This window comes from Thalassiella azotivora (assembly GCF_054781695.1).
Genome location: NZ_BAAGTX010000008.1, coordinates 1 through 115343, shown reverse-complemented (window position 1 = coordinate 115343; position 115343 = coordinate 1). Strand labels below are relative to the sequence as shown.

The 115343-nt window shown below is 75.3% G+C and carries 98 protein-coding genes and 1 pseudogene (1 of these 99 running past the window's edge); 70 read left to right on the top strand and 29 right to left on the bottom strand.

Going from position 1 to position 115343, the window contains the following annotated elements:
- Positions 1-536: the end of a DEAD/DEAH box helicase gene (locus ACYVQV_RS07335; RefSeq protein ID WP_461022612.1), read on the top strand. It extends 1261 nt beyond the left edge of the window; 536 of the gene's 1797 nt are visible here — the last part of the coding sequence; its start codon lies beyond the left edge, outside the window; it ends in the stop codon at positions 534-536.
- Between the two features lie 9 nt (positions 537-545).
- Entirely contained in the window at positions 546-1175 is a 630-nt protein-coding gene (locus ACYVQV_RS07330; protein ID WP_461022611.1) for an IclR family transcriptional regulator, read from the top strand.
- A gap of 43 nt (positions 1176-1218) precedes the next feature.
- On the opposite strand, the gene ACYVQV_RS07325 is transcribed toward ACYVQV_RS07330, so the two are convergent.
- On the bottom strand, positions 1219-3855 hold the full coding sequence (locus ACYVQV_RS07325; RefSeq protein ID WP_461022610.1) for a putative bifunctional diguanylate cyclase/phosphodiesterase: 2637 nt from the start codon (positions 3853-3855) through the stop codon (positions 1219-1221).
- A gap of 66 nt (positions 3856-3921) precedes the next feature.
- Complete coding sequence (locus ACYVQV_RS07320) at positions 3922-4446, bottom strand: Lrp/AsnC family transcriptional regulator (RefSeq protein ID WP_461022609.1); 525 nt, start codon at positions 4444-4446, stop codon at positions 3922-3924.
- A 243-nt stretch (positions 4447-4689) separates the two neighbouring features.
- Between ACYVQV_RS07320 and hppD the strand changes: the two genes are divergently transcribed.
- The 26 genes from hppD (at position 4690) to ACYVQV_RS07190 (ending at position 30892) form a co-directional block, all read left to right on the top strand.
- Positions 4690-5895, top strand: a complete 1206-nt coding sequence (gene hppD, locus ACYVQV_RS07315; protein WP_461022652.1) for a 4-hydroxyphenylpyruvate dioxygenase — start codon at positions 4690-4692, stop codon at positions 5893-5895.
- Between the two features lie 99 nt (positions 5896-5994).
- The gene (locus ACYVQV_RS07310; RefSeq protein ID WP_461022608.1) at positions 5995-6732 is read left to right on the top strand and encodes an acetoacetate decarboxylase family protein; all 738 of its coding nucleotides are present in this window, start codon (positions 5995-5997) and stop codon (positions 6730-6732) included.
- Between the two features lie 194 nt (positions 6733-6926).
- Entirely contained in the window at positions 6927-8261 is a 1335-nt protein-coding gene (locus tag ACYVQV_RS07305; protein WP_461022607.1) for a homoserine dehydrogenase, read from the top strand.
- Between the two features lie 63 nt (positions 8262-8324).
- Positions 8325-9410, top strand: coding sequence for a threonine synthase (thrC, locus tag ACYVQV_RS07300; protein ID WP_461022606.1), 1086 nt, complete (start codon positions 8325-8327; stop codon positions 9408-9410).
- Positions 9407-10363, top strand: a complete 957-nt coding sequence (thrB, locus tag ACYVQV_RS07295; protein ID WP_461022605.1) for a homoserine kinase — start codon at positions 9407-9409, stop codon at positions 10361-10363. The genes thrC and thrB overlap by 4 nt, the downstream gene beginning before the upstream one ends.
- Positions 10364-10664: 301 nt before the next feature.
- Positions 10665-12749, top strand: a complete 2085-nt coding sequence (gene rho / locus ACYVQV_RS07290) for a transcription termination factor Rho (RefSeq protein ID WP_461022604.1) — start codon at positions 10665-10667, stop codon at positions 12747-12749.
- Positions 12750-12907: 158 nt separating this feature from the next.
- Entirely contained in the window at positions 12908-13309 is a 402-nt protein-coding gene (locus tag ACYVQV_RS07285; RefSeq protein ID WP_461022603.1) for a response regulator transcription factor, read from the top strand.
- Positions 13306-14433 (top strand): HEAT repeat domain-containing protein, encoded by a 1128-nt coding sequence (locus ACYVQV_RS07280; RefSeq protein WP_461022602.1) that lies wholly within the window; start codon positions 13306-13308, stop codon positions 14431-14433. Before ACYVQV_RS07285 ends, ACYVQV_RS07280 begins: the two co-directional genes overlap by 4 nt.
- Entirely contained in the window at positions 14430-15980 is a 1551-nt protein-coding gene (locus tag ACYVQV_RS07275; protein ID WP_461022601.1) for a glycosyltransferase family 2 protein, read from the top strand. Before ACYVQV_RS07280 ends, ACYVQV_RS07275 begins: the two co-directional genes overlap by 4 nt.
- A complete protein-coding gene (locus tag ACYVQV_RS07270; RefSeq protein ID WP_461022600.1) occupies positions 15977-18058 on the top strand; it encodes an ATP-binding protein in 2082 nt (693 codons plus the stop codon). Before ACYVQV_RS07275 ends, ACYVQV_RS07270 begins: the two co-directional genes overlap by 4 nt.
- A gap of 111 nt (positions 18059-18169) precedes the next feature.
- Positions 18170-18385, top strand: a complete 216-nt coding sequence (gene rpmE / locus ACYVQV_RS07265; protein WP_461022599.1) for a 50S ribosomal protein L31 — start codon at positions 18170-18172, stop codon at positions 18383-18385.
- 99 nt (positions 18386-18484) lie between these two features.
- A complete protein-coding gene (gene prfA / locus ACYVQV_RS07260) occupies positions 18485-19573 on the top strand; it encodes a peptide chain release factor 1 (protein ID WP_461022598.1) in 1089 nt (362 codons plus the stop codon).
- A gap of 10 nt (positions 19574-19583) precedes the next feature.
- On the top strand, positions 19584-20516 hold the full coding sequence (gene prmC / locus ACYVQV_RS07255; protein WP_461022597.1) for a peptide chain release factor N(5)-glutamine methyltransferase: 933 nt from the start codon (positions 19584-19586) through the stop codon (positions 20514-20516).
- On the top strand, positions 20513-21256 hold the full coding sequence (locus tag ACYVQV_RS07250; RefSeq protein ID WP_461022596.1) for an L-threonylcarbamoyladenylate synthase: 744 nt from the start codon (positions 20513-20515) through the stop codon (positions 21254-21256). Before prmC ends, ACYVQV_RS07250 begins: the two co-directional genes overlap by 4 nt.
- Positions 21253-22377, top strand: a complete 1125-nt coding sequence (locus ACYVQV_RS07245) for a glycosyltransferase family 4 protein (protein WP_461022595.1) — start codon at positions 21253-21255, stop codon at positions 22375-22377. Before ACYVQV_RS07250 ends, ACYVQV_RS07245 begins: the two co-directional genes overlap by 4 nt.
- Before the next feature lie 118 nt (positions 22378-22495).
- Positions 22496-22924, top strand: a complete 429-nt coding sequence (locus tag ACYVQV_RS07240; RefSeq protein ID WP_461022594.1) for a hypothetical protein — start codon at positions 22496-22498, stop codon at positions 22922-22924.
- Positions 22925-22957: 33 nt separating this feature from the next.
- Complete coding sequence (locus ACYVQV_RS07235) at positions 22958-23179, top strand: AtpZ/AtpI family protein (RefSeq protein ID WP_461022593.1); 222 nt, start codon at positions 22958-22960, stop codon at positions 23177-23179.
- Between the two features lie 55 nt (positions 23180-23234).
- Entirely contained in the window at positions 23235-24026 is a 792-nt protein-coding gene (gene atpB / locus ACYVQV_RS07230; protein WP_461022592.1) for a F0F1 ATP synthase subunit A, read from the top strand.
- An 87-nt stretch (positions 24027-24113) separates the two neighbouring features.
- On the top strand, positions 24114-24317 hold the full coding sequence (locus tag ACYVQV_RS07225) for a F0F1 ATP synthase subunit C (protein WP_461022591.1): 204 nt from the start codon (positions 24114-24116) through the stop codon (positions 24315-24317).
- 32 nt (positions 24318-24349) lie between these two features.
- Positions 24350-24949, top strand: coding sequence for a F0F1 ATP synthase subunit B (locus ACYVQV_RS07220; RefSeq protein WP_461022590.1), 600 nt, complete (start codon positions 24350-24352; stop codon positions 24947-24949).
- Complete coding sequence (locus tag ACYVQV_RS07215; protein ID WP_461022589.1) at positions 24949-25758, top strand: F0F1 ATP synthase subunit delta; 810 nt, start codon at positions 24949-24951, stop codon at positions 25756-25758. Before ACYVQV_RS07220 ends, ACYVQV_RS07215 begins: the two co-directional genes overlap by 1 nt.
- A gap of 47 nt (positions 25759-25805) precedes the next feature.
- Positions 25806-27446: a F0F1 ATP synthase subunit alpha gene (gene atpA, locus ACYVQV_RS07210; protein ID WP_461022588.1), complete on the top strand. Its 1641-nt coding sequence runs from the start codon at positions 25806-25808 to the stop codon at positions 27444-27446.
- Between the two features lie 34 nt (positions 27447-27480).
- Positions 27481-28389, top strand: a complete 909-nt coding sequence (locus tag ACYVQV_RS07205) for a F0F1 ATP synthase subunit gamma (RefSeq protein ID WP_461022587.1) — start codon at positions 27481-27483, stop codon at positions 28387-28389.
- A gap of 28 nt (positions 28390-28417) precedes the next feature.
- Positions 28418-29881: a F0F1 ATP synthase subunit beta gene (gene atpD / locus ACYVQV_RS07200; RefSeq protein ID WP_461022586.1), complete on the top strand. Its 1464-nt coding sequence runs from the start codon at positions 28418-28420 to the stop codon at positions 29879-29881.
- Positions 29882-30153: 272 nt separating this feature from the next.
- The gene (locus tag ACYVQV_RS07195; protein ID WP_461022585.1) at positions 30154-30438 is read left to right on the top strand and encodes a F0F1 ATP synthase subunit epsilon; all 285 of its coding nucleotides are present in this window, start codon (positions 30154-30156) and stop codon (positions 30436-30438) included.
- A gap of 10 nt (positions 30439-30448) precedes the next feature.
- Complete coding sequence (locus ACYVQV_RS07190; protein ID WP_461022584.1) at positions 30449-30892, top strand: DUF2550 domain-containing protein; 444 nt, start codon at positions 30449-30451, stop codon at positions 30890-30892.
- 76 nt (positions 30893-30968) lie between these two features.
- On the opposite strand, the gene ACYVQV_RS07185 is transcribed toward ACYVQV_RS07190, so the two are convergent.
- Both ACYVQV_RS07185 and ACYVQV_RS07180 read right to left on the bottom strand, forming a co-directional pair.
- On the bottom strand, positions 30969-31565 hold the full coding sequence (locus tag ACYVQV_RS07185) for a cob(I)yrinic acid a,c-diamide adenosyltransferase (RefSeq protein WP_461022583.1): 597 nt from the start codon (positions 31563-31565) through the stop codon (positions 30969-30971).
- Positions 31566-31585: 20 nt separating this feature from the next.
- Positions 31586-31927 carry a hypothetical protein gene (locus tag ACYVQV_RS07180; protein ID WP_461022582.1) on the bottom strand — a complete coding sequence of 114 codons (342 nt, stop codon included), beginning with the start codon at positions 31925-31927 and terminating at the stop codon, positions 31586-31588.
- A gap of 166 nt (positions 31928-32093) precedes the next feature.
- On the opposite strand from ACYVQV_RS07180, the gene ACYVQV_RS07175 reads away from it, so the two are divergent.
- Both ACYVQV_RS07175 and ACYVQV_RS07170 read left to right on the top strand, forming a co-directional pair.
- Entirely contained in the window at positions 32094-32951 is an 858-nt protein-coding gene (locus ACYVQV_RS07175) for a 3-hydroxyacyl-CoA dehydrogenase family protein (protein ID WP_461022581.1), read from the top strand.
- Between the two features lie 183 nt (positions 32952-33134).
- Positions 33135-35120, top strand: coding sequence for a protein meaA (locus ACYVQV_RS07170; protein WP_461022651.1), 1986 nt, complete (start codon positions 33135-33137; stop codon positions 35118-35120).
- A 42-nt stretch (positions 35121-35162) separates the two neighbouring features.
- On the opposite strand, the gene ACYVQV_RS07165 is transcribed toward ACYVQV_RS07170, so the two are convergent.
- Both ACYVQV_RS07165 and ACYVQV_RS07160 read right to left on the bottom strand, forming a co-directional pair.
- Positions 35163-36317, bottom strand: a complete 1155-nt coding sequence (locus ACYVQV_RS07165; protein WP_461022580.1) for a MalY/PatB family protein — start codon at positions 36315-36317, stop codon at positions 35163-35165.
- 49 nt (positions 36318-36366) lie between these two features.
- Entirely contained in the window at positions 36367-36774 is a 408-nt protein-coding gene (locus tag ACYVQV_RS07160) for a DUF1330 domain-containing protein (RefSeq protein ID WP_461022579.1), read from the bottom strand.
- A 145-nt stretch (positions 36775-36919) separates the two neighbouring features.
- Here ACYVQV_RS07160 and ACYVQV_RS07155 point away from each other — a divergent pair, with 145 nt between their 5' ends.
- Positions 36920-37321 (top strand): hypothetical protein, encoded by a 402-nt coding sequence (locus ACYVQV_RS07155; protein ID WP_461022578.1) that lies wholly within the window; start codon positions 36920-36922, stop codon positions 37319-37321.
- A gap of 141 nt (positions 37322-37462) precedes the next feature.
- Entirely contained in the window at positions 37463-38248 is a 786-nt protein-coding gene (locus ACYVQV_RS07150) for a DeoR/GlpR family DNA-binding transcription regulator (RefSeq protein WP_461022650.1), read from the top strand.
- Between the two features lie 15 nt (positions 38249-38263).
- On the opposite strand, the gene ACYVQV_RS07145 is transcribed toward ACYVQV_RS07150, so the two are convergent.
- Both ACYVQV_RS07145 and nucS read right to left on the bottom strand, forming a co-directional pair.
- Positions 38264-39223 (bottom strand): FAD-dependent oxidoreductase, encoded by a 960-nt coding sequence (locus ACYVQV_RS07145; protein WP_461022577.1) that lies wholly within the window; start codon positions 39221-39223, stop codon positions 38264-38266.
- Positions 39224-39314: 91 nt separating this feature from the next.
- On the bottom strand, positions 39315-40010 hold the full coding sequence (gene nucS / locus ACYVQV_RS07140; RefSeq protein ID WP_461022576.1) for an endonuclease NucS: 696 nt from the start codon (positions 40008-40010) through the stop codon (positions 39315-39317).
- Between the two features lie 167 nt (positions 40011-40177).
- Here nucS and ACYVQV_RS07135 point away from each other — a divergent pair, with 167 nt between their 5' ends.
- Together ACYVQV_RS07135 and ACYVQV_RS07130 are read left to right on the top strand one after the other, a co-directional pair.
- Entirely contained in the window at positions 40178-41959 is a 1782-nt protein-coding gene (locus ACYVQV_RS07135) for a 3-hydroxyacyl-CoA dehydrogenase family protein (protein ID WP_461022575.1), read from the top strand.
- A 121-nt stretch (positions 41960-42080) separates the two neighbouring features.
- A complete protein-coding gene (locus ACYVQV_RS07130) occupies positions 42081-42743 on the top strand; it encodes a GNAT family N-acetyltransferase (RefSeq protein WP_461022574.1) in 663 nt (220 codons plus the stop codon).
- A gap of 18 nt (positions 42744-42761) precedes the next feature.
- Here the strand turns inward: ACYVQV_RS07130 and ACYVQV_RS07125 are convergent, their stop codons facing one another.
- A complete protein-coding gene (locus ACYVQV_RS07125) occupies positions 42762-42962 on the bottom strand; it encodes an FmdB family zinc ribbon protein (RefSeq protein ID WP_461022573.1) in 201 nt (66 codons plus the stop codon).
- 140 nt (positions 42963-43102) lie between these two features.
- Between ACYVQV_RS07125 and ACYVQV_RS07120 the strand changes: the two genes are divergently transcribed.
- From ACYVQV_RS07120 to ACYVQV_RS07110, 3 genes are all read left to right on the top strand, one after another.
- Positions 43103-43843 carry a SigE family RNA polymerase sigma factor gene (locus ACYVQV_RS07120; protein ID WP_461022572.1) on the top strand — a complete coding sequence of 247 codons (741 nt, stop codon included), beginning with the start codon at positions 43103-43105 and terminating at the stop codon, positions 43841-43843.
- Positions 43840-44781 carry a hypothetical protein gene (locus ACYVQV_RS07115; protein WP_461022571.1) on the top strand — a complete coding sequence of 314 codons (942 nt, stop codon included), beginning with the start codon at positions 43840-43842 and terminating at the stop codon, positions 44779-44781. Before ACYVQV_RS07120 ends, ACYVQV_RS07115 begins: the two co-directional genes overlap by 4 nt.
- 62 nt (positions 44782-44843) lie before the next feature.
- On the top strand, positions 44844-45212 hold the full coding sequence (locus tag ACYVQV_RS07110; protein ID WP_461022570.1) for a hypothetical protein: 369 nt from the start codon (positions 44844-44846) through the stop codon (positions 45210-45212).
- A gap of 26 nt (positions 45213-45238) precedes the next feature.
- Here the strand turns inward: ACYVQV_RS07110 and ACYVQV_RS07105 are convergent, their stop codons facing one another.
- On the bottom strand, positions 45239-46957 hold the full coding sequence (locus ACYVQV_RS07105) for a DEAD/DEAH box helicase (RefSeq protein WP_461022569.1): 1719 nt from the start codon (positions 46955-46957) through the stop codon (positions 45239-45241).
- 92 nt (positions 46958-47049) lie between these two features.
- Here ACYVQV_RS07105 and ACYVQV_RS07100 point away from each other — a divergent pair, with 92 nt between their 5' ends.
- The 5 genes from ACYVQV_RS07100 to ACYVQV_RS07080 all read left to right on the top strand — a co-directional run bounded on the left by ACYVQV_RS07100 (position 47050) and on the right by ACYVQV_RS07080 (position 53068).
- The gene (locus ACYVQV_RS07100; protein WP_461022568.1) at positions 47050-48189 is read left to right on the top strand and encodes a glycerophosphoryl diester phosphodiesterase membrane domain-containing protein; all 1140 of its coding nucleotides are present in this window, start codon (positions 47050-47052) and stop codon (positions 48187-48189) included.
- Positions 48186-48854 (top strand): DUF4129 domain-containing protein, encoded by a 669-nt coding sequence (locus ACYVQV_RS07095; protein ID WP_461022567.1) that lies wholly within the window; start codon positions 48186-48188, stop codon positions 48852-48854. The genes ACYVQV_RS07100 and ACYVQV_RS07095 overlap by 4 nt, the downstream gene beginning before the upstream one ends.
- Positions 48851-50305: a DUF4350 domain-containing protein gene (locus ACYVQV_RS07090; RefSeq protein ID WP_461022566.1), complete on the top strand. Its 1455-nt coding sequence runs from the start codon at positions 48851-48853 to the stop codon at positions 50303-50305. The genes ACYVQV_RS07095 and ACYVQV_RS07090 overlap by 4 nt, the downstream gene beginning before the upstream one ends.
- 470 nt (positions 50306-50775) lie before the next feature.
- Positions 50776-51705 carry an AAA family ATPase gene (locus ACYVQV_RS07085; RefSeq protein WP_461022649.1) on the top strand — a complete coding sequence of 310 codons (930 nt, stop codon included), beginning with the start codon at positions 50776-50778 and terminating at the stop codon, positions 51703-51705.
- 67 nt (positions 51706-51772) lie between these two features.
- The gene (locus ACYVQV_RS07080) at positions 51773-53068 is read left to right on the top strand and encodes a DUF58 domain-containing protein (RefSeq protein ID WP_461022565.1); all 1296 of its coding nucleotides are present in this window, start codon (positions 51773-51775) and stop codon (positions 53066-53068) included.
- A 22-nt stretch (positions 53069-53090) separates the two neighbouring features.
- On the opposite strand, the gene ACYVQV_RS07075 is transcribed toward ACYVQV_RS07080, so the two are convergent.
- Positions 53091-54086 carry a stage II sporulation protein M gene (locus ACYVQV_RS07075; RefSeq protein ID WP_461022564.1) on the bottom strand — a complete coding sequence of 332 codons (996 nt, stop codon included), beginning with the start codon at positions 54084-54086 and terminating at the stop codon, positions 53091-53093.
- A 112-nt stretch (positions 54087-54198) separates the two neighbouring features.
- On the opposite strand from ACYVQV_RS07075, the gene ACYVQV_RS07070 reads away from it, so the two are divergent.
- The gene (locus ACYVQV_RS07070) at positions 54199-55047 is read left to right on the top strand and encodes an RDD family protein (RefSeq protein ID WP_461022563.1); all 849 of its coding nucleotides are present in this window, start codon (positions 54199-54201) and stop codon (positions 55045-55047) included.
- Between the two features lie 9 nt (positions 55048-55056).
- Here ACYVQV_RS07070 and ACYVQV_RS07065 read toward each other — a convergent pair whose 3' ends face one another.
- The 4 genes from ACYVQV_RS07065 to ACYVQV_RS07050 all read right to left on the bottom strand — a co-directional run bounded on the left by ACYVQV_RS07065 (position 55057) and on the right by ACYVQV_RS07050 (position 59430).
- Complete coding sequence (locus ACYVQV_RS07065) at positions 55057-56454, bottom strand: AI-2E family transporter (protein WP_461022562.1); 1398 nt, start codon at positions 56452-56454, stop codon at positions 55057-55059.
- Between the two features lie 135 nt (positions 56455-56589).
- Complete coding sequence (gene ccrA, locus ACYVQV_RS07060; protein ID WP_461022648.1) at positions 56590-57927, bottom strand: crotonyl-CoA carboxylase/reductase; 1338 nt, start codon at positions 57925-57927, stop codon at positions 56590-56592.
- A 193-nt stretch (positions 57928-58120) separates the two neighbouring features.
- Positions 58121-58585, bottom strand: a complete 465-nt coding sequence (gene mce / locus ACYVQV_RS07055; RefSeq protein ID WP_461022561.1) for a methylmalonyl-CoA epimerase — start codon at positions 58583-58585, stop codon at positions 58121-58123.
- A 125-nt stretch (positions 58586-58710) separates the two neighbouring features.
- Entirely contained in the window at positions 58711-59430 is a 720-nt protein-coding gene (locus ACYVQV_RS07050) for a vitamin K epoxide reductase family protein (protein WP_461022560.1), read from the bottom strand.
- Between the two features lie 236 nt (positions 59431-59666).
- On the opposite strand from ACYVQV_RS07050, the gene ACYVQV_RS07045 reads away from it, so the two are divergent.
- The 3 genes from ACYVQV_RS07045 to ACYVQV_RS07035 all read left to right on the top strand — a co-directional run bounded on the left by ACYVQV_RS07045 (position 59667) and on the right by ACYVQV_RS07035 (position 62282).
- A complete protein-coding gene (locus tag ACYVQV_RS07045) occupies positions 59667-60818 on the top strand; it encodes an acetyl-CoA C-acetyltransferase (RefSeq protein ID WP_461022647.1) in 1152 nt (383 codons plus the stop codon).
- A 146-nt stretch (positions 60819-60964) separates the two neighbouring features.
- On the top strand, positions 60965-61939 hold the full coding sequence (gene meaB, locus ACYVQV_RS07040; RefSeq protein WP_461022559.1) for a methylmalonyl Co-A mutase-associated GTPase MeaB: 975 nt from the start codon (positions 60965-60967) through the stop codon (positions 61937-61939).
- Between the two features lie 25 nt (positions 61940-61964).
- Positions 61965-62282 carry a thiamine-binding protein gene (locus tag ACYVQV_RS07035; RefSeq protein ID WP_461022558.1) on the top strand — a complete coding sequence of 106 codons (318 nt, stop codon included), beginning with the start codon at positions 61965-61967 and terminating at the stop codon, positions 62280-62282.
- Positions 62283-62291: 9 nt separating this feature from the next.
- Here ACYVQV_RS07035 and ACYVQV_RS07030 read toward each other — a convergent pair whose 3' ends face one another.
- Positions 62292-64616 (bottom strand): beta-propeller domain-containing protein, encoded by a 2325-nt coding sequence (locus tag ACYVQV_RS07030; protein WP_461022557.1) that lies wholly within the window; start codon positions 64614-64616, stop codon positions 62292-62294.
- 278 nt (positions 64617-64894) lie between these two features.
- On the opposite strand from ACYVQV_RS07030, the gene ACYVQV_RS07025 reads away from it, so the two are divergent.
- The 4 genes from ACYVQV_RS07025 (at position 64895) to ACYVQV_RS07010 (ending at position 69136) form a co-directional block, all read left to right on the top strand.
- Positions 64895-65791: a hypothetical protein gene (locus ACYVQV_RS07025; protein WP_461022556.1), complete on the top strand. Its 897-nt coding sequence runs from the start codon at positions 64895-64897 to the stop codon at positions 65789-65791.
- Positions 65781-66833 (top strand): hypothetical protein, encoded by a 1053-nt coding sequence (locus tag ACYVQV_RS07020; RefSeq protein WP_461022555.1) that lies wholly within the window; start codon positions 65781-65783, stop codon positions 66831-66833. The genes ACYVQV_RS07025 and ACYVQV_RS07020 overlap by 11 nt, the downstream gene beginning before the upstream one ends.
- A gap of 77 nt (positions 66834-66910) precedes the next feature.
- Entirely contained in the window at positions 66911-67909 is a 999-nt protein-coding gene (locus tag ACYVQV_RS07015; protein ID WP_461022554.1) for a tetratricopeptide repeat protein, read from the top strand.
- A gap of 96 nt (positions 67910-68005) precedes the next feature.
- Positions 68006-69136: a serine hydrolase domain-containing protein gene (locus ACYVQV_RS07010; protein WP_461022553.1), complete on the top strand. Its 1131-nt coding sequence runs from the start codon at positions 68006-68008 to the stop codon at positions 69134-69136.
- On the opposite strand, the gene glgB is transcribed toward ACYVQV_RS07010, so the two are convergent.
- The 7 genes from glgB to ACYVQV_RS06975 all read right to left on the bottom strand — a co-directional run bounded on the left by glgB (position 69115) and on the right by ACYVQV_RS06975 (position 78986).
- The gene (gene glgB / locus ACYVQV_RS07005; protein ID WP_461022552.1) at positions 69115-71433 is read right to left on the bottom strand and encodes a 1,4-alpha-glucan branching protein GlgB; all 2319 of its coding nucleotides are present in this window, start codon (positions 71431-71433) and stop codon (positions 69115-69117) included. The two genes, ACYVQV_RS07010 and glgB, sit on opposite strands and share 22 nt — an antisense overlap.
- Before the next feature lie 58 nt (positions 71434-71491).
- The gene (locus tag ACYVQV_RS07000; RefSeq protein ID WP_461022551.1) at positions 71492-71899 is read right to left on the bottom strand and encodes a TraR/DksA family transcriptional regulator; all 408 of its coding nucleotides are present in this window, start codon (positions 71897-71899) and stop codon (positions 71492-71494) included.
- On the bottom strand, positions 71896-72387 hold the full coding sequence (locus ACYVQV_RS06995; protein WP_461022550.1) for a hypothetical protein: 492 nt from the start codon (positions 72385-72387) through the stop codon (positions 71896-71898). Before ACYVQV_RS06995 ends, ACYVQV_RS07000 begins: the two co-directional genes overlap by 4 nt.
- A 104-nt stretch (positions 72388-72491) precedes the next feature.
- Positions 72492-73724, bottom strand: coding sequence for a saccharopine dehydrogenase family protein (locus tag ACYVQV_RS06990; protein ID WP_461022549.1), 1233 nt, complete (start codon positions 73722-73724; stop codon positions 72492-72494).
- Positions 73721-75106, bottom strand: a complete 1386-nt coding sequence (locus tag ACYVQV_RS06985) for a maltokinase N-terminal cap-like domain-containing protein (RefSeq protein WP_461022548.1) — start codon at positions 75104-75106, stop codon at positions 73721-73723. The genes ACYVQV_RS06990 and ACYVQV_RS06985 overlap by 4 nt, the downstream gene beginning before the upstream one ends.
- Positions 75103-76809, bottom strand: coding sequence for a maltose alpha-D-glucosyltransferase (treS, locus tag ACYVQV_RS06980; RefSeq protein ID WP_461022646.1), 1707 nt, complete (start codon positions 76807-76809; stop codon positions 75103-75105). The genes ACYVQV_RS06985 and treS overlap by 4 nt, the downstream gene beginning before the upstream one ends.
- Positions 76810-76823: 14 nt before the next feature.
- The gene (locus ACYVQV_RS06975; RefSeq protein WP_461022547.1) at positions 76824-78986 is read right to left on the bottom strand and encodes an alpha-1,4-glucan--maltose-1-phosphate maltosyltransferase; all 2163 of its coding nucleotides are present in this window, start codon (positions 78984-78986) and stop codon (positions 76824-76826) included.
- 169 nt (positions 78987-79155) lie between these two features.
- On the opposite strand from ACYVQV_RS06975, the gene glgP reads away from it, so the two are divergent.
- Positions 79156-81717 (top strand): alpha-glucan family phosphorylase, encoded by a 2562-nt coding sequence (gene glgP, locus ACYVQV_RS06970; RefSeq protein WP_461022546.1) that lies wholly within the window; start codon positions 79156-79158, stop codon positions 81715-81717.
- A 31-nt stretch (positions 81718-81748) separates the two neighbouring features.
- Here glgP and glgX read toward each other — a convergent pair whose 3' ends face one another.
- On the bottom strand, positions 81749-84031 hold the full coding sequence (gene glgX, locus ACYVQV_RS06965; RefSeq protein WP_461022545.1) for a glycogen debranching protein GlgX: 2283 nt from the start codon (positions 84029-84031) through the stop codon (positions 81749-81751).
- Positions 84032-84095: 64 nt separating this feature from the next.
- Between glgX and ACYVQV_RS06960 the strand changes: the two genes are divergently transcribed.
- From ACYVQV_RS06960 to ACYVQV_RS06945, 4 genes are all read left to right on the top strand, one after another.
- Positions 84096-84638 carry a T3SS (YopN, CesT) and YbjN peptide-binding chaperone 1 gene (locus tag ACYVQV_RS06960; protein WP_461022544.1) on the top strand — a complete coding sequence of 181 codons (543 nt, stop codon included), beginning with the start codon at positions 84096-84098 and terminating at the stop codon, positions 84636-84638.
- A gap of 74 nt (positions 84639-84712) precedes the next feature.
- Entirely contained in the window at positions 84713-85492 is a 780-nt protein-coding gene (locus ACYVQV_RS06955) for an enoyl-CoA hydratase/isomerase family protein (protein ID WP_461022543.1), read from the top strand.
- Position 85493: 1 nt separating this feature from the next.
- Positions 85494-86447, top strand: a complete 954-nt coding sequence (locus ACYVQV_RS06950) for a class I SAM-dependent methyltransferase (protein WP_461022542.1) — start codon at positions 85494-85496, stop codon at positions 86445-86447.
- 31 nt (positions 86448-86478) lie between these two features.
- Positions 86479-87213 (top strand): acyltransferase, encoded by a 735-nt coding sequence (locus ACYVQV_RS06945; RefSeq protein WP_461022541.1) that lies wholly within the window; start codon positions 86479-86481, stop codon positions 87211-87213.
- Between the two features lie 22 nt (positions 87214-87235).
- Here ACYVQV_RS06945 and ACYVQV_RS06940 read toward each other — a convergent pair whose 3' ends face one another.
- From ACYVQV_RS06940 to ACYVQV_RS06930, 3 genes are all read right to left on the bottom strand, one after another.
- Positions 87236-88708 carry a DUF885 family protein gene (locus ACYVQV_RS06940; protein ID WP_461022645.1) on the bottom strand — a complete coding sequence of 491 codons (1473 nt, stop codon included), beginning with the start codon at positions 88706-88708 and terminating at the stop codon, positions 87236-87238.
- 135 nt (positions 88709-88843) lie between these two features.
- Positions 88844-90145, bottom strand: coding sequence for a glycosyltransferase family 4 protein (locus ACYVQV_RS06935; RefSeq protein WP_461022540.1), 1302 nt, complete (start codon positions 90143-90145; stop codon positions 88844-88846).
- Positions 90142-91767, bottom strand: coding sequence for a 1,4-alpha-glucan branching protein domain-containing protein (locus ACYVQV_RS06930; protein ID WP_461022539.1), 1626 nt, complete (start codon positions 91765-91767; stop codon positions 90142-90144). Before ACYVQV_RS06930 ends, ACYVQV_RS06935 begins: the two co-directional genes overlap by 4 nt.
- A gap of 239 nt (positions 91768-92006) precedes the next feature.
- Here ACYVQV_RS06930 and ACYVQV_RS06925 point away from each other — a divergent pair, with 239 nt between their 5' ends.
- The 7 genes from ACYVQV_RS06925 (at position 92007) to ligA (ending at position 101866) form a co-directional block, all read left to right on the top strand.
- On the top strand, positions 92007-92789 hold the full coding sequence (locus ACYVQV_RS06925; RefSeq protein WP_461022538.1) for an electron transfer flavoprotein subunit beta/FixA family protein: 783 nt from the start codon (positions 92007-92009) through the stop codon (positions 92787-92789).
- Between the two features lie 29 nt (positions 92790-92818).
- Positions 92819-93775, top strand: a complete 957-nt coding sequence (locus ACYVQV_RS06920; RefSeq protein ID WP_461022537.1) for an electron transfer flavoprotein subunit alpha/FixB family protein — start codon at positions 92819-92821, stop codon at positions 93773-93775.
- Between the two features lie 134 nt (positions 93776-93909).
- Entirely contained in the window at positions 93910-95073 is a 1164-nt protein-coding gene (locus ACYVQV_RS06915; RefSeq protein WP_461022644.1) for a cysteine desulfurase family protein, read from the top strand.
- The gene (gene mnmA, locus ACYVQV_RS06910; protein ID WP_461022536.1) at positions 95073-96161 is read left to right on the top strand and encodes a tRNA 2-thiouridine(34) synthase MnmA; all 1089 of its coding nucleotides are present in this window, start codon (positions 95073-95075) and stop codon (positions 96159-96161) included. Before ACYVQV_RS06915 ends, mnmA begins: the two co-directional genes overlap by 1 nt.
- Positions 96162-96216: 55 nt before the next feature.
- A complete protein-coding gene (locus tag ACYVQV_RS06905) occupies positions 96217-97227 on the top strand; it encodes a uroporphyrinogen decarboxylase/cobalamine-independent methonine synthase family protein (protein WP_461022535.1) in 1011 nt (336 codons plus the stop codon).
- Between the two features lie 103 nt (positions 97228-97330).
- Entirely contained in the window at positions 97331-99661 is a 2331-nt protein-coding gene (locus tag ACYVQV_RS06900; protein WP_461022534.1) for a putative bifunctional diguanylate cyclase/phosphodiesterase, read from the top strand.
- A 30-nt stretch (positions 99662-99691) separates the two neighbouring features.
- Positions 99692-101866, top strand: a complete 2175-nt coding sequence (gene ligA, locus ACYVQV_RS06895; protein ID WP_461022533.1) for an NAD-dependent DNA ligase LigA — start codon at positions 99692-99694, stop codon at positions 101864-101866.
- 74 nt (positions 101867-101940) lie between these two features.
- Here ligA and ACYVQV_RS06890 read toward each other — a convergent pair whose 3' ends face one another.
- Entirely contained in the window at positions 101941-102651 is a 711-nt protein-coding gene (locus ACYVQV_RS06890) for a nucleotidyltransferase domain-containing protein (protein ID WP_461022532.1), read from the bottom strand.
- A 281-nt stretch (positions 102652-102932) separates the two neighbouring features.
- Between ACYVQV_RS06890 and ACYVQV_RS06885 the strand changes: the two genes are divergently transcribed.
- The 5 genes from ACYVQV_RS06885 to ACYVQV_RS06865 all read left to right on the top strand — a co-directional run bounded on the left by ACYVQV_RS06885 (position 102933) and on the right by ACYVQV_RS06865 (position 110651).
- On the top strand, positions 102933-104738 hold the full coding sequence (locus ACYVQV_RS06885) for an HNH endonuclease signature motif containing protein (RefSeq protein ID WP_461022531.1): 1806 nt from the start codon (positions 102933-102935) through the stop codon (positions 104736-104738).
- A 52-nt stretch (positions 104739-104790) separates the two neighbouring features.
- Positions 104791-105087, top strand: a complete 297-nt coding sequence (gatC, locus tag ACYVQV_RS06880; protein WP_461022530.1) for an Asp-tRNA(Asn)/Glu-tRNA(Gln) amidotransferase subunit GatC — start codon at positions 104791-104793, stop codon at positions 105085-105087.
- 5 nt (positions 105088-105092) lie between these two features.
- Complete coding sequence (gene gatA / locus ACYVQV_RS06875) at positions 105093-106649, top strand: Asp-tRNA(Asn)/Glu-tRNA(Gln) amidotransferase subunit GatA (protein WP_461022529.1); 1557 nt, start codon at positions 105093-105095, stop codon at positions 106647-106649.
- Positions 106646-108202: an Asp-tRNA(Asn)/Glu-tRNA(Gln) amidotransferase subunit GatB gene (gene gatB / locus ACYVQV_RS06870; protein ID WP_461022528.1), complete on the top strand. Its 1557-nt coding sequence runs from the start codon at positions 106646-106648 to the stop codon at positions 108200-108202. The genes gatA and gatB overlap by 4 nt, the downstream gene beginning before the upstream one ends.
- A 115-nt stretch (positions 108203-108317) precedes the next feature.
- The gene (locus tag ACYVQV_RS06865; protein ID WP_461022527.1) at positions 108318-110651 is read left to right on the top strand and encodes a putative bifunctional diguanylate cyclase/phosphodiesterase; all 2334 of its coding nucleotides are present in this window, start codon (positions 108318-108320) and stop codon (positions 110649-110651) included.
- 61 nt (positions 110652-110712) lie between these two features.
- Here the strand turns inward: ACYVQV_RS06865 and ACYVQV_RS06860 are convergent, their stop codons facing one another.
- The gene (locus ACYVQV_RS06860) at positions 110713-111933 is read right to left on the bottom strand and encodes a PQQ-dependent sugar dehydrogenase (RefSeq protein WP_461022526.1); all 1221 of its coding nucleotides are present in this window, start codon (positions 111931-111933) and stop codon (positions 110713-110715) included.
- Between the two features lie 68 nt (positions 111934-112001).
- Here ACYVQV_RS06860 and ACYVQV_RS06855 point away from each other — a divergent pair, with 68 nt between their 5' ends.
- From ACYVQV_RS06855 to ACYVQV_RS06845, 3 genes and pseudogenes are all read left to right on the top strand, one after another.
- Positions 112002-112949 carry a 2-hydroxyacid dehydrogenase gene (locus ACYVQV_RS06855; protein WP_461022525.1) on the top strand — a complete coding sequence of 316 codons (948 nt, stop codon included), beginning with the start codon at positions 112002-112004 and terminating at the stop codon, positions 112947-112949.
- 274 nt (positions 112950-113223) lie between these two features.
- Complete coding sequence (gene ilvD, locus ACYVQV_RS06850; RefSeq protein ID WP_461022524.1) at positions 113224-114942, top strand: dihydroxy-acid dehydratase; 1719 nt, start codon at positions 113224-113226, stop codon at positions 114940-114942.
- 103 nt (positions 114943-115045) lie between these two features.
- A pseudogene (locus ACYVQV_RS06845) lies at positions 115046-115343 on the top strand (hypothetical protein); the annotation flags it as partial.

Below are 115343 nucleotides of genomic sequence, written 5' to 3'. Positions count from 1 at the left end.
GGCCGAAGAACGCCGACGACGGCGAGTGGTCCCCGGAGGAGGGGCTGCTCGAGCGGGCCCAGCAGGCCGAGAGCGCCTCCGGCGAGCTGACGGACGGCACCTTCAAGGCGCTGGAGTCCGAGGCGTCCTTCGACCACGTGCTGTTCGACGGCGGCCAGTTCGGCACCGGCGCCGAGGTCGGCAGCGAGGAGGAGCTGGACTTCCTCGGCATCCCCGGCCTGCTCGAGCCGGACCAGGTGGCGACCCTGCTGCGCCAGCGGCAGAACGAGCACGTCGAGGCGCGCAAGCGGCGTGGGGGGCGCGACGGCGACGCCGGCGAGGTCGTCGACGTGGCCACGCACCGGCAGGCCGCTGCGCTGCGCAAGGAGCTCAACTCGCTCGTCGCCGCGTGGGCCCGTCGCACCGGCCAGCCGCACGGCGTCGTCCACGCCGAGCTGCGGCGGCACTCCGGCGGTGGCGAGGTCGCGCGGGCCACGGCCGAGCAGCTGCAGGGCCGGATCGACACGGTCCGGCGGTGGTTCGTCTCCCGTCGCTAGGGTGACGAGGTGACCGGACCCGAGTCCTCCCAGACGCTCGACCGGGGGATCCGGCTGCTCGGCCTGCTGGCCGAGGGGGGGCCCGCGTCCGTGACGGAGCTCGCCGCCGGGCTGGGGGTGGCCCGCCCCGTGGTGTACCGGCTGCTGGCCACGCTGGACGCGCACGGTTGGGTGCGCAGGGACGTCGACGGCCGGGTACGGCTCGGTCCGGGTGTCCTGATGCTCGCCCAGCAGGTGCAGCCGCTGGTCCGCCGGGCGGCGCTGCCCGAGCTGCGGCGCCTGGCCGACTCGGTCGGGGCGACGGCGCACCTGACGGTCGCCGACGGCGACGAGGCGCTCGCCGTGGCCGTGGTCGAGCCGACCTGGACGGACTACCACGTGTCCTACCGGGTGGGTTCGCGCCACCCGCTGGGCCGTGGCGCCGCGGGGCGGGCGATCCTCGCGCGCCGCGCCGGGCGGACCCAGGCGGTCACGACGGACGGCGAGCTGCAGCCGGGTGCCGTGGGCGTGGCGCTCGCCCTGCCGCTGGACGGCCTCGAGGCGTCGGTGGGGGTGGTGGCCCTCGGTCGGCTGCCCGCCGAGGGGGTCGAGGGGGCCCTGCGCGAGGCGGCCCAGCGGATCGCGAGGGCGATCGGCTGAACCGGGCCGCTTCCCGCCGGGCCGGTGGGCTCGGGCCGGTCCGTCAAGCGAAGCGGCTCAGCGACGAGGTGCGGGCCCGCACGAACGCGGTGAACTCCTGCGGCGGGACGGGGCGGCTCCACAGGTACCCCTGGCCGGTCGCGCACCCGAGACGCCGCAGCACGCTCGCCTGCTCCGCGGTCTCGACCCCCTCGGCGACGAGGTCGAGGCCGAGCGCCGCGCTCATCCCCACCACGGCCTGGACGACCGCCCGCGCCCGCGGGCTGGCGGTCATGGCGTCGACGAACTGGCGGTCGATCTTCAGCACGTCCACCGGCATGTCCGTCAGCCGCGTCAGCGGGCTGTACCCGGTGCCGAAGTCGTCGGCGGCGAGCCGGGCGCCGGTCGCCGCGATCGCCTCGAGGTCCCGCCGCAGCGCGGCCCCGAGCTCGGACAGGTAGGTCTCGGTCAGCTCCACGACCAGCCGCTGCGGGGCCAGGCCGGTGTCCTGCAGCACCTGCGCCACCTGGGCGGCCACGTCGCCGCGGTCGAGCTGGCGCGCGGAGACGTTGACGTGCACGCACGGCGCGTCCTCGCCGAGCAGCTCCACCCACCCGGCCGCCAGCCGGCAGGACTCCTGCAGCACCCAGCGGCCCACCTCGTGGATCAGCGGACCGTCCTCGAGGACGTCCAGGAACTCGCCCGGGGGGAGCAGGCCGCGGGTGGGGTGCTGCCAGCGCAGCAGGGTCTCCCCGGCGACGACCCCTCCGCCGACGAGGTCCACCACCGGCTGGACGTGCAGCAGCAGCTCGCCCCGCTCGACGGCCGAGCGCAGCTCGCGGTCCAGCCGCACCCGCCGCACCGCGCGCTCGGAGTGCTCCTCGCGGTAGAGCGTCGCGCGACCCCGGCCGGCGGACTTGGAGGCGTACATGGCCAGGTCCGACTCCCGCAGCAGCGAGTCGACGGTCGAGGCCGGCGTGGCCAGCGCGATGCCGATGCTCACGCCCACCCGGTACGGCCGCCCGTCCAGGACGACGGGCCGCTCGAGGACGCCCAGGAGCCGGCGGGCCAGGGCGTCCGCGGCCTCGGCGTCGACGACGCCGGGGGCCAGGACGACGAACTCGTCGCCACCGAGCCGCGCGACGGTGTCCCCCGGGCGGACGGCCGCGGCGAACCGTCGGGCGACCTCGACCAGCAGCCGGTCGCCGGTGGCGTGACCGGTCGCGTCGTTGACGTCCTTGAAGGCGTCCAGGTCGCAGAACAGCAGGGCCAGGCCCCCGGTGTCGCCGCCCTGCGCGAGGTGCAGGGTCTGCTCCACGCGGTCCGCGAGCAGGCTGCGGTTGGGCAGGCCGGTGAGCGCGTCGTGCAGCGCCAGCTCGCGCAGGCGCTCGTCCGCCTGGCGGCGCTCGGTGACGTCGACGAGCTGGGCCGTCAGGAGCGCCTGCGCCCCCGCCGCACCGGCGTCCTCGGTGACCGGCGCCGGCAGCGCGGCGACGGCGACCTCGACCCAGCGGGGGCGGCCGTCGACGACGTGCTCGACCTCGCCGTGCCACGACGCCACCTCACCGAGCGCGACGCGGCTGAGCGCCTCCAGGACGACGGGGCGGTCGCGCGGTGCGACGGCGGCGGGCCACGACGTCCTGCACGCCCCGGGGTCCGCGGGCGCGTCCGGCCCGAGCAGCAGCCGCGTCGCGACGGGGTTGGCGCGCAGGACGTCCACGGACACCCCGGGCCGGCACCGGACGAGCAGCATGCCGCTGACGGCCTCCTCGAAGGTGTGCCGGTACAGCTCCTCGCTGGCGCGCAGCCTGTCGGTGGTCTCCCGCCGCTGCTCGATGGCCATCGCCAGCGGGACGAGGACGAGGGCGTACGTCACGAGGAACAGCTGGGTGAGGGAGACCGCGACGCCGTCGTGCCCGACCGCTGGGGCGCTGAACGGGCCCATGCCGTGGATGGTCGCCAGCGAGCTGCCCACCCCGAGCAGCGCCGTCTGCAGCGCGACGGCCCGGGGGCCGAGGCGGGCGGCGGCCCACACGAGCACCGGGAGCGGCAGGAAGGCCAGGGGCAGCACCTGGCCGGGGCCGAAGACGTACGCCGAGGAGGAGGCGAACAGCACCCACTGGGCGACCACCTCGACGGGGTGCCGGTCGGCGGCGGGCCGGGAGCGTCGCAGCAGCACGAGCGGGACGAGCAGCACGACCGCCGACGTGTGCGCGAACGCCACGGAGCGGAAGGTGTCGAACGAGCCGTTGTCCAGCAGCCGCCCGGCGCCCGCCGTGGCCACCAGGCCGGCGGCGACGCCACCGGCGATGGCGGCGAGCAGGAAGCGGGTGGCGTCCTCGAGGTCGCGCAACCGGGGCCGGCGTCCGCCGCGGGTCAGCAACCAGGCGGCGACCCACGCCTCCACCGCGTTGGAGACCCCGAAGGCGACGGCCGCCACCGGTGGGCGCCCGCCGAGGACGTTGGCGAGCGCCGACGACACGACGACCGTGGCGACCAGCCACGGGCGCTCGCGCGCCGGGGCCAGCGCGACCAGGGCGACCGCCAGCGCGGCGGCGGGCCACCACACGGCGACGTTGCTGCCCTCGGGGCGCAGCACGACGGCGGCCAGGCTGAGCGCGAACGTGCCCGACGCGAGGAGGGCCGCGCGCGCGACGGGCGCGACGTGGGACGGCGGCGACAGGTCCGCGTCCTGGCTCACGTGTCCTCCCCTGGGCTCGGTGCGCGCCGTCCCCGCACCGACGCCGCCGCTGTGGCGGTGGTCACATCATGTCGGTCGCGGAGCCGCGGTGCGCGGTGCTCCGGGCACGTCACCCGATCCGCTCACCCCGGCGGCGGCCCGCACGAGCGGGGTCGTCCGGTACCTGATCTGGGGCTGCAGGGCGATCAGCGTTGACGTGCGCAGCACGCTGTCGTCGGCGACCACCTCGTCGATGACGCGCTGCAGGTCGGGGTTGCTGCGCGCCACGACCCGGATCAGCAGGTCGCCCGGCCCCGTGATCGTGTGCGCCTCCAGCACCTCGGGGATCGAGGCCAGGTGGGCCGTGACCCGGTCGTGCCCCCGGCCCTGCCGGATCTCCAGGGTGCAGAAGGCCGTCACCGGGTACCCGGCGCTGCCGGGGTCCACCTCGGGTCCGAACCCGACCACCACCCCGTCGCGCTGCAGCCGGTCGAGGCGGGCCTGCACGGTGCCCCGGGCCACGCCGAGCCGGCGCGAGGCCTCCAGCACGCCGATCCGGGGCTCGGCGGTGAACAGGTCGATCACCCGTGCGTCCAGCTCGTCGATGGGCATGCTGCCCAGTATGACCGCCCTGGCTCTGCGCAGGTTGTGCACATTGACCAACCGCCTGCGGCATGGTTGCTCACCCACGGGCCGTACGTGACAGTCGTGCCCGTCGGCGCCCCCGCGGTCACCGCCGCGGCGCCGCACGCCCTCGCGGTCGTCGTCGACGACGACCACGCAGCCCGACGCACACGATCCGACCCAACCGAGGAGGACCTGGTGACGACGCACCCCGACCACGCGGTCGACCCGATGGCCGACCAGATCGAGCTCACCCCCGAGGAGCGCGAGGCCGACCTGGACCTCGAGCAGCTCAAGCAGCTCGTCGGGCTGGTGGAGTACGACGTCACGAAGGACCCGTTCCCGGTGACGGCCATGGACGCCGTGGTCCTCGTCGTCGGCAACGCCACCCAGGCCGCGCACTTCTACACCTCGGCGTTCGGCATGGACCTCGTCGCCTACTCCGGCCCCGAGACCGGCAACCGCGACCACAAGGCGTTCGTCCTGCGCTCGGGGTCCGCACGGTTCGTCCTCAAGGGCGGCGTGCACCCGCAGAGCCCGCTGATGGACCGCCACCGCGCCCACGGCGATGGCGTGGTGGACCTGGCCCTGGAGGTGCCCGACGTCGACCGGTGCATCGAGCACGCCCGCGCCCAGGGCGCGACCGTCCTCGAGGAGCCGCACGACGTCAGCGACGAGCACGGCACGGTGCGCCTGGCCGCGATCGCGACCTACGGCGACACGCGCCACACCCTGGTCGACCGGTCCCGCTACAGCGGTCCGTACCTGCCGGGCTACGTCGAGCGCCGCTCCACCTACCGTCGCCGCGACGGCGCGCCGAAGCGGCTCTTCCAGGCGGTCGACCACTGCGTGGGCAACGTCGAGCTCGGCCGGATGGACGAGTGGGTCGCCTTCTACAACAAGGTGATGGGCTTCGTGAACATGGCGGAGTTCATCGGCGACGACATCGCCACCGACTACTCGGCGCTGATGAGCAAGGTCGTCGCCAACGGCAACCACCGGGTCAAGTTCCCGCTCAACGAGCCGGCGATCGCGAAGAAGAAGTCGCAGATCGACGAGTACCTGGAGTTCTACGACGGCCCGGGCTGCCAGCACATCGCCCTGGCGACGAACGACATCCTGCGCACCGTCGACGCCATGCGGGACGAGGGCGTGGAGTTCCTCGACACCCCCGACTCCTACTACGACGACCCCGAGCTGCGCTCGCGGATCGGCGAGGTCCGGGTCCCCGTCGAGGAGCTGAAGAAGCGCAGGATCCTCGTCGACCGGGACGAGGACGGCTACCTGCTGCAGATCTTCACCAAGCCGATCGGGGACCGGCCCACGGTGTTCTTCGAGCTCATCGAGCGGCACGGCTCCCTGGGCTTCGGCAAGGGCAACTTCAAGGCCCTGTTCGAGTCGATCGAGCGCGAGCAGGCCGCCCGCGGCAACCTCTGAGCCCCCTGCCGCGGTCCCTGGTGCCCGGCGCCCGCCCGCGGGCCAGCCGTCGGGCACCAGGGATCGCGCGGTCCCGGGGTGTGCGGTAGACCTCCCGGCATGGACGCGGGAGGGGGCGCCGGGCCGCTGGACGTCGCCGGGGCGCCCGAGACGCGGCTGGGCCGCGAGGTGCTGGCGACGCTCGCCGCCGTGCGGGCCGTCCCGGCGCCGTGGACGTGCACCCTCGACGCGCTGGTGTGGTGGGCGCCGGTGGGCAGCGGTCGCCGCGCGGCGCTCGCAGCCGTCGTGCCGCCGTCCGTGCGCTCGGGCCGGCGCCCGCTGCTCGTCGTCGGTGCCCTGGTCGACTACCGCGACAGCCCGGTCGGGCCCTACCGGGAGGCGGTCGGCGCCGTCCTGCTCGCCGGGCGCGACGGGCTGGCCGTGCACGTGCCCTTCCTGGCGGTGGACAGCACCGCCAGCCTCGTCGGCGGGCGCCGGGAGTGGGCGCTGCCCAAGACGAGCGCGACCTTCGACCGGCCGGCCGACGGACCCCCGGTGTCGGCGTCGGGGGAGGGGTGGCACGTCACCGCCTCCGCCCGCACCGTGCCGCGGGCGCTCGCCGCACCGGGGCTCCTCGTCGGGCGGCTCGTCCAGCTCCGCGGACGCGACCCGGTGACCACGCCGGTCCGCGTCGCGGGTCGGGTGCGCCCCGCCGTCGTCCGCGTCGCGGTCCGTTCCGCGGCGGGCCGGCAGCCGGGTCGTCGGGGGCGGGCCGGTCTGGCGGGCTGGTGGCCCCGCGGGCGCTGCGCGGGGGCGCGGGTGGACGGCGCGACGCTGCTGGTCCGGCCCCCGGCCTGAGCGCGTGCGGCAGACTGTCCGGGCGACGGCGCGTCGCGACGGGGCGCCTGTCCGGATGACGGGACGACGTCCGTCCGGTCCGTGGCTCCGAGAGAGGATCGCCGTCGACGACCGCCCTGCGGGCACGAGCCGTTCGGTGGTCCGTCGGTGAGCGGCCGGACCAGGCCGGACGACGACCGGGAGGGGACTGCACCGTGACGAGCCCGAGGACGCTGTCCGTGGCGCTGCTGGGGTGCGGGGTCGTGGGCACGGAGGTGGCCCGGCTGCTCACCCAGCACGCCGACGAGCTCGAGGCCCGGGTCGGGGCCCGGCTCGAGCTCGCGGGGATCGCCGTCCGCCGCCCCGGGCGCCGGCGCGACCTCGACGTCGACCCGTCGCTGCTCACCACCGACGCGGCCGCCCTCGTGCGCCGGGCGGACCTGGTCGTGGAGGTCATCGGCGGCATCGAGCCGGCCCGCACCCTGTTGCTGGACGCCATGGAGCACGGCGCGTCCGTGGTCACGGCGAACAAGGCCCTGCTCGCCGAGGACGGCCCGACGCTCTACGCCGCGGCCGAGCGGCACGGCGTGGACCTCTACTTCGAGGCCGCGGTCGCCGGGGCGATCCCGATCGTGCGCCCGGTGCGGGAGTCCCTCGCCGGCGACCGGGTGCGCCGCGTCCTGGGCGTGGTCAACGGCACGACGAACTACGTGCTGGACCAGATGGACACCACCGGCTCCGGCTTCGACGAGGCCGTCCAGCAGGCGCAGGCGCTGGGGTACGCCGAGGCCGACCCGACGGCCGACGTGGAGGGTTTCGACGCCGCGGCCAAGGCCGCCATCCTGGCCTCGCTGGCCTTCCACACGCGCGTCCCCGCGCAGGCCGTCCACCGGGAGGGCATCACGGGCGTGACGGCCACCGACGTCGCCGCGGCGCGGGCGGCGGGGTGCGTCGTCAAGCTCCTCGCCATCTGCGAGCGCACCGGGGACGGCGACGGCGAGGCCGTCTCGGTGCGCGTGCACCCGGCGATGATCCCGCGCGATCACCCGCTGGCCGGCGTCCGCGGCGCGTTCAACGCCGTGTTCGTCGAGACCGAGGCGGCCGGCTCGCTGATGTTCTACGGTCAGGGCGCCGGTGGACAGCCGACCGCGAGCGCCGTACTGGGTGACCTCGTCTCGGTCGCCCGGCACCGCGTGCTCGGCGGCCGGGGGCCGGGGGAGTCCAGCTACGCCGACCTGCCCGTGCAGCCGGTGGGGCAGGCGCTCACCCGCTACCACGTGCGGCTGGACGTCGCCGACGTCCCCGGGGTGCTGGCGCAGGTCGCCGGCGTGTTCGCCGAGCACGGGGTGTCCATCGAGACCGTGCGGCAGACGCTGCTGGACCGTCTCGACCGGGGACCCGACGACGAGGCGGGTGCGGGCTCGCGCGCCGCGCTGGTCGTCGTCACGCACACCGCACCCGACGCCGCCCTGTCGGCGACCGTCGCGGCGCTGGCGGAGCTGGACGTCGTCGACGCGGTCGCCTCGGTGCTGCGCGTCGAGGGCGACTGACCCGACCGACAGGTCCGCGGACGTCCGCGGGCCGCACACCGTTCTGGGAGAAGGGACTCGCACGTGGCGCACCTGTGGCGTGGGGTGATCGAGGAGTACCACGACCGGCTCCCGGAGGAGGTCACGCGGACCGTCGTCACCCTCGGGGAGGGCGGTACGCCGCTGGTGCGCGCGCACCACCTGTCGCGGCTGACCGACTGCGAGGTGTGGGTCAAGGTCGAGGGCTGCAACCCGACGGGGTCGTTCAAGGACCGGGGCATGACCGCCGCGATCTCGCACGCCGCCGGCCAGGGCGCCAGGGCGGTCATCTGCGCCTCGACCGGCAACACGTCGGCGTCCGCCGCGGCGTACGCCACGGCCGCCGGGATGACCTGCGGGGTGCTCGTCCCCGACGGCAAGATCGCCATGGGCAAGCTCAGCCAGGCGATCGCGCACGGCGCGACGCTGCTGCAGGTCGACGGCAACTTCGACGACTGCCTGACCCTGGCCCGCAAGCTGTCCGAGGCCTACCCGGTGGAGCTGGTCAACTCGGTCAACCCGTACCGGATCGAGGGTCAGAAGACGGCCGCGTTCGAGGTGGTCGACGCGCTCGGGTTCGCCCCGGACGTGCACTGCCTGCCCGTCGGCAACGCCGGCAACGTCACCGCGTACTGGAAGGGCTACACCGAGTACTTCCACCACGGCGTCGCGACACGGCGACCGGAGATGTGGGGCTTCCAGGCGGCCGGTGCCGCGCCGATCGTGCTGGGGCACCCGGTCGACCACCCGGAGACGATCGCGACGGCCATCCGGATCGGCAACCCCGCGTCCTGGCAGCAGGCCGAGCGGGCGCGGGACGAGTCCGGCGGCGTGATCGAGTCGGTCACCGACGAGGAGATCCTCGCCGCCCACCGGCTGCTGTCCAGCCGTGACGGCGTGTTCGTCGAGCCCGCGTCGGCCGCCGGGGTCGCCGGCCTGCTCAAGCGGCACGCCGCGGGTGCGCTGGGCGCCGGGCAGCGCGTCGTCGTCACGGTCACGGGGCACGGTCTGAAGGACCCGCAGTGGGCGCTGAAGGGCGCGGACGGCGCGGACGTCACCCCCGTGCGGGTCCCGGTGGACGCCCACAGCGCCGCCGCGGCCCTCGGCCTGGCCGAGGCGGTCTCGGGGTGACCGGCGGGGTGACCGGGGCGGCCACCTCCCCGGCGGCGGGACGGCAGGTGGGGCTGCGTTACGGAACCCCCGTCACCGTCCGGGTGCCGGGGTCGAGCGCCAACCTGGGCCCGGGCTACGACGCGGTCGGCCTCGCGCTGCGCCTGCACGACGAGGTCGAGGTGGTCGCGACGCGCGAGCCCGGTGCGCAGGTGGAGGCCTCGGGCCAGGGCGCGGACCGGGTGGCCGCGGGCGAGGACCACCTCGTGGTCCGCTCCGTGCGGTCGGCGCTGGAACGGGTCGGGGCGCCCCAGCCGGGGCTGCGCCTGCGCTGTCGCAACGGCGTGCCGCACGGTCGGGGCGTGGGGTCGTCGGCGGCCGCCGTCGTCACCGGCGTGGTCGCCGCTCGGGGCCTGCTCGAGGACCCGCGCCTGCTCGACGACACCACGGCCCTGGAGGTCGCCAGCGACCTGGAGGGCCACCCGGACAACGCCTCGGCCAGCCTGCTCGGCGGGATGACCGTCGGGTGGTCGGGGCCCGGGGGGGCGCGCGCGGTGCGGGTCGAGCCGCACCCCGACCTCGTCGCGGTGGTCTGCGTCCCGGACGGCGAGCTGGCGACGTCGCGTGCCCGGGCGATGCTGCCCGGGCTGGTGCCGCACGCCGACGCGGCGTTCACCGCCGGTCGGGCCGCGCTGCTCGTCGAGGCCGTCACCCGCCGTCCGGACCTGCTCCTCGTGGCCACGCAGGACCGGCTGCACCAGGCCTACCGCGCCCCCGCCATGCCGGAGACCGCGGCGCTGCTGGAGCAGCTGCGCTCCGCCGGGCTGGCCGCCACGGTCTCCGGCGCCGGGCCCAGCGTCCTGGTCCTGGGCACCGCGGCCGACAGGGTCGGTGAGCGCGTGCGCGCGGAGGCGGGGCCCGAGTGGGAGGTCCTCGTGCCGGGCATCGACCTGGACGGCGCCGTTTTGATCTGAGCGGCCACCTGGGGAGCCGGGCACCCCACCGTCGGGTGTCGACCACACAGCGTGCACGAGGTCACCCGCTCGGTGGCCGAGCGAGCGAGTTCCTGTGGTCCGCAACACGTCCGGTGGACTCGGTGTTACAGTGACCGCGCCTCCGGATCCCGGACTCAGGGCGTTCACTTGGGCCCTTCTTCGAGAGGCGTCCGCCACGATCTGCGCCGTCGCTCGACGGTCGCGTGGCTGTTCCCTACCGGCTGTCGCCGGACACCCGCGGTCGATCTGGCTGACCGCCTACGAGGGGGAAGGATCCTTCGTGACAGACACCACCGACACCGCCCTCCCCGGCACCGACGCCACCCCCACCGGGGCGTCGACCGGGGCGGAGGCGGCACCCGCCCGACGGGTCGCCCTCTCGGCGATGCGCCTGCCCCAGCTGCAGGCGCTCGCCCACGAGCTGGGCGTGACGGGCACCGCGCGGATGCGCAAGAGCGACCTGCTCGAGGCCATCCGCGCCAAGCAGGGCGGCGGCTCCCCGCGGTCCGGCGCGCAGCGCGCCGACACCGGCGCCACCCCCGAGCGCCCGCAGGGCGCGGACGTCGCGACCGGCGCCGGCGCCGAGCAGCAGGAGCTCCCCGCGGCGGAGCCGGCGCGCACGCAGCGCGTCCCGCGCAGCCGGGACGACGCCGGCGCCACGCCCTCGCGGGCCGAGCGCACCGCCCGGCAGCATTCCCAGGGCGACCACACCGCCGACCAGTCCGGCCGTGCCCAGTCCGGCGACCAGTCCGGCGACCAGACCGGTGACCACGCCGGCGACCAGACCGACGGAGCCCAGTCGGGCGACCGGTCCGGTGCCCAGTCGGGCGACCAGTCCGGCAGGGACGGCCAGAGGTCGCAGCGGGACCGCCAGCGCTCGCGCCGCGAGGGGCGTGGGGAGCGGGCGACGTCCGGCGACGAGGAGGGCCGCCAGGACGAGGACCGCCCCCAGGGCCGCCAGCGCGAGGACCGTCAGCGCGACGACCGCCAGCGCGACGACCGCCAGCGGGACGACCGCCAGCGCGACGACTCCCAGGCGGGCCAGCGCGACGACCGCCAGGACGGGCGCGACCGCTCCGGCGGTCCCGACGACGAGGACGGCGCCGGTGGCCGGCGTCGCCGCAACCGCTACCGCGACCGCAAGTCCCGCCGCGGACGCGGCAACGACCCGCTCGGCGGTCTGGACGACGAGCCGCAGCTCGGTGAGGACGACGTCCTCATCCCCGTCGCGGGCATCCTCGACGTGCTGGACAACTACGCGTTCATCCGCACCTCCGGCTACCTGCCCGGTCCCAACGACGTCTACGTCTCGCTCGGCCAGGTGAAGAAGAACGGCCTGCGCAAGGGCGACGCCGTCGTCGGCGCGATCCGCCAGCCGCGCGAGGGGGAGCCGCAGAACCAGCGGCAGAAGTTCAACGCCCTGGTCCGGCTCGACTCCGTCAACGGGATGAACCCCGAGCAGGCCCGCCAGCGCGTCGAGTTCGGCAAGCTGACCCCGCTCTACCCGCAGGAGCGCCTCCGGCTCGAGACCGAGCCGGGCGTCCTGACGACCCGGATCATCGACCTGGTCTCGCCCATCGGCAAGGGGCAGCGCGGGCTCATCGTCTCCCCGCCGAAGGCCGGTAAGACCCTGGTGCTGCAGGCGATCGCCAACGCCATCACCACGAACAACCCCGAGGTCCACCTCATGGTCGTGCTCGTCGACGAGCGCCCCGAGGAGGTCACGGACATGCAGCGCACGGTCAAGGGGGAGGTCATCGCCTCCACCTTCGACCGTCCCGCGGACGACCACACCACCGTCGCCGAGCTGGCGATCGAGCGCGCCAAGCGGCTGGTCGAGATGGGGCACGACGTCGTCGTCCTGCTCGACTCGATCACCCGCCTGGGGCGGGCGTACAACATCGCCGCCCCGGCGAGCGGCAGGATCCTGTCCGGTGGCGTCGACTCCAGCGCGCTCTACCCGCCGAAGCGGTTCTTTGGTGCCGCCCGCAACATCGAGAACGGCGGCTCCCTGACGATCCTGGCTACCGCGCTCGTCGAGACGGGGTCGAAGATGGACGAGGTCATCTTCGAGGAGTTCAAGGGCACCGGGAACATGGAGCTGCGCCTGGACCGCCGGCTGGCGGACAAGCGCGTCTTCCCGGCCGTCGACGTCAACCCGTCCGGTACGCGGCGCGAGGAGATCCTGCTCGGTCGCGAGGAGCTGCAGGTGACCTGGAAGCTGCGTCGGGTGCTCACCGCGCTGGACTCCCAGCAGGCGCTCGAGCTGCTCATCAACAAGCTGAAGGAGACCCGCAGCAACGCGGAGTTCCTGATGCAGGTGCAGAAGACGACGCCGGTGCCCGGCAAGGGCGACGACGACTGAACCGCTCGCCGGCCCCCGGGTCGGCACCGCCCGGGCGAGGGCCCCGACCGCACGTGCGGTCGGGGCCCTCGCCGCGTCGCGGGGGTGGGTCGGCCACCGACCTGGCATCATCACCCTGACGGCGCACAGTGACCGCGCCGGTACGGATCGTGGCGAGCGTGAGCTCGCAGGGAGGGGCGGACGTGGGGCGTCGCGTACTCGTCGCCGACGACGACCGGGACATCCGCGAGCTCGTCGCGTTCCGCCTCGAGGCCGCCGGGTTCGAGGTCGAGCAGGCCGAGGACGGCGCGCAGGCGCTCGAGCGACTGCGCCGGTCCCCACCCGACCTCGCCGTGCTCGACGTGATGATGCCGGGCCTGTCCGGGATGGACGTCACCCGCCAGCTGCGCGCCGACCCGGTCACCGCGCACGTCCCGGTCATCCTGCTCACCGCCCGGGCGCAGGAGGCCGACGTCGAGGCGGGCTTCGCGGCCGGGGTCGACGACTACGTGGTCAAGCCGTTCAGCCCCCGCGAGCTGGTCAGCCGGGTCCAGGCGGTGCTGGCGCGCCGGGCGCCGTGAACGCCTCCGCGGTCCTCGGCCTGACCCTCCTGGTGCTGGCGGGCCTGCTCCTGCTGCTCGCCGTCGTCGTCGCCGGTCGCCGGGCCCACCGGCTGCGCGCGGAGCGCAGGCGCCAGGCCGCCGCCGAGCCGCTGAGGCCGCTGCTGCTCACCCTCGCGGCGGGCGAGCCGGACGAGGCGCGGGAGGCGCTGGAGACGCTCGTCCGGCTCGACGCCCGCCGCTGGGCGGCCGTCGAGCCGACGGTCGAGGGCCTGCTGCTGAAGCTGCGCGGCGACACCCACGCCGCCGTCGTCGAGCTGCTCGAGCGGCGTGGCACCCTCGCCACGGCGCTGGCGGCGACGACGTCCCGCAGCGTCGTCCGCCGGGCGCACGGCGCCGAGGTCCTCGGCGCCGCCGGCCACCCCGGGGCGCTGCCCGAGCTGCTGCGGCTGCTGCAGGACGGCGACCCCGAGGTGCGGCAGGTCGCCGCACGGGCGCTCGGCCGGGTGGGGGACGCGCGCGGTGCCGCACCCTTGCTGGCCACCCTCGCCGGGTCGCTCGACGTCCCACCGCGCATCGTCGCGACGGCGATCATGCGCATGGGCGCCGCCGCCCACCCGGCGCTCGTCGACGTGCTGCACGCGGGCGACCCGCTCCAGCGCGCCGTCGCCGCCGACATCGCCGGCCTGTCCGGGGCCGTCGACGCCGCCGGGACGCTGATCGGCCTGCTGCAGGACGACCCGGAGCTGGAGGTGCGGGTCCGGTGCGCGCGCGCGGTCGGGCGGATCGGTCTGCCTGCCGCGCTGCCCGCGCTGCTGCTGTCGGTGGACGACGACCAGCCCGGCCCGCTGCGCACCGTCGCGACCCGAGCCCTCGGTGACCTCGGGCACCCCCGGGCCGTGCCCCGGCTGACCGAGCTCGTCACCGACCGGGACCACCGGGTCGCCGGCAACGCCGCCGTCGCCCTCAGCCGCTGCGGTCCGCAGGGCCTGCGCGCGCTCAGGCAGGTCGCGGCCCGCCCCGCCGGCGTCCACGCCCGTGACGCGCTGGCCACCGCGGCGCTGCGCGGCCTGCACGCGGACGACGACCCGGCGGCCGGGGCGCCCTCCGCGGCCGCGTCGTCGCCGCTCGGGGCGCGCCCGTGAGCGGGTGGGTCGACGAGCTGCGCCGGACCGCCGTCGTGGAGGCGCTGCGCGGCCCGGTGCAGGCCGTCCTCGACGTCCTGGCCGTGCCGGTGCTCGTCTACTTCGTCCTCATCAACACCAGCTACCTCGTGCTGATCGGCCTGGCGGCGGTGGAGTTCGCCAAGCACCTGCGCCGGGTGCCGTTCGCGGGCCTGGAGGACGCCGCGTCGAGCCCCCTGACCCAGCCCGTCACGGTCGTCGTCCCGGCCTTCAACGAGGAGGCGGGCATCGTGGAGTCGGTCCGCGCGATGCTCGCGCTGCGCTACCCGGAGCACGAGGTCGTGGTCGTCGACGACGGGTCGAAGGACGCGACGTTCGAGCGGCTGCGCGAGGCCTTCGACCTCGTCAAGGTGCCGCGGGTCGTCCCGGAGGACCTCGCCACCAGGGAGCGACCGCGGTCGGTGCACGTGCCGGCCGACGGCCGGACCCCGCTCGTCGTCGTCCGCAAGGACAACTCCGGCCGGGCGGACTCCAGCAACGTCGGCATCAACGTCGCGCGGTACCCGCTCGTGGCGATGGTGGACGCCGACTCCATCCTCGACCCGGACGCGCTCCTCGTCGTGGCCAAGCCCTTCGCGGACGACCCGCTGCGCACGGTGGCCACCGGCGGCGTGATCCGGGCGGTCAACGGGTGCCGGGTGGTGGCCGGGCGCGTCGTCGACGTGCGGATGCCGCGGCCGCTGCTGGCGCGCATCCAGGTCGTGGAGTACCTGCGCGCGTTCCTGCTGGGCCGCACCGGCTGGTCGCGGCTGCGGTCGCTGGTCCTGATCTCCGGCGCCTTCGGCCTCTTCCGGCGCGACGTCGTCGTCGAGGTCGGGGGCATGGACGCCGGCAGCATCGGCGAGGACTTCGAGCTCGTGATGCGGATCCACCGGCACCTGCGCCGGCAGCGCCGCGACTACACCGTCACCTTCGTCGCCGAACCCGTCTCGTGGACCGAGGTGCCCGTCACGACGCGGGTGCTGGCCAACCAGCGCCGTCGCTGGCACCGCGGCCTGTGGGAGGTGCTGTGGAGCTACCGCGGGATGGTCGGCAACCCACGGTACGGGCGGATCGGCCTGGTCGCCCTGCCCTACTACTGGGTGTTCGAGCTGGCCGCGCCGCTGGTCGAGCTCCTCGGCGTGGTCCTCGTGCCGCTGGGGCTGCTGACCGGCGCGGTCGACCTCCAGTACGCCCTCGTCTTCCTCCTGGTCGCCTACGCGTTCGCCCTGCTGGTCTCGCTGACCGCGCTGTGCGTCGAGGAGTTCACGTTCCACCGCTACCGCCGGTGGTCCGACCTCGGCGTCGCCGTCCTGGCGAGCCTCGCCGAGAACGTCGGGTACCGCCAGCTCACGGCCTGGTGGCGCCTGCAGGGGCTGTGGCAGGGCGTGCTGAGGCGCAAGCAGGTGTGGGGCACCATGACGCGCACGGGGTTCGGCGACCCGTCGACGGCGTCCCCGGCCGGGCCCGACGCCGTGGGCTCGCGCTCCACCCCCTCCGCCCGTTCCGCCGAGGCGGGCGACCGGTGAGCGGGGCGTCGCCCAGCACGCTCGCCGGACGGCTGCGGCGGGCCTTCGGCCTGCTCGTGCTGCTCGGCGTCGTGGTCTCCGCCTCCGGCGTCGCCCTGCTCTCGGTCACCACCCGCCAGGTCGCCACCCTGTCGACCCGGATCACACCTGCCGTGGAGACCCACGCCCAGTCGCTGCAGCTCATGGTGGACGCGGAGACCGCGGTCCGGGGCTACCTCCTGACCTCCGACCCGCGCTTCCTCGACCCCTACCGCGAGGCGCGCAGCCGGGTCGCGGGGCGGATCGACGACGCGGAGCGGCTGGCGTCCGGGGCGGGCATCGAGGTCGGTCTGGCCGCCGAGCGCGACGCCGCCCGCCGCTGGCTGGTCGAGTACGCCGAGCCGGCGGTGGACGCCGTCGCCGCGGGCGCGCCGCAGGACGCGCCGTCGGCCCAGGAGGGCAAGGCCACCTTCGACCGGTACCGCCAGCTGCACTCGGCGGCCGCCGAGGCGCTGGCGGAGGAGCGCCAGCGGGTGCGCGACGCCTCCCGCTGGTGGCGCACCGTGGCGGTGCCGATCCTCGTCGTCGTCACCCTGGTCACCGTGACGCTCGCCGCCTTGGTGGCCCGGTCGGCGGTCCGCGGCGTGGTGGGGCCCCTGGCGGGGCTGCGGGGGGTCCTGGAGCGGCTGCGGATGGGGGAGGCCACCGCCCGGGCGGAGGTGACCGGGCCCCAGGAGATCCGCGAGCTGGCCCGGTCGGCCAACCGGCTCGCAGAGGAGGGGGAGCGGCTGCGGGCCGAGCAGCAGGCCGCCGCGACGTGGCGGACCCGGGCCCGGGAGGCGTCGCGCACGATCCGCGCCGAGCTGGAGCGGGACGCCGTGCTGAGCACCGCGGCGCGGGCGCTGGGGGAGCTCGTGCACACCGACCGGGTGTGGATCCGGTACGCCGACAGCCAGACGGCCATCGACGTGGACGGGCCCGGACCGGTCGAGGCGCAGTGGTGCTCCGACCGGCTCGAGCCCCTCGCGTCCGTCCCGGCGGTCACCCCGGAGGCACTGGCCGCGGTCCGCCGGCTCGCCGCGCAGGGCAGCGCGCTGGTCGTGTCGAACGTGCTGCTGGCCGACATGGCCACCCCGCCCCGCAGCCTGCTGCGCGAGGGGGACCCGGACGCCCGGGCCTTCGTCGTCGCGCCGATCGAGGGCAACGACGACGTGATCGGGATCGCCGTGCTGTCCTCGCTGCGGCCGCGCGACGTCGGTGATGCCGAGGTCCGGGCCGTGCAGACCGTGTGCGCCGACCTCGGCCGGGCGCTCGAGCTGTCCCGGGTCTTCGAGCAGCAGCGCGAGCTCGTGGACCGCCTCCAGGACCTCGACCGGCAGAAGACGGACTTCCTGTCCACCGTCTCGCACGAGCTGCGCACCCCGCTGACCTCCATCGCGGGGTACGTCGAGCTGCTGCGCGAGGGTGACGTCGGCGAGCTGCCGGCGCAGGCGCACCGGGCCCTCGAGGTCGTCGACCGCAACGCGGCGCGGCTCGCCGCCCTCATCGAGGACCTGCTGACCCTGTCGCGGATCGAGTCCGGGGCGTTCCGCACCACCGTGACCGACGTCGACCTCGGGGAGGTCGCCGCGTCGGTCGTGGACACGCTGAGACCCCAGGCCGGCGCCGCGGGGGTCGAGCTGCGCCTGGACCGCCGGGGGAGGACCCGCGTCCGGGGCGACCAGGGGCAGCTCGAGCGGGTCGTCCTCAACCTGGCCGGCAACGCGGTGAAGTTCACGCCCGCCGGCGGCAGGGTCGTCGTCCGGGTCAGCGGCCCGGCCGGCGACGGGACGCAGAGGGCCGACGGCGTGGTGCTGCTCGTCGAGGACACGGGCATCGGCATCCCCGTCGAGGACCAGCAGCACCTGTTCGAGCGGTTCTACCGGGCGGGGAACGCCGTCCAGGGGGCCGTGCCGGGCACCGGGCTGGGGCTGACCATCGTGCGCAGCATCGTGGCGCACCACGGCGGCGCGCTGCAGCTGGCGTCCGCCGCCGGGGAGGGCACGACGGTGCGCGTGCGGATGCCCGCGGCCGGTGGGGAACAGCAGCGCGACGGGTGACGTTTCGACTGCGTCGCCCGGTCTCTGGCAGACTGGTCGGCTGGTTCCGGTTCACGTGCCCGCACCCGCGGCCCGCACGACCCGGCGACCCGACACCCCGAGGAGCCCAGCGTGAAGCGCGACATCCACCCGACGTACGTGGAGACCCAGGTGACCTGCACCTGCGGCGCCACGTTCACGACCCGCAGCACCGCGTCGTCCGGCGAGATCCACGCCGACGTCTGCAGCGCCTGCCACCCGTTCTACACGGGCAAGCAGAAGATCCTGGACACCGGCGGCCGCGTCGCCCGCTTCCAGAAGCGCTACGGCAGGACTCCCTCCACGTAGCCTCCGCGTCGGCGCCGGTCGCCCGCCCACGGCGGGTGCCGGCGCCGACGTGCGTCACGGGTCGGCCGACGCCGTCCCCCGAGCGTGCCAGGAGGTCAGGTGTTCGAGGCGGTCGAGGCGCTGCGGCGCGAGCACGCCGAGCTGGAGGTCCGGCTCGCCGACCCCGGGCTGCACGCCGACCCGGCGCAGGCCCGCCGGGTCGGACGCCGCTACGCCGAGCTCGGCCCGGTCGTCGCCGCCCACGACGCGTGGCGCGGTGCGGCGGACGACGTGGAGGCGGCGCGCCAGCTCGCCGCGGAGGACGCCTCCTTCGCGACGGAGCTGCCCGCGCTCGAGGCGGCCCGTGACGACGCGGCCGAGCGGCTGCGCCTGCTGCTGGTGCCGCGCGACCCCGACGACGGTCGCGACGTCATCCTCGAGGTCAAGGCCGGCGAGGGCGGTGAGGAGTCGGCCCTCTTCGCCGGCGACCTGCTGCGCATGTACCTGCGGTACGCCGAGCGCGCCGGGTGGCGCACCGAGCTCCTCGACGCCACCGAGTCCGACCTCGGCGGCTACAAGGACGTCTCCGTCGCGGTCAAGCGCCGCGGCGGCGGGGACCCCCTGGACGGCGTCTGGGCGCGGCTGAAGTTCGAGGGCGGCGTCCACCGGGTGCAGCGGGTGCCCGTCACCGAGTCGCAGGGGCGCATCCACACCTCCGCAGCGGGGGTGCTCGTGATGCCGGAGCCGGAGGACGCGGAGGAGGTGCAGGTCGACCCGAACGACCTGCGGGTCGACGTGTACCGCTCGTCCGGTCCGGGCGGGCAGAGCGTCAACACCACCGACTCCGCGGTGCGGATCACGCACCTGCCCACCGGGATCGTCGTGTCCTGCCAGAACGAGAAGTCCCAGCTCCAGAACCGCGAGCAGGCACTGCGGATCCTGCGGGCCCGGCTGCTGGCGGCGCAGGCCGAGGCGGCCGCAGCCGAGGCCGCGGACGCGCGCCGCTCCCAGGTGCGCACCGTCGACCGCTCCGAGCGGATCCGGACGTACAACTTCCCGGAGAACCGCATCAGCGACCACCGCACCGGCTACAAGGCGTACAACCTCGACCAGGTGCTCGACGGCGACCTGGACGCCGTGCTCCGGTCCTGCCAGGACGCCGACCAGGAGGCGCGGCTGCGTGCGGCCGAGGGCGGCGCGACGTCGTGAGCGCCACCTCGTGAGCGAGGACGCCGGCCGGTCGGCACCCCCCGGACTGGCAGCGGCCCTGCGGGCCGCGGAACGCGAGCTGGCCGCGGCCGGGGTCGCCACCCCGCGGTCGGACGCCGAGGTCCTCGCCGCGCACCTGCTCGGCTGCACCCGCGGGCAGGTGGCCACCGCCGCGCTGCGCGGGGACCCCGCCCCCACGGGCCTGGACGACCTCGTGGCCGAGCGCGCCCGCCGGGTCCCGCTGCAGCACCTCACCGGCACCGCGGCGTTCCGGCACGTCGAGCTGGCCGTCGGGCCGGGGGTCTTCGTGCCGCGGCCGGAGACCGAGCTGGTCGCCGGAGCCGCGGTCGAGGCCGCCCGGGCGGTGCGGTCCGCCGGACGCCGCCCGGTCGTCGTCGACCTGTGCACCGGGTCGGGGGCCATCGCGGCCGCCGTCGCCGACGAGGTGCCGCAGGCGCAGGTGCACGCCGTCGAGCTCGACCCGCTGGCGCACGCGTGGGCCGTCCGCAACCTGGCCGGCCGCGGGGTCGACCTGCGGCTCGGCGACGCCGCCGAGTCGTTCGCCGACCTCGACGGCTGGGTGGACGTCGTCGTCAGCAACCCGCCGTACATCCCGGCGGGGATGGTGCCCCGCGACCCGGAGGTCCGCGACCACGACCCGGACGTCGCGCTGTACGGGGGCAGCGCGGACGGGCTGGCCGTGCCGCGACGGGTGGTCACCGCCGCCGCCCGGTTGCTGCGACCCGGGGGCGTCGTGGTCGTCGAGCATGCCGACACCCAGCAGCCGCGCCTGCTCGCCGACCTCGTCGCACCGACCTGGCTGGACGCCACGGGCCACGCCGACCTGGCCGGCCGGCCGCGCTTCGTCACGGCCGTGCGCGGCGGACCCGGGGGCGGTCACGTCGTCGAGACGGCCGCCGCAGTGGGAGACTCGGCGCCGTGAGCCGCCTGTACGACACCTCGGACGACGAGGGCCGCGAGGAGGGCGTGCGCCACGCGACGGACGCCGTCCGGCGCGGGGAGCTCGTCGTCCTGCCCACCGACACCGTGTACGGCATCGGCGCCGACGCCTTCTCCCCGGAGGCCGTCGCCGACCTGCTGGCCGCCAAGGGCCGGGGACGGCAGATGCCGCCCCCGGTCCTCGTGCCCGACCGGCGCACCCTCGACGGGCTCGCGACCGACGTCAGCGACGAGGTGCGGGCCCTGGTGGAGCGCTTCTGGCCCGGTGGGCTGACGGTCATCTGCTGGGCGCAGCCGTCGCTCGCGTGGGACCTCGGGGACACCGAGGGCACGGTCGCGCTGCGCGTGCCGGACCACCCCGTGGCCCTGGAGGTGCTGCGCGCCACCGGGCCGCTCGCCGTCAGCAGCGCCAACCTCACCGGCCAGCCCGCGGCGCAGACCGCCGCCGCGGCCATGGCGCAGCTCGGCGACTCCGTCGCCGCCTACCTCGAGGCGGGGCAGGCACCCGGCGGCCGGCCCTCCACGATCGTCGACGCCACCGGCGCGGTGCCCCGGCTGGCACGGATCGGGGCCGTCGCGCTGAGCGAGCTGCGCGAGGTGGTGCCCGGGCTGCTCGACCTGCACGGCCGCCCGCCCGCGGCGCAGGAGGAGCCCGTGGGGGAGCGGGGGTACGCCCCCGGGGAGCAGGAGCCCGCGGCGGGGGAGCAGGGCGGCGACGCGTGAGGAGCTACCTGCTCGTCATGCTCGTGGCAGCCGCCGTGACGTACCTCATGACGCCGGTGGCGCGGCGGGTCGCGGAACGGTTCAGGGCGATGACGCCGGTGCGGGACCGCGACGTCCACTCGGTCCCGACCCCGCGACTCGGTGGACTGGCGATGCTGCTCGGCCTGTCGGCGTCCTTCGCGGTGGCCACCCAGGTGCCGTTCCTCGCCCCCATCTTCACGACGTCCTCCGGCGCCTGGGCGGTGCTCGCGGCCGGTGCGCTGGTGTGCCTCATCGGCGCCGTGGACGACGTCTGGGGGCTCGACCCGCTGACCCGGCTGGCGGGTCAGGTGCTCGCCGGTGGCCTGCTGGCCTGGCAGGGCGTCCAGCTCGTCACCCTGCCCGTGCTGGGCGTCACGGTCGGCTCCGGCGGGATGTTCCTCGTCCTGACGGTGCTGGTCGTCGTGGTGACCATCAACGCGGTCAACTTCATCGACGGTCTGGACGGGCTCGCCGCGGGGGTGATGGCGATCGCCGGCGGCGCGTTCTTCTTCTACACGTACACGCTGACGCGGGCCACCTCGGTGAGCGACTACACCAGCCTGGCCGCGATCGTGGCCGCCGCGCTCGTCGGCTGCTGCCTCGGCTTCCTGCCGCACAACAGCAACCCCGCGCGGATCTTCATGGGGGACTCCGGCGCGTACCTCATCGGCCTGCTGCTCGCCGCCTCCGCGATCTCCGTCACCGGGCAGGTGGACCCGACGGTGGTCTCCGACTCGCGACTCGTCCCGGCGTTCGTCCCCCTGCTGCTGCCGATCGCGGTCCTCATCATCCCGCTGGTGGACCTCCTGCTGGCGGTGCTGCGCCGGCTGGTGGCGGGGCGCTCGCCGTTCGCCCCCGACCGCAAGCACCTGCACCACCGGCTGCTCGACCTCGGCCACACGCAGACCCGCGCGGTGCTGATCATGTACCTGTGGACGGCGGTGATCGCGTTCGGCTCGATCTCGCTGGCGTTCGTCCCCTGGGGCACGGCCCTCGCCGTCGGCGCGGTGGTCGTGGTCGCCAGCCTGGCGCTGACCATGGGGCCGCTGCGCTCAGGTCTTCCCGGAGCTCGGCGAGGGAGGGTCGGGCCGCGCTTGTGATAGCATTCACAAGCGCCCGGACCCCCTCGTGGGCACGGCGCAGCGCCCGTCCCGCGGGCGCACGATGACCTCCCGAGCCGGACGGGTCCCCCCGCCGCCCCGACCAGGAAGGCCACCGATGAGCCCCCTCCAGGACGACGCCCTTGCCGTCCTCGTGCGCCGGGCGCTGGCGCCCCTGGCGGGCTCGGGACTCGTGGTCAGCGCCGCCGCCCTGCTGGCCGGTGTGCCGGCCGCGCTCGGTGCCCTCGTCGGGACGGGCCTGGTCAGTGCCTTCTTCGCCAGCACGCTCCTGCTCATGCGGGTGACCGCCGCGATGGACCCCCGCCTGACCCTCGGCGTGGCGCTCCTGGCCTACTGGGTGAAGGCGTGCGTCCTGGGCGGGGTGCTCCTGCTCTCACCGGTGCTGACCTGGTTCGACCCGCTGTGGTTCGGCGGGGTCGTCGTCGCCGGGACGCTGGCCTGGATGGCGCTGCACGTGCGCGCGCTCGCCGGGGTCCGGATCCTCGCGTTCCAGCCCGCCGACGGCACGCAGGGGAGGGCGTCATGACCGCCTCTGACGGCTGCTACCGTTTGGGCCGCCATGGGCGGACACGGTGCGAGCGACCCGGAGAAGCGGGACCCGCTCCCCGAGGCCTCCGGGTGGAACGTCCTCGCCACCCTGATCTCCGGGATCATCCTCGGGGTCGGGCTCGGTTGGCTGCTCAACCGGTGGGTGGGGTCGGACCTGATGTACCTCGTCGGCCTGCTGGCCGGCACCGCACTGGCCGTCTACTCGGTCTGGGTCCGGTACGTGCGGCGTTGACCGCACCGCCGACCGGTCGTTCGTTGCAGACCAGCACCTGTGACAAGGAGATGATGTGAGGCTGCGCCCGCTCGCCGCCGAGGGTGAGGGCTTCGCGCCCCCGGCACCCTCGGACTTCTGGCAGCCCCTCATCGGGGACGGCGCCTTCGCCGTCACCCGGTCGATGATCGTCATGGCGCTGTCGGTGGTGATCATCGCCGTCACGCTGCTCGCGGTCTCCAAGCGCATGCAGGTGGTCCCGAGCAAGGGGCAGTTCCTCGCCGAAGGCGCCTACGGCCTCGTCCGCAACTCCATCGGCCGGGACATGATCGGCCAGAAGGAGTTCCGGCCCTTCATCCCGCTGCTGTTCACGCAGTTCGTGCTGATCTTCGTGAACAACGTCTTCGGCATCCTGCCCCCGATCCAGTTCCCCACCTTCAGCCGGATCGGCTTCGCTGTCGCGATCACGCTGGTCGTGTTCGCCCTCTACCACTACCTGGGCATGCGGCGGCACGGCGTCGGCGGGTACTTCAAGCGGATGGTCCCCCCGGGACTGCCCTTTTACGTGGTGCCGCTGCTGTTCGTACTCGAGCTGGTCACCTACTTCATCTCCCGGCCGCTCACGCTCGCGCTGCGACTCTTCGCGAACATGTTCGCCGGCCACATGCTGCTGCTGGTGTTCATCCTCGGCGGCGAGTACATGCTGCTGCACGGCTCGAACCTCTTCGTCAACGTCGCGAGCATCGGCGCCTTCGCCATGGGCATCGTCATGACGTTCTTCGAGCTCCTGGTGCAGTTCCTCCAGGCCTACGTCTTCGTCCTGCTGACCGCGTTCTACATCGCGGACTCGCTGGCCGAGGAGCACTGACCCCCCGACCGCACCACCGAGTACGACCCTGCACCACCCGACCGACGCACCGACCGGTGCGCCGACCGAGAGGAATGAGAAGGAACAATGGACGGCAACCTCAACGTCATCGGCTACGGCCTCGCTGCCATCGGCCCGGCCATCGCCGTCGGCCTGATCTTCGCCGCCTACATCAGCGGCGTGGCGCGTCAGCCCGAGTCCCGCGGCATGCTGCAGCCGATCGCCATCCTGGGCTTCGCGCTCGCCGAGGCGCTCGCCCTGTTCGGCCTGGTGCTCGCGTTCATCCTCTGATCGTCCGGACCGCTCAACCGTAGGAGCGTGCTGTGCCCAACGCACTGACCACGACGCTCGTCGCCGCGGAGGGAGACGGGTTCTGGGCGAACGCCTACCCGATCATCCCCCACCCGGGCGAGCTCATCGTCGGCCTCATCGCCTTCGGCATCCTCTACTGGGTCGTCGCCAAGTACGTCGTCCCGCGCTTCGAGGAGACCTTCGCCGAGCGCACCGCCGCGATCGAGGGCGGAATGCAGCAGGCGGAGAAGGCCCAGGCCGAGGCCGAGGCCGCGCTGAAGGAGTACCAGGCGCAGCTCGCGGAGGCCCGTGCCGAGGGCGCGCGCATCCGTGAGGAGGCCCGGGCCGAGGGCGCGGCCATCCTGGCGGAGATGCGGGAGCGGGCGCAGTCCGACGCCAACCGCATCACCGAGGGCGCGCACAAGCAGATCGAGGCCGAGCGCCACCAGGCGGTCGTCCAGCTGCGCAGCGAGGTCGGCCGGCTGGCGACCGAGCTGGCGTCCCGGATCGTCGGTGAGTCGCTCGCCGACGAGGCGCGCCAGTCGCGCGTCGTCGAGCGGTTCCTCACCGAGCTCGAGCAGGCGGACGCCGACGAGGTGCGGACGGCGACCGCGCCGGGGCAGGGGTCCTGATGCGGGGGAGCAGCCGGGCGTCCCTGGCAGCGGCGACCGAGAGGGTCGAGCCGCTGCTCAGCGGGCCCGACGCCGCCCGCCTGGGCGAGGAGCTGTTCGCCGTCGCCCGGCTGCTCGACTCGTCCGCGCAGCTGCGTCGGGCGCTGTCCGACCCCGCACGTGACGGGCAGGGCAAGGCCGACCTCGTCGGTCGCCTGCTCGGCACCCAGGTCGCCGGGGTCACGCTGGACGTCGTCCAGGGCATGGTCCGGGACCGCTGGTCCTCGGCCGCGGACCTCTCCGACGCCCTCGAGCACCTCGGCGTCCTCGCCGTGGTCGCGGACGCCGAGCAGACCGGCCGGCTCGACACCGTCGAGGACGAGCTGTTCCGGTTCGGCCGGGTCGTCGACGGCGACGCGGACCTGCGCCGGGCACTGGACGACCGGTCGGTGCAGGCGCAGGCCAAGCGCCAGGTCGTCGAGCGCCTGCTCGCCGGTCGCGCCGCGCCCCAGACGCTCACCCTGGTGCAGCAGGCCGTCACCGCCCCCCGCGGTCGCCGGCTCGAGGCCGTCCTCGAGGAGTACAGCCAGATCGCGGCGGACCGTCGCGGCCGGCTGGTCGCCAGGGTCACCGCGGCGGTGCCCCTGACCGAGGCCCAGCGCCTGCGCCTGGCCGGTGCGCTCACGCGCATCTACGGCCGCCCCATGCACGTCGACGTGGACCTCGACACCGAGGTCATCGGCGGCCTGCGCATCCAGGTCGGTGACGAGGTCATCGACGCCACCGTGCTGACCCGTCTGGACGACGCACGACGCCGGCTCGCCGGCTGACCACCCACCGACACGCACAGCAGTTCGAGACTCAGGAGAGCACGCAGATGGCGGAGCTGACGATCCGACCCGAGGAGATCCGGGACGCACTGGACTCCTTCGTTCAGTCCTACGACCCGGCCAAGGCCTCGCGCGAGGAGGTCGGGCGTGTCATCGAGGCGATGGACGGCATCGCCCAGGTCGAGGGTCTGCCCGGCTGCATGGCCAACGAGCTGCTGCAGTTCGAGGACGGCACCCTCGGCCTCGCCCTCAACCTCGACGTCCGCCACATCGGCTGCGTCGTCCTCGGTGAGTTCAGCGGGATCGAGGAGGGCCAGGAGGTCCGCCGGACGGGCGAGGTCCTGTCCGTTCCCGTGGGCGACGACTACCTCGGCCGCGTGGTCGACCCGCTCGGCAACCCGATCGACGGTCTCGGTGAGATCGCGGCGGAGGGGCGGCGTGCCCTCGAGCTGCAGGCCGCCGGCGTGATGGAGCGCAAGTCCGTCCACGAGCCGCTCCAGACCGGCATCAAGGCGATCGACTCGATGACGCCGATCGGCCGCGGTCAGCGCCAGCTGATCATCGGCGACCGCCAGACCGGCAAGACCGCCGTGGCGATCGACACGATCATCAACCAGAAGGAGTTCTGGGAGACCGGCGACCCGAGCAAGCAGGTCCGCTGCATCTACGTCGCGATCGGCCAGAAGGGCTCCACCATCGCCTCCGTGCGCGGTGCCCTCGAGGAGGCCGGCGCGATGGAGTACACCACCATCGTCGCGGCCCCCGCGTCCGACCCGGCCGGGTTCAAGTACCTCGCGCCGTACACCGGTTCGGCCATCGGCCAGCACTGGATGTACCAGGGCAAGCACGTCCTCATCGTCTTCGACGACCTGAGCAAGCAGGCCGAGGCCTACCGCGCCGTGTCGCTGCTGCTGCGCCGCCCGCCGGGCCGTGAGGCCTACCCCGGCGACGTCTTCTACCTGCACTCGCGGCTGCTGGAGCGCTGCGCCAAGCTCTCCGACGAGCTGGGCGCGGGCTCGATGACCGGGCTCCCCCTCATCGAGACGAAGGCCAACGACGTGTCGGCCTACATCCCGACGAACGTCATCTCCATCACCGACGGCCAGATCTTCCTGGAGTCGGACCTGTTCAACGCCAACCAGCGCCCAGCCGTCAACGTCGGCGTCTCCGTCTCCCGCGTCGGTGGCGCCGCCCAGACGAAGGCGATGAAGTCGGTCTCCGGCTCGCTGCGCGTCGACCTGGCCCAGTACCGCGCCCTGGAGGCCTTCGCGCTGTTCGCCTCCGACCTCGACGCGGCGTCCCGCCAGCAGCTCGCGCGCGGTCAGCGGCTGATGGAGCTGCTCAAGCAGGGTCAGTACTCCCCGTTCCCGATGGAGGAGCAGGTCGTCTCCATCTGGCTGGGCACCAGCGGCCAGCTGGACGACGTCCCGGTCGGCGACGTGCGCCGGTTCGAGTCCGAGCTGCTCGACCACCTGCGCCGCTCGAACTCCGTGCTCCCGACGATCAAGGAGACCGGCAAGTTCGACGACGACACCGAGTCGTCGCTGAAGGCCGAGGTCGAGAAGTTCAAGCAGGGCTTCCAGACCGGCGAGGGCGACTCGCTCGTCGAGGCCGGGCACGAGGAGTCCGAGGCGCTCGAGGACGAGGCGGTCGAGCAGGAGCAGATCGTCCGCCAGAAGCGCAGCTGACCACCACCGGCACGAGGACCAGAAGGAGGGGAGCATGGGAGCCAAGCAGCGGGTCTACCGCAACCGCATCAGCTCGACGACGTCGCTGAAGAAGATCTTCAGCGCCATGGAGCTGATCGCGACCTCGCGGATCGCCAAGGCCCGTTCGCAGGTCGAGGCGTCCTCGCCCTACGCGCGGGCGATCACCCGGGCCGTCTCGGCCGTGGCGACCTTCTCCGACATCGACCACCCCCTGACGACGGAGAAGGAGCAGGTCAAGCGCGCCGCCGTCCTGCTCATCACGAGCGACCGCGGCATGGCGGGCGCCTACTCCGCCAACGTCATCAAGGAGGGCGAGCGGCTCTCGGAGCTGCTGCGCGAGCGCGGGGTGGAGCCGGTGCCGTACCTGGCCGGCCGCAAGGCCATCGCCTTCTACCGCTTCCGCCGTCGCCACGTCGAGCAGGAGTGGAGCGGCTTCAGCGAGGCGCCCACCTACGACCACGCGCGCGAGATCGGTCAGGTGCTCGTCGACGCGTTCGTCAAGGGCTCGCAGGAGGGCGGGGTGGACGAGATCCACGTCGTCTTCACTCGGTTCGTCAACATGGTCACCCAGCGCCCCGAGGTCATCCGGCTGCTCCCGCTGGAGGTCGTCGAGGGCGTCGAGGAGCCTGACGAGGCCGACCTGCTGCCGCTGTACGAGTTCGAGCCGGACGCCGAGCAGGTGCTCGACGCCCTGCTCCCGCGCTACATCGGCAGCCGGATCTTCAACTGCATGCTCCAGGCCAACGCCTCGGAGCAGGCCGCGCGCCAGCGTGCGATGAAGACGGCGTCCGACAACGCCCAGGAGCTCATCCGCACCTACACCCGCCTCGCGAACCAGGCCCGCCAGGCGGAGATCACCCAGGAGATCAGCGAGATCGTCGGCGGCGTCGACGCACTGGCCTCTGCTGGTTCGAACAGCTGACGACGACGAGACCGAGGAAGAACCAGACATGACTGCAACTGCCACCGAGAACGTCGCCACGACCGGCGCCGGTGCCGGCCGCATCTCCCGGGTGATCGGCCCCGTCGTCGACATCGAGTTCCCGGCCGACGCGATGCCGGAGATGTACAACGCGCTGCACATCGACTACGAGCTCACCGGCGAGCAGCGCCGGCTCGTGCTCGAGGTCGCGCAGCACATCGGCGACAACATGGTCCGCGCGATCGCGATGAAGCCGACCGACGGTCTCGTCCGCGGGATGACCGTCGTCGACACCGGCGAGGGCATCAGCGTGCCCGTCGGCGACGTCACCAAGGGGCGCGTGTTCAACGCCACCGGTGACGTGCTCAACGCCGAGGAGGGCGAGCGGATCGAGGTCACCGAGCGCTGGCCGATCCACCGCAAGGCCCCGGCGTTCGACCAGCTCGAGTCGAAGACCCAGATGTTCGAGACCGGCATCAAGGTCATCGACCTGCTGACCCCGTACGTCCAGGGCGGCAAGATCGGCCTGTTCGGCGGCGCCGGCGTCGGCAAGACCGTCCTCATCCAGGAGATGATCGCCCGCGTCGCCAAGGACCACGGCGGCGTGTCCGTGTTCGCCGGCGTGGGCGAGCGCACCCGCGAGGGCAACGACCTCATCGCCGAGATGGAGGAGGCCGGCGTCCTCGGGCAGACGGCCCTCGTCTTCGGGCAGATGGACGAGCCGCCGGGCACCCGCCTGCGGGTCGCGCTGTCCGCGCTGACGATGGCGGAGTACTTCCGCGACGTGCAGAAGCAGGACGTCCTGCTGTTCATCGACAACATCTTCCGGTTCACCCAGGCCGGCTCCGAGGTGTCGACGCTGCTCGGCCGGATGCCGTCGGCCGTCGGCTACCAGCCCAACCTCGCCGACGAGATGGGCGTGCTCCAGGAGCGCATCACCTCGACGCGCGGTCACTCGATCACCTCGATGCAGGCGATCTACGTGCCGGCCGACGACTACACCGACCCGGCTCCCGCGACCACGTTCGCGCACCTGGACGCCACCACCGAGCTCTCGCGCGAGATCGCGTCGCTGGGCATCTACCCGGCCGTCGACCCGCTGACGTCCACGTCGCGGATCCTCGACCCGAGGTACATCGGCCAGGACCACTACGACACGGCCGTGCGGGTCAAGCAGATCCTCCAGCGCAACAAGGAGCTGCAGGACATCATCGCCATCCTGGGCGTCGACGAGCTCTCCGAGGAGGACAAGGTCCTCGTCAACCGGGCCCGCCGCATCCAGCGGTTCCTGTCCCAGAACACCTACGTCGCCAAGCAGTTCACCGGCATCGAGGGCTCCACGGTCCCCGTGTCCGACACCGTCGAGGCGTTCACGAAGATCGCCGACGGCGAGTTCGACCACGTCGCCGAGCAGGCGTTCTTCATGTGCGGTGGGCTCGAGGACGTCGAGCGCAACTGGGACCGGATCCAGAAGGAGACCGGCTCCAAGTGAGCCACCGCCCGGCAGCAGCCGGGCGAGCGCCCGGCACGGGGCCCGGACCACGACGGTCCGGGCCCCGTCCCGTTCCGGTCCGGGCACCGCGTCGGCGGGTCGCGTGGAGGGCGTCCAGGGGGATGGTCGACGTCGTCCGGGACGGCCCTCCCCACGGTCGGTACCGCTCGGGCGGGCCGGTATCCTGAGGCCATCCCGTGCGCCCTCGTCCGTCGACGGCGTGGGGGAGCCGACGACCGCAGCGTGACCCGCGCCCACCTCCGGAGGACACCGTGGCCGAACTTCAGGTAGAGCTCGTGGCGGCCGACCGCCGGGTCTGGTCCGGGGAGGCCTCGCTGGTCGTGGCCCGATCGACCGAGGGCGAGCTGGGCGTCATGCCGGGCCACTCGCCGGTCCTCGCCGTCCTCGTCGAGGGCGAGGTCCGGGTCACCCCCACCAGCGGGTCGCCCGTCACCGCCACCGTGGACGGTGGCTTCCTGTCCGTCGAGCACGACCGCGTCGTCGTCGTGGCGGAGAGCCTGACCGTCGGCGAGCCCGCCAGCGCCTCCCGGGCCTGAGGCACCCCCGGTGGACGACCTGGTGCTGCCCCTGTGGGCGGTCATCGGGCCGGCCGCCGCCCTCGTCCTCGTCGTCCTGTACCTGCTGGTCCGCAGGGTCGCGCTCACCCGGTCGGGCAGCACCTTCGACTGCTCGGTCCGCGCCGGCGACGCCGCCTCCGGCGGGGGCTGGACGACGGGCGTCGCCAGCTACGGGCACGGCGAGCTGCGCTGGTTCCGGCTGTTCTCCCTCCGGCCGGGTCCGGGGTGCACCTGGCGGCGCACCGACGTCAGCGTCCGGGAGTTCCGCGAGCCCGAGCGGGACGAGGTGTTCGCGCTCCTACCCGGCTCGGTGGTCGTCACCTGCGTCGTCGCCGGTGAGGAGCTCCAGCTGGCGATGAGCGGCGACGCCTACACCGGTTTCGCCTCCTGGGTGGAGGCCGCCCCGCCGGGCCAGCACGCGCACGTCACCTGACCGGTCCGGGCAGCCCGGAGGCGGCACCGACGCTCGCCCGGCGCGAGCGCCGGGCGAGCGGGCCAGGACGCTGGGCTCAGGCGCCGTCGCGGCCGCCGCCGGGACGCCACAGCACGTCACCGACGGTGCGGTTGGCGTAGCGGGCCAGCACGAACAGCAGGTCGGACAACCGGTTCAGGTACTGCGCCGTGAGCGCGTTGACGCCCCCGTCGGTCCCCGTCCCGTAGGCCTCGATCGCCGCCCAGACGGACCGCTCGGCCCGACGCACCACGGTGCGGGCCTGGTGCAGGTAGGCCGCCCCCGGCGTCCCCCCGGCCAGCACGAAGGACGTCAGCTTGCCGAGGTCGGCGTTGTAGTGGTCGATCGCCTGCTCGAGCTCGCTGACCCACGCGGCCTGCACCCGCAGCGGCTCGTACTGGTAGCTCTCGGCGAGCGGCATGCACAGGTCCGCGCCGACGTCGAAGAGGTCGTTCTGCACGCGACGCAGCAGCTGGACGACGTCGTCGTCCAGGCCGCCGAGCGTCACGGCGAGCCCCAGCACCGCGCCGGCCTCGTCGGCGTCGGCGTAGGCGCCGAGCCGGGGGTCGCTCTTGCGGGTCCGGGAGAAGTCACCCAGACCCGTCGTCCCGTCGTCCCCGGTGCCGGTGTAGATGCGGTTGAGCCTCACGACCATGCGCCGGAGCCTAGTGCCCGCTACGTCCCGGCCGGCCGGCCGCCCGGGTCGCCCGCCCGCAGCACCGTCAGCGCCGTGGCCCGGTCGCGCTCGAACACCAGGACGCGCGGCCCGTCGCTGGTGGGCGCCAGCGTCGCTCGCAGGCCGGCGTCGCGCAGCCGCGCCGCGAGCACCTCGGCCTCGATGAACGTGCCGGGCTCGGCGACGCTGACGAGCAGCCCGTACTCGTCCGGCCGGCCGGCCCTCGGCGGCCGGGAGACCACCGAGCGACCGCGGGAGAACGTCCACCGCAGCAGCAGCACGAGCACCGCCAGCGTGCCGACCACCACGAGGAAGGTCAGGTAGTGCCGCTCGTCGCCCACCGGACCTCCCGCCGGACGGCGCCCGCGGGCCGGGCGCGTCCGCGTCCACCGTCGCACGCGGGGACCCGCCGGGGCACCCCGGAGGCGCCACTAGGCTGCGTCCGCACCGTGAGACGGTGCGGACCCGGGGTCGCCCGGGGCGCGCACAGGACGTGAGGAGCAGTCGATGACATCGCCGCAGGGGACCGTCGCCGTGGTCGGAGCCGGACTGATGGGGTCGGGCATCGCCCAGGTGGCCGCCCAGGCCGGGTGGCGGGTGGTGCTGCGGGACGTCTCCGACGAGGCCACCGCGCGCGGGCTGGCCGGCATCGAGAAGTCGCTGGACCGGTTCGTGGCGAAGGAGTCGCTCACCTCGGGTGAAGCCGAGGCCGCCCTCGGCCGGATCAGCACGACCACCGACCTGGACGCCGCGGCGGACGCCGACGTCGTCGTCGAGGCGGTCTTCGAGAACCTCGAGGTCAAGACCGAGCTGTTCGCGGCGCTGGACCGCATCTGCCGCGACGGCGCCGTGCTGGCGACGAACACCAGCGCCATCCCCATCACCCGGATCGCGGCCGCCACGCAGCGGCCGGAGGCGGTCGTCGGCACGCACTTCTTCTCGCCGGTGCCGATGATGCGGCTCTGCGAGCTCGTCCGCGGGCACAAGACCTCCGACGACACGCTCGCCCGGGCCCGGGACTTCGCCGAGGGCGTGGGCAAGACCTGCATCGTCGTCAACCGCGACGTGGCCGGCTTCGTCACCACCCGCCTGATCGCGGCGCTGGTCGTCGAGGCGGTCAAGCTGTACGAGTCCGGCGTCGCCACCGCCGAGGACATCGACGTCGCGTGCAAGCTGGGCTTCGGGCACGCGATGGGCCCGCTGGCGACCACCGACCTGACCGGCGTGGACATCCTGCGCAACGCCGCCGAGAACATCTGGACCGAGACCCGCGACCCGAAGTTCGCGCCCCCGGAGACGCTGGCCCGCATGGTCACGGCGGGTGACCTCGGGCGCAAGAGCGGCCGCGGCTTCTACGAGTACTGACGGGAAGACGGCTCCCGAACCCGGTCCCCGGGACGAACCTGCGCGGTCGACGGCGGGTGACCACCCTCACCCGCCGTCGACCTGTCAGGAGCCGGTGACCCGTGGGTAACCTCCGAGCACCTGACCTTGGGAGGAACCGTGGGCGAGCAGGCGGGGCGCGTGGAGCGTGACCGACCGTGGGTGATGCGGACGTACGCCGGCCACTCCAGCGCGGCCGAGTCGAACGCGCTGTACCGGCGGAACCTGGCCAAGGGCCAGACCGGGCTGTCGGTCGCGTTCGACCTGCCCACGCAGACCGGGTACGACCCGGACCACGTCCTCGCCCGCGGTGAGGTCGGCAAGGTCGGCGTCCCGATCTCGCACGTCGGGGACATGCGCCAGCTGTTCGCCGACATCCCCCTCGGCGAGATGAACACGTCGATGACGATCAACGCGACGGCGATGTGGCTGCTCGCCCTCTACGAGGTCGTCGCCGAGGAGCAGGGCGCCGACCCGGCCGCGCTGGCGGGCACCACCCAGAACGACATCATCAAGGAGTACCTGTCCCGCGGGACGTACGCCTTCCCGCCGGGGCCGAGCCTGCGGCTGATCACCGACATGGTCGCGTACACGGTGTCCACGATCCCCAAGTGGAACCCGATCAACATCTGCAGCTACCACCTGCAGGAGGCGGGGGCGACGCCCGTCCAGGAGGTCGCCTTCGCGATGTCCACGGCGGTGGCGGTCCTGGACGCCGTGCGCGACTCGGGGCAGGTCCCGCCGGAGCGGTTCGGTGACGTCGTCGCCCGCATCTCGTTCTTCGTCAACGCCGGCGTGCGGTTCGTCGAGGAGATGTGCAAGATGCGCGCCTTCGTCGAGCTGTGGGACGACCTGACCCGCGAGCGCTACGGCGTGCAGGACCCCAGGCAGCGGCGGTTCCGCTACGGCGTCCAGGTCAACAGCCTCGGTCTGACCGAGGCCCAGCCGGAGAACAACGTCCAGCGGATCGTGCTGGAGATGCTGGCGGTCACGCTGTCGAAGAAGGCCCGTGCCCGGGCCGTGCAGCTGCCCGCCTGGAACGAGGCGCTGGGTCTGCCCCGGCCGTGGGACCAGCAGTGGAGCCTGCGGATCCAGCAGGTGCTCGCCTACGAGTCGGACCTGCTCGAGCACGAGGACCTCTTCGACGGCAGCGCGGTGGTCGAGGCGAAGGTCGCCGAGATCGTGACCGGCGCGCGCGAGGAGATGCAGCGGATCGCCGACCTGGGCGGCGCCGTCGCGGCCGTCGAGAGCGGCTACATGAAGCAGGCGCTGGTGGCCTCGCACGCGCTGCGCCGGCAGCGGATCGAGTCCGGTGAGGACGTCGTCGTCGGGGTGAACCGGTTCACGACGACCGAGCCCAACCCGCTGACCGCCGACCTGGGCACCGCCATCCAGACGGTCGACCCGACGGTCGAGCACCGCGCCGCCGCGGCGGTCCGCGCCTGGCGCGAGGAGCGCGACGCCGACCCGGAGGGCCGTGAGCGCGCCGCGAAGGCGCTGCAGCGGCTGGCCGAGGCCGCGGCGGGCACCGAGAACCTCGTCCCCGCGACGCTGGAGTGCGCGCGCGCCGGGATCACCACGGGGGAGTGGGCCCAGGCGCTGAGGGACGTCTTCGGCGAGTACCGGGCCCCCACCGGCGTCAGCGGCTCGTCGTCGGGGTCGGCCGCGACCGGGGAGGCCGCCGAGGAGCTCGCCCGGGTCCGCGAGGCGGTGCGCGCCACCGGTGACGAGCTGGGCTCGAGGCTGCGGCTCCTCGTCGGCAAGCCAGGGCTGGACGGGCACAGCAACGGGGCGGAGCAGGTCGCCGTCCGGGCCAGGGACGCCGGGTTCGAGGTCGTGTACCAGGGCATCCGGCTCACCCCCGCCCAGATCGTGGCCGCGGCGGTCGACGAGGACGTGCACTGCGTGGGGCTGTCGGTGCTGTCCGGCTCCCACATGGACCTCGTGCCCGAGGTGCTCGCGGGCCTGCGCGACGCCGGGGCGTCGGACGTGCCCGTCGTCGTCGGCGGGATCATCCCCGACGCCGACGCGCGCGCGCTGCGCGAGCAGGGCGTGGCCGCGGTCTTCACCCCCAAGGACTTCGGGTTGACCGAGATCATGGGCCGCATCGTCGAGGAGATCCGCGCGGCGCACGGGCTCGCGGCCGGCTGAACCCCGGACGGGCCGCCCCGGCGCGCGGTCCGCGCCGGACGGCTACGCGGTCGCGTCCAGCTCGAACGCGGCGGACAGCCGCCGGACCACCTCGACGAGCCGGTCCCGGGAGGTCGCCAGGTTGACCCGCACGTGGCCCTCCCCGCCGGAGCCGAACGTCGACCCCTCGTTGACCATGACCCGTCCGCGGCGGCGGGCGAGGTGCGCGGGCTGCACGGGGGCGTACGCGCGGACGTCGAGCCACGCGAGGTACGTCGCCTCCAGCGGCCGCACACGCGCGCGGGGCAGCAGGGCCGCGACCTGCTCGGACCACAGCAGCCGCTGGGCGTCCAGCCGCTCGACGAGCGCGGCCAGCCAGGTGTCGCCGGCGTTCCAGGCGACCTCGGTGGCCACGACCCCCAGCGGGGAGAGCCCGTGGTTGGCCACGAGCGGCGCGTCCGCCAGGGCCCGCGCGGAGGTGGCGTCGCCGGCCACGACCTGCGCGCACTTCAGCCCGGGCACGTTGAACGCCTTGCTCGCCGACAGGACCGTGACCGCGTGCTCCGCGGTCCCCTCGAGCGACAGGTACGGCACGTGCCGGGCCCCGGGCAGCACCAGCGGAGCGTGGATCTCGTCGCTGACCACCCGGGCGCCGTACCGGACGACGACGTCGCGCAGGCCCTCGAGCTCGGCCCGGGTGAACACGCGTCCCCACGGGTTGTGCGGCTGGCACAGCAGCACGGTGCGCGCCCCCGCCCGCAGGGCGTCCTCGATCCGCCCCAGGTCGAGCGCCGCGGTGCCGGCGTCGGGGTCGAGGGGCACCTGCACCAGCTCCCGGCCGGTCACGGGCACGACCTCGAGGAACGGCGGGTAGGCGGGCGTCGGGACGACGACGGGTGCGGGTTCGCACAGCGTCTCCAGCACCAGCCGGACGCCGGCCATGACGTCGCCGGTGGCCAGGGTGAGCGCGGGGTCCAGGTGCCAGCCCCAGTGCCGCTCGGCGAAGCCGGCGAGGGCGTGCGGCAGGGCGGTCCACCGGTCGGGGGGCGGGTAGCCGGTGACGCCGTCCCGCACGGCGCGCTGGAGCGCCTGCTCGACCTCCGGGCACAGCGCGTAGTCGGTCTCCGCCACCCAGGCGGGCAGGACGTGGGCCTCGACGACGTCCCACTTGACGCACCGGCGTGCCCGCAGCTCGTGCTCGGGCAGGTCGACGATCACCCTGCGCATCCTGCCCGCCCGCGCCCGAGCGCGCAGGACGGCGCGACGGTCAGCCGGCGGGCCGCGTCGCGACCAGCCGCGAGTCGGCCAGCGCGGCCGTCCGGTGCACGGTGGCGGCGAGGTAGTCCTCGTCCTGCAGCATCCCCAGGAAGGCGCCGACCGAGGGGTACCGCACGAGCAGCACCTCGTCCCACTCCTCGCCGTCCGGTGCGATCACGGCACCCTCGGCGGCCCCGGCGTACAGGACGTTGCCACCGAGCGCGGCGACGCAGGCCCCCGCCACCCGCGCGTAGCGCGCGTACGCCTCCCGCCCCGAGCAGGCCGGGTGCGGCGAGCCGGCCGGGTACGCGGCCTCGTGCCGGAAGCGCAGCAGGTTGAGCATGACGAGCGGGGAGCGCGCGTCGAACCGGCCGGCCAGGGCCTGCAGCACCTCGGGTCGTGGGTGGACGCTGCCCATCGTGATCCTCCGCTCCGTCGGACCGCGGGACGCGGCCGTGGCGAGAGACCATACCGAGCGGTCGGTCAGTGGGGTGCCGTCGCACGGGACGTCCACCGGCGCGTGCGCGCGGCGCCCGGTGAGGCGACCGACGTACGCTCGGGCCGTGAGCGACCTGCACTGCCCGGCCACGGTCCTGGTCGTCGACGCGGGCGCGCTGGGCGAACCCGCCGAGCGCGACCGGGTGGTGGCCGCGCTGGCGGGTCGGCGCGTCGCCGCGGCCTACGTCCGGACGGCGCCCGGATCCGGCGACGAGCTCGCAGCGGCGCTGGCGTCCGCCCTCGGCTGCCCGGCGCCGATGCGCTGCCCGGACGGGGACGATCCCGTCGGAGCGCTCGCCGACCTGCACCGCGGGGAGAGCGTCGTCCTCGTCGCCGGAGCGACCCGGCAGCCGGTGGAGGCCGCCGGGCGGGGCGCGGTGGTCGTGGCGGCGGTCGTGGACGGCGACGGCCGCCTGGTCCACCCGCTGCTGGAGCGCCTGACCGACGGGTGCGGCCCGACTGGGTAGTGTCCGATGACCGGGACGCGACGACAGCGTCCTGGCCTCGAGGGGACCGCGAGGGGAGGACGCGCAGTGGTGGACGCCGGGCCGGACCCGCGGGAGGCGGCCGACTCCGTCGTGCCCGCGCCGCAGCGGCCGGGGGACGCGATGGACCGGTCCCAGCGCTGGGGTGCCCTGCTGGACGTCCTGGGCCGCACCGGCCGGCTCTCTGTCGCGTCGGCGGCCGAGCAGCTGGGCGTCTCCGAGGCGACCGTCCGCCGGGACTTCGCCGCCCTCGCCGAGCAGCAGCTCGTCACGCGCACGCACGGCGGCGTGGTGGCCGCGCAGGTCGCCTACGACCTGCCCGCCCAGTACCGAGGCGGCTCGCCGTCGGACGCGCGCGAGCGGATCGCGGCGGCGGCGTGCGACCTGCTCGAGGGCGGCACGGTCGTGGGCTTCAACGGCGGGACGACGACCTCGGCCGTCGCCCGCCGCCTCGCGGCCCGCACGGACCTGACGGGGACGGCCGAGCGTCCCGGCCTGACGGTCGTGACGAACGCCCTGAACATCGCGGGCGAGATGGTCCTGCGACCGCACATCCGCACCGTGACCCTCGGTGGGGTGGCCCGACCGCACTCCTACGAGCTCGTGGGGCCGCTCGCGGCGATGGTGCTGGACCAGCTGTGGATCGACGTCCTGGTCCTGGGCGCCGACGGGTTCGACCTGGCCTCTGGTCCCTCGACGCACCACGACAGCGAGGCCGGCGTGAACGCCCACCTCGTGCGGCGCAGCGACCGGGTCGTGCTCGTCGTCGGGTCGGAGAAGCTGGGGGTGCGGACCTTCGCGCGGATCTGCGACACCGACCGGGTGGACGTCCTCGTCACGGACGACGCCGCCGACCCCGAGGTCGTCGCCGGCGTCCGGGGTGCCGGGGTGGAGGTCGTGCTCGCCTAGCCGTGCAGGCGCGCGTCACGCCAGCGCGCGCACCTGCTCGACGACGTCCGCGGCGCAGCCCCAGGACACGGTGACGCCGCAGCCCCCGTGGCCGTAGCAGTGCACGACGGCGCCGTCCGCGCGGTGCTCGGTCGCGACCCGGACGGCGGACCGCGCCGGGCGCAGCCCCACCCGGTGGCGCCGCACCCGCGCCCCGGCCAGGGCCGGGACGGCGGCCACAGCCCGGGCCAGGATCCGCTCGGCCAGCGCCGGGTCGGGGGTCGTCCCCCAGTCGCCGACCTGCGCGCTGCCCCCGACGACGACGTCGTCCCGGCGGGGGACGACGTACATCAGCTCGCCGTCGTCCTCCTGCTGGTCCACCACCCACCGCGTCAGGCCCGGGTTGTCGACCACGACGACCTGGCCGCGGACGGCGTGGACGTCCTGGTCACGCGCCAGCGCGCGCGCCGCGACGCCGCTGGCGTTGACGACCAGCCCGCGCTGGGGCAGCTCGGCGAGCGGCATCCGGGTCAGCGTCCCGCCGGCCGCCTCGAGCCGGGCGGCCAGGTGCGCCAGGTAGCGGGGCGTCTCCACGACGGGCAGCAGCGCAGCCCACCCGCCCTCGTACCCCGGGCAGGGCGCCAGCACGGGCGTCAGCGGCACGACGTCACCGAGGGCGTCGGCCCAGTCCGGCCGCGGTGCCCGCGGCCCGAACTCCTCCCGCAGCAGCACGACCCCCTCGCGCACGAGCACCCCGGCGCCCGGGGCGCCGTCGTTCAGGCGCAGCAGCTCGGTGTGCGTCTCCAGCGCCCAGCGGGTGACCTCGTCGAGCGGCTCGGCGCGGTACGGCATCCACAGCGCGGCGGCGACGGCGGAGGTCGTCTCCGCGGGCAGATCGCGGGCCAGGACGTGCACGTCGTAGCCGGCCTCGGCGAGCCGCACGGCGCAGGACAGGCCGATCACCCCGGCCCCGACGACGACCACCCGCTCGCTCATGGGGTCATCCTGCCGCGGGCGACGCCCGGGTGGACCGCGTCGCCCGCGGTCCACCCGCTCAGCACACCGGGACGTCAGGACAGCCGGGACGTCAGAACAGCCGGGAGTCGGCGTCGTCCACCCCGCGCAGGGCGGCGTAGTCGAGGGTGAGGCAGCGGATCCCCCGGTCGGTGGCCAGCACCCGGGCCTGGGGACGGATCTCCTGCGCCGCGAACACCCCGGTGACGGGGGCCAGCAGCGGGTCGCGGTTGAGCAGCTCGAGGTAGCGGGTCAGCTGCTCGACGCCGTCGATGTCGCCGCGGCGCTTGATCTCGACGGCGACGGTGGCCCCGGCGGGGTCACGGGCCAGGATGTCGACGGGACCGATGGCGGTCGGGTACTCGCGGCGGACCAGGGTGTGGCCGGGCCCGAGCTCGGTGATCTGCTCCGCGAGCAGCTTCTGCAGGTGCGCCTCCACGCCGTCCTTGACCAGGCCCGGGTCGACGCCCAGCTCGTGCCGGCTGTCGTGCAGCACCTCGTGGACGCTGACGACGAGACGGTCGTCCGTCTTGCCGTGCTGCACGGTCCAGACCTCCTGCACGCCCTCGGCGGCCTCGACGTCGCCCGGCTCGGCGACGGTGAGCGCGCACGGGGGGCTCATCCAGTTCAGCGGCTTGTACGACCCGCCGTCGGAGTGCACCAGCACGCTGCCGTCCGCCTTGACCAGCAGCAGCCGGGTGGCGAGCGGGAGGTGGGCGGTCAGCCGCCCGACGTAGTCCACCGAGCAGCGGGCGATGACGAGGCGCACGGGCGGCAGGGTAACCGGCCCGTCCGGTGGCCGGTCCGACGGCTGGGGCGTGAGGTCGAGGGGGTGAGCCAGCACACGGTGACCGCTCCAGCGCCGGTCTGCGAGGATCGCGGACGCCCGACGGTCGGCAGCCGGCCGCGACGAGCAGACGAACCTGGGAGCAGACGATGGCGCGGGAGATCAGCACGGTCGGCGTGGTGGGCCTGGGCACGATGGGGGCCGGCATCGTGGAGGTGCTGGCCCGCAACGGGCTGTCGGTGGTCGCCGTCGAGGCGGACGAGCAGGGGGTGGCGCGCGGCCGCGGCCACGTCGAGCACTCCACCGGCCGCGCCGTCGCCCGCGGCAAGCTGACCGAGGCCGAGCAGACCGAGCTGGTCGGGCGCATCTCCTTCGCCACCGACCTGGCCGCGCTCGCCGACTGCGACCTCGTGGTCGAGGCCGTGCCCGAGCACCTCGACCTCAAGCGCGAGATCTTCGGCAAGCTCGACACCATCGTGCGGCCCGACGCGATCCTGGCGACGAACACCTCCAGCCTGTCGGTCACGGAGATCTCGGTCGCCACGCACAACCCGCGCCGCGTCGTGGGCATGCACTTCTTCAACCCCGCTCCCGTGCTGCGCTTCGTCGAGGTGGTCCGGACCGTCGTCACCGAGGACGACGTCGTGGCCGACGTCGCGGCCCTCGCCGAGCGGCTCGGCAAGCTGCCGGTCGTCGTCGGCGACAAGGCCGGCTTCATCGCCAACGCGCTGCTGTTCGGTTACCTCAACCACGCGGTGTCGATGTTCGAGAGCCGCTACGCCAGCCGCGAGGACATCGACGCCGCCATGCAGCTCGGCTGCGGGCTGCCGATGGGGCCGCTGGCGCTGATGGACCTCATCGGCCTGGACACCGCCTACGAGATCCTCGACACGATGTACAAGCAGGGCCGCGACCGGCTGCACGCGCCGAGCCCGATCCTCAAGCAGATGGTCACGGCGGGTCTGAAGGGCCGCAAGAGCGGCAAGGGGTTCTACACCTACGACGAGCCGGGCTCGTCCACCGTGGTCGCCGACCACCTCACCCCGGCACCGGCCGGCGCGGACGACGGCAGGGCGCGCCGTGAGGTGCGCACGGTCGGCGTCGTCGGCTCGGGGACGATGGCCACCGGCATCGTCGAGGTCTTCGCGAAGGCGGGCTACGACGTCACGTTCGTCGCCCGCGCCCAGGCCAAGGTGGACGCCGTCCAGGCGCGGATCACCAAGAGCCTGGAGAAGGCCGTGCAGCGCGGCAAGCTCACCGAGGACGCACGGGACGCCGCACTCGGCCGGCTGACGGGCACCACCGACCTGGAGGACCTGCGCGACGTCGACCTCGTGGTCGAGGCGGTCGTCGAGGACCTCGCGGTCAAGCAGGCGCTGTTCGAGAACCTCGACGAGATCTGCAGGCCCGGCGCCATCCTGGCGACGACGACGTCGTCGCTGCCGGTCATCGAGTGCGCCTCGGCGACCAGCCGCCCGCAGGACGTCGTGGGCATGCACTTCTTCAACCCGGCGCAGATCATGAGGCTCGTCGAGGTCGTGCACACCGTCTCCACCGCGGACGACGTCGTGGCGACCGTGCAGGACCTGTGCGGCCGCATCGGCAAGCACGCCGTGACCTGCGGCGACCGGGCGGGCTTCATCGTCAACGCGCTGCTGTTCCCCTACCTCAACGACGCGGTGAAGATGCTCGAGGCGCACTACGCGACCGCCGACGCCATCGACACGGCGATGAAGACGGGCTGCGGCTACCCGATGGGGCCGTTCGAGCTGCTCGACGTCGTGGGCCTGGACGTGTCGCTGGCGATCCAGCGCGAGCTGTACCTGGAGTTCCGTGAGCGGGGCTACTCGCCCGCGCCGCTGCTGGAGCAGCTGGTCACCGCCGGGTACCTCGGCCGCAAGACGGGGCGAGGGTTCCGCACCTACGCCTGACGGCGGCGCCGGCCGGCGTCACGGTCCCTGCCACCACCACCGCGAGCCCCCCGGCGCCCGTCCGGGGGGCTCGCGGCACGTCGTGGTCGCGTCCACCCCCGGGGGAGGCAGACTGGCGCGGGTGCACCCTCTCGGGAAGCTGCTCACCGACGCCGCGGACGGCGTCTTCCCCGCCCAGGACGGCGGGTGGCACCGGGTCGCGCCCTGGCGGCCCGGGACGGAGGCGGTCGTGGCGTTCACCGGGCACGCCGTCCTCGCGGTCGCGGACGACGTCACCGACGACGTCCTGCACGGCTGGGACGTCGACGGGTACGGGGGCGCGCTGCACCCGAGGGTGCTCCAGGGACTCGTCGGCGCGCACGGTTGGGTCGACGGCCTGGACGTGGTCGTCGTGGCCCGGGGCCGGGCGGGCCTGCCCGGCCACCGTCCCGGTGTCGACGCACCGCCGTTGGTCGCCTGCGACGACCTGGCGGACCACCCGCGGGTGCGGCACGCGGAGGCGCTGCGGGACGACGTGCGGGTGTGGGCGGACGTGGACCGGTCGGGGCTGATCACCCTCGGCCGCGGACTCGGCGGGCTGCCGGAGCTGAGCGTCGAGGTCGTCCACGCCGGCCGCGGCCTGGGACGGCGCCTGATGGCCGCGGCGCTGGACCTCGTGCCGCCGGAGCAGGTCGTCGTGGCGTCGGTGGCCCCGGGCAACGCGGCCAGCCTGCGCGCGCTGCTGGCGTCGGGTTTCGCGCCGGTCGGCGCGGTGCAGGTCTACCGGCCCGAGCGCGGCGGCTGACCCGGCCGGGCGTGCTGGTCAGCCGCAGCAGCCGCCGCCGCAGCACCCGCCGCCGGGGGCGGCCCCGGCGGCCCCGGTGCCGACTGCGACCGTGCTGAGCAGCCGGACCGTGTCGTCGTGCCCGGCCGGGCACGGGGCGGGGTCGGACGAGGCCGACATCGGCCGGGACACCTCGAAGGTCTCGCCGCAGGAGCGGCAGCGGAAGTCGTAGCGCGGCACCCGTCCAGGGTACGACGGCGCGGCGGCCCGGTGGCCGGCCGCGGTCAACGGGTACGGTCGGTCGGTCGGTCGGTCGGTCGGCACCTCGCCCGGCACCGGTGCAACGTCCGGGGGCGCAGCCGCGTCCACGGGGTGTGCTGATGACGGACGTGCTCGCCCCCCCGGTCGCCGTGGCCGGCCCCGCGCCCAGTGGTGCTGCTGCGGCCCTGCCCGCGCGCGGCTGGGCGCGGGTCACCGGCCGGGCCGGCGTCCCGGCCGGGCCGGGACGGTTCACGCATGCGCCTGCCGGGCGCCACGGAGCAGGGGGAGGAGGCGACGTCCTGGACGCCTCGCACCCGCCCGCCGGACCGGACGTCGTCGCCGCCACCGAGGCCCGACCGCGCGCTGCCACGGAGGGCTTCGAGGAGTTCGCCGCGGCCCGCGGCGCCGCCCTCGTCCGGCTCGCCCGCGGCCTGCTCAAGGACCCCCACCACGCGGAGGACGTCGTCCAGGAGGTCCTGGCGAAGGCCCTGCTGTCCTGGGACCGTGTCCAGCGCGCCGACGACCCGGACGCGTACGTGCGGCGGATGGTGGTCAACGCCTCCACCTCGTTCTGGCGCCGCGCCGTGCGCCGCGAGCGCCCGGTCGAGCAGCACCACCTGCCGGACGCCGGCGTCGCGGACTCCGCGCAGGGGACGGCGGACCGCGACCAGCTGCTGGCGCTGCTGCGCCGGCTGCCCACCAAGCAGCGGACCGTCCTCGTGCTGCGCCACTACGAGGGCCTGCCGGACGCCGAGATCGCCGAGCTGCTGGGCACCAGCGCGGTCACCGTGCGCAGCAACGCCCACCGGGGGCTCGCGGCGTTGCGGGACATGCTGGCGGAGGAGGGGGTGCGGCGGTGAGCGGACCGGAGCGGCTGCCTGGGCAGCTGGAGGAGCGGCTCGCCGCGGCGCTGCGCGACGGCCTCGGCTCGGACCCGGTGCACACGGCCGGGCTGGTGTCCGGGACCCGGCGCCGGGCCGAGCGGATCCGGCGGCGCCGCCGGGCGAGCGCCGCCGCGGGCGTGCTGGTGGCCGTGGTGGTCGCGGTGCCGGTCGCAGGCCGCGTCGTGGGCACGGCGGACCCGGGCCCGACCACCGCCTCGCCCCCGGTCACGGTCACGGCGACGACGGAGCCGACAGGACCGACGGAGCCGACTGAGCCGACTGAGCCGACTGAGCCGGCAGGGCCGGACCCCACGTCCGACCCGACGCCGGACGAGGCGGCGTCCGGGGGCACCGACCTGTGGTCGACGCCGCCCGAGCTGCGCGGCGACGTGCTGGTCCCCGACGAGGCGATGCTGGACGGCGCGACCGTGGGCCTGGGCACCGACGCCGTCCTCGACACCGGCCCCTACGTCCGGACGCGGACCCTGACGACCTCCCTGTGCGGTGACGGGCCGGAGCCGGGGGAGGACCGTGTCGTCGGTGGCCGCGAGGTCGGCTGGTCGAGCGGCTGGAGCAGCGTCTCCCACGGGGTGCGGGTGTTCCGCGACGGTGGGGCGGCCGAGCAGATGGCCTTCCTGTCGCGGTCGCTGGGCACGTGCGACTACGCCCACGACCTGCAGCCCGTCGACGCGTCCGGGCTGCCGGGGCAGGACGCCGTGATGGGTGCGGACGTGGACGGCGTCCGACCCGGCATGACGTACGTCGTGGCCGCGGCGAGGGTGGGCGAGGTGACCGTGGGCGTGGGCGCCAACCTCGACGGCGGCCAGGAGGAGGTCCGCGCCGAGGTGCAGCGGCTGCTGGCCGCGGCGGTGGCCCGGGTCCGGTCCAGCGGGCTCACCGACGAGCACCCCTGACCCGGCGGGAGAGCAGGCACCCCTGGGTCGGCACCTGCGCGCCGCCCGGGGACACTGGGTGGGTGCCTCGCAGCAACCGACCCCGACGCGCCGGCCGGGCGCCGCGGGCGGGCGGCGAGCGCCGGTGGGCCCCCGAGCCCCTGGACGTCGACCGGGCGCTGGGTGGGTCGGCTCGACGCGAGTCCGGGCCGGACGGTGACTGGATGGTCCGTCGCGTCGCCGGGACGTCGACGACGAAGCACTACCGCTGCCCCGGCTGCGACCAGGAGGTCGCGCCGGGCACCCCGCACGTGGTGGCGTGGCCGGCCGACTCGCTGACGGGCCCGGACACCGCGGTCGGTGACCGCCGGCACTGGCACACCGCGTGCTGGTCGGCCCGGACGCGCCGGTCCGCCCGGACGCCTCGGCCGGGCCGGGGCCCTCGGTACTGACCTCGCGGTCGACCTCAGCGTCGACGTCAGCGTCGCGTCGCGGTGTCCCGGTCCCGGCGGACCTGCACGCGCCGTCCCTTGACCCGGGTGCGCGACAGCGCGGACACGACCTCGTCGGCGGCGTCCTGCGGCACCTCGACGAGGGAGAAGCGGTCGGTGATCTCGATGCCCCCGACGTCGCGGCCGGACAGCCGGGTCTCCCCGGTGATCGCGCCGACGAGGTCACCCGGGCGCATGCCGGCGCTGCGGCCGGCGCCCACGAACAGGCGGACGGCGCCGGGACGCACGGCCTTGCGCGGCCGGACGGTCCGCTCGCCGCGTCCGCCGCCCTCGCCGCCGGCGCGCCGTCCGGACTCGTCGCGCGGCGCGCTGACCTGGGGGATCTCCTCGTCGTCCGCGGCACCCGTCGTCGCCTCGTGCGCGAGCCGCACCGCGGCCAGCGCCACCTGCATGACGTCGAAGTCGTCCGACAGCGTCTCGACGACGACCCGGTAGGCCTCCAGGTCGTCCTCGACGAGCAGCTCGTGCAGGGCGGCTCGGGTCAGCTCCAGGCGCCGGGCCCGCAGGTCGGCCGTCGACGGGACCGTCTCCACGTGGATCCGCTGGCGGGTGGCCCGCTCGACGGTCTTGAGCATCCGGTGCTCCCGCGGCTCGGCGAGGGTGATCGCGACGCCCTCGCGCCCGCCGCGCCCGACCCTGCCGATCCGGTGGACGTACGTCTCCGCGGCCGAGGGCACCTCGTAGTTGACGACGTGGGTGAGGTGCTCGACGTCCAGGCCGCGGGCGGCGACGTCCGTGGCGACCAGCAGGTCCGCCGTCCCGCTGCGCAGCCGGCCGAGCACCCGCTCGCGCTGCTCCTGGCCCATGCCGCCGTGCAGCGCCTCCGCGCGGTACCCGCGGCCGTTGAGGGTCTCGGTCAGCTCGTCGACCTGGTCGCGGGTGCGGCAGAACACCAGCGCCGCCGTCGGCGCCTCGATGTCCAGGACCCGGCCGAGCGCCGCCGGCTTGTGCGCGCGGGGCACGAGGTACGCGGTCTGGCGGACCAGCGGCGCCTCGCCCGACTCGGGCAGCGGGCGCTCGATCCGGATCCGCACCGGGTCGGTGAGGTGCCGGCGGGCGATGCCGTTGATCCGCGCCGGCATCGTGGCCGAGAACAGCACGGTCTGCCGCTGCTCGGGCGTGGCGGACAGGATGGTCTCGACGTCCTCCGCGAAGCCCATGTCGAGGATCTCGTCGGCCTCGTCGAGGACGACGGCGCGCACCGCGTCCAGCCGCAGGGCCCCCCGGTCGATGAGGTCGATCGCGCGCCCCGGGGTGGCCACCACGACGTCGACGCCCCGCTCGAGCTCGCGCAGCTGGCGGCCGATGGGGGCCCCGCCGTAGACGGGCAGGACGCGGGCCCCGAGCTCCTTGCCGTAGCGGTGCAGGGCCTCGGACACCTGCGTGCACAGCTCGCGCGTCGGCACCAGGACGAGCCCGAACGGGTCCCGCTCCCGGCGGCCGTCGGACCCCCGCTCGGCGGCGAGACGGTGCAGGACGGGCAGCGCGAACGCGGCCGTCTTGCCGGTGCCCGTGGCGGCCTGACCGAGCAGGTCGGTGCCGGTCAGGAGGGCGGGCACGGCCTCCCGCTGGATCGGGGTCGGCTCCTCGTACCCGAGCGCGGTCAGCGCGCGCAGCAGCTCGGGGCGCAGCCCGAGGTCGTCGAACGACGTGGAGGTGTCGGCGGTGTCGTCGGGGGTGCTCACCCGACCATGCTCCCAGCCCGGGGGTGAGGGTGCGCCCGCGCGTGCCCGCGGGGTGGCAGGATGAGCGGACCGCAGACGAGGACGGGGGCACGGTGGGCGATCAGCAGGGCTGGGCCGCGCCCGGTGACGAGCAGCAGGCCGGCGCCGTCGCGCCGCCCGCCGGCCCGGGCGTGCCCGCCGCGGCCCCGGCGGGGCAGCAGCCCTGGGGCGCTGCGCCTGCACAGGGGTGGCAGCAGCAGGGCTGGCAGCAGCAGGGCTGGCAGGTGCCGGTGCTCCGCCCCGGCATCGTCCCGCTGCGGCCCCTCGGGCTCGGCGAGCTGTACGACGGGGCGTTCCAGGCCCTGCGCACCAACCCGCGCACGATGCTGGGCGTCACGGCCGTCGTCGTCCTCGTCATGGGGGTGGTGGACCTGCTCGTCAGCCTGGCGATGGTCGACAACCTGCGCGGCCTGCTGCTGCTGGACCCCGCCGACCCGGAGTCGGTGCCCGAGGTGCAGGAGCTCCTGACCGCGCTGGGCGCGCTGGGAGCGGGCAGCCTGGTCTCGTTCGTCGTGAGCCTGCTGGGCATCGCGGTCATCACCGGCGTGCTGACCCTGGCCGTCAGCCAGGCGGTGCTCGGCCGCCGCCCGCCGCTGCCGGAGGTCTGGGCCCGCGCCCGCGGTCGGATCCCGGCGCTCGTGGGTCTGACCGTGCTGACCACCCTGGCCACCGCGACGGTCGCGGTGCTGCCGCTGCTGCCCGGTCTCGTGCTGGTCTTCCTCGAGCCCGTCAGCGGCGCCCTGCTGCTCGTCGTCGGTGTCCTCGGCGCGCTGGCCGCGGGCGCCTGGCTCTACACGCGGCTCGCCCTGGCCTCGCCCGTCCTCATGCTCGAGGGCACCGGGGTCACCGGCGCGATCCGCCGGTCCTGGCAGCTGACGCGGGGGAGCTTCTGGCGGGTCCTGGGGATCCTGCTGCTCACCGCCGTGCTGACCGCCGTCGCCGTCGCCGTCGTGGCCGGCCCCTTCCAGCTGGTGGCCGTCTTCCTCGGGTCGCAGAGCCCCGGCGACCCGGTCGCGGCCGCCGGCCTGTCGCCGCTCCAGCTGGTGCTGCAGTCCGTCGGCCAGGTCGCCGCCTCCACGGTGGTGTACCCGTTCAGCGCCGCGGTGGCGGCGCTGCTCTACGTCGACCTGCGGATGCGACGGGAGGGTCTCGACGTCCAGCTCGCCCAGCAGGCGCAGGCGGGGCGCGGATGACGGGGCCGCTGCCCGGCGTCGTCCAGCCGGACGCCGACACGGCGAGGGAGTGGGCGCGCGAGGAGCTCACCGACCCCGTGTACGAGGCGGCCGAGCCCGGGCTGCTCGCGCAGCTCCTCGCCTGGGTGTGGGACGCGCTGACCGGCCTGGAGGCCAGCGGCCCGCAGGCGGCCGGGGTCGCCGTGCTGCTGGCGGTGCTGGCCGTGCTCGTGCTCGTCGTCGTCCGGGGCACGGGGTCCTGGCGGCCGGGGGCGCGGCGGGTGGACAGCCCGCTCGACGGGCCGCGCGCCGGCACCGCCGCGCAGCACCGGGCGCGTGCGCTGGCCGCCCGCGACGCCGGCCGCTTCGACGAGGCGGTGCGCGAGTGGTTCCGCGCGCTCGCCCGCCAGGCCGACGAGCGCGCGCTGCTGACCCCGCGACCCGGCCGGACCGCCGACGAGGTGGCCGTCGAGCTGGGCCGGGAGCTGCCGGCGCTCGCCGACCGGCTGCGCGGGGCGGCGGGCCTGTTCGACGCGGTCGTGTACGGGTCGCGACCAGCGACGGCCGAGGACGCCGAGGGCCTGCGGCTGCTGGACCAGGACGTGACGGGCAGCCGGCCGCGCCCGGTGCTCGCCGCCTCCGGTGCCGGCAGCGCTGGGCCGGGACGCCCCGGGACCGCCTCGTGACCGGACCGGCACCGGGCGGGGGCCCCGGCCGCGTCGCCGGTCACGCGCTCGCCGAGGCGCCGGGCCGTGCCGACTCCGCGGCGGCCGGCCACCACCAGCCCCTGCCGAGCGCCGCGGTCGTGGCGCGCCGCCGCTGGCGCGCCGCCCGCGGGCCCCTGCTGCTGGCCGGTGCGCTCGTCCTCGTCGTCGTGGCCGGTGTCGCCGTCATCGGACCGGTCCGCGCGGGCGACCTCGACCCCGACAGCCCGGCGCCCGAGGGCTCACGGGCGGTGGCCCAGGTGCTCGGCCAGCGCGGCGTCGTCGTGACCCGCCACGAGCGGGTGGACCCGGCCGTCCGCGACGCCGGCCCGGGCACGACGCTGCTGGTCGTGCGACCCCAGGTGCTCGGCGCGGAGCAGCTGAGGTCGGTGCACCGGTCGGGCGCGGACCTCGTGCTCGTCGAGCCCACAGGGGACGCGCTCGACGTCCTCGCGCCCGACCTCGAGCTCGGCGGCGACCAGCCGCCCCGGGTCGCGGATGCCGAGTGCGACGAGCAGGACGCCCAGGTCGCCGGCCGGACCAGCGCCGGGGGGCAGGTCGTGCGCGCGCGGGGGCACCAGCCGGTCGTCTGCTTCCGGGGCAGTGGCGACCAGGACGCCGAACGGGCCGGGTCGTACGCCGTGACCGTGGTCGACGGGCACCTCGTCCGGGTCATCGCGCAGCCGGACGTGCTGCGCAACGGCACCCTCACCGCGCACGGCAACGCGGCCCTGGCCCTGCGGGCGCTCGGCGAGCACCCGCGCCTCGTGTGGCTCATGGCCGGGCCGCTGGACGGCGGCGACCGCCCGCCCCCGACGCTGTCCGAGCTGCTGCCGCCGTGGGTGGGCCCGGTCGCGCTCCAGCTGCTGCTCGTCGGGCTCGTGCTCGCGCTGTGGCGGGGCCGCCGGCTCGGGCCGCTGGTCGCCGAGCCGCTGCCCGTCGTCGTCCGGTCCGCGGAGACCGCGGAGGGCCGGGCCACGCTCTACCGGGCCGGCGGTGCGCACGACCACGCCGGCCAGGTGCTGCGGGCGGCAGCGGCTCGCCGCCTCGCCCGCCGGCTGGGCCTGCCCGCATCGGCACCCGCCGCGGACGTCGTCGCCGCCGTCTCGGCCGCCGTCGGCCGGCCCGCGCAGGAGGTCGCCGGGGTGCTGACCGGGCCGCCGGCGGACTCGCCCGCGGCGCTCGTCGCCCTCACCGAGCGACTCGACCGGCTCGAGGCCGAGGTCGCCGGCAGGCCGGGCGTCGTCCGCGGTGCCGTCCTGGGGGCCGACCCCGACACCGGTCCGGGCGCCGACCCGGACACCCACCCCGGCGTCGACACCGGCGCGCTCCCTGGTGCGGGCCCGCGCCAGGACGCCGCGACCCACCACCTCCCGCACCACCCGCACCACCCGCACGATCTCCCGGGCACCGTCGAGAGCGAGGACCAGTGACACCGTCGCCCACCGAACCGTCGCGCCCACCCCAGGCGCCCGCCCCCGCGGCGTCCGGGGCCCCCGCTCCCACGCCGGGCCCGCCCCCCGACCGGGCGCCGGATGCCGAGGCCGGGGGGCCAGGCCGTGGCGGCACGACGGACGACCAGGCGCCCGAGGTGTCGGCGGTCGCCGCCCCTGAGGCGAGCGGTCAGGAGGCGCCCGGCCAGGAGGCGGCCGGCCCGGACGCGGCCGGCCGGGGGGCATCCGGCCAGGACGCGACGGGCCAGGACGCACCTGGTGAGGAGGCGGCCCAGGCCGCGCCAGGTGTGGAGGCGTCCGGCCAGCAGGCAGCGGGCCAGCAGGCAGCGGGCCAGCAGGCAGCGGGCCAGCAGGCACCGGGCCAGCGGACCCAGCGCCCGGCCGGGAGCGACCAGCACGCTCGGCCGGTCGCGGCCGCGCGACCCGAGGGGGCCGACCCGCGCGCGGCGCTGCACGCCGTCCGGGCCGAGGTCGGCAAGGCCGTCGTCGGGCAGGACCCGGTGGTCAGCGGCCTGGTGGTCGCCCTGCTGTGCCAGGGCCACGTGCTGCTCGAGGGCGTCCCGGGGACGGCGAAGACGCTGCTCGTCCGCGCGCTGGCGTCGTCCCTGCGGCTGGACACCCGCCGGGTCCAGTTCACCCCCGACCTCATGCCGGGGGACGTCACGGGCTCGCTCGTGTACGACAACCGCACCTCGGAGTTCTCGTTCCGCGAGGGGCCGGTCTTCACCAACCTCCTGCTCGCCGACGAGATCAACCGCACCCCACCCAAGACGCAGGCCTCCCTGCTCGAGGCGATGGAGGAGCGGCAGGTCAGCGTCGACGGCACCCCCCGCAGGCTCCCCGACGTGTTCCTCGTGGCGGCGACGCAGAACCCGGTCGAGCAGGAGGGCACCTACCCGCTGCCCGAGGCCCAGCTCGACCGCTTCCTGCTCAAGCTGACGATGCCGGTCCCGCACCGGGACGCCGAGGTGGAGGTGCTGAGCCGGCACGCCGCCGGCTTCGACCCGCGCGACCTCGGCGCGGCCGGCGTCCGGCCGGTCGCCGGGCCGAGGGAGCTGGCCGCGGCGGCTGCCGCGGTCAGCCGGGTCCGGGTCTCGCGCGAGGTCATCGGCTACGTCGTCGACGTGTGCCGCGCCACCCGCGTGTCGCCGTCCGTCGCCCTCGGGGTCTCCCCGCGCGGGGCGACGGCGCTGCTGCGCACGGCCCGGGCGTGGGCGTGGCTCAGCGGGCGCGACTTCGTCACCCCCGACGACGTCAAGGCGCTCGCCGGCCCGACGCTGCGGCACCGGATCCAGCTGCGCCCGGAGGCCGAGCTCGAGGGCGTCGGCGTGGACGCGGTCCTGCACAGCGTGCTGTCCGCCGTCCCGGTGCCCCGCTGAGGTCCGCCGCGGTGCCCGACCCGCGCACCCCGCGACCCGCGGGCACGCCCCACGCCCAGGACCAGCCGTGGTCGTGACCGGGCGGCTGGCCCTGCTCGTGCTGCTCGGGGTACCGGCGGCCGTGCTCGCCGGCGGGTGGGGGGTCCTCGGCTGGGCGCTGGTGACGTGCGCCGCCGTCCTGCTGGACGTCGCGCTGGCCGCCTCGCCGCGCACCGTGTCGGTGCGCCGGTCGCTCCCTCCGTCCGTGCGGCTGGGGGAGCCGTGCACGAGCGACCTCCTGGTGACCCACACCGGTCCGCGGCACCTGCGGGGCGTCCTGCGCGACGCCTGGCCGCCGTCGGCCGGCGCCGCCCCCGGCGCCGACCGCCACCGGCTCGACGTGCCGTCGGGGGAGCGCCGCCGGTACCGCACGCCGCTGCGGCCCACGCGGCGCGGGGACCGCGCCGCGGGTGCGGTGACCGTCCGCGCCCTCGGGCCGCTGCGGCTGGCCGGGCGGCAGGTGTCGTTGCCGGTGGAGGGCCGGCTGCGGGTGCTGCCTCCCTTCACCTCCCGGCGCCACCTGCCGGCGAAGCTGGCGCGGCTGCGCGACCTCGACGGCCGGTCCGCGGTCCGGCTGCGCGGCCAGGGCACCGAGTTCGACTCGCTGCGCGACTACGTCGACGGGGACGACGTCCGGTCCATCGACTGGCGGGCCACCGCCCGGCGCCAGCACGTCGTGGTCCGCACCTGGCGGCCCGAGCGCGACCGCCGGGTGCTCCTCGTGCTCGACACCTCCCGCACGTCCGCCGCCAGGGTCGGTGACCAACCCCGGCTCGACGCGGCGATGGACGCGGCCCTGCTGCTCGCCGCGCTGGCCACCCGGGCCGGTGACCGCGTCGACCTGGTCGCCGTCGACCGGCGCGTCCGCGCCCGGGTCAGCGGCAGCAAGGGCGCCCAGCTGCTGCAGTCCCTCGTGCAGGCCATGGCCCCGCTGGAGCCCGCGCTGGTCGAGGCGGACTGGTCCGCGGTGACCGCCGAGGTGCTCGACCGGCTCAACCACCGGGCGCTCGTGGTGCTGCTGACCCCCCTGGACGCCGGTGCCGCGGAGGAGGGGCTGCTGCCGGCCGTGCCGGTCCTGGCCCGGCGGCACACCGTGGTCGTGGCGTCGGTGACGGACCCCGAGCTCACCCGGCTGGCCGCCGGGCGCGGGGACGCCGACGCGGCCGTCGACGCCGCCGCGGCCGCACGCGGCGAGCTCGAGCGCGACGCGCTGGAGTCGGCGCTGCGCCGGGCCGGGGCCGAGGTGGTCGAGGGCGACCCGGAGGACCTGCCGCCCCGCCTGGCCGACACCTACCTCGCACTCAAGGCCGCCGGGCGGCTGTGAGGCGGCGCCTGCGGGTCGCCGGCTACCCGGCGACCGGGACGACGTCCCCGGCGTGCTCACGGCGCAGGTCCCCGGTCTCGCCGGCCGCCGCCGCCCGGGACCCGAGCACACCCGCGTAGGCCAGGAAGAGCAGCAGCACCAGCGCGCCGATGCCGATCCTCGCCCAGGTCGGCAGGGGGCTGGGGGTCACGAACGCCTCCACCACACCGGACACGGCGAGGACGACGACCAGGCCGAGCGCCACGGTCACCAGCGAGCGGCCCTCGCGGGCCAGGGAGCGCCCGCGGGGCAGCGGTCCGGGAGCCACCCACGCCCAGAACAGCCGCAGACCCGCGGCCGCCGCGACGAACACCGCGGTGAGCTCGAGCAGACCGTGCGGCAGGATCAGGCCGAAGAACAGGTCGCCGCGGTCGTTGGCCCACATCACCCCGCCCGTCGCGCCGACGTTGACGGCGTTGACGAGCAGGACGAACACGACGAACACCCCGGTGACGCCGAACGCGACGCACTGGGCCGCCACCCACGCGTTGTTGGTCCACACCTGGGCGGCGAACGAGGTGGCCGGGTTCGCGCTGTAGTAGGCCTCGAACTCCTCCTCCACCAGCTGCCGCGTCTCGGCCTCGGACAGCAGCGCCGCCTGCACCTCGGGGGAGGCGGCGACCCAGCCGCCGACGGCGAACGACACGAGCAGGAAGGCCGCGGTCACGGCCGCCGTCCACCAGCGGATCCGCCACAGCGCCGCCGGGAAGGTGACCACCGCGAAGCGGGCGAGCTCACGGCGTGCGGGCTCGTGCCCCCCGCCGAGCCGGGTGCGGGCGCGGGACACCAGGGTCGACAACCGGGCGACGAGCACCGGGTCGGGTGCCGAGCTGCGCACGACCGACAGGTGGGTGGCGGTGCGCCGGTACAGGTGCACCAGCCGGTCGGCCTCCGCGCCGGTCAACCGGCGCCGGCGCACCAGCCGCTCCAGCTCGTCCCACTCGTCGCCGTGGACGGCGGCGAAGGCGTCGACGTCCACCCGGACCTCCCCGATCGGGCGCGGGCGCGCCCCGCTGCGGAGCCTAACCGCCGTCCGCCCCGGCGGTGGGTGAGGTCCTGTCCGGGCCAGCCGCCCGCGTACCGTGTGCGGCGTGCGTGACGAGGGCGGTCTGGTCGACGACCGGGGTCTGCTGCCCGGCGAGCTGGTCACCGGCGAGGCGGTGCTGCTCGACCTGCGTCCGGCGTCCTTCGCCACCCGGATGCTGGCCGTCGCCCTGGACGCCCTGGCCCAGGTCGTGCTGCTCGTGGGCCTGTTCTGGGCGGCCGCCCTCGCCGGCGTCGGGCTGGACGACGCGGCGGTGCAGGCGACGGCGGTCGTCGTCACGGTCGTCGTCCTCGTCGGGTGGCCCGTCGCCTGGGAGACCCTGACCCGCGGGCGCTCGCTCGGCAAGCTCGCCGGCGGCCTGCGGGTCGTGCGCGACGACGGCGGCCCCGTCCGCTTCCGGCACGCCCTGGTGCGCGGGCTCGTCGGCGTCGGTGAGCTGTGGATGACCGCGGGCGGCCCGGCCGTCATCACCTCCCTGGCGAACGCCCGCGGCAAGCGTCTCGGTGACCTGCTCGCCGGGACCTACGTGGTGCGCGAGCGCACGGCCGCCCACCGCCCGCCGCCGGTCGACGTGCCGGCGCACCTCGCCGCGTGGGTGCACGGGGCGGACGTCGCGCGGCTGCCCGACGACCTGGCTCTCGCCGCCCGCCAGCTGCTGGGACGGGCCGACCGCCTGCACCCGGGGGCCCGGGCGCAGCTCGGGGCGGAGCTGGCGTCGCGGGTCGGCCGGTACGTCGCCCCACCGCCACCGGTCGGGACGTCGGCCGAGGAGCTGCTCGCCGCCGTCCTGGGTGAGCGCCGCCGGCGCGAGCACGAGCGGCTCGTGCGCGAGCGCGTCGCCCGCGACGCGGGGCAGCGCGTCGTCCACGACCTGCCGTACGGGCTGGGGCGCTGAGGCAGGGGTCTACGAGCGGTCCTGCCGCGGCATGAGGACCTCCTGCACGACGAGCAGGACGCCGGCGGCCAGCGGGATCGCGATCAGCGCGCCCAGGACGCCGAGCAGGCTGCCGCCCGCGAGCGCCGCGACGATGACCAGGGCCCCGGGGACGGCGACGGTGCGCTGCATGATGCGCGGCACGATGACGTAGTTCTCGAACTGCTGGTACGCCACGTAGTAGACCGACACGATCACCGCGTCGGTCACGGAGGAGAAGAGCGCGACCACCACGACGACCACCGCGCCGATCGTGGCGCCCACCAGGGGGATGAGGCCGAACACCCCGACGACGACCGCCAGCACCAGCGCGTACGGGATGCCGACGATCGTCATCATGACGTAGCTGGCGACGGCGTTGATCGTGGCGATCGTGATCTGGCCGATGACGTAGCCGCCGATGCGGCGGGTGATCTCGTCGCCGAGGAGCTGCACGCGCTGCCTGCGGGAGGCGGGCACGAGGCCGTAGGCGGTCGAGGTGATCGCGTGCATCGAGGCGAGGAAGTACAGCGTCAGGACCAGGACCGTGAACGTGCTGAACAGCCCGGAGACCACGGCCAGGCCGGCGCCGAACACGCCGCCGAACAGCGCGGTGACGCGGTCGCCGCTGAAGAACGACTCGACCTCCTCGGTGACCCGGCCGACGACGTCGTAGCGCGCGTCGAGGTCGGTGAACCACTGGCTGCGCTGGACGTCCTCGAGGTACTCGGGCACCTCGGCGACGAGCTCGGTGGTCTGGGTCACGATGATCGGCACGATGGCCGAGACGAAGCCCGCCACCAGCGCCACGACACCGGCGAAGACCAGCGTGATGGCCCCGGCCCTGGGCACCCCGCGGCGCTGCAGCGCCGCCACCACCGGCTCCAGCCCCAGCGCCAGGAAGACGGCCACCACGAGCAGGGTGATGACGTGGCTCAGCTCGCCGATGAGCTGGACGAGGGCGTACGCCGTCAGCACGCCGAGGGCGCCGACGAAGCCGACGTAGAACGGGTGGTCCCGGTTGAACGCGCGGCCCGGGCGACCGAACCGGCTCTCCTCGCCGTCGGCGTCCGCGGCCGGCTCCTCGGGCACGACCACCTCGGCCTGCGCCCGCGCCTGCGCCAGCAGCTCGTCGAGGGTGGGGACCCCCGGGTGGGTGCTGCGGGCGGCCCGGCGCTGGGCCACCACCTCCGCCGCGTGCCGCAGGGACGGTCGCACCTGGCGGGGACGGACCAGCCGGCGCCACGTCCGGGACCGCGGGTCCACCGGCTGCCCGCTGCCGTCCCCGCCGGCCGGGGGCGGGGTCCCCGCCCGCCCGGCACCGGCGGGAGCGGAGCCCGGGGCGGCGGCGCCGTCGTCCGGCTCGACCGGGGGGTGCTCGTCGGTCACCTGCCCACCCCTCCTCGTCCTCGCTGCCGGGCTGCGGCGAGCCTAGCGACGAGGACGACCGGACGCGGGACGCCGCGGCGACGGGACCGTGTCCCGCCGCCGCGGCGTCGTGGTTCTCGTCGCTGCGCCCGTCCGTCAGACGTCGCGGAAGCGGTTGATCTCCTTCTCGAACCGCGCCCGCTTCTCCGGGTCGCGCACGCCCAGGCCCTCCTCGGGAGCCAGGCACAGCACGCCCACCTTGCCCTGGTGGAGGTTCTTGTGGACGTCGTAGGCCGCCTGGCCGACGTCGTCCAGCCCGTAGCTCTTCGACAGGGTCGGGTGGATCAGGCCGCGGTTGATGAGGTCGTTGGACTCCCACGCCTCGCGGTAGTTGGCGAAGTGCGAGCCGATGATCCGCTTGAGGTTCATCCACAGGTAGCGGTTGTCGTACTGGTGCATGAACCCGGACGTCGAGGCGCAGGTGACGATCGTGCCGCCCTTGCGCGCGGCGTACACGCTGGCGCCGAACGTCTCGCGGCCCGGGTGCTCGAACACGATGTCGACGTCGCGGCCGCCGGTGAGCTCGCGGATTCGGCTGCCGAACCGGCGCCACTCCTTGGGGTCCTGGGTCTGCTCGTCCTTCCAGAACCGGTAGCCCTCGGCCTTGCGGTCGATGACGAGGTCGGCGCCCATCGAGCGGCAGATGTCGGCCTTGTCCTCGCTGGAGACGACGCACACCGGCGTCGCCCCGGCCGCCAGCGCCATCTGCGTGGCGTAGGAGCCCAGACCGCCGGAGGCGCCCCAGATCAGGACGGTGTCGCCGAGCTTGAGGCCGGCGCCGTTGCGGGAGATCAGCTGGCGGTACGCGGTGGAGTTGACCAGGCCCGGGACGGCGGCCTCCTCCCACGTCAGGTGGGTGGGCTTGGGCATCAGCTGGTTGGACTTGACCAGGGCGAGGTGGGCCAGGCCGCCGAAGTTGGTCTCGAAGCCCCAGATCCGCTGCTCCGGGTCGAGCATGGTGTCCGCGTGGCCGTCCGGGTGCTCGAGCTCCACGGACAGGCAGTGCGCGACGACCTCGTCGCCGGGCTTCCAGGCGTTGACGCCCGGGCCGGTGCGCAGGACGACACCGGCGAGGTCCGAGCCCACCACGTGGTACGGCAGGTCGTGCCGGGCGTTCTGCGGCGACGTGCGTCCGTACCGCTCGAGGAAGCCGAACGTCGACACCGGCTCGAAGATCGAGGTCCACACGGTGTTGTAGTTGATGGCGCTGGCCATCACGGCCACGATCGCCTCGCCCGGGCCGAGCTCGGGGGTGGCGACGTCCTCGACGTGCAGGCTGGTGCGCGGGTCCTTCTCCGAGGTGGCCAGGCCCTCGAAGATGCCGGTCTCGTCCTTGTGGACCGTCACCGCCCGGTAGTGGTCCGGGACCGGCGCCGCGGCGACCGCGTCCGGGTCCGGACCCTTCGGCCCGTCGGCGGGGATCAGGTCGAGGATGTGCTGCACGGCGGCCTCCTGGGTGGTCGCGCGTCGGCGCGGGTCGTCGTCGGTGGTGTCCCGCCGCCACCCGACCTCGTCGGCCGGGTGGCGGCAGGTTGCCGGGACGCTACTGCGCGGTACCGCGCCGGGCGAGGGCTGCGCCCGGTGACGGTCGTCACGGGCGCCGCCCGCCCGGTGACCGCCGGTGTCCTCAGCCGGCCGGCTGGACCAGCTCCACGAGGACGCCCCCGGCGTCCTTGGGGTGCACGAAGTTCACCCGGCTGTCCGACGTCCCCCGGCGGGGCGCGTCGTACAGCAGGCGGACGCCGCGCTCGCGCAGCACCGCTGACACGGCCTCGACGTCGTCCACCCGGTAGGCGACCTGCTGGACGCCGGGCCCGGACCGGTCGAGGAACCTCGCGATGGTCGACTCCGGGGTCAGCGGCGCGAGCAGCTGGACGCAGGAGTGCGGGGCGTCGGCCGGTCCGACGCCCATCATCGCCTCGCGGACGCCCTGCTCCTCGTTGGTCTCGGTGTGCAGCAGCGCCATGCCGAAGGTGTCGCGGTAGAGGGCGATCGCGGCGTCGAGGTCGGCCACGGCGACGCCGACGTGGTCGATGGCGGTGAACAGGGGCCGGCCGCCGGCCGTGCCGTCGTCGGTGAGGGGTGTGCTCATGCGGGGCAGCGTAGGCACCGGCCCGCGCGCGGGCGCGTCGCTGTGGGCAGCCTCACGCGCCGTCCCGGGGCGACCGGCCGGCGCGGGGTGGCGGGTGCGGGGTGGCGGGTGCGGGTGGCCGGCGCTCAGATCCCGAGCATCGTGGCCCACTGGTCCCAGAACGCCAGGGCGATGACGACGACGAACAGCCCGTACCAGCCGACGAGGACGGCGACGGCGTAGTCGCCGACGGCGCGCGCGGCGCGCCGCGCCCCGGCGCCCAGGCCGAGGTGCCCGGCCGAGGCGGCGTGCACCACCGTCCAGAGGAAGACCGGCAGGGTGACCGTCCACACGACCATGCACCACGGGCACAGGGCGCCGATCGAGAACACGCTCTGGTAGGCGAGCCAGTGCACGAACACGACCCCCAGCAGCTCACCCGCCAGCAGGCCCCACCAGTACCAGGGACGCAGGCGCGCCCCGGCGAGCAGCGCGGCCCCCGTCGTCGCGACGACCGCGAAGCCGGCGACCCCGAGGACCGGGTTGGGGAAGCCCAGCAGCCTGGCCTGCTCGGTCACCATCACCGAACCGCAGCTGAGCAGCGGGTTGATGTTGCAGCTCGGGACGAACTCGGGGTCGATCAGCAGCTGGATGCGCTCCACCAGCAGGTCGAACGACGCGAGGAGCCCGACGAGGCCGCCGACGAGGAGCAGCCACGGCAGGCCGCGCGGCGCCACGGCGCGCTCGCCCGCGACGAGGCCGTCGTCGGCTCGGCCGTCGTCGGAGAGGTCGTGCTCGCGGAGGTCGTCGTCGGAGAGGTCCTCCCCGGCGCCCGCGCCCGCCGCGGCGGTCGGCTGCCTGCCCATGCGTCGTCCTCGCTGCCGGTGGCCGCCCCGCGCGGCCGACGTCCGCCCATCGTGACCCATCCCGGACCGGGCGCGTGACGTGCACCACGACCTCTTCCGGCCGCGGCGGGCGTCGGTAGTGTGGCGCGGGACGTGACCAGCAGCCGTGCGGCAGGCCGGCGGCGCCGTCCACCCCCGGGAGGCAGAACGTGTCCAGCACCCGCAGCTCCGTCATCGTGGCCGGCGCCCGCACCCCCATGGGTCGCCTGCTCGGCTCGCTGAAGGACTTCTCGGCGACCGACCTCGGTGGCATCGCCATCAAGGGCGCCCTGGAGAAGGCCGGTGTCGCGCCCGACGCCGTCCAGTACGTGATCATGGGGCAGGTGCTCACGGCCGGGGCCGGCCAGATCCCCGCGCGGCAGGCGGCGCACAAGGCGGGCATCCCGCTCACCGTCCCGGCGCTGTCGATCAACAAGGTCTGCCTGTCCGGCATCGACGCCATCGCGCTGGCCGACCAGCTCGTGCGCGCCGGGGAGTTCGACGTCGTCGTCGCCGGCGGCATGGAGTCGATGACCCAGGCGCCGCACCTGCTGGAGAAGTCGCGCTCCGGATTCAAGTACGGCGACGTCCAGATGCGCGACCACATGGCCTACGACGGCCTGTGGGACGCCCTCACCGACCAGGCGATGGGAGGCCTGACCGAGGCCGCCAACGCCGGCGACAACGCCTTCACCCGCGAGGAGCAGGACGCCTTCTCCGCCCGCAGCCACCAGCGCGCCGCCGAGGCGTGGAAGAACGGCCTGCTCGACGACGAGGTCGTCCCCGTCGAGATCCCGCAGCGCAAGGGTGACCCGCTGCTGTTCAAGGACGACGAGGGCATCCGCGCCGACACCACGGTCGAGTCGCTCGGCCGGCTGCGTCCGGCCTTCCGCAAGGACGGCACGATCACCGCCGGCTCCGCCTCCCAGATCTCCGACGGCGCCGCCGCGGTCGTCGTCATGAGCAAGGAGAGGGCCGAGGAGCTGGGGCTCACCTGGCTCGCCGAGATCGGCGCCCACGGCAACGTGGCCGGCCCCGACTCCTGCCTGCAGGAGCAGCCCGCCAACGCCATCCGGCACGCGTGCGCCAAGGAGGGCATCGAGCCCGGGGCCCTCGACCTGGTCGAGATCAACGAGGCCTTCGCCGCCGTCGGCCTGGCCAGCACCAAGGCCCTGGGCATCGACCCGGAGAAGGTCAACGTCAACGGCGGTGCCATCGCCATGGGCCACCCGATCGGCATGTCCGGCGCCCGGATCGCGCTGCACCTGGCGCTGGAGCTGCGGCGCCGTGGCGGCGGCGTGGGCGCCGCCGCCCTGTGCGGTGGCGGCGGTCAGGGCGACGCCCTGGTCCTGCGGGTGCCGTCCGCCTGACCACTCGCTCGAGCGGTCCTGCGGGCCGGGAGCCGACCGCGCGGTCGGCTCCCGGCCCGTTCGGCGGACCGCGGCCCGCCGAGCTGCGGGCACGACGGCCGGGAAGCCGGCGCACCCACGCCCACGACCGGGAGGCGACGACCACGATGAGGGCCGCACCTGACGTCCCGACCCTGGTGACCCAGGCCCGCGAGGGGTCGGCCCGCGCGGTGGCCCGGCTGATCTCCCTCGTCGAGGACGCCTCGCCCGCCCTGCGCGAGGTGATGGCCGAGCTCGCCCCGCACACCGGGCGGGCCCGGGTGCTCGGGCTGACCGGGTCCCCGGGGGTCGGCAAGTCCACGTCCACGAACGCCCTCGTGCGCGCGTTGCGTGGGCGCGACCTGCGGGTCGGGGTGCTGGCCGTGGACCCGTCCTCGCCGTTCTCCGGCGGTGCCCTGCTGGGCGACCGGATCCGGATGCAGGACCACGCTCTCGACCGGGGCGTCTACATCCGCTCGATGGCCAGCCGCGGCCACCTCGGCGGCCTGTCGTGGGCGACGCCGCAGGCCGTGCGCGTCCTGGACGCGGCCGGCTGCGACGTCGTCCTCGTGGAGACGGTCGGGGTCGGCCAGTCCGAGGTGGAGGTGGCGGCCGCCGCGGACACGACCCTGGTGCTGCTCGCCCCGGGGATGGGCGACGGGATCCAGGCCGCCAAGGCCGGGATCCTCGAGATCGGCGACGTCTTCGTCGTCAACAAGGCCGACCGGGAGGGGGCGGACTCGACCGTCCGCGACCTGCGGAACATGGTCGCGCTGGCCGAGGGCCGTCAGCCGGGGGACTGGCGGCCGCCGGTCGTCAAGACGGTCGCCGCCAAGGGCGAGGGCATCGACGAGCTGGTCGAGGAGCTCGACAAGCACCACGCGTGGCTCACCGCGTCCGGGGAGCTCGGGCGTCGGCGGCAGCGGCGTGCGGCGGGGGAGGTCGAGACCATCGCGGTCACCGCCCTGCGGGAGCGGATGGGCGACCTGCGCCACGGACGCGGGCTCGACGAGCTGGCCGCCCGGGTCGTCGGCGGCGAGCTCGACCCCTACACGGCGGCCGACCGGCTCGTCGACGCCGTGACCTCCGGCCGCACCACCTGACCTCGGTGTGTGCGACGGTGAGCCCATGCTGATCGCCTTCTCCGTCGCACCCGCGGGCACCGGTGACTCGGTGAGCGAGGCCGTCGCGGACGCCGTGCGCGTCGTCCGCGAGTCCGGGCTGCCGCACCGCACCGACGCCATGTTCACCACCGTCGAGGGCGAGTGGGACGAGTGCATGGACGTCGTCCGCCGGGCCTGCGAGGCGGTCGGACGGCACGGTGACCGGGTGTCCCTGGTCCTCAAGGCCGACATCCGTCCCGGACGCACCGACGAGCTGCAGGGCAAGCTCGACCGCCTCGAGGCGGCGATCGCCCGCGCCGGCGACGAGCCCTCGCCGTCCTAGCCGAGGGTCCTAGCCGAGGTCTGCCGAGCCGAGTGCTCGCAGGTCCGCCACGGACAGCACCGTCGCGCCCGGGCCGTCCGTCCCCTGCCACACGGCGACGACCCGTCCGGTGTCCACCGGGACGGTGCGCAGCAACCAGGCGGTCGTGCCCGGGTCGCCCGGGGTCGGGCCCTCGCCGCCCGGCGGGGACCAGCGCCCACTCTCCGTCAGACCCCCGTCCTCGGCGACGCTGACGGACCGCACCGACGACCCGTCCGGACCGGACAGCGGCACGAGGGCGACCCGGGCCTGCGGCAGGTAGGAGAAGACGCGCGAGTCGTGCTCGACCTCGCTGAAGGTGCCCCGCTCGACGAGCACCTCCACCTGACGCGGGTCGGTGAGGTCCGACACGTCGTAGCTCGCCACCTGAGCCCCGACCGTGCGCCCGTCCGGTGTGGCGTCCTGCCCGACGCCGAGGAGCAGGTCGCCCCCGACCGGGTGCAGGTACGCCGAGTACCCCGGGATCTTGAGCTCACCGCGCACCACCGGTGCGGTGGGGTCGGTGAGGTCCACCAGGTACAGCGGGTCGGTCTGCCGGAAGGTCACCACCACCGCGAGGTCGTCGAACCAGCGGACGGCGCGCACCTGCTCCCCGACCCCGAGGCCGCCCACCTCGCCCACGACCTCGAGCGCGCCGTCCCGCTCGGCCAGCACCGTCACCGCGCTGTCCGTGTCCGGCGCGGCCTGCGGGTCGCCGGCCCAGCGCTCGCCGCGCGTCGTCGCCACCCGCAGGAGGCCGTCCCGCTCCGACAGGGCCCAGCGGCCGAGCAGCCACCCCTGCACCGAGCCCGACGCCACGTAGCCCGTCGACCCCGGCTCGCTGACGTCGAAGCCGTGCAGCGCCGTGCTGATGTCGTCACGCTCCTGGTCCGCCCACCTCCAGCCGCCGTCCGTGGTGGCGACGTACAGCCGGTCGGTGCTGGCGTAGACGAGCTCGCCGTCGGTCATCACCGCGTCGGCGTCCACCACCGGGTCCCCGGCAGCGGGGTCCAGCGTGGTGACCGTCACCGTGCCCGGCCCGGGGTCCTGCGCGGGGCGGGACACCGACGCGCAGTCCAGCAGCGGCGTGCGCGCGACGACCGCTCCGTCGGCGTCCCGCTCGAGCCGGTGCGGCAGCAGCACGTCCGGTCCCGCGTCGTCGAGCACCGCGCGGTTGCGTCGCTGCGCGTCGTCCTCGTCGAGGGCCTCGCCGTCGACCTCGGCGCCGGGGTGGACCCACGGCAGCGCCGGGACGCTGCTCGTGACGAGCCGTACCGAGCCCCCGGACTGCCGGGCGGAGACGTAGCCGCCCTCGAGGTGGGTCGTGGACACGACCTGCGGGGACGCCGGGTCCGCGACGTCGACCACCGTGACGGCCGTCAGCACCTGGCCGGGCAGGGGGAACGGCAGGATCCCCGCCGCGCCCGCGCCCGCCTGGTCCGGGTCCGCGCCGGTCGGCACCCAGGACGTCGACAGCACCACGACGCGGTCGCCCACCACGAGCAGGTCCGCCGACCCGGCGGAGGGGGCGGGCTCGCCTGCCGGTGGAAGCGGTTCGGGAAGGGGCTCCGGGGCGGGGCCGGGCTCCCGGGGCTGCAGTCCGTCACCCGGCTCCGTCGGTCCCGGCAGCTCGGGTTCCGGCAGCTCGGGTTCCGGCAGCTCGGGTTCCGGCAGCTCGGGTTCCGGCAGCTCGGGTTCCGGCAGTGCGGGTTCCGCCGTACCGGGCTCCACCGGTCGCGGTTCCGGCAGCGCCGGCCCGCTCGCTGCGGGGCCCCACGGGACCTGCCCGTGCTCCAGCGCGGGCAGCCCCACCCTCCCCAGCGGTCGCGGGAGGTCACTGCCGACGTCCGCGAGCACCAGCTCGTCCCCCACGGTGGTGACCAGGAGGCCGTCGACGACCTTGACCAGGTCGGGTTCGTCGACGCCGGCCTCCTGCACGTTCGTGCCCGTGGCTCCCGGGCCCACGGCCCCGCCGGTCGTCGACGCGTCGGCCGAGGTGGGTGCGGAGCTCCCCTCCGTCACCGCACCCACCCTCGCCTCGGCGGCACCGGCGCCGTCCAGCGCCACGGACACGCCACCGTCCAGTCCCCACGGCCCGACGTGCGGGCGCAGCAGGTCCCGGGTCCAGGTGGTGAGCTCGTCGCAGTCACCGAAGGGCACGAGCGCGGCTGCGGCGGCGGGGGAGCCACCGCTCACGGTCCCGGCCACGAGCAGCGCGGCGGTCGTCCCGCCGGCCGCCAGCGCCGCCACCCAGGCGCGGCGCCGCCGTGCCCCCGGTGCCCCGTCGTGACGACCCGGGCCCTTCGCCTCGTCCACGTCGACCTCCACCTGCGCGCGAGCTGTCGGACGGGGGTGGGACGCGGTAGGACGGCGGGTGGTTCCCGTCACGTCCGCGCGGGCCCGCGCGCGTCCCGCCGGCGTCCGCGGCGGCCGGTCGCGCAGGCGGCGCCCGCGCGGCCTATCCTGGCGGGCGCGACGCCGCGCCGGCGCCGCCGTCGTCGTGCGCGCCGGTCGGGTCCTGGGTCCGCGGCGCGGCGCCGGGGACGCGGCCGTGCAGAGCCGTGCCGGTGACCGGACGACGGGAGGACGACCTGGTGAGACGCGTGCTGGCGGTCGGGACCGCGGTCCTGGGCCTCGTGGCCCTGGGCGCGGGGATCGGGCTGCGGACCGTGTGGCTGCCCGACGACCAGGTGTCCGCGAGCGCGACGCTGTCGGAGCCCGGCCCGCTGGTGCACACCGCCCCCGGCCTGCTGGAGGCGCGACCCGGGCCGGTCACGGTCACGGCCGAGCGGTCGGACGGCGGCCCGGTCCTGCTGGCGCTGGGTCGCGAGGCGGACGTCCTGGCGTACGCCGACGGCGTGCGCACCACGGTGCTCGACGGTTTCGACGCCGAGCAGCCGAGCCGTCTGACCACCACGACGCGCGAGGCGGCGGAGGCGCCCCCGGCCCTCACGGGCCCGGCGGGCTCCGACCTGTGGGTGCGCACCGAGACCGGCACGGGGAGCGCGACGCTCGACTACGACCCGGGTGAGGGGCGGTGGCTGGTCCTGGCGGCCGGTGACGGCACGTCGCCGGCTCCGGGGACGGTGACGCTCACGTGGCCCCGCGAGGTCAGCACCCCCTGGGCGACGCCGCTCGTGGCCCTGGGCGCCCTGCTCCTGCTCGGCGCCGCGGGTCTGCTGCTGTGGCCGAGGCTGCGGAGCGCCGGGTCGGGGACGGGCCGGCGGGGGACCGGTGCCCCCGTGGTGGTCACCGACCTCGACCCCGACGACGGCTGGGACGCGTGGGAGGACGCCGACGCCGACCAGGACGCAGACGACCACGACGCCGCCTATGCCGACCACGACGCAGCCGACGACGACGCAGCCGACCATGACGCAGCCGACCATGACGCAGGCCACCACGACGGCGGCCGGACGGTCCGGTTCGACACGTGGCCGGGGCGGCCGCGTCCCGAGACCGCGGACGAGGAGGACGGACGTGACCGCTGACCGGGGAGCTCGTCGGCCGTCGACGCCGGGGAGGGCAAGGGCCAGGGCGACCCGCTGGGGCGCGGTCGCCCTGCTGGCCCTCTCGACGTCGGCGGCGTGCTCGGACCCGCCGCCGGAGCCGCAACCGGTGGAGGTCGACGGCCCGCCGCCGGTCGTCGTCGACGCCCAGCTCGACCGGGTCGTCGAGCAGGTCGAGCAGGCGGTCGCCGCCGCCGACGCCGCCGGGACGGCCGACCCGCTGTCCCCTCGGGTCGACGGTGCGCCGCTGCAGCTGCGGACGGCGGCCTACGCGGTGCGCGCGGCGGACCCGGCGCTCGCCACGCCGGAGCCCCTGCTGGGTGAGCGGCTCGTGGACGTCGTGCCCGTGGGCGAGGACTGGCCCCGATTCGTCATGACCGTCACGGAACCGGCGCCGGACGCGGTGCCGCGCATCCACGTGCTCAGCCAGGCCGACGCCCGCTCCCCGTACCGGCTGACGGCCGCGGCCACCCTCCTGCCCGGTGTCACGCTGCCCCGGACGCCCCCGCCGTCCGAGGGGACGCGGGCGGTGGCGGTCGACGACGGTGAGGGGCTGACCACGTCACCGGCGGACGCGGTCGCCCGTTACGCGACGGTCCTGACCAACGGCCGGCCCGACCCGAACAACGCGGCGTTCGCCCCCGACGCCTTCCGCGATGCCGTCATCGGCGAGCAGGAGGCCGAGTGGGTCGCCGCCTCCCAGACCTGCCCCGGGTGCTTCAGCTACACCGCCTCGCACGTCCCGCGCCCGGACAGCACCTGGGCGGTGCACACGAGCGACGGCGGCGCGATCGTCGTGTCCGTCCTGGACGCGACGCGCTCGTTCACCGTCGCCGCTCCCGGGGCGAAGCTCAACAACTTCCCGCCCGACCTCGCGGTCCTCGCCGGGCGGACGGAGGCCGGGCAGTCGGTCTCGATCTCCTCCGTCGAGGTGGTCGTGCTGCACGTCCCCCCGGCCGACTCGGACGAGCTGGTGGAGGTCGTGGCCGCCGAGCGCGGTCCCGTGGCCGTCACCGCCTCCTGAGGGCGACCGCACCTCGCACCCACCTCACCTGCCGCACCAGCACGAACGACGCACCTGACGAAGAGAGGCGAGCACCCATGAGCCAGATGCCGCACGGTCCCGGCGGTTCCCCCGGGATCAACCTGCGCGGGGCGGTGGACCTGTCCGGCCTCACCCGCTCGGCCGGGCAGCGGGCGGGCGCCGCCTCGCCTGCCGCGGGCGCGGCGCCGGCCGCGACGGGAGGCGCGACGGGGGGCACGGCCGGGGGGTTCCGCACCGCTGTCGTCGACGTGACGGAGGCCAGCTTCCGCGAGGTCGTCGAGCTGTCGCTGTCGGTGCCGGTCGTGGTGGACCTGTGGGCGACGTGGTGCGAACCGTGCAAGCAGCTCTCGCCGGTGCTGGAGAAGCTCGCCCGGGAGCACGCGGGTGCCTTCCTGCTGGCGAAGGTCGACGTGGACGCGAACCCACAGGTCTCTGCCGCCTTCCAGGTGCAGTCGATCCCGACGGTCGTGGCGCTCCTCAAGGGCCAGCCGGTGCCGCTGTTCCAGGGCGCGGTCCCCGAGGCGCAGGTCCGCCAGGTGCTCGACCAGCTGCTCCAGGTCGCCGCACAGAACGGTGTCGACGGCCGTCTCGACCTCGCCGAGGACACCGGTGACGCGGACGAGGAGCCGGCGGAGGAGGAGCTCCCCCCGCTGCACCAGGAGGCCTACGACGCGATCGAGCGCGGGGACTACGAGGCCGCGGCGCGGGCGTACCGGACCGCCGTCGCCCAGGACCCCGGGGACGACCTGGCCACGGCGGGCCTCGCCCAGGTCGAGCTGCTGCGCCGCACCGCGGACGTCGACCTGGACGCGGCCCGCGCCCGCGCCGCCGGGGACCCGTCGGACGTCGACGCGCAGCTGCTCGTGGCCGACTGCGACGTCCTCGGCGGGCACGTGGAGGACGCCTTCACCCGCCTGGTCGACCTCGTCCGCGTCACGTCGGGGGAGGAGCGCGAGCGGGTCCGGGTGCGCCTGGTCGAGCTGTTCGAGGTCGTCGGCCCCGAGGACCCGAGGGTGGCCCCGGCCCGGCGCGCCCTGGCCAGCGCGCTGTTCTGACGGTCCCGACCACCCCTGGCACCCCGGGTTCCTGCACTCGGAGTGCGGGAACTTGGTAGCGTCCCGGTCGACGACGTCGACCGGAGGTGCTGCGTGGTGAGCGAGGGACGCTGCGACGAGGGGTTCGCGGGGCTGCGGGAGGTGTTCGACGCCGGGCTGGCCGACGGTCGGGACCTCGGCGCCTCGCTCGCGGTGACGGTCGACGGCGAGCCGGTCGTCGACCTGTGGGGCGGCTGGGCCGACGAGGAGCGGACCCGCCCCTGGCAGGCGGACACCCTCGTCAACGTCTGGTCCACGACCAAGACGGTGGCGGCGCTCGTCGTGCTGGTGCTCGTCGACCGCGGCGAGGTGGACCTCGACGCCCCCGTCGCCCGGTACTGGCCGGAGTTCGCCGCCAACGGCAAGGACGGCGTCCTGGTGCGCCACGTGCTCTCGCACAGCTCGGGGGTCAGCGGGTGGGACCAGCCGGTGACGCAGGAGGACCTGTGCGACTGGGAGCGCTCGACCGCCGCGCTCGCCGCGCAGGCGCCGTGGTTCGAGCCCGGCAGCGTCTCGGGGTACCACCTGGTCAGCCAGGGGCACCTGCTCGGGGAGGTCGTCCGCCGGGTCACCGGCAGCTCGATCGGCACGGTGCTGCGCGAGGAGGTCACCGGACCGCTGGGTGCCGACTTCCACATCGGGCTGCCGGCGGCCGACCACGACCGCGTCGCGCCGGTCGTCCCGCCGCCGCCGGTCGAGCTGCCGCCGATGGACCCGGCGAGCCCCGCCGTGCGGGCGCTCACCGGGCCGGTCGTCGACGCGCGCTTCACCGCGACCGGGACCTGGCGCACCGCGGAGGTCCCCGCGGCCGGTGGCCACGGCAACGCGCGGTCGGTGGCCCGCATCCAGTCGGTCGTGGCCTGCGGCGGGGAGGTGGACGGCGTCCGGCTGCTCTCCCCGCGGACCGTCGACCTCGCCCTGCAGGAGCAGACGCGCGGCGTGGACGTCGTGCTCGGGATCCCGCTGCGCTTCGGCCTGGGCTACGCGCTGCCGTGGCCGGAGGTGCTCCCGCACCTGCCGGCCGGGCGGGTGGGCTTCTGGGGTGGTTGGGGCGGCTCCGTCGTCGTGGTCGACCGGGACCGCCGGATGACCGTCGCGTACATGATGAACCGGATGCAGCCAGGCATCATCGGCTCACCGCGCAGCGACGCCCTGGTGCGCGCCGCCTACGCCTCGCTCCCCGGCTGACCAGCGCGCTCCTGCTCCGGCTGCTCCGACTGCTCAGGCTGCTCGGGGGCCAGCCAGAGGGCGCCCAGCGGCGGGACCCGCAGCACCACGGACGCGGGCTTGCCGTGCCACCGGGTCTCGTCGGCCTCGACCGCGCCGAGGTTGCCGACGTCCGAGCCGCCGTACCGGGCCGCGTCGGTGTTGAGCACCTCGCGCCACCGGCCGGCGGACGGCAGCCCGACGCGGTAGCCCTCGTGCGGGGCGCCGGCGAAGTTGACGACGCACACCAGCGGCCGGCCGGCCTTGTCGCGCCGCACGAACGAGAAGACGTTGTGCTGGGTGTCGTTGGCGTCCACCCAGTCGAAGCCCGCGGGGTCGTGGTCGAGCTCCCACAGCGCGGGCGTCTCCTGGTAGCGGGCGTTCAGGTCGGCCACGAGGTCCTGCACGCCGCGGTGCACCGGCTGGTCCAGCAGCCACCAGTCGAGGCTGCGGGACTCGGCCCACTCCGCCTCCTGGCCGAACTCCTGGCCCATGAAGAGCAGCTGCTTGCCCGGGTGCGCCCACATGTACGCGAGGAAGGCCCTCAGGTTCGCGAGCTGCTGCCAGCGGTCACCGGGCATCTTGCGCAGCAGCGAGCCCTTGCCGTGCACGACCTCGTCGTGGCTGATCGGCAGCACGAAGCTCTCGCTGAACGCGTACATGAGGGAGAACGTCATCCGGTGGTGGTGGTACTGGCGGTGCACCGGGTCCTCGGCGGCGTAGCCGAGGCTGTCGTGCATCCAGCCCATGTTCCACTTCAGCCCGAACCCGAGGCCGCCGAGGTGGGTCGGACGGGTGACGCCCGGCCAGGCGGTGGACTCCTCGGCGATCGTGACGATGCCGGGGACGCGCTTGTACGCGGTGGCGTTGAACTCCTGCAGGAACTCGATCGCCTCGAGGTGCTCGCGCCCGCCGTAGCGGTTGGGCACCCACTGGCCGTCCTCGCGGGAGTAGTCCAGGTACAGCATCGAGGCGACCGCGTCGACGCGGATGCCGTCGATGTGGAACTCCTCCAGCCAGTACAGGGCGTTGGCGACGAGGAAGTTCCGCACCTCCTTGCGCCCGTAGTCGAAGACGAGCGTGCCCCAGTCCGGGTGCTCGCCCTTGCGCGGGTCGGGGTACTCGTACAGCGGCTCGCCGTCGAAGCGCGCCAGCGCCCACGCGTCCTTCGGGAAGTGCGCGGGCACCCAGTCGAGGATGACGCCGATCCCCGCCTGGTGCAGGCGGTCCACGAGGTAGCGGAAGTCGTCCGGGTGGCCGAACCGTGACGTGGGCGCGTAGTACGAGGTGACCTGGTACCCCCACGAGCCGCCGAAGGGGTGCTCGGCGACGGGCATCAGCTCGACGTGGGTGAAGCCGCAGTGCAGCACGTGGCCGACGAGCTGGTCGGCGAGCTCGCGGTAGCCCAGCCCCTGGCGCCAGGAGCCGAGGTGCACCTCGTAGACGCTCATCGGCCCGGTGTGCGGGTCGCGCGCGGCGCGCGCGGACATCCAGTCGCCGTCCTGCCACGCGTAGCCGCTCTCGACGACGACGGAGGCGGTGGACGGCGGCACCTCGGTGCCGTAGGCCATCGGGTCGGCCTTCTGGCGCCAGTGCCCGTCCCGTCCCAGCAGCTCCAGCTTGTACCGGGTCCCCGCGCCCACCCCGGGGACGAACAGCTCCCACACGCCGCTGCCACCCAGCGAGCGCATCGCGTGCGACCGGCCGTCCCAGTGGTTGAAGTCGCCGACCACGCGGACCGCCTGGGCGTGCGGTGCCCACACCGCGAACGACGTCCCGACGACCTCGCCCATCGGCCCCTCGTAGCGCCGCACGTGCGCGCCGAGGGCCTGCCAGAGCTGCTCGTGGCGCCCCTCCGCGATCAGGTGCAGGTCCACCTCACCGAGCGTCGGCAGGTAGCGGTAGGGGTCGTCGACGGTGGTGGCGCCGTGGCCGGGGTAGGTGACCTCGAGCCGGTAGTCGGGGACGTCGGGGGTGTCGAGCACGCCCACCCACACGCCGTCGCGCTCGTGGTCGAGCCCGACCCGCTGGCCGTCCTGCGTGACGGCGACGACGGACTCGGCGAACGGGCGCAGCGAGCGCACCGTCACGCCGCCGTCGTGGCGGTGGGCGCCGAGGACGTCGTGCGGCAGGGCGTGGGCGCCGTGGGCGACGGCGGCCAGCGTGCCGTGGTCGACGGGTCGGGCGGCGGGGGCGCCGGGCGACCGCGTGGCACCCGGGTCCGTCCCGCTGCCGTCGGACGCCGTGCTCGGGTCTGGGGTTCGCGGGTCGTGGGTCATGCGGGCCAGTCTTCCGTCTGCGGGTGCTGGTGCAACCCCGCGGCGGGACGTCGGCCGCTCAGCGTCGGCGTGTCGCGCGTGCGGCGCAGGCCACGCAGCGGGTGGCCGTCGGGCGGGCGGCGAGCCGGGCAGCCGGCACGGGCTGCCCGCAGTCCGCGCACGTGCCGTACGAGCCGAGCCGCACCCGCTCGCGGGCGGCCTCGAGCTCGAGCAGGTGCGTGCGCGCCTGCTCGACGAGGGAGCTGAGCTGCTCGCGCTCGAACGCGATCGTGGCCCCCTCGGGGTCGTGCTCGTCGTCGGTGTTCGCGTCCCGGGTGCCCTCGACGACCCGGGACCGCTCCCGTTCGAGGTCGGCCAGCCGGGCCGTCGTCGCGGCGTGCTCCGCCGCGAGCGCGGCCAGCGGGTCGGCGTCGGCAGGGCCGCCGAGCTCCGCGAGGTCGGCCGGGTCGCGGGGAGCGCCCGTCACAGGGCCTCGACGAGGGCGGCGGCGCCGTCGTCGACCCGCACGCCGGGGGCGGTGAGGTGCTCCCGCAGGACGGCGGCCAGCGCCGGGTGGGCGGTGACGCGGGTGGGGACCTCCAGCAGGGCGCCGGACCGGTGCGTCAGCTGCAGCACGGTCTCCGGCCCCTTGCGCTGCACCGAGACCCGGCTCGTCCCGGCGACGTCACCGCGCGAGCTGCCGACCCGGCCGCCGCTCACGGTCAGCCGGGTGCCGTCGAGGACGGCGGTCACCTGCGAGCGCCGGCGGCGGACGACCTTGAGCCGGACCAGCGCGACGGCGGCCGGCCAGCAGCAGGCGGCGACGACGACCGGGAGGAACAGCGCCTCCGTCCCGCGCCAGGCGAGCACGGCGAGGGGCGCCAGGGCGAGCACGCCGACGATGGCCAGCTCCTCACCGGTCCACGGCCAGCGGTGGGTGATCGTCGTCGGGTTCGCGGGGGTCGTCGTCCTCACCCTCCTGGTGTCGGCACCCGAACGGGTGACCTGAAGGCAGGCCGCCCCGGAACCGGTCTGAGCCGGTCCGAGCCGGTCCGCAGGCGCGCCCCTGCCGTGCCCGCTCAGCCGTCGAGCACCTCGAACCTGATGCCCCGCGTCTGCAGGCGGTGGCGCAGGGCCGCGCCCATCGCGACCGCTGTCGTGACCTGCCCCGCGGTCCTCGGCAGGTCGTCGCCGGTCAGGCACAGGGCCGACTCGGCGAGCATCACGGCGGTCGCCCCGTACCCGGGGTCCCCGCCGCTCACCTGGGTGGCCAGGTGCCTGGGGCCGTCGTCCCCGTCGGTCAGCCCGTCGACCACCGCGTCGAAGCGCACCCGGAACCAGCCGCGGGCCCGCCGCTCGTCGTCCGGGCCGCTGCCCGGCGGCCGCACCCGGGCGAGGGCGGACCTCAGTGGCGGGACCTGGGCCGCGGCGACGAGTCCCGCGGCGCCGGCGACCAGTCCGCCGGCGAGCAGGGGGTTGGGCAGCGACGCCCAGTGCCCGTACCGGAAGTCCTCGCCGTACGCGGGCAGGGCCCGGGCGCTGCGCAGCACGACCTGCGGGTCGACCGTGGGCAGCGGGACCAGCCACCGGCCCGTCCGGTGGTCGCGGTGCGGCAGGCCACCGGCGCCCGCGACCCGCCGCCCCGACGGGCGCGGCTCACGGTCCCGGCGGGCGCGGGCCGCCTCGCGGGCGGCCCGGGGACGCGACGCGGCCGTGAGCGCGGAGGCGAAGGTGCCCCCGGACAACGCCCCGGAGGCCCTCACCTGTCCCTGCACGGTGAGCGCGCCGGTCCCGTCCCAGCCGCGCTCGCGCAGCGCCGTGACGAGGTGCTGGACGCCCAGGTCGTGCGGGACGGAGTCGAAGCCGCACGCGTGCACGAGCCGGGCGCCGGTGTCCCGCGCGGTGTCGTGGTGCGCCAGCCAGGTCCGGTCGACGAACTCGGGCTCCCCGGTCAGGTCGAGGTAGTCGGTGCCCGAGGCCGCGCACGCCGCGACGACCGGCTCCCCGTGCAGCAGGTACGGCCCGACCGTGGTGACGAGGGTCCGGGTGCGCTCCGCGGCGGCCCGCGCCGTCGCGGGCCGCTCGACGTCGACGAGGACCACGTCCGCCACCGGCGCGCAGCCGTCGTCCGCGGCGACGGCGGTGAGGTGGTCGCGGACGGCCGCGAGCCGCCCCGGGTCGCGCCCCGCGACGGCCCAGCGCAGGCCCGCCGGCGCGTGCCGGGCCAGGTGCTCGCCGGCGAGGCGGCCGGTGAACCCGGTGGCGCCCAGGACGACCAGGTCCAGCTCCCGCTCGCCGCGGCGGGCGCTCACGCCGGGTCGCCGAGCAGCCGACGGACCGCGTGCAGCGGGACCTCGAGCCAGGCCGGCCGGTTGCGCGTCTCGTAGACGACCTCGTACAGGGCCTTGTCCAGCTCCAGCGCGGCGAGCAGGTCCGCGCGCGCCCGTGGGTCCTCGCCGCCGGCGTCGGCGTAGCCGGCGACGAACGCGTCGCGGGCGGAGGCGGCCCAGGCGTCGGCGGCGGACGCGGACCGGTGCGCGTCGTCGTCCTCGCGGCCGACGGTGGTGTAGCGCGCCGCGTAGTCGAAGGAGCGCAGCATCCCGGCCACGTCGCGCAGGGCGAGGTCCGGGACGGCGCGCTCGGCGAGCGGCCGCAGCGGCTCGCCCTCGAAGTCCAGCAGGATCCACCCGCGGGTGGGGGAGTGCAGCACCTGGCCGAGGTGGTAGTCGCCGTGGACCCGTTGCAGGTCGGGCAGGTCACCCAGCCCGTCGAGCCGGTCGGCGTGGCGCCGGAGCGCGGCGGTCCACGGCTCCAGCGCGGGGGCGGCGTCCAGCGCCCACCCCACCCGGCTGCGCAGCCCGCTGACCATCCGGTCCCGCTCACCCGAGGCCATCGGCGTGCGCCCGAGGGCGTCGGCGAGCGTCAGGTGGACCGCGGCGGTGGCCGCCCCCAGCTCGCGCGCCTGGGCGGAGAAGTCCCGGCCGGCGCGAACCGCCTCGACGGCCTCGACCCAGGCGTCCCGGCTGCCGGTGAGGAACTCCACGGCGACCGCGAGGTGACCGGTGGCGGGTGCGCCGTCCGGGCCGGTCCACGTGCCGGTCGCCCAGCCGCGGACCTGGGCGACCCGGTCGCACCCGGCGGCCGCGAGCGCGGCGGTCACCTCGACGTCCGGGTTGGCGCCGCCGTGCAGCGTCCGGAAGACCTTCACCACGGTGGGGTCGGAGCCGTCGGGGTCCACGACGACGCTGGTGTTCGACTGCTCGCCGCCGAGCACCCGGGAGGGGGCGTCCGGGGACGGGGGCGACTGGCCGGGTGGGCTGTCGAGCCCGCGCAGCAGCGCCTGCACGTAGACCGGGTCGTGCGGGCCGTCGTAGACCCAGCGGGCCCCGGCCCCCGGGAGGTCGACCTCGCCGACGAAGGAGTCCGGGCCCCCCTCGGCGCCGTCGCGCGGGGCGGTCCGCAGCGTCAACGGCACCTGGACGACGTCGAACCGGTCGCCGGAGTCCAGGCCCACGACGTGCACCTGGGCGGTCGTGCCGTCGGGTGCCGTGCCGAGGTCGAGGACGGCCAGCGACCGCAGGCCGACACCGCGTCCCTTGGCGGGGTACCACCGCTGCCGGGGCATCCAGGTGGCGAGCAGGTGGCGCAGCGGCTCGGTCCCGGCGTCGAGGCCTCCTGCCGCGCCGGCGGTCACGACGCCTCCCCGACCCGCAGCCAGAAGAAGTCCCGCGAGCCCATCGTGACCGGCAGCGTGCCGTCCTCGCGGACGGCCGGGAACCCGGTGCCGCCGAAGAGGTCGGTCAGGTCCGCGCCGCCGCGGTCGGGCAGGTGCACGGTGGTGGCCTGCGGGGTGGCCGACAGATTGTTGAGGCACAGCACGGTCTCCGGCGGCTGGTCCTCGCCGCCGGGGGTGCTCGCGTCGAGCACCCTCAGGAAGGCGAGTACCGCCTCGTTGTCGGAGACCAGCGGCACGTACCGGCCGACCCCGAACACCGGGTGGCGCTTGCGGATGGCGAGCATGCCGCGCGTCCAGTGCAGCAGCGACGACGAGGACGCCAGCTGGGCCTCCACGTTGACGTTGTTGTAGTGGTACACGAGGGACTGGACGGTGGGCAGGTACACCTTGCCGGGGTCGGCGGTGGAGAAGCCGGCGTTGCGGTCCGGCGTCCACTGCATCGGGGTGCGGACGGCGTCGCGGTCGTCCAGCCAGATGTTGTCGCCCATGCCGATCTCGTCGCCGTAGTACAGGCACGGGCTGCCGGGTAGGGCCAGCAGGAGCGCGTTGAGCAGCTCGATCTCGGCCCGCGAGTTGTCCAGCAGGGGCGCCAGGCGCCGCCGGATGCCGATGTTGGCGCGCATCCGCGGGTCGGGGGCGTACCAGCCGTACATGGCGGCGCGCTCCTCGGTGCTGACCATCTCGAGCGTCAGCTCGTCGTGGTTGCGCAGGAACGTCCCCCACTGGCCCGACCGCGGGATGTCCGGGGTGTCGGCGAGGATGTCCGCGATCGGCGTCGCCTTGCCCTCACGCACCGCGTAGTACATCCGCGGCATCACGGGGAAGTGGAAGCACATGTGGCACTCCGGGCGCTCGGGGGTGCCGAAGTAGTCCACGACGTCGTGCGGCCACTGGTTGGCCTCGGCGAGCAGCACCCGGCCCGGGTACTCGCGGTCGACCATGGCGCGCAGGTCCGCGAGGAACTCGTGGGTGCGCGGCAGGTTCTCGCAGTTCGTGCCCTCCTCCTCGAACAGGTAGGGCACGGCGTCGAGCCGGAAGCCGTCGATGCCGAGGTCCAGCCAGAACCGGACGACGTCGAACATCGCCTCCCGCACGTCGGGGTTCTCGAAGTTCAGGTCCGGCTGGTGGGAGAAGAACCGGTGCCAGAAGAACTGGCGCCGCACCGGGTCGAACGTCCAGTTCGACGTCTCGGTGTCGACGAAGATGATCCGCGCGTCGCCGTACTTCTCGTCGTCGTCGCTCCAGACGTAGAAGTCGCCGTACGGTCCGTCGGGGTCGGACCGGCTGGCCTGGAACCAGGGGTGCTGGTCGGAGGTGTGGTTCATCACCAGGTCGGTGATGACGCGCAGGCCGCGGGCGTGCGCCTGGCTGACGAGCTCGGTGAAGTCCGGCAGGGTGCCGAACTCCGGCAGGACGGCGCAGTAGTCCGACACGTCGTACCCGCCGTCGCGCAGGGGCGAGGCGTAGAACGGCGGCAGCCACAGGCAGTCGACACCCAGCCACTGCAGGTAGTCGAGCTTGCCGATCACGCCGGTGAGGTCGCCGGAGCCCGAGCCGTTGGAGTCGGCGAAGGCCCGCACGAGGACCTCGTAGAAGACCGCCTTCTTGTACCAGTCGGGGTCGTGGTCGAGCCCTGGTGCGTGCAGGTCCAGCCCGCGCATCGGGGACGCCGACATCAGACCCTCCTGACGTGGACGACGTGGGCGGGGGTCTCGAAGCCGAGCTTGACGTACACGTGCTCGTTCCAGTGCCACGACCCTCCGCTGAGCAGGTCGTGGGCGACGAACGACTCGTGCGCCTCCAGGCCGATCGCGGTCAGGTCGAGGTGCACCATCGTCTCCCGGACGGAGTGGGGGTCGAGGTTGACGACGACGACCACGGCGTCCTCGCGGCCGGTCGGCGAGTGCTCGGCCGGCACGTGCCGCGAGTACGCCAGGACGGTGGGGTCGTCGGTGGGGTGGAACGTGATGCCGCGCAGCCGCTGCAGCGCGGGGTGGGCGCGGCGGACCTCGTTGAGCCGGCGCAGCAGCGGCTCCAGGCTGCGCCCCTCGGCGACGGCCCGGGCGAAGTCCCGGGGCTTGAACTCGTACTTCTCGTTGTCGATCTGCTCCTCGACGCCGGGGCGGGCGACGTTCTCGACGAGCTCGTAGCCCGCGTAGATCCCCCACGTGGGGACGAGGGTCGCTGCCAGCACCGCGCGCAGCCGGAAGGCGGTCGGGCCGCCGTACTGCATCGTGGGGGTGAGGATGTCGTGCGTCGTCGGCCAGAAGCTGGGCCGCATGTAGTCGGCGGTCCCGGTCTTGCCCTCCGGCGTCACGTGGTGGGAGCCGGTGGTCAGCTCGGTGAGGTACTCGGTCAGCTCGGCGCCGGTGTTGCGCCAGGTGAAGTACGTGTACGACTGGTGGAAGCCGACCTTGGCGAGGGTCCGCATCATCGCCGGCCGGGTGAACGCCTCGGCGAGGAAGACCACCTCGGGGTGGTCGCGGTTGACCTCCGCGATCAGCCACTCCCAGAACTCGACCGGCTTGGTGTGGGGGTTGTCGACGCGGAAGAGCGTCACGCCGTGCTCCACCCAGAGCAGCACGACCCGCAGCACCTCGCGGTAGATGCCCTCGGGGTCGTTGTCGAAGTTCAGCGGGTAGATGTCCTGGTACTTCTTGGGCGGGTTCTCGGCGTAGGCGATCGACCCGTCGGCCCGGGTGGTGAACCACTCCGGGTGCTCGGCGACCCACGGGTGGTCGGGGGAGCACTGCAGCGCCAGGTCGAGGGCAACCTCGAGCCCCAGCTCGCGGGCCCTCGCGACGAAGGCGTCGAAGTCCTCGAAGGTGCCCAGGGACGGCTCGATCGCGTCGTGCCCGCCGTCGGCGGAGCCGATCGCGTAGGGCGAGCCGGGGTCGCCCGGCTGCGGGTCGAGGGTGTTGTTGCGGCCCTTGCGGTTCGTCGTCCCGATCGGGTGCACCGGGGTCAGGTAGGCGACGTCGAAGCCCATCGCGGCGATCCGGGGGAGGTCCTCCGCCGCGGTGCGCAGGGTCCCGGTCGTCCACTCGCCCGTCGCCTCGTCGTAGGTGGCGCCCACGCTGCGGGGGAAGAACTCGTACCAGGAGCCGAACAGCGCGAGCTCGCGCTGCACCCGGAGCACGTGCTCGGCCCCGGCGGTGACCATCTCGCGGACGGGACGGCGGTCCAGCGCGTCCTGGACGGCGCGCGAGGTGCCGGCGGCGAGGCGGGCGAGGGCGGGGCGGGTGCCGTCGCGCAGGCCGGTGACGGCGTCGGCGAGCACCGCCCGGTCGCCGTCGTCACGGTCGCCGTCACGGCCGGCCCGCTCGAGCAGCCGGGCGCCCTCCTCGAGCATCAGCTCGGTGTCGACGTCCGCCTCGACCTTGATCACCGCGTCGTGCAGCCACGTGCCGTAGGGGTCGCTCCACCCCTCGACGCGGAAGGTCCAGTCGCCCTCGGCGTCCGGGACGACGTGCGCCAGGTAGCGGTCGTTGCCGGGGTCGGTGACGGTCATCCGGGCGACCTGGCGGACGGTGCCCGAGGGGTCGGTGAGGACGACGCTGGCGGCGACCGCGTCGTGCCCCTCCCGGAAGACCGTGGCCGTGACGGGCACGGCCTCCCCGACGACGCAGCGGGCCGGCCAGCGCCCGCCGTCGACGACGGGTCCGACGTCCACGACGGGGATGCGCCCCACCCGGGTGCCCGGCGGGGTCCACGGGGTGGCGCCGGCGGCCGCCGAGGCCTCGGGCGCGCTGGTCGTCGCGCTCGTGGGCGGGCTGGTGGACGGAGTGGTGCGCTCGGGGGTGGGCGTGCCGGCCGCGGGAGGTCGCTTCCTGCTCACCCGGACGAACCTACCGAGGTCCCGGCGGTCCCACACTCGGACGCGACGCCGAGGGGGCCCGGGCCGGGGACCGAGCCCGGGACCGGAGGAAGCAAGAACTTGCAGATTCTGTAAAGAATGTGCAGTCCTGCCGGTGTGTCGTCCTCCTGACTGCCGTAACCTCGCGAGCGTGAGAGCCATCCGACGGTTCACCGTCCGCACCGTCCTGCCCCCCGCCGTCGCCGGGCTGGGCCGGCTGGCCATGAACCTGCGCTGGTCCTGGCACCCGCCCACCCGCGACCTGTTCGAGAGCATCGACCCCGGTCGCTGGGGCGCCGTGGGCCACGACCCCGTGGCGCTGCTGGCCGAGCTGAGACCCGAGCAGCTCGAGGCGCTGGCCGCCGACCCCGCCTTCGTGCAGCGCGTCGAGGCCGCGTGCGCCGACCTCGAGCGCTACCTCACCGAGCCGCGCTGGTACCAGGGGCTGCCCGGGCCGACGCCCGCGTCCATCGCCTACTTCTCGCCCGAGTACGGCATCACCAGCGTGCTGCCCCAGTACTCCGGCGGCCTCGGCATCCTGGCGGGCGACCACCTCAAGAGCGCCTCGGACCTCGGCGTGCCGATCGTCGGCGTGGGCCTGCTCTACAAGAGCGGGTACTTCAAGCAGGCGCTCACCCGGGACGGCTGGCAGACCGAGACCTACCCGGTCTCCGACCCCGACGGCCTGCCGCTGACGCTCCTGCGCGAGGACGACGGCACGCCGTGCGAGGTCAGCGTCGGCCTGCCCGGGGGACGCGCCCTCGTCGCGCACGTCTGGAAGGCCGACGTCGGCCGGGTCCCGCTGCTGCTGCTGGACTCCGACGTGCCGGCCAACGACGAGGCCGCCCGCGGCATCACCGACCGCCTCTACGGAGGGGGCGGCGAGCACCGGCTGCAGCAGGAGATGCTGCTCGGCATCGGCGGCGTGCGCGCCCTGCGCCTGTGGTCCCGGCTGACCGGCGCCGCGGTGCCGGAGGTGTACCACACCAACGAGGGCCACGCCGGCTTCCTCGGGCTGGAGCGCCTGCGCGAGCTCACCGAGGACGGCCTGGGCTTCGACGACGCCCTCGAGGCCGTGCGGGCCGCCACGGTGTTCACCACCCACACCCCCGTCCCGGCCGGCATCGACCGGTTCGGCACCGACCAGATCGAGCTCTACCTCGGCGACTCCGACGCCCTCGGGCTGCCGATCGACCGGGTGCTCGAGCTCGGCTGCGAGGACTACCCCGGCGGTGAGGCCGGCGTCTTCAACATGGCCGTCATGGGCCTGCGCCTGGCCCAGCGCGCCAACGGCGTCTCGACCCTGCACGGCGCCGTCAGCCGGACGATGTTCGACGGCCTGTGGCCCGGCTTCGACGACACCGAGGTGCCCATCACCTCGATCACGAACGGCGTCCACGCACCCACCTGGGTGGACCGGCGCGTGACCGAGCTGGCCAACGAGCACGTCGGCCCCGCGCTCACCGAGCAGGCGCGCGGCTGGGAGCAGATCGAGCGCATCCCGTCGGACCAGATCTGGGCGGTCCGCCGCGAGCTGCGCGCCCAGCTCGTCGCCGACGCGCGCCGGCGCGTGCGCGAGTCCTGGCTCGAGCGCGGCGCCTCCGCCGCCGAGCTCGGCTGGGTGGACGGCGTCCTGGACCCCGACGTGCTCACCATCGGGTTCGCCCGCCGCGTGCCCACGTACAAGCGGCTGACGCTCATGCTGCGCGACCCGCAGCGGCTCAAGGAGCTGCTGCTGCACCCGGAGCGCCCGGTGCAGCTCGTCATCGCCGGCAAGTCCCACCCCGCCGACGAGCAGGGCAAGCGCCTCATCCAGCAGCTCGTGCGGTTCGCCGACGACCCCGAGGTCCGGCACCGCATCGTGTTCCTGCCCAACTACGACATCGCGATGGCGCAGACCCTCTACCCCGGCTGCGACGTCTGGCTGAACAACCCGCTGCGCCCGCTGGAGGCCTGCGGCACCTCGGGCATGAAGGCCGCCCTCAACGGGTGCCTCAACCTGTCCATCCTCGACGGCTGGTGGGACGAGTGGTACGACGGCGAGAACGGCTGGGCCATCCCCACCGCCGACGGCGTCGAGGACCCCGACCGCCGCGACGACCTCGAGGCCGCGGCCCTGTACGAGCTCATCGAGACCTCGGTGGCCCCGCGCTTCTACGACGCGGGTGAGGACGGGCTGCCGGCGCGCTGGATCGCGATGGTCCGGCACACGCTCGGCACCCTGGGCCCGAAGGTCCTGGCCAGCCGGATGGTCGCCGACTACGTCGAGCGGCTGTACCTGCCGGCAGCGGCGGCCGGGCACTCCCTGAACGGCCCCGACTTCGCCGGCGCGAAGGCGCTGGCGCAGTGGAAGTCCCGGGTCCGCGCGGGGTGGGACGCCGTGCGCGTCGACCACGTGGAGTCCAGCGGCCTCGGCGACAGCCCGCAGGTGGGCGAGGTGCTGCGGGTGGGCGCGTTCGTGTCCCTCGGCGACCTGGCCCCCCAGGACGTCGACGTGCAGGTCGTGCACGGCAGGGTCAGCGAGACCGACGAGCTGACCGGGACCGTGGTCGAGTCCCTGGGCCACGTCGAGACCTACGAGGGCGGCCGGCACCAGTTCGCCGGTGAGCTCCGGCTCGGCCGGACCGGGCCGTTCGGGTACACGGTCCGGGTGCTGCCGCGGCACGAGGCGCTCGCCAGCCCGGCGGAGACCGGGCTGGTCGCCAACGCCTGACCCCTCACCCCGCGCCCGGCGGCGCCGTCGGTCACCCGGCGGCGTCGCCGGCGTCGTCGGCGTCCGGAGTCGCGGCTGGGGAACCGCCGGTGACGGGGTGCCCCCCGTTCCGCACGGCGCGGTACAGCCGCAGCGTCCGGCCGGGCACCCGCACCCGCCCGCCGGGCTCGCACGACGTCGCCGGGACGTCGTCCGGGTGCTCGAAGGCGCTGTCCCACAGCAGGTCGAGCCGGTCGGCCCACGGTCGCGACGGGAGCACGAGGTCGACGTCCCGGTCCTCGCCGTGCACGACGAGCAGCACCGACGGCGTGACGTCCTGCCCGTGCAGCAGCATCTGCACGGTGCGGCGGCCGTCGTGCCAGCCGTCGTGGTCCATCAGCGTCCCGTCGGCGCCGAACCAGGCCAGGTCGATGGTGCCGTCCGCGTGCACCGGCCGGCCGGCGAAGAAGGTGTCCTGGCGCAGCACCGGGTGCTCGCGTCGCAGGGCCAGCAGCCGGCGCGTCGTGGCCAGCAGCGCGCGCCGGTCGGGGTCCAGCCCGTCGGACCCGCCCCAGTCGAGCCAGGTGGTCGGGTCGTCGAGGCAGTAGGCGTTGTTGTTGCCGCGCTGCGTGCGGCCCGTCTCGTCCCCCGCGGTGAGCATCGGCACCCCGGTGGCCAGCAGGAGCGTGCCCAGCAGCGCCCGCGCGCTTCGCCGCCGGGCGGCCAGCACCACCTCGTCGTCCGTCGGACCCTCCACGCCGTGGTTCCACGAGCGGTTGTCGCCGTGGCCGTCTCGGTTGCCCTCCCCGTTGGCCTCGTTGTGCTTGTGGTCGTAGGCGGTCAGGTCCGCGAGGGTGAAGCCGTCGTGCGCGGTGACGAGGTTGACCGAGGCCAGCGGGCCGCGGACCACCGAGTCGGTGGCCGCCGACCACCCGAAGAAGTCCGCCGAGCCCGCCAACCGGGTCGCCAGGTGCCGCACCCCGTGGGTGCGCGCGCGGGGGTCGCGGGCCGTGGTGGCGGCGTCGGCCAGCCAGAACGTGCGCACGTCGTCGCGGAACAGGTCGTTCCACTCCGCGAGCGGCTGCGGCAGCTGGCCGGTGCGCCAGCCGTGGTGCCCGACGTCCCACGGCTCGGCGACGAGCTTGGTGCGCGACAGCACCGGGTCGGTCCGCAGCGCCACGAGGAACGGGTGGTCCGGGTCGTAGCCGTGCCGCCCGCGGGCCAGGGCGGGCGCGAGGTCGAACCGGAAGCCGTCCACCCCGAACGCCTGGACCCAGTAGCGCAGGGAGTCCAGGGCGAGCTGGACGACCCGGGCGTTGCGGAAGTCCAGCGAACCACCCGTCCCGGTGACGTCGGCGTCGCGACCGCGGTCGTCGAGCCGGTAGTAGGTCGCGGCGTCCAGACCGCGCAGGCTGAGCGTGGGACCGTCGACGCCGCCCTCGCAGGTGTGGTTGTAGACGACGTCGAGGAGCACCTCCAGCCCGGCGGCGTGCAGGTCGCGCACGGCCTGCGCCAGCTCCGCCAGGACGGCCGCCGGCCCCGCCGCGCGCGCCGCCCGGGTCGCGTACCGCGGCTCGGGCGCGAAGAACGACAGGGTGCTGTAGCCCCAGTAGTTGCGCAGTCCCCGACGGACGAGCGCGGGTTCGTCCGCGGCCGCGTGCACCGGCAGCAGCTCGACAGCCGTCACGCCGAGGGACGTCAGGTGCTCGATCACCGCCGGGTGCGCCAGCCCCGCGTACGTCCCGCGCAGCTCCGGCGGTACTCCCGGGTGCTGCATGGTCAGGCCCCGCACGTGCGCCTCGTAGACGACGGTGTCGGCCCACGGCACGTCCGGCCGGTCGGCGGGGTCCGCCACGGGGGAGGGGACGACGACGCTCCACGGCACCCTGCCGAGCGACCCGAGCGCGCTGCGGCGCCGGGCCCCTCCCGCCGACGCGGGGCCGTCGACGGGCTGCCAGTCCTCGTCCACGGCGTGCCCGAACAGCTCCGGTCCCCAGACCAGGTCACCGTCCAGGGCCCGGGCGTAGGGGTCGACGAGCAGCTTGTCGGGGTGGTGCCGGTGGCCGCGGTCGGGGTCCCACGGGCCGTGCACCCGCAGGCCGTAGCGTTGGCCCTCACGGACACCGGGCAGGTGGCCGTGCCAGACGCCGTGCGTGCGGTCCGTCAGCGGCACCACCCGGTGCCCGCCGTCGTCCTGCGCGAGGACCACCTCGACGGCCTCGGCGTGCGCGGCCAGCACCGCGGCCCGAGCGCCGTCGGCGGTCAGGTGCACCCCCAGCGGTCCCGGGCCGGGCGAGGAGGCGCGGGGCGTGGAGCCCGCGGGTTCGACCGGCACGAGGGGCAGTCTGCCCGGGGGTGGGCGCGCCCGCCGCGCCGACCGGCCGTCTAGCGTGGACCCGATGAGCGGACCCCACGGACCCGGCGTACCCGACGACGCGGAGACGGCTGGTGAGGGCCCCGCCGCCGACGGTGTCGACGGTGCCGACGCAGTGCCCTCCTACCCGCCGCCGCCGGGGGAGCGTCCGCTGCGCGGTCGCGTCCTGGACGTGCTGGCCGACGCGGGCCTGGCCCCGTCGCTGGACGAGGACGGTGACGTCGCGGTCGTCGTCCAGGGGCAGCGGTTGTTCGTGCGCTGCGCCGACGGGACCCTGCCGCGGCTGCGCGTCCTCGGGCAGTGGCAGGTCGGGCAGACCGTGGCCGCCGACGAGCTGACCCGGATGCGCGTCGCGGGCGACCTGACGATGCGCCTGGACGTCGTCAAGGTCGTCGCCGCGCAGGACGTCCTGCTCGTGGCCGCCGACGTCGTCGTGGACGACGGCACGGACCTCGCGCCGCTGCTCACCGGGTGCTTCGCCGCGGTGCTGTCCGCGGTGCGTCGCTGGTACGAGCTGGTGTCGGGTGAGACGCAGGACACCCCGGGTGACCCGGGCGCCGCCGGTTAGGCTCGGCCCGCACCACCAGCGGCGTCCACGAGCGACGTCCGGCAGCGACGGCGAGCAGCACGAGAGGGAGCACCATGGGCGAGTTCGTACGGCTCGAGGTCGAGTCCGGCATCGGCACCATCCGGCTGGAGCGGCCGCCGATGAACGCCCTCAACGCCCAGGTGCAGGAGGAGCTGCGCGAGGTCGCCGCCGAGGCCACCGCGCGGCGCGACGTCGCGGCCGTCGTCGTCTACGGCGGCGAGAAGGTCTTCGCCGCGGGCGCCGACATCAAGGAGATGCAGACCATGTCGTACACCGACATGGTCGACCGCTCCGGCGCGCTGCAGTCCGCCTTCACGGCCGTCGCCCGGATCCCCAAGCCGACCGTCGCGGCCATCACCGGCTACGCGCTCGGCGGCGGCTGCGAGCTGGCCCTGTGCTGCGACTTCCGCGTCGCCGGCGACAACGCCAAGCTGGGGCAGCCGGAGATCCTGCTCGGCATCATCCCCGGCGCCGGCGGGACGCAGCGCCTCGCGCGCCTCGTCGGTCCGGCGAAGGCGAAGGACCTGGTCTTCTCCGGCCGGTTCGTCGACGCCGCCGAGGCGCTGTCGATCGGTCTGGTCGACCGGGTCGTCGCGCCGGACGACGTGTACGAGGCTGCGAAGGAGACGGTGCGCCGCTACGTCGGCGCCGCGGCGTATGCGCTGCGGGCCGCGAAGGAGTCGATCGACCGGGGGCTCGAGGTCGACATCGACACCGGCCTGGAGATCGAGCGGATGCAGTTCGCGGCGCTCTTCGCCACCCGCGACCGCGAGGTGGGGATGGTCTCGTTCGTCGAGAACGGTCCCGGCAAGGCGAAGTTCGAGGGCCGCTGACGTGGCCGACCAGCCGGCGCCGCACCCGCACGCCTCCGCCGACGAGGTCGAGGCGGCGTGGAAGGACAACAAGCTCGCCCAGGTGCTCTACCACGACTGGGAGGCCGAGACCTACGACGAGAAGTGGTCGATCTCCTTCGACGACCGCTGCATCTCCTACGCCCGGGACCGCTTCGTCGCGGTCGCCGGTGACGAGGGCTGGCCGTACGGCGACGTCCTCGAGCTCGGCGCGGGCACCGGCTTCTTCTCGCTGAACCTGCGCCAGGCCGGGGTCGTCGACCGGGTGACCGTGACCGACCTGTCACCCGGCATGGTGGAGGCGGCCAAGGAGAACGCGCGCCGCCTCGGTTTCGAGATCGAGGGCCGCGTCGCCGACGCCGAGGCCCTGCCGTTCCCCGACGACTCGTTCGACCTGGTCGTCGGGCACGCGGTCATCCACCACGTCCCCGACGTCGAGCAGGCGCTGCGCGAGGTCCTGCGCGTGCTGCGCCCCGGCGGACGGTTCGTGATCGCCGGCGAGCCGACCCGGATCGGTGACTGGTACGCGCGCCGGCTCGGGCGGCTGACCTGGGAGGCCACCACCCGCGCCACCCGGCTCGGGCCGCTGCGCGGGTGGTCGCGGCCGCAGGAGGAGCTGGACGAGGCCTCCCGCGCCGCGGCGCTGGAGTCCGTGGTCGACCTGCACACCTTCGACCCGGCCGAGCTCGGGCGCACCGCGCTGCGGGCCGGCGCCGTCGACGTCCGCACCCAGACCGAGGAGCTCACCGCCGCCTTCCTGGGCTGGCCGGTGCGCACGTTCGAGGTCGCGGTCAACCCCGACAAGCTCGGCTGGGGCTGGGCGACGTTCGCGTACACCTCCTGGCTGCGGCTGTCCGCGGTCGACCGGGTGCTCGCGAAGGCGTTGCCGCAGAAGGTGTTCTACAACGTCGCGATCACCGGCGTGAAGCCGCTCTGAGCAGGGCCGGACGCGTCGGGGAGCGGTCGTCGTGCGGGCGCTCAGCGCGTGGGCGGTGAGGTTGCGCACCGGCCGGGACCCCCGGCAGGCCCGGTACCTGACCCGTGCGTCGCTGCTGTGGGTGTGGCGGCACCGGGCGTTCACGCCCTGGTACCTGCTGCGGTACGCCCGGCTGCTGCGGCTGCGGCTCCTGCACCCTGACGTCGTCACGACCGGGATGGTCTTCCTCGGCAAGGGTGTCGAGATGGAGACCCGGCCCGGCTACGGGCGGATCGTCCTCGGCCGCTGGGTGCACGTCGGCGACGACAACCGGCTGCGCGCCCACGAGGGCACGCTCACGATCGGCGACAAGTGCGTCCTCGGCCGGGACAACACCGTCAACTGCTACCTCGACGTGGAGGTCGGCGCGTCCACCCTCGTCGCGGACTGGGTGTACGTCACCGACTTCGACCACGTCACCACCGAGGTCGGCGTCCCGATCAAGGACCAGGGCCTGGTGAAGTCGCCCGTCCGGATCGGCCCGGACTGCTGGCTGGGCGTGCGCGCCACCGTCCTGCGCGGCACCGTCGTCGGCCGCGGCACCGTCCTCGCCGCGCACACCGTCGCCCGCGGCACCTACCCCGAGCACGCCGTCGTCGCCGGCCAGCCGGGCCGGGTCGTCAAGGACCGGGTGGCCGTGGACGCCGCCGACGCCGACCGGCGCGCGGCGCTCGCCGACATGGAGCGCAAGCAGCGTGACGCCGTCCGGCGCGTCACCGGCACCTGACCTCCGGCGTGCCAGGCGCGGCTCAGCCCCGCTCGAGCGCCGTCCCCACCAGCCCCAGCGGCGGTGAGCCGAGGTCCAGCAGCGCCCGGTGGAACCGGGGGACCGAGAAGTCCGCGCCCCACCGCTCCCGCGCCTGCTCCCGCAGGTCGAGCAGCGCCAGCTTGCCCCACGTGTACCGGCCGTAGCCGACGTCGAACGTGCCGCGCTGGGCCTCGGACCGGGCCGCCGACAGGCCGAGGAACGCGTCGTCCCCGAACCGCCGGGTCGCCTCGTCCACGGTCATCCCGCCGGCGTGCAGGCCGACCGAGCAGGCCAGGCGCGTCACCCGCACGAGCGCCTCCAGGCACATGCCCGCCACGTACCGGGGGTCCTGCGCGCGGAACCCCTCGTCGACCACGGCCTCCTCGACGTAGTGCGCCCAGCCCTCCGCGAACGTCGAGGACTGCAGCACGCGCCGCACCGGCGTGGCCGCGTGCCGCAGCGCCCGGCCGTGGGCGTAGTGGCCGGGGGCGACCTCGTGCACGGTGATCGCCGGCAGCGAGGTCCGGCTGAACACGGCCAGCCACTGCTCCACCTCGTCCGCCGGCCACGACGGGTCCGGCGGGGTCACGTGGTACCAGGACGGCGCGTCGGGCTCCTCCGGCGCCGCCCACGCCATCATCGCCATCGCCCAGGAACGGGACGGCGGGGCGGGACCGACCAGGCACTCGCCGTCCGTCCACGGGGCCAGGTCGTGGTCCCGGGTGAACGCCAGCACCTCCTCGGTCACCGCCCGGGCCTCGGTCAGCACCCCGTCGGCGTCCGGGTGGTCCCGCAGCAGGTCCGCCACCACCTCCGCGGTGGGCCGGGTCGCGTCGAGCCGGCCGCACGCCTCGCCGAGCAGGGCGGTCAACCGGTCGCGCTCGACGTCCGCGGCGACCGCGAGCGCCTCGACGTCCACCTCCAGGGCCTCCCACGTGCCGAGCTCACGGGCCAGCGCGCGCGAGCCCACCGCGGTGTCGGGGTCGCCGGTCGCCGCGCACCGGCGCACGTGGTCGACGAACCGGCCGTGCGCGGCGAGCGCCCGCTCGCCGACGTCGCCGTCGTCCGGCCGCACCCCGGCGGCCAGCCCCTCGACCGCACCCACGAGCGCGGCGGCCACCGGTGCGGGCACCTGGTCCAGCGCGCCGACCGCCGCGTCGACGGCCTCGGGCCAGGCGGCGAGGTGCTGACGTCGCGCCCGTTCGCGCTCCTCGACGGGCGCGTACTCGCGGTCGTAGCAGGCGAGGTCGAGGTTCATCGCGTGCAGCAGCGGGTCGCGCCGGTGCCGCTCGTGCTCGCCGAGGGACCACCGCAGGCCCGCCTCGAACGCGGCCAGGTGCGCCTCGTCGTGCGGGTCGGCGAGCGGCTCGCCGCCGAGTGCCGCCAGCGCGTCGCGGACGCCGGCGACGGACAGGTCCTGCACGCGGCCGTCGTACTCGTGCAGCCCCGAGCCCTCACGCACGTCGGCCTGCATGAGGTCGCAGACGGCGCGCAGGCGCCGGTCGTACCCACCGGTCGCGGGCGGGGCGTCCCCGGCGCTCCGGCTGGCGGGGGTGCTGGCGGGACTGCTGGCGGGGTGGCTCGGCACGGTGGGTGGCACGCCGCGACGCTACCGGTCCGCCGGTCCCCGGGCCCCGTGGACGGCGGCGGCCCGCCCGTAGACCGCGTCGACCAGGTCCACCGCCCGTGCCCAGGTCCACCGCCGGGCCTGGGCCAGGCCCGCGGCAGCCAGCCGGGTCCGCTGCTCGCCGTCCTGGAGGAGGTCGACCAGCACCTGGCCCAGCGCGTCCACGTCACCCACCTCGACCGTGCGGCCCGTCACCCCGTCGCGGACGGTCTGGGCAAGCCCGCCCGTCCGCGTGGCCACCACGCACGTCCCGGCCGCCTGGGCCTCCAGCGCGACCAGCCCGAACGGCTCGTACCGGCTCGGGACGACGACCGCGTCCGCGGCGCCGAGGAGGGCCGCCAGGTCGCCGTCCGGGAGGTGCCCGGCCCACCGCGCCGGGACGGCCAGCTCGTCGGCCAGCCGCTCCAGCACCGGCCGGTAGGAGCCGCGGCCGGCGAGGACCAGCCGGGCACCGGGCACGGCGCCGGCGACCACCGGCCACGCCCGCAGCAGCGTCGAGAAGCCCTTCTCCCACTCCACCCGGCCGGCCGCCACGACCAGCGGGACGCCGGGCGCCCAGCGCCGGCGCGCGCCCCGGACGGCGTCCGCGGGCGGGTGCCGGTCCTCGACCCGCACGGCGGCTGGCACGACGTGCACCGCTGCGGCGTCCCCGCCGAGGACCTCGACCACCTCGGTGCCGGTGGCGGCGGAGCAGACGAGGACGGCGTCGGGCGCCGCGCCGGCGGGGGAGCCGGTCACGGAGGCGACCTCCGCCGCGTGCACGGCCCGCGGGACGGGGCCGTCGAGCCGGCCCTGGCGCCGTCCGTGCTCGGTCGCGTGGACGGCGTGCACCCACGGCACGCCCCACGCGCGGGCCAGGGAGCGGCCCGCGGGGGCGGTCATCCAGTCGTGCGAGTGGACGACGTCCACCGGGGCGTCCCCGCCGGCCCGTCCGCCGCCGCCCAGCCGCTCGCGGGCCAGCCGTTCCAGCCCCGCGCCGAGCCGCGCGGCGGCGTCGGTCACCGGCGACGCGTCCGGGGTCTCCTGCGCGGTCTCCGCGAGGTCGGCGGCGTCCGCGTCGCCCCGGGCCGCCGCCGGGTCGGCGCGTAGGACGCGCACGCCGTCCACCACCTCCTCGACCCGCGGACGGGCCGCCCCGGGGTCCCGCACGTCGGTGCGGCTGGTCACGACGGTGACCTCGTGCCCCGCCGCCGCCTGGGCGCGGGTGAGGTCGTGCACGTAGCGGCCCAGACCCCCGTAGACCACCGGGGGGTGCTCCCAGGAGACGTGCAGGACCCGGGTCACGAGCGAGGACCCGGGGTCCCGGCGGCCCAGCCGCCGCGCACGAGCGCCCGGGCGTCCAGGCTCGCGAACGGACCGTCGGCCCGCCGCTGCCGCGCGGCCTCGGCGAGCGCGTCGGCCCGCCGGCCCGCACCGGCGGCGACGAGCTCGGCCAGCCGGTGGAACAGGTCGCGGTGCTCCTGCGCCCGGCGCACCGCGTAGTCCGCGGCGGAGTCCCGGGTGACCATGAAGGCCCAGTCGCTGGACAGCGCGAGCAGCGCCTGGCGGACGAGCTGGTCGAGGTCCGGACGGCGGGTCAGCGCGTCGGCGCCCGGCCCCAGCTCGCGGGCCAGCAGGTCCTGCAGGCGCCGCTGGACCCAGAACGCCTCGTCGACGAGGGGCCGGACCGCGGGCCCGGCCCACACGGAGTAGTCCTTGCCGGCACCCCACGAGCCCGCGCCGACGTCGGCGTCCCCGTCCACGAGGGGAGGGTGGCCCGCCTCCCCGTGCAGCGCGCGCCGCAGCGTGGTCACCCGGACACCGGCCGCGCGCAGGGCCGGGAGGACCTGCTCGAGGAAGGCCGGTCCCTCGTGCCACCAGTGCCCGAACAGCTCCGTGTCGTACGCGGCGACGACCAGTCCCGGCGCGCCCCGCGCGGCGGCGACCTCGGCCAGCCGCGCGCGCACGGCGCCGACGAAGTCGGCCACGTCGCGGCGGACCTGCGTCGCGGCCGCCACCGGGTCGTACAGGGCCTTGTCGGCGGGGTCGACGTCCGTCCCGGTGACGGCGTGCAGCGCGAGCCCGCTGCCGACGTCCACCGCGTGGAAGTCCCGGTACGCCGCGCCCGTCGGGTAGCCGCTGCGGGAGGACCAGATCCGGTCGGTCACGCCGAGGTCGCGGCCCACGACGACGACGTCCGAGCCGGTGGCGCGCCACCCCGCCCAGGTGGGTCGCCCGGCGGCGGTCACCGTGGCCTCGTCGAGCACCAGGTGGCCGACCCCCGCCTCCTGGTAGAGCGCCTGCAGGCCCGGCGCGTGGCCGCACTCGGGTGCCCAGATGCCTTGCGGCGCACCGGGTCCGGACCACCGGTCGGCCGACAGCCCGCGGTGCCGCGCGTCGTCCAGACCCGCGCGCAGCGCCCACCGCGCGACGTCCGGCTCGAGCAGCGGGGTGAACGAGTGGGTGGCCGGGCCGGCGAGGAGCTCGACCGCGCCCGCCGCGGCCAGCCCCGCGAGCACGGGGGTGCCCCCGCCCGCCCACGTCGACGCGAGAGCCGCCCCCACGCCGGTGGCGGCTCGGTGCTCGGCGACGGCGAGGTCGCGGCGCCGCGGGTCGGGGTGGGCGGCCAGGGCGTGCGCCCGCAGCCGCCAGTCCGCCACCCACTCGGCCGTGGCCCGGACGGCGTAGCGGTCGTCGAGCTGGTCCGCCAGGACGGGGGTGACCCCGAGGGTCAGCAGGTCCCGGTGGCCGGCGGCCGAGAGCCGGCCCAGGACCTGGGTCAGCGGCACGTAGCAGCCCGCCCACGCCTGGTGCAGCCACTCCTCGCCCACCGGCCACCGGCCGTGGTGGACCAGCCACGGCAGATGGGAGTGCAGGACGAGGCAGAAGGTGCCCAGCGGCGCGTCACGGCTCGGGGTGGTGCGCACGGCGGACGAGACTGCCAGACGAGGGTGCGGGGACACGAAACCGTCCACCCGCCGTCCGCCCCTCGCCGCACGTCACCGCGCGCGTGAGGCCCGTCACGCGTGTCCAGCGTCACCGCCGGCGCGCCTTGTGGCGCGGGTGGCGCTGGGTAGCCTGGCTGGACGGTGAGGATCCCCCTGGCGGCGCGTCCGCAGCGGGCTCCCAGCACACACGTCGTCCAACAGGAGGGTCGGCAACGACCATGAAGATCGTCGTCTGCGTGAAGTACGTGCCCGACGCCCAGGCGGAGCGCACGTTCGACGCCACCGACAACACGACCGACCGCACGAACGTCGACGGCCTGCTGAGCGAGCTCGACGAGTACGCGGTCGAGGAGGCCCTGAAGATCGCCGAGTCCGGCGACGGCGAGGTCGTCGTCCTGACCATGGGGCCGGCCGACGCCGAGCAGGCCGTCCGCAAGAGCCTGCAGATGGGCGCGCACTCGGGTGTCCACGTCCTCGACGACGCGCTGCACGGCTCCGACGCGCCGGCCACGTCGCTGGTCCTGGCGAAGGCCGTCGAGAAGATCGGCGACGCCGACCTGGTGCTCACGGGCATGGCGTCCACCGACGGCACGATGAGCGTCGTCCCGGCGATGCTCGCCGAGCGGCTCGGGCTGCCCCAGGTCACCTTCGCCTCCGAGGTCAGCCTGGACGGCGGCTCGGTCACGATCCGTCGCGACGGCGACGCCTCGACCGAGACGATCACCGCCTCGCTGCCGGCGCTGGTGAGCGTGACCGACCAGATCAACGAGCCGCGGTACCCGTCCTTCAAGGGGATCATGGCCGCCAAGAAGAAGCCCGTGGAGACGTGGTCGCTCGCCGACCTCGGCGTCGACGCGAGCCAGGTCGGGCTGGACGCGGCGTGGACCAGGGTCGAGTCGTTCGCGCAGCGCCCGCCGCGCGAGCAGGGCCAGGTCGTCACCGACGAGGGTGACGGCGGCGCGAAGCTCGCCGAGTTCCTCGTCAGCCGCAAGTTCGTCTGAGCCGACCCGCACAGCAAGGAGATACGCACATGGCAGAGGTCCTGGTGCTGGTCGACCACGTCGACGGCGCAGTCCGCAAGACCACCCACGAGCTGCTGACGATCGCGGCCCGGCTCGGTGAGCCGTCCGCCGTGTTCGTCGGCGCCGGCTACGACACCGCGGCCGAGACGCTCGGCCGGTTCGGCGCCCAGAAGGTCTACCGCGTCGAGTCGCCCGAGGTCACCGAGTACCTCGTGGCGCCGAAGGCCGAGGTGCTGGCCCAGCTCGTCGAGCGCACGTCCCCGGCCGCCGTGCTCATCGGCAGCAACGCCGAGGGCAAGGAGGTCGCCGCCCGGCTGGCGATCAAGACGAGCAGCGGTCTGGTGACCGACGCGGTCGACGTCCAGGCCGGCGACTCCGGTCCCGTCACCACCCAGTCGGTCTTCGCCGGCGGCTACACCGTGCAGTCGACCGTGACGACGGGCACGCCGATCATCACGGTCAAGCCCAACTCGGCCGCACCCGAGGAGGCGCCGACGACGCCCGCCGACGAGGTCGTCGAGGTCACCGTGTCCGAGGCCGCCAAGGCCGCGAAGGTCACCGAGCGCAAGCCGCGCGAGAAGTCGGGTCGTCCCGAGCTCAACGAGGCCGCCATCGTCGTGTCCGGCGGGCGCGGCACCAACGGCGACTTCGCCCCGGTCGAGGCGTTCGCCGACTCGCTCGGCGCCGCCGTCGGCGCCTCCCGCGCCGCGGTCGACGCCGGCTGGTACCCGCACGCCAACCAGGTCGGCCAGACCGGCAAGCAGGTCTCCCCGCAGCTGTACGTCGCCGCGGGCATCTCCGGCGCGATCCAGCACCGGGCCGGCATGCAGACGTCCAAGACCATCGTCGCGGTCAACAAGGACGAGGAGGCCCCGATCTTCGAGCTGGTCGACTTCGGCGTCGTCGGTGACCTGTTCACCGTCCTGCCGCAGGCCACCGAGGAGATCGTGAAGGCCAAGGGCTGACGCGACGCACCTCACCGGCGGGCCCGGACCACCTCGCGTGGTCCGGGCCTGCTGCGCGCCTAGACTCGTCTGTCGTGACCGCGTACCTGGACCACGCGGCGACCACACCGGTCCGCCCGGAGGCCGTCGCGGCGATGACCGAGCAGCTCGCGCAGACCGGCAACGCCTCCTCGCTGCACACCTCGGGACGGCGGGTGCGTCGCGCGGTCGAGGAGTCGCGCGAGGCGCTGGCCGCGGCGCTCGGCGCCCGGCCCGGCGAGGTGGTCCTCACGGCCGGGGGCACCGAGGCCGACAACCTCGCCGTCAAGGGGCTGTTCTGGCAGCGCCGGGCGGAGGACCCCCGGCGCCGCCGGGTGCTCGCGTCCGCGGTCGAGCACCACGCGGTCATCGACCCGCTGGTGTGGCTCGCCGAGCACGAGGACGCGCAGGTCGAGTGGGTGCCCGTCGACGCCGCGGGCAGGGTCGACCTCGCGGCGCTGGAGGAGGCCCTCGATCGCGACCCGGGAACCGTCGCGCTCGTCACGGTGATGTGGGCGAACAACGAGGTGGGCACCGTCCAGCCCGTGCAGGAGGTCGTGCGGCTGGCCGCCGCGCACGGTGTGCCGGTGCACAGCGACGCGGTGCAGGCCGTGGGTGCCCTGCCCGTCTCCTTCGCCGACAGCGGCCTGGACGCGATGACCGTCTCCAGCCACAAGGTGGGCGGGCCCGTCGGCGCCGGCGCGCTGCTGCTGCGCCGCGGGCTCGGGGTCGTGCCCGTCCTGCACGGCGGCGGCCAGGAGCGCGGCGTCCGGTCCGGGACGCTCGACGCCGTGTCCGTCCGTGGTTTCGCGGCCGCCGTCCGGGCCGCCGTCGACGCCCAGCCGGACGAGGCCACCAGGCTGGCGGGGCTGCGCGACGCGCTCGTGGCCCGGGTCCTGCAGCAGGTGCCGGACGTGGCCGTCTCGGGCGACGACGACCCGGCGGGGCGGCTGCCCGGGGTCGCGCACCTGACCTTCTCCGGCTGCGAGGGCGACTCCCTGCTGTACCTGCTCGACGCCCGGGGCATCGAGTGCTCCACCGGCTCCGCCTGCCAGGCGGGGGTGCCCCAGCCGAGCCACGTCCTGCTCGCGATGGGGATGGACGTCGAGCGCGCGCGGGGCGCCCTGCGCTTCTCCCTCGGGCGCACCTCCACCGGTGAGGACGTCGACGCCCTGGTGGAGGCGATCGGTCCGGTGGTGGAGCGTGCCCGTCACGCCGGGCTGGCCGCCGCCGGACGCCGTGGCGCGGCCCGTCCGCGCCCGGTCGAGGGAGTGCGCTGATGCGCGTCCTGGCCGCCCTCAGCGGTGGCGTCGACTCCTCCGTCGCCGCCGCGAGGGCGGTGTCCGCGGGCCACGAGGTCGTCGCCGTGCACATGGCGCTCTCCCGTGCCCCCGCGCAGGCGAGGGCCGGTGCCCGCGGGTGCTGCACCGTGGAGGACGCCCACGACGCCCGCCGCGTCGCCGACGTCCTCGACGTGCCCTTCTACGTGTGGGACATGGCCGAGCGCTTCAACGCCGACGTCGTCGAGGACTTCGTCGCCGAGTACGCCGCCGGCCGCACCCCCAACCCGTGCGTGCGGTGCAACGAGCGGATCAAGTTCGCGGCCCTGCTCGACAAGGCCCTCGCCCTCGGGTTCGACGCGGTCGTCACCGGGCACTACGCCCGGGTGCTGGACGGCCCGGACGGCCCGCAGCTGCACCGGGCCGCCGACCTCGCCAAGGACCAGTCGTACGTGCTGGCCGTGATGGGCCGCGAGGCGCTCGGTCACGTGCTCCTGCCGCTCGGCGACGCGCCGTCCAAGGACGCCGTGCGCGCGCAGGCCGCCGAGCTCGGCCTCGTCACCTCCGCCAAGCCGGACAGCCACGACATCTGCTTCATCCCCGACGGGGACACCCGCGGCTGGCTCGACGCCCGCGTGCAGCGTCGGCCCGGGCCCGTCGTCGACACCGACGGCGAGGTGGTCGGCGAGCACGACGGCGCGGTCGGGTACACCGTCGGTCAGCGTCGCGGACTGAGGCTGGGCCGTCCCGCGCCCGACGGTCGCCCCCGGTACGTGCTCGACGTGTCCGTCGCCAGCAACACGGTGACCGTCGGGCCGGCGGACGCCCTGGTCACGGACGTCGTGCACGCCGCCGAGGCCGTCTGGCTCGCCGGCCGGCCCGGCGCCGACCGGGTCCTGCAGGCGCAGGTCCGCGCGCACGGCCACCCCGTGCCCTGCCGCCTGGCCGGGCCGTCCGACGGCGGCCGTCTCGAGGTGCGGCTGGACGAGCCGTTGAGCGCCGTGGCCCCGGGGCAGACGGTGGTCGTGTACGACGGCACCCGGGCGCTGGTCGCCGCCACCGTGACTCCCGCGCCGGTCCCCGCGTGAGCGGCCGGTGTCCGCCCCCGGGCCGTGACGTGGTGACAGGACCCGAGGAGGCCACGTGGTGCAGGTGACGGGTGTGGGCTCGTGGCCCGGGGTCGACGTCCCGGAGGCGCAGCGGACGGTCGTCGGCGAGCTGGCGCCCTCCGCGGCGGACGGGGTCCGCGGCCTGGCGCACCTGGTCGAGCTCCCCTCCCGCGGGCCCGGGGCGGAGCTGGTAGGCCGGGGGGCGGCGCTGCTCGTCGACCTGCCCGTCGACCTGCAGCCGTCCGGGTGGAGGTTCGTCGACGCCCCCGGACGCGACCTGCGCCGCGCGCACGCCTACCTCGACGGCGACCTCGAGGTGCTCGCGGAGGTGGCCGACGGGTGGGCCGGCCCCCTGAAGGTGCAGGTCGCCGGGCCGTGGACGCTCGCCGCCTCGCTCCGGCTGCACCGCGGCGAGCGCTCCGTCTGCGACGCGGGAGCACGACGGGACGTCGTGGACTCCCTCGCCGAGGGGGTCCGACGTCACGTCGCCCGGGTGCAGCGGCTGCTGCCCGGCGCCCAGGTCGTGCTCCAGGTCGACGAGCCCTCGCTGCCGGCGGTCCTGGCAGGCCGCCTGCCGACGTCCAGCGGCTTCGGGCGGCTGCCGGCCGTCGACGTGGGCGAGGCGGAGCGGGGCCTGCGCGCCGTCGTCGACGGGGCGCGGGCAGCGGGCGCCGTCCAGGTCGCCGTGCACTGCTGCGCGGGCGGCGTCCCGTTCCCGGTCCTGCGGGGCAGCGGTGCGGACGCCGTCGCCGTCGACGTCACGCTGCTCGACGCGGCCGGCTGGGAGTCGGTGGCGGTCGCCGTCGAGGCGGGGCAGGAGCTGTGGGCCGGCGTGCTGCCCACCGACGGCCGGGTGCCGGCGGTACCCGAGGCGGTGGCCGCGCTGCGCGACCCGTGGCGGCGCGTGGGGCTGCCGCTGGCCGACCTGGCGACGGTCACGGTGGCCCCCGCCTGCGGGCTGGCTCCCAGCACGCCGGCGCTGGCCCGCCAGGTGCTGACCCGGGCGGTCGAGGTCGCCAGGGCGCTCGCGGACGCCGCCGCCTGAGCGGTCGACCCCCGGGGTGACGCCGGTCACCGGCGACACCACGCCCCCGATCCAGGGCTGCGTTCGCCTCCAGGACGGGAGGGGACCGGTCGATACGGAGAGGGTGGAGGACACGCCCCGCACCGCGCCGCCCGGGCCCGGTTCGCTGAGGTTGCGGTTGGTCGCCTGGTCGGTGGCCGCCGTCGCCTCCCTCGTCGTCGTCGCCTCCTCCGACGTCGGGTCCCTCGTCGTGCGCACCCTGACACCGCTCGTCGCCGCGGCCCTGCTGCTGCGGGGCGCGCGGGCGCGCGGCCCGCTCGCGCGGGCGCGAGGGCTGCTCGCCACCGCGCTGCTGGTCGGGTTCGTGGCGGGGGCGGTCTTCGCCGTCGCCGAGCTCGTCGGGTTCTCCTCCGAGCCCGGGTCCGTCGTCGACTGGGTCGGCCTGAGCTACGTGCCGTTCGCCGTCGCGGGCATCCTCGCGCTGCCGCACCGCGGGGGCTCCCGGACGGGTCAGGTCGCCAACGGCCTCGTCGCCGTCGGCGCGTTGTGGTACCTCACGCAGACCCTGCTGCTCGAGCGGCTGGACGTCGGCCAGGGGCTGTCCGTCGCCGCGCAGGTCACCCAGCTCGGCTACGTCCTCGTGCCCTCCTTCGTGCTCGCCGTGCTGCTGACCGTCCTGCCGCGCGTCGTCGGGGTGCGCCGGACGTTCCTGGTCCCGATGGTCGTCGGCATCAGCACGATGCTCGTGGCCGACGCCGGGTACGCGATCAGCGTGTGGCTCGGCGGCGAGTGGGACCACACGGGCTGGATCGCCGTCGTCGGTCAGGGCGCCCTGACCTGCTACGTCCTCGTCGCGCTGGTGCCCCCGCTCACGCAGGCCCCCTCGGGCTCCTCGGCGGCACCCGGACGGCGGGCGCGCTTGCTGGAGACCGCCGTCCCGTACGCGCCCCTGACGCTGGGGCTGGTCGTCCTCACGCTCCGCTGGGCCAGCGGCCGGGGCGTCCCCGCCGACCACGTGCTGCCGGTCCTGCTCATCGGCTGCGCCCTGATCCTGCGCCACGCCGGCGCCGTCGCCGAGCACACCCGCCTGACCGCCGAGCTGCGGGCCGGCAAGGAGGCGGCCGAGCGGCTCGCGATGCTCGACCCGCTGACGGGACTGGCCAACCGGTGGTCGCTCCTGGACCGGCTCGCCGAGGCGCTCGCCGTCCCCTCACGGCACCCCGTGGCGGTCGCGCTGGTGGACATCAACGACTTCAAGGACGTCAACGACAGCCACGGTCACGGCACCGGGGACCGGCTGCTCGTGGAGTGCGCGCGACGGCTCGAGGGCTGCGTCCCCGGCAGCGGGTTCGTGGCCCGGCTCGGCGGTGACGAGTTCGCCCTGGTGCAGCCCGCCGCCCGCGACGGCGGGCACGAGCTCGGCACCCGGGTCGCCGCCGCGTTCACGGAGCCGGTCGTCGTCGGCAGCCGCAGCTTCCAGGTCCGGCCCAGCACCGGCATCGTGCTCGACGAGCGCAGCACCCAGCGACGCGACGCCCGGGAGGAGGCGGAGCGGCTGCTGGCGCACGCCGACGTGGCCATGTACCAGGCGAAGGTCGACAAGGCGGTGGTGAGCGCACCCGTCGTCGTCCTCACCGGTGAGGAGCGGGCCCGTGCGGCGGCGCTGATCCGGCTGCGCGAGGAGATCACGACCCCTCGTCCCGAGCAGTTCCACGTCGTCTACCAGCCGCTGGTGTCGCTGGCCGACGGGCGGATCGAGGGCGTCGAGGCCCTGCTGCGGTGGGACCACCCCGAGCTGGGCGAGATCAGCCCGGCGCACTTCATCCCGCTCGCGGAGCAGGTCGGCTCCGTCGGTGTGCTCGGGGACCTGGTGCTGCGGACGGCGCTGGACGACGTCGCGGCGCTCGACGCGGTGACCGGGACGCCCGACGTCACCGTCAGCGTGAACCTGTCCCCGGGGCAGCTGGCCGAGCCGGACCTGCCCCAGCGGGTCCGGGCCCTCCTGGTCGGCCACGACGTCCCGGCGTCCCGGCTCGTGCTCGAGATCACCGAGGGCGCGCTCGTGCGGGACGTCGACGCCGCGACGGCCATGGTCACGCGGCTGCGGGCGCTCGGTCTGGCCGTCGCCGTCGACGACTTCGGCACGGGGTACTCGTCGCTGGGGTACCTGCGCCGCTTCCCCGCCGCCGAGCTGAAGGTCGACCGAGAGTTCGTCCGCGTGCTGCCCGGCGACGTCCGCACCGCGGCGCTGCTGCGCTCCGTCGTCGACATGGCGGCGGCGCTGGGTCTGCGGACCGTCGCGGAGGGCATCGAGACCCAGCAGCAGCGGCAGGTCCTCGCGGAGATGGGGTTCGACCTCGGCCAGGGGTACCTGTTCAGCCGCCCGGTGCCGCTGGCCGACCTGCTCACCCTGCTGCGCGCCGAGCGCGAGGGGGTCGTGGCGCTGACGGGCTGACGGCTCGCGCTGTCAGGACGGTCCGGCAGGATGCTGCCCGTGAGCCAGCCCCGCACCAGCGACCCGAGCGTCTCGACCGACGGCGTCGAGGAGGAGCTGCCCGCTGCCGGGGCGACCGACGTGCAGGAGCCGCCGCCGGACGACGCCAGACACGCCTGGGAGGAGCTCGCCCAGACGGTCCGGGAGCACCAGTTCGCCTACTACGTGCGCGACGCCCCGGTGGTCAGCGACGGGGAGTACGACGCGCTGCTGCGCGAGCTCGAGGAGCTCGAGGAGCGCTACCCGGCGCTGCGCACCCCCGACTCCCCGACCCAGCAGGTCGGCGGCACCTGGTCCACGGAGTTCCGGCCCGTCGACCACCTCGAGCGGATGCTCAGCCTCGACAACTGCTTCTCGGCCGAGGAGCTCGCGGCGTGGGCCGAGCGCGTCGAGCGCGAGGCCGGCGGCGACGTGCACTACCTGTGCGAGCTGAAGATCGACGGTCTGGCGGTCAACCTCCTGTACGAGGACGGCCGGCTCGTGCGCGCCGCGACCCGCGGTGACGGGCGGACGGGGGAGGACGTGACGCTCAACGTCCGCACCATCGACGACGTCCCCCACCGGCTCGCCGGGGACGACGTCCCGCGCCTGGTCGAGGTGCGTGGGGAGGTGTTCTTCCCGGTGAAGGCGTTCGCCGGCCTGAACGCCTCCCTCGTCGAGTCCGGCCGGGCGCCCTTCGCCAACCCGCGCAACGCCGCGGCCGGGTCGCTGCGGCAGAAGGACCCGAAGGTCACGGCCACCCGGCCGCTGCACCTGATCGTCCACGGCATCGGCGCCCGCGAGGGCGTGACGGTGCGGCGGCAGTCCGAGGCCTACGAGCTGCTGCGGTCCTGGGGCCTGCCGACGTCGACGCACTACGCCGTCCTCGACGACCTCGCCGACGTCCAGGCGTTCGTCGACCGGTACGGGGAGGACCGCCACTCGGTCGAGCACGAGATCGACGGGGTCGTGGTCAAGGTCGACGAGGTGGGCGTGCAGCGCCGGCTCGGGTCGACGAGCCGGGCGCCGCGGTGGGCCATCGCCTACAAGTACCCGCCGGAGGAGGTCACCACCCGGCTGCTGGACATCCAGGTCAACGTCGGGCGCACGGGCCGGGTGACCCCGTTCGCCGTGATGGAGCCGGTGCTCGTCGCCGGGTCGACGGTGTCGATGGCGACGCTGCACAACGCCAGCGAGGTGCGGCGCAAGGGCGTCCTCATCGGCGACACGGTGGTGCTGCGCAAGGCCGGTGACGTCATCCCGGAGGTACTCGGCCCGGTGGTGGACCTGCGCCCGGACGACGCGCGCGAGTTCGTCATGCCGACGCACTGCCCGTCGTGCGGCACGGAGCTGGCGTACGAGAAGGAGGGCGACGCGGACATCCGCTGCCCGAACACCCGGTCCTGCCCGTCCCAGCTGCGCGAGCGGCTGTTCCACCTCGCCGGTCGGGGCGCGTTCGACATCGAGGCGATGGGGTGGGAGGCCGCGCAGGCGCTGCTGGACGCCGGCGTGCTGGACGACGAGTCGGGGGTCTTCGACCTGACCGAGGACGACCTGCGCGGCGTGCCGTTCTTCACCCGCATCGACCCCAGGGACCGCGAGCAGCGGGTGCTCTCGGAGAACGGGCGCAAGCTGCTGGCCAACCTCGAGCAGGCGCGGTCCCAGCCGCTGTGGCGGGTGCTCGTGGCCCTGTCGATCCGCCACGTCGGGCCGACGGCAGCGCGAGCGCTCGCGACGGCGTTCGGCTCGCTGCCGCGGATCCGCGAGGCCGACGTGGACGGGCTGGCCGCCGTCGACGGCGTGGGGCCGACCATCGCGCGGTCGGTCGTCGACTGGTTCGAGGTGGACTGGCACCGGCGGATCGTGGACCGGTGGGCCGCCGCCGGGGTGCGGATGGAGGACGAGCGGGACGAGTCCGTGCCGCGCACGCTGGAGGGCGTCACCGTCGTCGTCACGGGCAGCCTCGAGCGCTTCAGCCGCGACCAGGCGAAGGAGGCGATCCTCGCCCGCGGCGGCAAGGCGTCCGGCAGCGTGTCGAAGAAGACCCACTTCGTCGTCGCGGGGGAGGCCGCCGGCAGCAAGCTCGACAAGGCCGAGCAGCTCGGGGTACCGGTGCTCGACGAGGCGGGTTTCGTCGCGTTGCTGGAGGGCGGTCCCGCGGCGGTGGGTGCGGGGGACGCTGACTGAGACGGCGGGGTCCGACGCCGTGCGTCGGGGTGGACGGGCACGGCGACGGTGCGGGCGACCGCTGGGCCGCTGCCTCAGGTCGGCTGCGCGCGTGGGTGGTCGCCCCGGATGAAGCCGACCTGGAGGTAGCCGCCGGCGGCGTCGAGCACGGAGCGGCAGATCCGAGCCAGCTCGGTGGCGGTGCCTCCTGCGGCGGCCCAGGCCAGGAGGCCGTGGTCGTCCGCCGAGCGGAGGTTGCGGACCAGCCACTTCCCGCTGCCGAGCCACCGGCGCTGCACCAGGAGCGCCAGCTCGGCGGCCTCCCGGAAGGCGGTGGCGGCGACGACGTACACCTCGTCCGCCGCAGCGCCGCCCTCGAGGTCGTCGACGAGCGCGGACAGCGCGTACCGCCTCGGGTCGACCTCGGCGGCATCGACGTCCGGGGGGCCCGCGGCGAGGACGGCACGTGACACCTCCGCCCAGGCGCGTGCCTCGTCGCCCTGCGTGAGCGTGAGCCCGGTGGCGGCCAACGAGTCCAGCACGGGACGTCGCTCCTGGCGTCCCTTCCTGAGCCAATGGTCGACCGTGTCGGGGCTGTACACGAAGGCCTCGACCAGCCAGCCCCGGTGCGTGGTGGTCTCCACGTAGGCGACGTCGCGCGCCTCGTCGTCCAGGAGGACGAGGACGTCGAGGTCTGAGGTCGGTGTCGCCGTGCCGGTGGCGGCACTGCCACCCAGGAACGCGGCACGTGCCCGGGGGTGGTGCTGCCGGATGTAGTCCTGTGCCGCTGCGTACGCGTCTGCCACGCCGTCATCCTCCCGTTGACGCGTGTGGGACCGGGACCAGGTCGTGACCGCGCCGGGCGCTGCCGCGGGACGCGGGGCGCGGGACGCGGGACGCGGAGCGCGGGGCGGTGGGCAGGATGCGGGACGGACGGCTGTCGGCAGTCGGCAGGCGGTGCTCGGCACGCGGCACCCGGCACCCGGCTGCCGCGCGCCGCGACTCGTTGCGCCCCAACGGTGTCGGGTCCGTTCGCCATGTGGACGACACCAGTGCGCCTCGCGCTCGAACAGGTAAACTCGAACACGTGTTCGAGGCCATGGCGGCGACCGGGCCGGTGACCCTCGGTGAGGGGGAACCGGCGGTCCTCGCGCGCCACCTGCAGCCCGTGGTGACGCCGGCGCAGGAGGATGCTGACCTGGCCGAGGCCGTCGAGCGTCTGCACGGCCCCGAGCTGCTCGCCGTCCTGGGTGCAGCCGGTGAGCCCGGCGACCTGGCTGCTGACGACCTGCTGTCGCTGGCCGAGGGCTGGGAGAAGGTGGCCTGTTACGCGGCCGCCGCCCAGCGGCGGGTGATCGGGGAGCTGGCCCTGCGACGAGGTGGTGGCTGGTGCCTCGACGAGGACGCCGGCTCGGTCGACGACGTCGCCCCCGGCTCGGTCGAGGAGGTCCCCGGCCGGGTCGGTTCCGACGCCGCCGGTGCGGGTCGCGAGGCCCGCTGGGTCTCGCCCCGCGACTACGTGGCCGAGGAGGTGGCCCTCGTGCTGCGGTGCTCGGTCCGGACGGCGGAGTCGCTCGTCGCGGAGTCACTGGATCTCGTCCAGGACCTGCCGCGCACCCTGGACGCCCTGACTCGCGGTGAGCTGTCGGTCCCGGCCACGCGAGCAGTGGTGCAGGAGACGGCGGTCCTGGAGCCGCACCAGCGCTGCGCGGTGGAGGCGAACCTGCTCGCCTCGACGGTGTCGCGCCTGCCGGCCCGGGTGCGGGCAGCGACGCGGCGGCGGGTGCTGGCTGTCGACCCCAGGGCGGCGCGCCGTCGGGAGGAGGCGGCCCGGCGGCGCCGGTGCGTCCGCACGCGTCCCGCCCCGGACGGGTCCGCCGACCTCGTCGTCGAAGCGCCAGTCACGGACGTCGCCCTGGCCTTCGAGAACCTCGACCACCACGCGCGGCGCGTGCACAGTCGTGTCGGCGAGGAGCGCGGGATCGAGGCGATCCGTGCCGACCTCGCGATCGCGGCCCTGTCGGGCCGTGTCCACCTCGGGGGCGACGCGGCTCCGCCCCCCGTGCCGGCGGCCGGCGAGGAGAAGAGCCAGCCTGGAGATCACGCCGGAGCTGCGGGCGATGGTCCTGCGGGCGCTGGTGCTGGTACCGGTGCCGGTGCAGTGACTACCGGTCCCGTGCCCGTGGACGCCCGTTCCAGTGCAGGGCGTCCCCGCGCGGTGCGCGCGGAGGTGGTGGTCACCGTGGCGGACTCCACCCTGCGCGGTGAGGACGAGCAGCCAGGCACCCTGCGCGGGTACGGCCCGGTGACCGCCGAGATGGCGCGGGAGCTGACCGGCCTGGCTCACGACGTCGACCTGCTCTCGGCACCTCGGCGGCAGCCACTCGACCAGCAGCCACTCGACCAGCGGCCACTCGACCAGCGGCCACTCGACCCGCGGCCTCTCGACCCGCGGCCTCTCGACCCGCGGCCTCTCGACCGGCGGCCACTCGACCGGCGGCCGCACGGCGGTCGCTCGCCTGAGAGTCGCCCGCCGGGCGGTGACTCGCCGGAGAGTCCCCCGTCCGAACACCCGGAGGGTGGCGAGCCCCCGCCCACCACGTCGTACGTGCCGACGGCTGCCCTGGTCCGCCACGTCGTCGCGCGCGACCGGACCTGCCGGTTCCCGGGGTGTCCGCGACGGGCGGAGCGCTGCGACCTCGACCACACCGTCCCCTACCCGAGCGGGCCCACCTCGGCCGGCAACCTCGGTGCGCTGTGCCGGCGGCACCACCGGCTCAAGCAGTCACCGGCGTGGACGGTGAGCCAGCCGGCACCGGGCACGTTCGTGTGGACGACACCGACGGGCCGCACGTGGACCGTCCGCCCACCCGACCCGCTCGACCCCGGGTGAGCCAGCGGTGCCGGTCCTGGGCCGTCCCGGCTCGCGCCTAGACTCTGGCCACATGTCCGCCATCTCCGCCGACGAGGTCGCCAAGCTGGCCTCGCTCGCCCGCATCGACCTGGACGACGCCGAGCGCGAGCGCCTCGCGGGCCAGCTCGACGTCATCCTCGACGCCGTCGCGACCGTGCAGCGCGTCGCCGGTGACGACGTGCCCGCCACGTCGCACCCGATGCCGCTGACCAACGTCACGCGACCGGACGAGGTGACCCCCGGGCTGACGCCCGAGGAGGCCCTGTCGGGAGCCCCCGAGGCGGAGCAGGACCGCTTCCGCGTCCCGCGGATCCTGGACGAGGAGTGAACCCCGTGACCGACACGACGACCGGACCGGGCTCGACGGGCGCCTCGGACCTGACCCGCCGCACCGCCGCCGACCTGGCCACGGCCATCGCCGCCGGCGACGTCACCGCCCGCGAGGTCACCCAAGCCCACCTCGACCGCATCGCCGCCGTCGACGGCGAGGTGCACGCCTTCCTGCACGTCGACGCCGACGGTGCCCTCGCCGCCGCCGACGAGGTCGACCGCCGCCGCGACGCCGGCGAGCCGCTCGGCCCGCTGGCCGGCGTCCCCGTCGCCGTCAAGGACGTCCTCGCCACCCGCGGCATGCCGACCACCTGCGGCAGCCGCGTCCTCGAGGGATGGGTCCCGCCGTACGACGCCACCGTCGTCACCCGGCTGCGGGACGCCGGCGCCGTCGTCCTCGGCAAGACCAACATGGACGAGTTCGCCATGGGGTCCAGCACCGAGCACTCCGCCTACGGGCCCACCCGCAACCCCTGGGACCTCGGACGCATCCCCGGCGGCTCGGGCGGCGGGTCGGCCGCCGCGGTCGCCGCGTTCGAGGCGCCCCTGGCGATCGGCACCGACACCGGCGGCTCCATCCGCCAGCCCGCCGCCGTCACCGGAAGCGTCGGCGTCAAGCCCACCTACGGCGGCGTCTCCCGCTACGGCCTCGTCGCACTGGCGTCCAGCCTCGACCAGGCCGGGCCGTGCAGCCGCACCGTCCTCGACAGCGCCCTGCTGCACGAGGTCATCGGCGGCCACGACCCCCGCGACTCCACCAGCCTCACCGACCCCGTCACCGGCCTCGTCGCCGCCGCCCGCGAGGCCGACCTCACCGGCCTGCGCGTCGGCGTCGTCCGCGAGCTCGACGGCGAGGGGTACCAGCCCGGTGTCCGCGCCCGCTTCACCGAGGCGCTGGAGCTGCTCACCTCCGCCGGTGCCGAGGTCGTCGAGGTGTCCTGCCCGAACTTCGAGTACGCGCTCGCCGCCTACTACCTGATCCTGCCGAGCGAGGCGAGCAGCAACCTCGCCAAGTTCGACGCCATGCGGTTCGGCCTGCGCGTCGCGGCGGACGGCGCGTCCGCCGAGCAGGTGATGGCCGCGACCCGCGCCGCCGGGTTCGGCGACGAGGTCAAGCGCCGGATCATCCTCGGCACGTACGCCCTGTCCTCCGGCTACTACGACGCCTACTACGGCAGCGCGCAGAAGGTGCGGACCCTCGTGCAGCGGGACTTCGCCGCCGCGTTCGAGCAGGCCGACGTCCTCGTCTCGCCGACCGCCCCCACCACCGCGTTCCGGTTCGGGGAGAAGGTCGACGACCCGATGGCGATGTACCTCAACGACGTCGCCACCATCCCCGCCAACCTGGCCGGCGTCCCCGGCCTGTCCCTGCCGAGCGGCCTCGCCGACGAGGACGGCCTCCCCGCGGGCTTCCAGGTCCTCGCCCCCGCCCAGCAGGACGCCCGCCTCTACCGCGTCGGCGCGGCCCTCGAGCGGCTCCTGCTCGACCGCTGGGGGGCTCCCTTGCTCGACCGCGCCCCCCAGCTCACCGAGGCACGCCACGAGGAGGTCGCGCGATGAGCGCCACCACGTCCGCCGACGTCCTGCCCTACGAGGACGTCGTCGCCCGCTTCGACCCCGTCCTGGGCCTCGAGGTCCACGTCGAGCTGAGCACGAACAGCAAGATGTTCTGCGGCTGCCCGACCGAGTTCGGCGCCCCGCCGAACAGCCAGGTCTGCCCCGTCTGCCTCGGCCTGCCCGGCGCCCTCCCGGTGCTCAACGCCACGGCCCTGGAGTCCGCCGCCCGCATCGGGCTGGCGCTGGGCTGCTCGATCGCGCCGACCTGCCGGTTCGCCCGGAAGAACTACTTCTACCCGGACATGCCGAAGAACTTCCAGACCTCCCAGTATGACGAGCCGATCGCCGTCGACGGGTACCTGGACGTGGAGGTCCCCGCCTCCGACCTCGGCGACGCGTTCACCTACCGCGTCGCCATCGAGCGGGCCCACATGGAGGAGGACACCGGCAAGTCGTTGCACGTCGGTGGCTCCACCGGCCGCATCCACGGCGCCGAGTACTCGCTCGTCGACTACAACCGCGCCGGCATCCCGCTCATCGAGATCGTCACCAAGCCGCTCGAGGGCACCGGCCACCGCGCCCCCGAGGTCGCGCGCGCGTACGTCGCCACCCTGCGCGACCTGCTGCGCGCGCTGCACGTCTCCGACGTCCGGATGGAGCAGGGCTCCCTGCGCTGCGACGCGAACGTGTCGCTGCGCGAGAAGGTGGACGACGACCCCGGGGCGGCCGCGCAGCGCGCCGTCCCGCTCGGCACCCGCAGCGAGACGAAGAACGTCAACTCCCTGCGCAGCGTCGAGCGCGCCGTCCGCTACGAGATGACCCGCCAGGCCGCGCGGCTCGTCGCGGGGGAGCGGGTCGTGCAGGAGACCCGGCACTGGCACGAGGACACCGGCGTCACCACGCCCGGCCGGTCCAAGGAGCAGGCCGAGGACTACCGGTACTTCCCCGAGCCCGACCTCGTGCCGATCGTCGCCGCCCCCGAGTGGGTCGAGGAGCTCCGCGCCACCCTCCCCGAGCCGCCCGCCCAGCGCCGCGCCCGGCTGCAGGCGCAGCTCGGCTACAGCGACTTGGAGATGCGGGACGTCGTCAACGCCGGGCTCGTCGAGGTCATCGAGGAGACCGTGGAGGCCGGCGCGGACGCGGCCGCCGCCCGCAAGTGGTGGATGGGCGAGCTGTCCCGCCGCGCCAACGAGACCGGCACCGACGCCACCGAGCTCGGCGTCACCCCCGGGCACGTCGCCGAGCTCGCGCGCCTCGTCGCCGACGGCCGCCTCAACGACAAGCTCGCCCGCCAGGTCCTCGACGGCGTCATCGCCGGGGAGGGCACCCCGGAGCAGGTCGCGGAGGCCCGCGGGCTCGAGGTCGTCAGCGACGAGGGTGCCCTCGGCGAGGCCGTCGACCGCGCCATCGCCGCCAACCCGGACGTCGCCGACAAGATCCGCGCCGGCAAGGTCCAGGCGGCGGGCGCCCTCATCGGCGCGGTGATGAAGGAGATGCGCGGGCAGGCCGACGCCGGCCGGGCGCGCGAGCTCATCCTGGAGCGGCTGAGCGGCTGAGCGGCTGAGCGGCTGAGCGGCTGAGCGGCTGAGCGGCTGGCTGAGGCGCCGGCGGCGCGGCGAGCGTCACCCGACCGCGCGGTCAAGTGACCTCGCCACCGGTCGATGGGAAGGTGTGCCGGACCGACCCGCCCACCCCGTCCGGGAGTGGGCCGCAGTGCTGGCCGTGGCCACCGCGGCCACGGCCGCCGTGGTCGTGCTCGGTGCCCGCGGGTCGACGTGGGTCGCGGACGCCGGGATGCTCGCGTCCGCCGGCTTCGCCGCCGTGGCCTGCGCGACCGTGGCCGTCGCGTCGTGGCGTCGCGGGCCGGAGGAGCGGTTCCGCGTCCTCCTCGCGGCAGCGGGCGTCGTCTGGTCCAGCGGGGAGCTGGTCCTCGTCCTCGTCGACGGCGGACCGGACCCGGCGTTCCCCGCGGCAGGTCACGTCGTCGCCGCCGCCGCGCTGCCGCTGCTCGTGGCGGGCCTGAGCCTTCTGCCCCGGCCGGTGGTCGAGCCCCACGGGACGCTGCGCCTGCTCTTCGAGGGCCTGATGATCGGCTCGGCGCTCGGCCTGTGGCTGTGGGCCTTCACCCTGCGTCGGGCCAGCGAGCAGTCCGCCGCCCCCACGTGGCTCTTCGCCGCCGTCGTGACGGTCGACGTGCTCATGCTGGGCCTGCTCATGGTCATCGCCGTTCGCGACCGGGAGCCGAACGTCGCCGTCGCGGCACTCACCATCAACGCCTTCGTCCTGCTGCACCTGCTGGCGTCGGCCGGTTCCGTGTCCCTGCCGCCGTGGACCACCGCGGCCGCCTCGACACTCTCGTGGCCTGTCGTCGTCCTCGTCCTGTGGCGCTTCGACGCCCGACACGCCTCGGGTGAGGGGCTCCGGACCTACTCGCGGACCGAGCTGCACCGCACAGCGGTCACCATGGTGTGCGTCCTCGTCCCGATCCTGCTGTTCGTCCGCGAGTCGGTGGGCGTCGCCGTCATCGACTCCGTCGTCGTGCTGCTCGCCGTCGGCGTGCTCCTGGGCTTCGGGGGGCGCGAGGTCGTGCGTGCCACGCAGGCGCGCGCGCTGCTCGACCGCCTCGTCCACCAGGCGCTCCAGGACCCGCTGACGGACCTCGGCAACCGGCGGGCGCTCACGGCCGAGCTCGAGCGGCTGCGCGGTGGGAGCGGCCCCGCCCACGTCCTCACCCTCGACGTCGACCGCTTCAAGCACGTCAACAGCGAGCTCGGTCACCCCGTAGGCGACGCCCTGCTCGTCACCGTCGGTGCCGCCATCGGCCAGGCAGCCCGGGCCGTCGGGGGCAACGCCTACCGTTTGGCGGGCGACGAGTACGCCGTGCTCGCGCCCGTCGACGCCGCGGCCGCCGCGCGCCTCGCCGACGACCTGCGCGACGCCGTGGGCCTCGGCGCGGCCGCCGTCCCGGGCTGCGCCCTGCTCGACGTCGGCGGGAGCGTCGGCGTCGCGGCGGTCCCCACCGGCGCAGACGACGGCCCCGGTGGCACCGCGGACCCGCTGCGCGCACTCACCCGCTCCGCCGACGCGCTCAGGGTCGCCAAGGAGAGCCCCGAGCACGTGTGCGTCTGGGACGACGCGCTCGCCGAGTCCGCGCACCGGCGCGCCGTGATGGAGCGCCGGCTGCGGGAGGCCGTGGCCGAGGGGACCGTCGAGGTGCACTTCCAGCCCGTGGTCGACCTGGCCACCGGCCGGGTGCGGGGGCTCGAGGCCCTGGCGCGCTGGCAGGACGACGACCTCGGCCGCGTCACCCCCGACGTCTTCGTCGCGCTCGCCGAGCAGACCGGGATCATCACCGACCTCGGCCTGCTCGTGCTGGACCGGGCGCTGGTGCTCGCCTCCCGCGTCCGGGCCCCCGCCCACGGCCTCGAGGTCGGCGTCAACGTGTCCCCGCTGCAGCTGCGCTCGCCCGGCTTCGTTCCCGAGGTGCTGCGGATGCTGCACCGCCACCACGTCGTGCCGCCGTGCCTCGTCGTCGAGGTGACCGAGGGCATCTTCATGGACCCCGACGACCCGGCCGTGCAGGCCCTGCGCGAGCTCGCCGCCGCCGGGGTGACCATCGCGATCGACGACTTCGGCAGCGGGTACTCGTCGCTGGGCTACATGAGCCGCCTGCCCGCCGACGTCGTGAAGGTCGACCGCACCCTGATCAGCAACCTGCACGACGCCCGCGACCAGGCCGTGGTCAGGGCCATCATCGAGATGGCCTCAGCGCTCGGCCGGCAGGTCATCGTCGAGGGCGTCGAGACGCAGGAGGCCGCCACGACGCTGAGGTCGCTCGGCGCCGGCCTCGGACAGGGCTGGCTGTGGTCCGCCGCCGTCCCAGCGGGCGAGGTACCGGACCTGCTGGCACGGTTCGGCACGCGGTCCAGCGCACCCACCGAGCCCGTCCCGGCCGACGACGTCACGCCGGCGCCCGGGCCGCGCGCGCTGACCCGGCGGCGCTGACCCGGCGGCGCTGACCCGGCGGCGCTGACCCGGGTGCTGACCCGGGTGCTGAGGGGCCCGGTCAGCCGAGCGGGACGAGCAGCAGGCGGTCGTCGTCGGCGTCCGGCTCGCCCCGCGCCGTGTCGTTCGTCAGGACCCACACCGCACCCGCGCCCGGGGCGACCACGACGTCACGCAGGCGCCCCCACTCGCCGACGAGGTACGGCTCCGGCGCCCCGACACCACCGGCCACCAGCGGCACCCGCCACAGCCGGGTACCCCGCAGCGCCGCCAGCAGGACGGCGTCACCGGTGACCGCGATCCCGCTCGGTGACGCCTCGGCGACGGGCCAGGTGACCAGCGGATCCGTGAGCCCGGGCCCTCCGCCGCCCCCCTCCACCTCGGGCCACCCGTAGTCGGCGCCCGGCACGATCCGGTTCAGCTCGTCCAGCCGGTTCTGGCCGAACTCCGACGCGTACATGGTCCCGTCCGCGGACCACCCCAGCCCCTGGACGTTGCGGTGCCCCAGGCTCCACACCGGTGACGCCGCGTCCGGGTTGCCCGGGGCCGGCGCCCCGTCGGCGGTGACCCGGAGGACCTTGCCGGCCAGCGACGCGGGGTCCTGGGCGGCGGACCGGTCCTGGGCGTCCCCGGTGCCGACGTAGAGGTGGCCGTCCGGGCCGAACGCGATCCGCCCGCCGTTGTGCGTCGAGGCGCGCGGGATCCCGGCGAGCACCCGCCTGGGGTCCGTCAACCGGTCGCCGTCCAGGCGCCAGCGGGTCACGACGTTCTCGTCGGCGTGGCTGGCGTACGCGTACAGGACCGTCGGGTCGTCGGGGGCCAGCGCCAGCCCCAGCAACCCGCCCTCCCCGCCGGGGACGACGTCGGGGACGCGCCCGTCCGGGCCCGGCGCCCGCACCGGGGTGACGGTCCCGTCGGGGGAGACGCGCACCACCCGGGCCTCGTCCCGCAGGGAGACCAGCACGGCGCCGTCCGGCAGGGGCGCCACGGACCAGGGCACGTCGAGACCGGTGGCCACGACCCGCGGCCGGCCCGGCGTCCCGGTCGGCAGCGGAGACGTCGAGCCGCTGCCACCGGTCGAGCCGGTGCCGCCGGTCGGGGCGGCCGCGGTGGCGGTCCCGCTGGTGGTGGCCGGCGGCGTCGCGGTCGGCGTCACGGGCTCACCGCCCGGCTGACCCGAGCAGCCGGCGAGCGCCAGCAGGGCGATGCTGGCCGCGGCCGTGGAGCGGCGACCCGCGGGCCGTGTCGGTCCTCCGGGTGCCCGTCGGGGGGTGCCTGCCACCGTCCCGTTCTACCCCGGAGCGCCGGGCGCCGCAGGACGCCTCGGCCCCGTCCCGGCAGGATGGCGGCGTGGACGCAGAGCGCGGGACCGTGCTGGTGACCCTCCCGGACGACGGGTGGTGCGAGGCGGTCGAGCCGCTGCCCGCCGGCACCCGGGTGCGGGCCTGGTCGGTCGACGACCCGCCCGCCGACGTGCTCGGTGACGACGCGGCCAGGGTGAGCGCCGTCGTCTGGCCGTACGACCACCGGCCCCGCACCCCGCACGGGCTGCGCGACCTGCCCGCTCTGCGCCTGGTGCAGACGCTCACCGCGGGGTACGACGACGTGCTGGCGCACCTGCCGCCCGGTGTGCGCCTCGCCAACGCGGCGGGGGTGCACGACGCGAGCACCGCGGAGCTGGCCGTCGGCCTCGTGCTCGCCAGCCTGCGGGGGCTGGACGACGCCGTGCGCGACGCCGCCCGCGCCCGGTGGGCGCACGTGCAGCGGCCGTCCCTGGCGGACCGCCGCGTCCTGCTGGTCGGCGTCGGTGGTGTCGGGGACGCCGTGCGGCGGCGGCTGGAGCCCTTCGAGGTCGAGCTGACCCGGGTCGGCAGCCGCGCCCGAGACGACGCCCACGGCCGCGTGCACGGACCGGAGGACCTCGAGGAGCTGCTGCCCACCCAGGACGTCGTCGTCCTGACCGTGCCGCTCGGGTCCTCGACGCGGCACCTCGTCGACAGCCGCTTCCTGGCAGCGATGCGCGACGGAGCCCTGCTGGTCAACGTCGGCCGGGGTGCGGTCGTCGACACGCAGGCGCTCCTCGAGGAGCTGCGCGGCCACCGGTTGCGGGCCGCGCTGGACGTGGTGGACCCCGAGCCGCTGCCGCCCGACCACCCGCTGTGGGCGGCGCCGGGACTGCTGCTAACCCCCCACGTGGGCGGGGACACCACGGCGATGCGGCCTCGCGCCGTCCGGCTGCTGCGCGAGCAGCTCGCCGCGCTCGCCGACGGCCGTCGACCCGCGCACCTCGTCCGCTGACCGGTCGTGGGCTGGGCACGGTGGCCGACGACGCGTGGGCCGAAGAGTGCACGGACCGCAGCCCCGTGATCACGTCGCGTGAGATCGGGGCCTCGAAACCCTGGCGTTCCGGCCGGACGTGGCGTTTGATGGGTTCGGGGAGGAGCACGGACCACCCACCCTGCGACGCCGGTGGGTCCCGTCGAGGTGGCGGACGGGCCCCCGGCGCGCTCGGTCCACGTCCGGCCCGCGGGACCGCCGTCCCACGCCGCGGACGCGCCCGTAGACTCACCGCATGGCGCACGACACCCCGGCCGGTCCGGCTGCCCCCGACATCAAGCCGCGCAGCCGCGAGGTGACCGACGGCCTGGAGAAGGCGGCCTCCCGGGGCATGCTGCGGGCCGTCGGGATGGGCGACGAGGACTGGGTCAAGCCGCAGGTCGGCGTCGCCAGCAGCTGGAACGAGATCACCCCCTGCAACCTGCCGCTGGACCGGCTGGCCAAGGCCGTCAAGGACGGCGTGCACGCCGCCGGCGGCTACCCGCTGGAGTTCGGCACGATCAGCGTCTCCGACGGCATCTCGATGGGGCACGAGGGGATGCACTTCTCCCTGGTGAGCCGCGAGGTCATCGCCGACAGCGTCGAGACCGTGATGGAGGCCGAGCGCCTCGACGGCTCCGTGCTGCTCGCCGGCTGCGACAAGTCCCTGCCCGGCATGCTGATGGCCGCCGCCCGGCTCGACCTCGCCAGCGTCTTCCTGTACGCCGGCTCGATCCTGCCCGGGATCGCGAAGCTCTCCGACGGCACCGAGCGCGAGGTCACGATCATCGACGCCTTCGAGGCCGTCGGCGCCTGCGCCCGCGGCCTGATGCCGCGCGAGGACGTCGACGCCATCGAGCGCGCGATCTGCCCGGGCGAGGGCGCCTGCGGTGGCATGTACACGGCGAACACCATGGCCAGCGCCGCCGAGGCCCTCGGCATGTCGCTGCCGGGCAGCGCGTCCCCGCCCGCCACCGACCGCCGCCGCGACGGGTACGCGCGCCGGTCCGGCCGGGCCGTGGTCCGGATGCTCGAGCAGGGGGTCACCGCCCGCCAGATCATGACCCGCGAGGCGTTCGAGAACGCCATCGCCGTCGTCATGGCGTTCGGCGGGTCCACCAACGCCGTCCTGCACCTGCTGGCCATCGCCCGCGAGGCCGAGGTCGACCTGACCCTCGACGACTTCGCCCGGATCGGCGCGAAGGTGCCGCACCTGGCCGACGTCAAGCCGTTCGGGCGGCACGTGATGAAGGACGTCGACCACATCGGCGGCGTCCCCGTCGTCATGCGCGCCCTGCTGGACGCCGGTCTCCTGCACGGCGACTGCCTGACCGTCACCGGCCGCACGCTCGCCGAGAACCTCGCCGAGATCGACCCGCCGGACGTCGACGGCAACGTGCTGCGGGCCATGAGCGAGCCGATCCACCGCACCGGCGGCATCACGATCCTGCACGGTTCGCTGGCCCCCGAGGGCGCGGTGGTGAAGTCGGCCGGCTTCGACTCCGACGTCTTCGAGGGCACCGCGCGCGTCTTCGACCGCGAGCGCGCCGCGATGGACGCCCTCGAGGACGGCACCATCACCGCGGGCGACGTCGTCGTCATCCGCTACGAGGGGCCCAAGGGCGGCCCGGGGATGCGGGAGATGCTGGCCATCACCGGCGCGATCAAGGGCGCCGGCCTCGGCAAGGACGTGCTGCTGCTCACCGACGGCCGCTTCTCCGGCGGGACGACGGGGCTGTGCGTCGGGCACGTCGCACCCGAGGCGGTCGACGCCGGTCCGATCGCCGTCGTCCGCGACGGGGACCGCATCCGCCTCGACGTCGCCTCGGGCACCCTGGACCTCCTCGTCGACGACGCCGAGCTGGCGTCCCGCCGGCAGGACTGGCAGCCGCTCCCGCCCCGCTACACCCGCGGGGTCCTGGCCAAGTACGCCCGGCTCGTCGGCTCCGCGTCGCAGGGCGCCGTCTGCGGCTGAGGACGTGCACCGGTCGGACGACGGACGCCGTCCGGGCCGTCGGGACGTCCCGCCGCGCGGGGGGCAGGTGGCGGTGTCGGGTCCGAGGGTCGAGACTTCGCGCGTGAGCGCGCCCACCCACGCCCAGCTGGTGCCCCGGGCACCCGCCGGGCGCGCCGGCGCGACGGTCGCGGTCGTCGCCGGGCTGATGGTCGCGGCGGCCGTCGCCTCGACGACCGCGGACGCGGTCCTCCAGCTGCTCGCCCCCGCCGTCAGCGCCGGGGCCCTCGCCTGGGCCGCGTCCACCCGCGTGCTCGGCCGTCGAGCCCCGTGGGTGCTGCTGGCCGCCGGCCAGCTGCTCCTGGCCGCCGAGGGGCCCGCGTCGCGGGTCCTCCCGGCGGCCGCGTGGGCGGCCCTGCTCG

Coding starts and splice junctions, on each gene's coding strand:
- ACYVQV_RS07225 (WP_461022591.1), top strand. CDS start 24,114: ATGGACGGCAACCTCAACGTCATCGGCTACGGCCTCGCTGCCATCGGC.
- ACYVQV_RS07050 (WP_461022560.1), bottom strand. CDS start 59,430: ATGGGCAGGCAGCCGACCGCCGCGGCGGGCGCGGGCGCCGGGGAGGAC.
- mce (WP_461022561.1), bottom strand. CDS start 58,585: ATGAGCACACCCCTCACCGACGACGGCACGGCCGGCGGCCGGCCCCTG.
- ACYVQV_RS06955 (WP_461022543.1), top strand. CDS start 84,713: ATGGGCGAGTTCGTACGGCTCGAGGTCGAGTCCGGCATCGGCACCATC.
- ACYVQV_RS07215 (WP_461022589.1), top strand. CDS start 24,949: ATGCGGGGGAGCAGCCGGGCGTCCCTGGCAGCGGCGACCGAGAGGGTC.
- meaB (WP_461022559.1), top strand. CDS start 60,965: ATGAGGGCCGCACCTGACGTCCCGACCCTGGTGACCCAGGCCCGCGAG.
- ACYVQV_RS07120 (WP_461022572.1), top strand. CDS start 43,103: ATGACGGACGTGCTCGCCCCCCCGGTCGCCGTGGCCGGCCCCGCGCCC.
- ACYVQV_RS07095 (WP_461022567.1), top strand. CDS start 48,186: ATGACGGGGCCGCTGCCCGGCGTCGTCCAGCCGGACGCCGACACGGCG.
- ACYVQV_RS06940 (WP_461022645.1), bottom strand. CDS start 88,708: ATGCAGGCCGACGTGCGTGAGGGCTCGGGGCTGCACGAGTACGACGGC.
- ACYVQV_RS07015 (WP_461022554.1), top strand. CDS start 66,911: ATGAGCCAGATGCCGCACGGTCCCGGCGGTTCCCCCGGGATCAACCTG.
- gatB (WP_461022528.1), top strand. CDS start 106,646: ATGAGCGCCACCACGTCCGCCGACGTCCTGCCCTACGAGGACGTCGTC.
- ACYVQV_RS07045 (WP_461022647.1), top strand. CDS start 59,667: ATGGGTCGCCTGCTCGGCTCGCTGAAGGACTTCTCGGCGACCGACCTC.
- ACYVQV_RS07240 (WP_461022594.1), top strand. CDS start 22,496: ATGAGCCCCCTCCAGGACGACGCCCTTGCCGTCCTCGTGCGCCGGGCG.
- ACYVQV_RS06915 (WP_461022644.1), top strand. CDS start 93,910: ATGACCGAGCAGCTCGCGCAGACCGGCAACGCCTCCTCGCTGCACACC.
- ACYVQV_RS07320 (WP_461022609.1), bottom strand. CDS start 4,446: ATGCCCATCGACGAGCTGGACGCACGGGTGATCGACCTGTTCACCGCC.
- ACYVQV_RS07185 (WP_461022583.1), bottom strand. CDS start 31,565: ATGGTCGTGAGGCTCAACCGCATCTACACCGGCACCGGGGACGACGGG.
- hppD (WP_461022652.1), top strand. CDS start 4,690: ATGGCCGACCAGATCGAGCTCACCCCCGAGGAGCGCGAGGCCGACCTG.
- ACYVQV_RS07175 (WP_461022581.1), top strand. CDS start 32,094: ATGACATCGCCGCAGGGGACCGTCGCCGTGGTCGGAGCCGGACTGATG.
- atpA (WP_461022588.1), top strand. CDS start 25,806: ATGGCGGAGCTGACGATCCGACCCGAGGAGATCCGGGACGCACTGGAC.
- ACYVQV_RS06920 (WP_461022537.1), top strand. CDS start 92,819: ATGGCAGAGGTCCTGGTGCTGGTCGACCACGTCGACGGCGCAGTCCGC.
- ilvD (WP_461022524.1), top strand. CDS start 113,224: ATGGCGCACGACACCCCGGCCGGTCCGGCTGCCCCCGACATCAAGCCG.
- ACYVQV_RS07160 (WP_461022579.1), bottom strand. CDS start 36,774: ATGGGCAGCGTCCACCCACGACCCGAGGTGCTGCAGGCCCTGGCCGGC.
- ACYVQV_RS07035 (WP_461022558.1), top strand. CDS start 61,965: ATGCTGATCGCCTTCTCCGTCGCACCCGCGGGCACCGGTGACTCGGTG.
- ACYVQV_RS07135 (WP_461022575.1), top strand. CDS start 40,178: ATGGCGCGGGAGATCAGCACGGTCGGCGTGGTGGGCCTGGGCACGATG.
- ACYVQV_RS07310 (WP_461022608.1), top strand. CDS start 5,995: ATGGACGCGGGAGGGGGCGCCGGGCCGCTGGACGTCGCCGGGGCGCCC.
- ligA (WP_461022533.1), top strand. CDS start 99,692: ATGCTGCCCGTGAGCCAGCCCCGCACCAGCGACCCGAGCGTCTCGACC.
- gatC (WP_461022530.1), top strand. CDS start 104,791: ATGTCCGCCATCTCCGCCGACGAGGTCGCCAAGCTGGCCTCGCTCGCC.
- glgB (WP_461022552.1), bottom strand. CDS start 71,433: ATGACCCACGACCCGCGAACCCCAGACCCGAGCACGGCGTCCGACGGC.
- ACYVQV_RS07150 (WP_461022650.1), top strand. CDS start 37,463: ATGGACCGGTCCCAGCGCTGGGGTGCCCTGCTGGACGTCCTGGGCCGC.
- mnmA (WP_461022536.1), top strand. CDS start 95,073: ATGCGCGTCCTGGCCGCCCTCAGCGGTGGCGTCGACTCCTCCGTCGCC.
- ACYVQV_RS06925 (WP_461022538.1), top strand. CDS start 92,007: ATGAAGATCGTCGTCTGCGTGAAGTACGTGCCCGACGCCCAGGCGGAG.
- treS (WP_461022646.1), bottom strand. CDS start 76,809: ATGCGCGGGCTGGACCTGCACGCACCAGGGCTCGACCACGACCCCGAC.
- ACYVQV_RS06960 (WP_461022544.1), top strand. CDS start 84,096: ATGAGCGGACCCCACGGACCCGGCGTACCCGACGACGCGGAGACGGCT.
- ACYVQV_RS07170 (WP_461022651.1), top strand. CDS start 33,135: ATGCGGACGTACGCCGGCCACTCCAGCGCGGCCGAGTCGAACGCGCTG.
- ACYVQV_RS07145 (WP_461022577.1), bottom strand. CDS start 39,223: ATGAGCGAGCGGGTGGTCGTCGTCGGGGCCGGGGTGATCGGCCTGTCC.
- ACYVQV_RS07205 (WP_461022587.1), top strand. CDS start 27,481: ATGGGAGCCAAGCAGCGGGTCTACCGCAACCGCATCAGCTCGACGACG.
- atpD (WP_461022586.1), top strand. CDS start 28,418: ATGACTGCAACTGCCACCGAGAACGTCGCCACGACCGGCGCCGGTGCC.
- ACYVQV_RS07235 (WP_461022593.1), top strand. CDS start 22,958: ATGGGCGGACACGGTGCGAGCGACCCGGAGAAGCGGGACCCGCTCCCC.